Here is a 111298-nt window from a genome sequence, read left to right on the forward strand (position 1 = left end):
AAAAACCGCCGATGAAGGACAGCATCGCCAGCCAGTCATTCCCCTGTGACAGAGGAACCGTCAGCACGAAAAGGTCCGGATTTGACCCGGCCGGCAGCAGATCCAGCCCGACAACCGCAATGGGAACCACGAAAAGGCTCATCAAAAGAAGATAGAGCGGGAACGCCCAGGCCGCCGTTCTCAGGTGGCTTTCGTCGTCGTTCTCGACGACCATGACCTGAAACATCCTCGGCAAGCAGACAAAAGCAGCCGCCGACAGGAAGGTAATGGCCATCCAGCGTCCGGTATCGACGTTCCAACGCCCGATTTCCGACGCGTCGATCCGCTCCATCATGGGCGTGACGCCTCCGGCCACCCCCCAGACGACAAAGATGCCCACCGCCAACAAAGCGAACAGTTTGACGACGGATTCCAACGCGATGGCGGTCACCACGCCATGGTGCCGTTCATTGGCATCCAGGTTCCGGGTGCCGAACAGAATGGCAAACACGGCAAGACCCGCGGCCACCCAGAATACGCTGGCGCCCTCGCGGTAAAGGCCCGAAGGGTCGGCTTCGGCGAAAATCGAGAACGACAGCGTTATCGACTGGAGTTGCAGCGCGATATAGGGTGTGCCCCCCAGCACGGCGAGGATCGTAACACAGATGGCCAAGGTGTTCGACTTGCCATAGCGCGATGAGATCAAGTCGGCGACCGAAGTCACCCTCTGGCTACGGCCCACACGCACTAGCTTGCGCAGCCCCCACCACCAGCTGATCATCACCAAGGTCGGCCCGAGGTAGATCGTCACGAATTCCAGACCGGACCGGGCCGCATTGCCAACCGCGCCATAGAAGGTCCAGGCGGTGCAGTAGATCGACAAAGACAGCGTGTAGATCAACGGTGACCGCAGCCATTTGCCTCTCCCCGCGGCGGCCATTCGATCGGCTGCAAACGCAACGCCGAACAAAAGCACGACGTAGCCCAGGCAAACAAGGATCAGGACGTTCAGCGTGGCCATTGCTCACTCTCTGCCGCGGACCCCTCCGAGGACGACATCCGCCGGGCGGCAAAGCCGAACAGGAGGCTGACCACAATCAGGGCGGCCCAGCATGAAAAGACATAAAGAATGGCCGACGACAACGGGACGCCAGAGTTTTCCGGCCCCGGATCCGGCCACAGCAGCGGGATGCAGATCAGACCCGCGCCGACAAAGGGCAGCATTCGGGCCGCATCGGCCAGCCTGCGGCGGCGGTAACTCTGCCGTTCCAAAAACACCGACGGACGCGGGCCTGTCGGGCGGGCTGGCTCGTTTTCCGGTGTGGTCATGACTGTGACGCCTGCGCGTGCAAATCACGCACAGCCGTCAGCACTTCGGTATTCGAGAACGGTTTCGTCATGAACCGGCTGACGCCTGCCTTTTCAGCCATCTCGCGGTCTCGCGACTGACCGCGAGCGGTCAGCATCAGAACAGGCAAGGCGCGCATCTCCTCGTGCTCGCGCAATTCGCGCAGAACATCCATACCGCTCTTGCCGGGCAGCATCACATCCAGAATGACCAGATCAGGCTGCGCAGACAATATCGTTTGAACCGCGTTTTCACCTTCGGCATGGGTTTCGACCTGCCACCCTTCGCGGGTCAGCAGAAACCTGATTGCCTCCGTGATGTTCGGTTCATCCTCGATCAACAGAACCTTGCGGCTCATATGTTCACTTCCTCCCCAAGACCGGTCGCACCTCCAGCCACCTGCCAAGTGCAGATTAATCGCTGTGTCAGGAAACTGTCAAAAACCTTCACTCAAAATCGACGGCTCCCGCCGCGAGTCGCACGGCTTTCGGGGACAGATCCTGCAGCTCGTGCCGACCTGTAGCGGCAAGTCGGTGGCCACGCCGGGCTCTTCGACCGGCAGCACCAGCATCGCCGATCTGTACACAGGTTCCTGACCGAAGGCGCTGACGGGTTGAGGCCAGGCGATTGCAAAGCAGTCGAAATCCGCCGGCGTCCGGCCCAACAGGGTCACGCGTTTTCGGATCGGCACAAGGGGCCGGTTCAGCGCGCTGAAGACCGGCCACAAAGGACAGGCTTCGCCGTGGCGCGGCATTGCGAAACCGGGGACCGGCTTGAACAGCAAAATGCTTCCTGATGAATCGCATATGACCAAACCAGCCGGGCGCGGCATGACATCCTCGGGCAGAAACGCAAGCCGTCGCAGGACTGTCGGCACGTCAACAGAAAACCGCGCGGCAAGACGCAGAGGATCAACGCCTTCGACCTCCAGTGCCTCCGAAACCGCTTCCAGCGGCATGGCCCGGGCATCCGCCGCATAGGCGTCGAGCACCTGACGCGCGACAGATCTTGAGGCGGAAGAGGCCATCTCGGCCTGCGCTAGGGATACCGGGTCCTGTCCTGACTCAAGTTCCGGCAAATGAAACCCGCGCTTCTCCAGAAATGCCTCGACCTCCTCCATCGGCAACCCACGCCTTTCGCCGGTGTCCTCGCTTTCGTCCAGAAAGGCGACCAAAGCCTTTGAGCTTTCGGCCAGACGTTCGGCATCCTGGTGCAAGTTGCGGTGGAATCTGTCGCGCCACTCGGCCTCGATCTCGCCCGGTTCGGCCAGGATGGCGGCTGTCGACCGAATCGCTGCCGCTGCAGACAGGACTTCGTGCATGGATGCCGCAAGGTGCGGGTCATGGGTCAGCCGGTCTGACAGGGTTTCCACGGTACGTTCCAGCGAAACCACCCGACGATGCATCTGTGCCAGTACAGCGGCCCAGCCGGGAAACCGGCCAGCGAATTCATCTAGCGCCTCAACCTCGGCCTTTTGGCCGACCGCATCCGCCGCCGCCTCACGAAGGGCCGCGATCAGCGTCGCCTCGACCCCCTGCGTCAAAACCGAAGGCTCAACGGACAAAGCCGAAGCGATATCGACCAGAAGTTTGCCCCCGATGCGCCGCCGATTGTGCTCGATCAAGTTCAGATACGACGCCGAAATGCCGACCTGTCGCGCCAGCTGGGCCTGACGTAAGCCCGAGATTTGCCGCCTTTCGCGGATACGGCTGCCCGTCAATGAATCACGCATGGTGCCCCCGCCGAAACGTGTTCGAGTTACTCTCGAAACGATCCCGTATTTTCTGAATACTTCATGAATTTATATGGTTTACGCTGCCCTTTTCAAAGCAGTTTTACAACCTTGACAATGTCGTGGCTTTCGCCGGGCCCTGATCGCTTTCGGACGCCAAATCAATCCTGCGCTGCAATGCCCTCTTCTATTCCGGCCGAATTGGCGGCACGATAGGCAAATGAGTGATCCGGCCTTCGAATACGCACCTATCGGGCTTGTCGAGCTTGAAAACCGCATCATCCGGCGGTGCAATTTGCAGTTTGCCCGGACATTCGGGGGCAACGAATCCGACTACCGCAACCTGCCTTTGCTGCACCTGTACCCATCCGTTGCCGATTGGGAGAGAATTGGCGCACGCAGTCTTCAGGTCATGCGGGACACCGGCTATTACACGGACGAGCGGGTCATGCGCCGCCGCAACGGCGACTTGTTCTGGTGTCGCGCCCGCGGCCGGTCGCTGACACCCGATGACCCATTCCGCCATGGAATCTGGAGCTTCTCCGACATTTCCGAGGAGCGCCCACTGGTCGAATTGACCAAACGCGAACGTGAAGTCGCGATCCTGTCCTGTCGCGGCCTGTCGGCCAAGGAAATAGGTGTCGAACTGGGGCTCAGCTACCGGACCATCGAAGCCTACCGCGCCCGGCTGCTCGAGAAATTCGGCGCGCGCAAGCTGCCGGAACTGGTCGCCAAACTGTCCGGCACGCCGCTCTGACCGTCGTGGACCCTGCCGATAAGGCAGAAACCGGGGCAGAACGGCCCCAGTCGGCGCTTTTCATGGCCGCGCGGTTGCCTTATAACGCAGCGTAATTGACCAGAGCCCGCGCAGACAGACGGGCCAAAGGGGAACCTTCGAGGACACTCATGACAGACAACAGACACGAAGCGGATGTGACGTTCATCAAGGCACTGGCCGAACTCTTGCGCGAAAACGACTTGACCGAGTTGCAGGTGAAACGAGAATATGGCGAAGAAGACAGCCTGAACGTCCGGGTCAGCCGAGTGAGCCCGACCGCCGCGCCTGTGCAAGTTGCCGTTCCGGCACCCGCTGCCGCGCCGGCACCTGTCGCAGCCCCCGCTGCTGCCCCCGCCGAAGCACCCGCTGCCGTCGAGGACCCGGCGAGCCACCCCGGCGCGGTGACCTCGCCCATGGTTGGTACCGTATATATGCAGCCGGAACCCGGCGCGTCCCCGTTCATTGCCGTCGGCGCATCTGTTTCCGAAGGCGACACGCTGCTGATCGTCGAAGCGATGAAGACCATGAACCACATCCACGCCCCCAAATCCGGGACCGTCAAGCGGATCCTGGTCGGGGATGGCGACGCTGTCGAATTCGGCACTCCTCTGGTCATCATCGAGTAAGGCGGGCCCATGTTCGACAAGATCCTGATTGCCAACCGAGGCGAGATCGCCCTGCGTGTGATCCGCGCCGCGCGCGAGATGGGGATTGCGACGGTTGCCGTGCACTCGACCGCCGACAGTGACGCCATGCACGTGCGCATGGCTGACGAGTCCGTATGTATCGGACCGGCACCCGGCCCCCAAAGCTATCTCTCGATGCCCGCGATCATCTCGGCCTGTGAAATCACCGGCGCCCAGGCGATCCACCCTGGCTATGGCTTTCTATCCGAAAATGCCGAGTTCGTTCAGATCGTCGAGGACCACGGCATCACGTTTATCGGCCCCACCGCCGAGCACATCCGAATCATGGGCGACAAGATCACCGCCAAGGACACCATGAAAGATCTGGGCGTTCCCTGCGTACCGGGATCGGACGGTGGCGTTCCGGATCTTGAGGCCGCCAAGCGCATCGGTGAAGAGATCGGCTATCCGGTCATCATCAAGGCCACCGCCGGTGGCGGTGGACGCGGCATGAAAGTCGCGCAGACCGCGGCCGAAATGGAAAGCGCCTTCATGACCGCGCGGGCCGAGGGCAAAGCCGCGTTCGGCAATGACGAAGTCTATATCGAGAAATACCTGACCACGCCCCGCCATATCGAGATTCAGGTCTTCGGCGACGGCAAGGGCAATGCGGTCCATCTGGGCGAGCGCGACTGTTCGCTGCAGCGCCGTCACCAGAAAGTATTCGAAGAGGCCCCGGGCCCCTGCATCACTCCTGAGGAGCGCGCCCAAATCGGCAAGGTCTGCGCGGATGCGGTCGCCAAGATCAACTATATCGGCGCGGGTACGATCGAGTTCCTGTATGAAAATGGCGAGTTCTATTTCATTGAAATGAACACCCGCCTGCAGGTCGAACACCCGGTGACCGAAGGCATTTTCGGTGTCGACCTTGTTCGCGAGCAGATCCTTGTTGCGGCCGGAGAACCGATGTCGTTCGGCCAGGACGATCTGAAGATCAATGGCCACGCGATCGAAGTGCGTATCAACGCCGAAAAGCTGCCGAACTTCGCGCCTTGCCCCGGCAAGATCACGGCGTATCACGCGCCGGGCGGCCTGGGTGTCCGGATGGATTCGGCGCTGTACAACGGGTATTCGATCCCACCCTACTACGACTCGTTGATCGGCAAGCTGATCGTGCACGGGCGCGACCGCCCCGAAGCGCTGGCACGGTTGAACCGGGCCTTGGGTGAGTTGATCGTGGACGGTGTGGACACGACGGTTCCACTGTTTCACGCACTTCTGCAGGAACCCGACATCCACAGCGGCGATTACAACATCCACTGGCTGGAGCACTGGCTTGCGGAGAACATGGCCTAGTATCGACCAAGCCGCGAGAGCACGCGCTCTCGGGCTTGTCGCCGCGGTGTGAGCCATGGGCCTGACGCCTGACCTGCTGTTGCACGGCTATTCCATCGGCATCTTCCCGATGGCCGAACACAGGAACGACCCGGATCTTTTCTGGGTCGATCCAAAGCTGCGGGGTGTATTCCCGTTGGACGGGTTTCACATCTCCCGCAGCCTTGCGCGACGCATCCGGAACTGCGGGTTCTCCGTGACCATAAACCGGGATTTTGCAGCCGTCGTGGACGGATGCGCGGACCGGGCGGACACCTGGATCAATGACGAACTGCGCAGACTCTATGCCCAACTGCACCACTCGGGCCGCGCCCATTCACTTGAGGTTTGGGAGGGCGAGGAGCTTGTCGGTGGCGTCTATGGAGTTGCCTTGGGTGCGGCATTTTTCGGGGAAAGCATGTTTTCGCGCCGTACCGATGCGTCAAAAATTGCGCTCGCCTATCTGGTCGACCTATTGCGCCAGACAGGTTTTCAACTGTTCGACACACAATTTCTGACGGCACATTTGGCTTCGTTGGGGGCGATCGAAATCCCCAGACAGCAATACCGCCAACTTCTGGATCAGGCCACTGCTGCCAGCGCAGATTTCACCGCCGAGGTGTGTCAGACCCCTCAGGGGGTGATACAACGGATTACCCAGACATCGTAGCGCGAGTGATCCAGGGCGTTGAGCGCCGGGGACGTGGCGATCATCCAGCCGTCGAACAGCTGGTCGGCCTTTCCCTTTTCCCAAATCGTAAGATAGGCAAACGCGTCACCGGTCGGGTTTTCAGACGGATACCGGCAATCACCCAAGGCGACATCCAAGCCGAAAACTTCGACCGTATCACCGGTCGGCACCTGCACGTCCACCGTCTGACCGCTGACCTTGTCCAGCCCGCGCAGCATGGCCCCCGGTCCCGAGGAAACCTTCTGCTGCGCGCCGGCCGTCGTCGCGGCCAACAGCAGCGCCATCAGGGCGGCACGCATCATTCGCTGCCATCCCCGGCCACAAACTTGACCAGCAACGAGATCAGGCTGACGGCTCCTTGCGTGTCTTCAATCTGATCGCCCGGCTCAAAATAGAACGGAGAGCCGCCGGGCATGACCTCGACGAAGTTGCCCCCCAGAAGGCCTTCGGACGAGATCACGATCGCGCTGTCATCCGGAATCTGGATGTTTTCGGCAACCGAAATCGTCGTATCGGCACGGTAGGTTTCAGGGTTCAACTCGACATCGGTCACGGTGCCGATCTTTACACCCGCGAGGCGCACATCCGTGCCCACCGCCACACCCTCAAGCGACCGAAAGGACGCCTCAAGGTGATAGCCCCCGTTTTCGCGCGACCAGCCCGTGGACTGGCTGGCATACACGCCAAACGCCAATGCACTGGCCAGCACGACACCGCCGACAAGAACTTCGGTCATGTTGTGGGTCGACATGTGGATCTCGCTTATTCCGGGCTCCAGGCTTCGTAGTCCTTGCGCTCGATCGGATCGGGACGGCGCAGGGACCCCGCTGGCACATAGGCCATCGCGGTGCCCGTCAGATTTTCCTGATGCGGCTTTTCCCACGCCTTGTGTGGCAGTGGCTTGTCGGTCGGAGGCTCATCCCAGGTGCGGTGCAACCAGCCGTGCCATTCCGGGTCGATCCGGCTAGCCTCGGCCTCTCCATTGAAAATTACCCACCGTTTGCTGTCATCGGCGTTGCGATAAAACACGTTGCCCTGATCGTCCTCGCTCACCTTGATACCTTTGCGCGCAGTGTAAATCTGCGTGTTCAGAGTGGCCCCGTTCCACCAGGTCACGGCCCGCAAAAGAGTGTTCAGGATTCCCATCGGCTGCCTCCGGCATTTCTGTCCATGCAGATATGGACCAAAGCCGAGCAGAGGTCCAGAGCCACAAAGAGCGCACCCATTACTTGGGCAAGAATGCGGTGACCTCGATTTCGATTCGGTATTTTGGATCAATCAACCCGCATTCGATCATCGTCGCAACAGGCGGGTTGGCACCGAACGTCTCAGCCAGGACCGGCCAGCACGCTTCAAATTCGCGGCGATCGGGCAGCATGTAAGTCACGCGCACCACGTCGGCAAAAGAGGCGCCCGCCTCTGCCAAAGCGTTGCCTATGATCGTCAGCGCCGAGCGGCATTGGTCGACGACGCCTTCGCCCTGCCCGACCGTTCCGGCAACATGGACCCAGCCACCCGCGACAGCGGCCCGGCAGTAGCCGACCTTTGCTTCGAACTCACCCCCCGAGGAAATACGTTGGATCGTCATGGCACCCTCATATGAAAACGGCGCGGACTATGCCGCGCCGTATCTGCATTAAATTTCAAACAGTTCAGCCGGCAGATGCCGATTCCGGCGCAGCATCCGCATAGATGATCAGCGGCTGCGCTTCCGACGTCACGGCCTCTTCGTTCACGACCACTTTGGTCACGTTTTTCATGCCCGGCAGTTCGAACATCGTATCCAATAGAATGTCTTCCAGGATGGAACGCAGGCCGCGGGCACCAGTCTTGCGTTCGATCGCCTTTTTGGCAATCGCGGCAAGCGCGTCGTCGGTAAAGTCCAGTTCGACGTTCTCCAGTTCGAACAAACGCTGATACTGCTTGACCAGCGCGTTCTTGGGCTTGGTCAGGATAGTGACAAGCGCGTCCTCATCCAGGTCCTCAAGCGTTGCCAGCACCGGCAGACGTCCAACGAATTCCGGAATCAACCCGAATTTCAGCAGATCCTCGGGCTCGAGATCCTGAAAGATCTCGCCCACACCGCGTTCGTCATTGTCGCGCACATCGGCGCCAAATCCCATAGCCGAGCCCTTGCCGCGCTGCGCGATGATCTTGTCCAGACCTGCAAAAGCGCCGCCGCAGATGAACAGGATGTTGGTGGTGTCCACCTGCAGGAATTCCTGCTGTGGGTGCTTGCGCCCGCCCTGCGGCGGAACGCTGGCCACGGTGCCTTCCATCAGCTTCAGCAGGGCCTGCTGCACACCCTCGCCCGACACGTCGCGGGTGATCGAGGGGTTTTCGGATTTACGGGTGATCTTGTCGACCTCGTCGATATAGACGATGCCGCGCTGCGCGCGTTCGACATTGTATTCGCTGGCCTGCAGCAACTTGAGGATGATGTTCTCGACATCCTCGCCCACATAACCGGCTTCGGTCAGTGTGGTCGCGTCTGCCATGGTGAACGGCACGTCCAGAATCCGCGCCAGCGTCTGCGCCAGCAAGGTTTTGCCGCAACCGGTGGGACCAATCAGCAGAATGTTCGACTTGGCCAGCTCGATGTCACCACCGGCCTTCTGCGCGTGGTTCAGACGTTTGTAGTGGTTGTGCACCGCAACCGACAGGACACGCTTGGCCCGAGCCTGACCGATGACATAGTCGTCCAGCACCTCGCAGATATCTTTGGGGGTGGGCACACCGTCCGAGGATTTCAGCCCGCTGGCTTTGGTTTCCTCACGGATGATGTCCATGCACAGTTCGACGCATTCATCACAGATGAACACGGTCGGTCCAGCAATAAGCTTACGCACCTCATGCTGGCTTTTTCCACAGAAGCTGCAGTAGAGCGTGTTCTTGCTGTCGCCGCCTGAATTCGTCGCCATGTTCTACCTTTCGGGCTCCATCCCTGCGGCCCGGATCCGGACCGCGCTTGCCGCCTGTCCGTGCAGCTTAGGCCAGCACCGGGGCAGCTACAATGTCAAAATCGCACCCCGCACCCGTGGGTGCGGGGTTTCCGCATCACGCTTCGGTCGGTTCGGATTTGGAGCGGCTTTCGACAATCTCGTCGATATGGCCCCACTCTTTTGCTTCTTCCGGGCTCATGAAATTGTCACGGTCCAAAGCCTTTTCAATGGCCTTTTTCGACTGTCCGGTATGCTTGGCATAGATATCGTACAAACGATCCTTCAGCTTCTGCGTTTCGGCCGCGTGAATCATGATGTCGCTGGCTTGACCCTGGTAACCGCCGCTGGGCTGGTGCACCATGATGCGGCTGTTCGGCAGCGAGAAGCGCATCCCCTTCTCTCCACCCGCCAGCAGGACCGACCCCATCGAGGCCGCCTGGCCGATCACCAATGTCGAACATTTTGGCTTGATGTACTGCATTGTGTCGTAGATCGACAGACCGCTGGTCACGACACCGCCGGGCGAGTTGATGTAGATCGAGATTTCCTTGTTGGGATTCTCGGCTTCCAGATGCAGAAGCTGCGCTACGATCAGGTGGCTCATCCCGTCATGGATCGGGCCATTGATGAAGATGATCCGCTCCTTCAGCAGGCGAGAGAAGATGTCATAGGCCCTTTCGCCGCGGCTGGTCTGCTCAACGACCATCGGGACGAGCGTATTCATGTAGGTGTCAACTGGATCGAACATTCGGAACCTGCCTGCTTTGGTGTGAACCGGGACCATACCCGATGAGAAGTTACATGAGTCTTAGTGTTGCCTTCGGGGGCCTGCAAGGGGCAGCGGACACGCGACGCCGATTGAGAAATACGGATCAGTCCGCATCGTCGGGATCCCGCAAAACAGAGCGAACGACCGCGCAGAACGCAAATACCCGGCTGTTTTTTGGCCTCGCCGCCATTCACAGCGCTTTCATCACGCCATTTTGATCCATGCATATGGAAATATCTGATCATTCTATATAGAGACCCAATTCGCTCAGGCGAAACTAACAAAGGGAACACCTGCCCCACACTCACCAAGGGGCCAACAAGGACAAGAAGATGGCACTTCCCCAACTTTCCGAAGACATCTCGCGCGACGACATGGACCGGATGGCCGCTAACGCAACCCGCGCTTCGAATTTTCTGAAAGCGATCAGCCACGAGGGCCGGTTGATGATCCTCTGTCATTTGGTATCCGGCGAAAAATCGGTGACCGAACTCGAGTCACTGCTGTCCGCCCGACAGGCCGCCGTTTCACAGCAACTGTCGCGGCTGCGCCTTGAGGGGCTGGTCACGCCCCGGCGCGAAGGCAAGGCGATCTACTATCGCCTTGCAGACGACCGACCTCGCAAAATGCTGGAAACGGTGTACGAGTTGTTCTGCGACGAGGAATAAGTCAGAACACCCATTGAATGGCGAAGGGCGCAACAGATCGTTGCGCCCTTCTTTGTTCACGAATTGCCGCTGCAGGCCTGGAAACTTGCGGCCATTGCGCGCAACAGGTCCGGATACAGGGTCGGACCCGGCTCGAGCGCAACCCCGATCGGGTCAAGCACGATGATTTGTGCATCCACCCCCTCGGTCGCGGCAGAGATCAGGCGAGTGTCAAATTGCGGCTCGGAAAAAGCGCAATCAATGCCCTCTTCTTCAATCCGGGCCTTGAGCTCGGCCAGACGAGCCGGTCCGGGTGCGGCCGCGTCGCCCAAGCTCACGGTGCCCGACGATGCCAGATCGAACCGGTGTTCGAAATACTGGTAGGCGTCGTGAAAGGTGACAAACCGCGGTTCTGACTGCGCCAGATCCGCCCGGATCTCGGCCTCCAAAGCACTCAGGCCTTCAACTGCCTTGTCCGCATTGGCTTGGTACCGCGCAGCGTTATCCGGGTCCTTCTCTGACAGAGTTTCGGCAATTGCCTGCACCCAGACGCGCGCGTTTTCCGGGTCCAGCCAGGCATGCGGGTCTACACCGTCGTGGTCATGCCCGTGGTCATGGTCATGTGCATCGTGATCGGCGTGCTCTTCATGTTTCTCATGTTCATCGTGATCCGCATGGTCGTCGTGACCTGCATGATCCTCGTGGTCATCGTGGTCCGCATGGTCATCATGGTCCGAATGATCATCGTGATCGTCGTGGTCTGCATGCTCCTCTTCGCCCTCATGATGATTGGCCAAGTCGCGGAAGTCGTGCCGCACGGTCCCCGCTACCTCCAGCAACTCAACCTGCGTCGCTCCCTCGGAAAGGGCGCCGAGTGGTCCCGTCATCCACGGGGTCAGTTCCGGGCCTACCCAAAAAACCACGTCCGCAGATTGCAACGCGCGCGCCTCGGACGGGCGCATGGCGTGGTCATGAGGTGAGGCTCCGGGCGGGATGATCAGGGAAGGCTCGGCAACACCGTCCATGACTTGGGCAACCAACGCGTGAACCGGTGCGATATCGACGGCAACATTGGGCGCATCGGCCGCCGCCTTTCCGGCCAGCACGACGCCGGCCAGCAACAAGAATTTTCGGGACATGTCACCTCCTCGAATGATATGTTATTACATTGCTGGTCGGCTTGATATTGCCCACGTTATAACATATCAAGCCAAAAATTTCGGAGCGCACATGAGCACAGTAGGCTTCAGGCACCACAATCATAACCACTGCATGAAAACCGCGCTGAGCAAGGCCGAGGAAAAATGCGCCAACCAGAAGCTTCAGTTCACGCCGGTGCGCCGCCGCGTGTTGGAGATCTTGTTGGAGCAGCACAAGGCAATGGGAGCTTATGACATTCTGGCTGTTCTATCCGCCGAAGGCATGGGGTCGCAGCCCCCGGTGGCTTATCGTGCGCTGGACTTTCTGGTGCAGCATGGGTTCGTGCACCGTATCGAGCAGATGAACGCCTATGCGGCCTGCGCCCACCCCACGCACGACCACGTGCCTGCGTTTCTGATTTGCCGGGCGTGCAAGGCCGTGGCCGAAACCGAAACCGAGCTGACCCAGGGCCGGCTTGGTGCTGCCGCCGACACATCAGGTTTCACCATTGAAAGGATCGTGGTCGAGGCCGAAGGTCTTTGCCCGGACTGCATTGGAACGCAGCCATGACGACCCCTCTCATTTCCCTAAACAACCTATCCGTTCGCTTGGATGGAAGGCTCATTCTGGACAACGTATCCGCCCAGATCGCCGCTGGTGAAATCGTCACCATTGTCGGCCCGAACGGTTCGGGAAAATCGACGCTGCTGCGCGCCATGATCGGAGCTGTTCCCGCGGCTCAGGGCACTGTTCGGCGCGCTCCGGGTTTGCGGATCGGCTACGTCCCCCAGAAACTCGCGCTGGACGCCGCCCTGCCGATGACCGTGCAACGATTCCTTGGGCTGCCGAAACGGGTTTCGGCCAGCAAGGCCAAAACCGCGCTTGAACTGGCCGGCGTGCCGGACTTGCGTGACAGACAGATGACCCGACTATCCGGCGGTCAGTTTCAACGGGTCCTTCTGGCCCGCGCATTGCTGGAAGAGCCTCAGGTGCTGCTGCTGGACGAAGCAACCCAGGGGCTTGATCAGCCCGGCGCAGCTGCCTTCTATGAGCGCATTGAACAGGTTCGCACGGACCTCGGCTGCGCCATAGTCATGGTCAGCCATGACTTGCACGTCGTCATGGCCGCGTCCGACCGGGTTCTGTGCCTGAACGGGCATGTCTGCTGTGAAGGGGCACCCCAAATGGTCGCGGACGCGCCCGAATATCGGGCGTTGTTCGGCAGCGGAACGCGGGGCACGATGGCCTTGTACCAACACAAGCACAGTCATACCCACGATCACAATCACGCGCAGGATACGTCACACTGATGCTGGACGATTTCATGGTTCGCGCCGCCCTGGCAGGGCTCGGTGTTTCGATCGCCGCGGCGCCGCTGGGGTGCTTTGTCGTCTGGCGGCGCATGGCCTATCTCGGAGAGGCCACCGCACATGCCGCCGTATTGGGTGTGGCGCTGGCGCTCAGCTTTTCTCTGCCGCTGCTACCCGCAATCATTTCCGCTGCACTTGCCATGGGCTTGTCGGTCAGCCTGCTGCGCGGTCGCGGTTACGCCATGGACACGCTTCTGGGTGTGATTGCGCACACCGCACTGGCCGCCGGCTTGGTAACCGTGGCGTTGCTGTCCGATGTCCGACTCGACCTGAATGCTTTTTTGTTCGGCGATATCCTTGCCGTCACAAAGTCCGATCTGGCCACGATCTGGATCGGTGGCGCCACGATTCTGGCGCTGATGGTCTGGCGCTGGTCAGCCCTTTTGGTTTCGACGCTCAACCCGGACTTGGCTCAGGCATCCGGGATCGATCCTAAACGAGAAGAACTATGGCTGACTCTGGCGATGGCACTGGCCGTTGCGGTCGCCATCAAAGTTGTCGGAATTCTTCTGATCGCAGCCCTGCTGGTCATTCCAGCGGCCGGAGCCCGCCCTTTGGCCCGCACCCCAGAAAGCATGGCTTTCACCGCTGCGATTATAGGCTCGACGGCGGCGTTGGGCGGGCTGGGCGGTGCATATTGGGCGGATACACCCGCCGGACCAAGCATCGTTTGCGCGGCCGCGTTGATCTTTGTCGCGACGGCCATCCTTGGCCCCATCTTCCGCAAAGGCTGATCACCCAAAAAGGTTTGTCTGCGTTGCCTGAATGGTGCTACCGATTGGTAGTCGACCAACCAAGGAGATATCGATGATCCGCACTATTCTGATCGGGCTGAGCCTTTTGGCCCTGACGGCTTGTGAAACCGCAAAAGGCGCGGGCAAAGACATCGAAAAAGCCGGCGACGCCATCCAGGGCGCGGCGACGGACGTTCAGGAAAGCCTCTGACAACCGTCAGCATCTAGCGGACAGCGGCACCACGCCACCAACATATGGTTGAAAGTTCCGGGCGACCGGATTATTGTCCCTGCCACAGGTGCATAGACGCGGTAATGCATTACTGACACGACTGCGGGGTTCTTGTGCAATTGCGCAAGAACCCCGTTCCCGTTCTTACGGGCGGTGAGTGGAAGCCTGTACGAAACCGAAATCGGCAAAAGGAAAAGGCGCCAGGTGCGCAGACGCGGTCTTTGCATGTGCCCTTGCGGACACCCCTGACGCCTTGCCGGGTCGACACGCCCGAGGGACGCCCCGATCCAGTTGCTTCAGCCCCCGAGGGGACCTCGCTGCCGCAAAGCACCTGATGGCGCTTTGCCGCCCGCTCTGGCCTTCTGAGAAGCTGACCGCTCAAGCCGGGCTTGCGCCCCTCCTGACTGGTCACCTACCGGTAAGCCCTTGCAACCCGACGAAAATCCTAAGATCTGCCTGCGGTGCCAGGACCCCCTGACCTTTGCGTCCCGCCTTGGATCGTGATGAACCTTGGCGATGTCTGAACCTTGGCACTCACCCTCACATCCGGCAAGAAAATAGCACTGCAGCATGAAAATTAGCCGGGGATAAAGTGTTGATATCCGACTGGAAGACGATGTGGATAAGTCGGGAAATGATGAAATCGGGCTGGGTTGCACTGGGAAAAGCCGAAGGCCGATTTCTCTCCGCTCAATTGGGCGATTTCTGCGGGTGCGAAGGGAAAACCCCAGCCCTCATGGCCGACCTGACGTGACAGATACGGGCATATCGCTCGAATCGACATCAAAAAGTCGCCACACGCAACGGTGAACGAACGTGCAGCCCACGAATTGAGAAGCGTTCCGACCCGGACGAGGCAACCTACTACTCTCCGTCTCCCGCAAAATCGGGCAACGGCAACTACCCCCTACAACCGCCTGGGCCGGAAACGCTTCAGTTCACCTGTCGTTCCAGAACCGTGCTGTAGGTGGTTCCAGTGCGCAGGCTACGGAAATCCGCATAGATCTTGCCGTCCTCGTACCGCGCATCGATCAGCGCGTTGACGCCCGAGGTCGGATCAGCAGCGGTTTCGACAATGCCGATCTTGCCCGAGCCATCCTGGCTGATCGAGCCGGTGGCCTCGTACATCGTCCAGTCATCCATGGCGTTGCGCCGCCACATGCTAGGCCCCCAGAACACGTTTTCGTGCTGCGCCTGGATCTCGAGCACCCATTCCGAGGTGTTGAACCGCGGCGCGGTGGCGGTGTTGGCGTTCGAGGGCGACACCGTTGTCTGGCTGGCCGTCCACGTGCCGCGCAGGTCGGGCATGGCATCGGCGAGGGCGGCAGAGCCCATGGTCAATGTCGCGGCCACGGCGGCGGCGCTGGCGGTCATGTATCTGGTCATGGGCTCTCTCCCTGTGATCGGCGGGCCTTGCTGGCCTGCTGAACAGATTGGGAGGGCGCGCGGCCGTTACAACTTACCTAAGGGAAACTTCATGAAGGGTTCATGCGGCGCTCACCGACGGGCTCAGGCCCATGCCAGCGCAGTGCCCGCGATGACAAGGGCGATGCCCAGTCCCTCGCGGTAGGAAAAGGACTCGCCGAACAGGAAGAACGAGGCGATGGCGATCAGCACGACCTCGGCCCCCAGAATGCCGGTGTAGATGATGCCCAGCCGTTCGTCGCGCAGCGCGGCGAGTTCCAGCGTGGCGGCGGCCAGCAAAGTGGCGACGATCAGCAACCCCAGCCCAAGGCCGGGGAGTTTCCACCAGAACTTCATCGAGATCATGGCCACGGAATAGAGACCCGCTGATCCAAGCGCGATGATGGGGATCATGGACATATAGGCCTCCGCCGCTGGTTTCCGTTGGGTCAACCTTAGCAGGTGCGGGTCGGCGGGGCTGTGAAGTGGGTTACATTGCGGAGAGGCCCCTCTCGGAAGCGGTCCGGCGGACCGTTTCAGGGCCGAACGGGCGAAGCCCCGGGGCGCAAACGCGCCGCCCGTTTTGCCGGAGGCAAACCTTCGGTTTGACAAGTATGGGTCATGCCGGGAACTTGATCCGAGGTTAAAGCGGGCCGACGGCGCCGCCGGTCGTAAACAACACCACTAGGGCAACAAGCTATTCCATCGGGTTTTAGGATTGTGAGGGTGGTCCGTATGTCCGGTCATAGCGAGCCTGAATCAACTCTCCGTCTTTGTGAAAAGCGCCTGAGGCAGGCAGCTCAGGAAAACGCCGACGAATAATAATTCGTGCTTGGCTTAGAGACATTAATTCACCGCGGTAGCTGACCGTTCTGCCATCAACAATGGTGACAAACTCGCCGGTTTCACCAGCGAAAAACTTGTCGCCGACAGAGTACCCCATTTCCAACCAATTTTGGACTGGGCGTCGAAATGCGGCCTGGTTTGCCAATTCAAGCTTATTCTGTACCTCATGCGTTATGTCGCGCAGGCCAAAAGATCTCAGAACCTCAGTCGCTCTTTCTGCCGAGACTTTGAAAAACTCTCTTGATGGATTTACACGAGCGCTCGAAAATTTGGCGTGCATTTTGGATTCGATTTCGATCGCGTCCCGGACCTCCCATGCCGCTTCACATCTAAAAGGTTCCGGAACACCAGTGGAAAACAGTTCTGCCATTCGCGAAATCGGGTCGTCTCTCCTAGTCAGGCCAATTTTCACCAAACCTGGCATTGACGGGTTTGTCAGCACATAGACAATTTCTGCCATATTTAACCTATGGTTTAAATCGGGACTTTCCTTCAACCGTCGCCAGCTTGATACAGTAGGTTTCGGGTCAATAGCAGCCTCGCGGTGTGGTCACGCGCATGGCTGGATCAAGAATCCATCTTCAATGCCGAAATAAACGCCTCCTGCGGGATATCCACCTTCCCGAACTGGCGCATCTTTTTCTTACCCGCCTTCTGCTTTTCCAGCAGTTTCCGTTTCCGCGTGGCATCCCCGCCGTAACATTTCGCGGTCACGTCCTTGCGCAGCGCGGATAGGGTCTCGCGCGCGATGACCTTGCCGCCGATGGCCGCCTGGATCGGGATCTTGAACATGTGGCGCGGGATCAGCTCTTTCAGCTTTTCGCACATGGCGCGGCCGCGGGTCTCGGCGCGGTCGCGGTGGACCATGACCGACAGCGCGTCCACCGGCTCGTCATTCACAAGGATCGACATCTTGACCAGGCTGTCCTCGCGGTAGCCGGTCATCTGGTAGTCGAAGCTGGCATAGCCCTTGGTCACCGATTTCAGGCGGTCGTAGAAGTCGAAGACGACCTCGTTCAGCGGCAGGTCATAGACGACCATCGCGCGGCTGCCCGCATAGGTCAGGTCCATCTGGATTCCGCGGCGGTCCTGACAGAGTTTCAGCACGTCGCCCAGGTATTCATCCGGCACCAGGATGGTGGCCTTGATGCGCGGCTCTTCCAGGTGGTCGACCTTGGACATGTCGGGCATGTCGGCGGGGTTGTGCAGCTCGATCATCTCGCCGTCTTTCATGTAGACGTGATAGATCACCGACGGCGCGGTGGTGATGAGCTCGATATCGTATTCGCGTTCGATGCGGTCGCGGATGACCTCGAGGTGCAGAAGGCCCAGGAAGCCGCAGCGGAAGCCAAAGCCCAGCGCGGCCGAGGTTTCCATCTCGAAAGAGAAGCTGGCGTCGTTCAGGGCCAGTTTCTCGATCGCGTCGCGCAGGTCTTCAAATTCGGCGCTGTCCACGGGGAAGAGGCCGCAGAACACCACCGGCTGCGCGGGTTTGAATCCCGGCAGAGCGGTTTCGGCACCGTTGCGGTCATTGGTGATGGTGTCGCCCACACGGGTGTCGCGCACCTGCTTGATGGATGCGGTGAGGAAGCCGATCTCACCCGGACCCAGCTGGTCGACCATCTGCATCTCGGGGCGGAACACGCCCACGCGGTCGACATGGTGCAGGGTGCCGTTCGACATGAACTTGACCCGCATGCCCTTTTTCAGAACGCCGTCCATGATGCGGACCAGAACGATCACGCCCAGATAGGCGTCGTACCAGCTGTCGACCAGCATCGCCTTGAGCGGCGCGTCGCGCTGGCCCTTGGGCGCGGGCAGCTTGTGCACGATCGCCTCGAGCGTTTCGTGTATCCCCTCTCCCGTCTTGGCCGAGACGCGGATGGCGTCGGTGGCGTCGATACCGATCACGTCCTCGATCTGTTCGGCCACGCGGTCGCAGTCGGAGGCCGGCAGGTCGATCTTGTTCAGCACCGGCACGATCTCATGGTCGGCGTCGATGGCCTGATAGACGTTGGCCAGGGTCTGCGCCTCGACCCCTTGTGTTGAGTCCACCACCAACAGCGAGCCTTCGACCGCGCGCATGGACCGCGAGACTTCATAGGCAAAGTCCACGTGGCCGGGAGTGTCGATCAGGTTCAGCACGTACTGCTCGCCATTGTCGGCGGTATAGTCGATGCGGACCGTGTTGGCCTTGATGGTGATGCCGCGTTCGCGCTCGATATCCATGCTGTCGAGCAGCTGTTCCTTCATGTCGCGATCCTGCACCGTTCCGGTCTCTTGGATGAGCCGGTCGGCAAGGGTGGATTTGCCATGGTCGATGTGCGCGACGATGGAGAAATTGCGGATATGAGCGAGGTCTGTCATAGCGTCGGGATATGGTTCGAAATCGGGCGCTGGTCAAGGTGAGACAGCACGGCGGACGCCCCCTATTTCAGCGTTATGAGGCCACGACGCTGCGGATGGCTTCGTTCCAAGCCCTCAGCTGCATTCAGGCGACCGTACGTAGACAGAACTCGGCCGTGTTGCACCGTCCAAAACGGGGTTCGAAGGGCATGCCACGGCCGACCATAGTGCCAACCGCGGCACTTTCGACTCAGGTACGGAGTTTCTGAAAGCAAATTGTTGAACGGCAGGAAAACTTGGACGATACTGCGCCGCAAGCCGAGAGGGACACAAGACTCCTCCGGGCAGGCAAAACGAGGCATGAGCATGAAACAGTTCCTCATTATCGCGCTATGCGCCACGTCGCTGACCACTTTGGCCCCGGCCACGACCGAAGCGGCGCAGATCAAACGTGCATGTTTGGCGTCCGACCGTTCGGCTGCGACACGCGATAGATGCAAGTGCATCCAGCGGGTGGCCGATCAGGCTTTGACCAACAAAGACCAGAAAACCGTGGCCAAATGGTTCACGGACCCGCATCAGGCCCAAGAGCTGAAGATGTCGAAATCCGCCCGCGATGACGCGCTGTGGGAGCGGTATCAGAACTTTGGCCGCATGGCACAGGCGATCTGCAGCTGACGCTGACCGCGATCCTTGACCTGACCCGCCCTGCGCCTCAGTAATGGCGCAGTGAAAGGGAAATCATATGGTGACGAAAGGGTTGACCCTGCGCGGTCTCGAAGTGTTCGAGGCCTTGGCGCGGACCGGTTCGGTGGCACAGGCTGCCGAGATTACCGGACTCAGCCAGCCATCGGTCAGCCAGCAGTTGCGCAATCTCGAGAATGCTCTGGGCACGGACCTGGTGGATCACGGGCGCAGACCCATGCGCCTGACCCAAGCCGGGCGCAGCTTTCTGGCACGGGCCGAGTCCGTTCTGGCCGAGTTGCAGATGGCCCAAAGCGAGCTGTCTGTCATGGACCTGGGTCATCTGAGCACGCTTTCGATCGGCCTGATCGACGATTTCGACAATGACCTGACCCCGCGTCTTGCCACGTTGCTGGCCGACAGCCTGACCCGTTCCAAGTTCAAACTCATAACCCTCCCCAGCCTCGAAATCTTTGAGGCGCTGGCTTCGCAACGTCTGCATCTGGCGGTTTCGGCCCATAGCGGCGAGGTGCTGGAAGGCGTGGTGGAGTACCCTTTGGTACAGGATCCTTTCATTCTGGTCGCGCCGAAGGGCGGTGTGGCCAATGGGAGCGTAGAGGCCGCTTTGCAGACCCTGCCCTTTCTGCGCTATGCGCGGGAACAGTTGATCAGCCGGCAAATCGAAAGCCACCTGGCGCGGCAACAGCTTCAGTTCGAAGAGCGGTTCGAGATCGGGTCGCACTTGGCCCTGATGGCGATGGTCGCGCGCGGCCTTGGCTGGGCAATCACCACGCCGTTGGGATACATGCGGGCAGCCCGCTTCCACGAAGGCATGGATGTCTACCCGGCTCCGTTCGGAGAGTTCTCGCGCACTATTTCCCTCTTCACGCGGTCTGACTGGTCAGATCAGGTTCCGCGCGAAGTCGCGGGCATGACGCGCCGTTTGATGCAAAGCCAGATGATCGAACCAGCCCTTTCCCGCCTGCCCTGGTTGTCCGGACAGTTGAAGGTGATCGGCGGCTAGCCGTCCAGATATGCCACCAAACCATCCACGGCGGCTTCGATGAGGTCCAGCGCCCCGTCGAAATCACGGGTATAGTAGGGGTCGGGCACATGATCGGCGCCGGTGTGGGGCGCAAATTCGGTCAGCATGCGTACAGGTGTAGGATTATCGGCCGGGCGCAAAGCCTCGATCTTGGCGAGATTTTCGCTGTCCATACCGATGATCAGGTCAAACCTGTCGAAATCAGACACCGCAAACTGGCGCGCGCGCAGATCGCTCAGCTCCAGCCCTCGGTTGCGAGCCGCGTGTTGCATCGGCGCATAGGGTGGATCCCCGAAATGCCAGTCGGACGTTCCGGCACTGTCGCAGGCATGATGAGGCGCCCTGACACGAAAAACGCCTTCGGCAGCAGGGGAACGGCAGATGTTGCCGAGGCAGACAAACAGGATACGCTGTGACATGGCTCGGGTTTAACGTGTGGAGGGCGAATGGAAAAGATCGTGATTTTGACCGGAGCCGGGATTTCGGCGGAAAGCGGATTGGGCACCTTTCGCGATGAAGGCGGATTGTGGGCACAGCACCGGATCGAAGACGTGGCGACACCCGAAGGTTTTGCCCGAAACCCTGCCCTTGTTCATGGCTTCTACAACGCGCGCCGGGTGCAGGCGGGTGGCGCCGACCCAAATGCAGCTCACACAGCACTGGCCCGGCTTCAGCGCGACTGGCCGGGAGAAGTGGTGATCGTAACGCAGAACGTGGACAGCCTGCACGAAGCCGGAGGTGCGACCAGGGTTATCCACATGCACGGCATCCTGTCCGGCGCGCTTTGCGCCTCTTGCGGGCATCGCTGGACTGCGCCAGCGGAATTGTCCGTGGGCGAACCGTGCCCCGCCTGCCGCGCGGCAACCGCCCGACCCGACATCGTGTGGTTCGGCGAAATGCCTTACCACATGGATCAGATTTACGACCATCTGGCACAGGCCGGGATATTCGCCGCCATCGGAACCTCTGGCCAAGTCTACCCGGCTGCGGCCTTCGTGCACGAAGCCATAGCTGCGGGCGCACGGACGGTCGAATTGAACCTCGAGCCTTCGGTTGGTGCATCCAGCTTCGATCAGACGCTGCTTGGCCCCGCCACCCAGATCGTGCCACGCTGGGTCGATGACTTGCTGGGCCGCAGGTGACTCGGGTCATCCCGCTGGTCTAAGCTAAAGGAACCTGAACCAGGAGAAACAGATGACCGAGCCTGAAGCCCCCCGTGGCGAAATCGTTGACGACGAAGGCATCGACAGCCGCGAAGCGCTGGGCGACACCCTTGCGGATCTGTGGTGGACGTTCCTGCTGCGCGGATTGCTTGCGGGGGCCGTTGGCATCGCCGCGCTGTTCTGGCCAACCGGCAGCATCGCACTGCTGCTGCGGCTGGTAGGGGTGCTGCTGATCCTCGATGGCGGCCTGACCCTGCTTGGCTTCGGGCGGCGGGGACTGATCGGAGGCGCGGGTATCGGGGCGGTCTTGATTGGGCTGGTCCTTTTGATCTGGCCAGAAGGCACAGCACGTCTGACGTTCTTCCTGCTGGGCGCCTGGGCACTGATCATCGGGATCGGCTCGCTGATTTCGCTGGGCCAGATGCATCAGCTTGACCCAGAACGCGCGACCGTTCGGAACTCGGGCATCGTGGCCCTTATCATCGGGCTGGTGCTGATCTTCTGGCCCGGAAGCGGCGTCGTCGCACTGGGCTGGGCAATCGCGTTCTCCGCCTTGGCCTTTGCCGGCGTCATGCTATTCATGGCCGCGCGTTTCAAACGGGCCGGAGAACGGGTTTCGATGCGCGTGGTCAACAAGTGAAGAACAATGCTCATCGGCAGGTGAAACGCGAACAGGCCGGGGCTTGACCCGGCCTGACGCATGGATGACGGCCGCATCGCGGCCCGAAGACAGGCGTGCTGTCAGTTCGAGTGCTTCATTTGCCCGTGGCCGTCTTTCCGTTCCAGGTCCACGGGAATCTCGACAATGACCTCACCGGCCTGCTCAAAAACCAAAGTGACGGGTATGGTTGCGCCCTGCTCAAACGGCTGTTTGAGCCCCATGAACATCACATGGTCTCCGCCCCGCTGCAGCATATGCGCCTCGCCGGCGGGGATCGCAAAACCCTCCTCGACTTCCATCATCTTGGCCACGCCGTTGTCGTCGATCTTGTGCGTATGCAGCTCGACCCGTGCTGCGATATCGGATTTGACAGCGACGAGTTGATCATCGGTGTCGCCTGAATTGCGGATCATCATGAAGGCCGCACCAGCCTTGGCATTGGCCCCCGAGGATCGGGCATAGGCATCCTCGACCGAGATCACACTTTCCGCATGGGCGGCGGTGGACATGATTGCAGCGACGAAAATAGCGGGCAGGATTGATTTGAAGGGCATCTCGCCTCTCCTTTTTGACTGTCTGATTGTGTTGCGAACGGTTTCAGACAGGGGCCGGCGGCGCGCGCGCCGGTCGCTGCGGGATCGGAGCCGCAACAAGGCTGTCGGAACGCAGCGGTATGTCAGACTTTGCCCGCTCGGGCCCTTTCGGTGCCGGCAAAGGGGTATCCAGAACCGCACCCAGCAAGTTGAGCGCATAGTCGGGACAGAAATGAGGTGGTTTGGTGGGCTGGCCGTGCTCGTCCATATAGACAACCACAGGACCGTTCCCGGTGCAAAGCACCATTTGACCGACCGCCGCATTCAATCCCCGTGACGCCGCAAAACCCTGGCCTGTCAGAACCAGCATCAGCGACAGTAGCAACGGCAACACGAGGCGATAGGATCGGGTCATCTTGGCAGAGGTTTAGGCCCGATCGGAAACGGACTTCAAGTGCCTTCGTGAACGCTGAGACAGTTTGGCGCGAACCAAGAAAAAGGGCCGGCCTGACTGGCCGGCCCCTGAATTTGTCTTGATCGAGACCTTCAAAGAATTCCGCGATCATCCGGACCGGTGTTGAGACCGGTATGCAGCCGGTTCACCCGCCGCTGCATCCGCGCACAGCTGGAAAATGAGCCAACCAGAAGAGTCGAAAGGAAGGAAATAATAATTGAAGTATTCGCAGACATTACCACACTCCGCCGTAGAATAACCGCATACATAAAACAGATTCAAAACCCTGTATGTGAACAATGTCACGTAGTCGCGCCCTTCTGCCTTCCGCACCGACGCCGCGTGCGGCACGCGCCCAACGGCAAAGTGATCCGGACGGTCTGGTTTGGGCGGAAATTCAGGCGTAGATCGTGGTCATGCCACTCAAAGCGCACACAGAAATCCAGTTCCTCAGGCTGCCGCAGATTGAGCCGGCTGAAATCGCACGGCACATGTCTGATCCCCGCGTCGCTCGGCATCTGCCTTTGCTGACGGGGCCCTGGGACATCGCGATGGCGCGGGCCTTCATAGACGCAAAAGAGGCCTGCTGGGAATGCGACGGGCTTGGGCACTGGGCGATCACGTCCGGCGGTTGCTATGTCGGCTGGGGCGGCTTCCAGCGTGAAGGCAGGGAATGGGATTTCGGCCTGGTCCTGACGGCGGATGCCTTCGGTCTGGGCACGCGCATCACCCGCAAGGCCATCGCATTCGCCCGAGCCGATGAACGCATTCCATATGTCACTTTTCTGCTTCCACCGTCCCGCCGCAATCTCTCTGCGCTACGGCGTATCGGCGCGCATTATGTCGGTCCGGAAACCTATTCCGGCGCGCAGTTCCTGAAATACAGGCTTGAGACTGGTTGAAGATCCAAAGACAAACGAAAAGCCCCTGCACCAACGGGTACAGGGGCCACGAAACAGTCTTTGGGAAAATCAGGCCGAGGCTTGCGCCTTGGCGATTTCCTTTTTCACTTTCAGCGCGTTGGCGGACAGCTCTTCGTCCTTGGCTTTTGCCAGGAACGCGTCCAGACCACCACGGTGATCGACCGAGCGCAGCGCGGCGGCCGAGATGCGCAGCTTGACGCCACGACCCAGGGTTTCCGACTGCAGGGTCACGTCGTTCAGGTTGGGCAGAAAACGACGACGAGTTCTGTTTTTGGCGTGGCTGACATTGTTGCCAGTCATCGGGCCTTTTCCGGTCAGTTCGCAACGGCGCGACATGGTTTCTTCCTTTGTTTCTGGAGGCCGGGCATCAATCCGCAGCCAAATCACAAGGGGCACAACCCGAAGTCGCGCCCGAAAACTGGTTGGATGCGTTTAGTGGGAATCGCCGGAAGGGTCAAGACAGCAGCTGCGAAATCTTTCCTTGCCAATAAATGGCCCTGAAACGGCTCAGGCATCAACAAGCAAAGGCCTGTGATTTTTGAGGTGACGAGCAATCAGACGGGTCTGTTGTTGGCTTATCGGGATCAACCTAGCGGGTTCGGATTCGTGGGTCTCATCAGCCAGTTCCGGAAAAATCGCAAGGATTTCAATCCTTGCCGCGGGTCCCAGAGATTTCAGCGCCTCAGGGCCGGTATACAGGCTTTCGGTCGGCGCGGATTCGGCAAACAGGATCTCGTGCCGGTCGAACAGCAGATGGAAGTACTCGATGCTGTCGACCGTACAATCTACGAAGATCCCCGGCAGCGCCGTCAGCTTGATCGCGGGAATCAGAACTTGATACTGACCGAACATGCGTTGCGCGATGCGAGAACCGACCATCATGCGGTGCTGGCGGGAAACCATCAGGTCCCGCGTGGGCAGCCCTGCCCCCAAAGCCCCGGCGCAAATACGGACGGGGCGCAGTTTCGGATTGGCCCTCAGATCAACCGCATCAAACCTGCGCCGACCGATCCAGCGGATGGATTGGTTGCCGCTCTCGGCCGTACAGATCAGGTCACCGGTGCGCAGGTCTTGCACCTGTACCGGGCCGCGGTCAGTCAGAATGCTCGTGCCAGCGGTAAAACACGGAACGCCGGATCCGTTTTCAAATGCGGAATAGGTGACCGTGATGCCCGACGGCAGGGTGAAACTGCCGCTGGTCAACGAATAGCTGGTGCCGGCAGACACGGTGAATGTCCCGAATAAGCTGTCGTTAACCACAGTTCCTGCAGGCAGATTCAGCGTGTCGGTACCACTGCCACCGCGCACATCGCCGGACACGCTGGTGCTGCGGAAGTTCAGAACATCATTTCCGCCGCCCAGGCGGATATTGCCAATGACCGAGCCTTGCAGCGTGACCGTGTCGTCGTCTGATCCGGCCCTTACCTGACCGCCGATCGTGCTGCCGATCACCGTGATCGTATCGATCCCGGCATTTCCACGGACACTGCCAGAGATGGTACTGTTGGTGACAGTGATGATGTCGTTGCCTCCGCGCGCGCGGATATCATCAATCGGCGTACCCTGAGGGGTGCCATTCAGCGTACCGTTGTCATTGGTGACATCGATATCGTCGTCGCCGTTTGTCCCAAAGATATCGGGCATAAGAGGCGGGTCCTGTCTCTCCGCTTGGTCACGGCAAGTCAGCTGCGCTCCGGTTTTTCTATGTGCTGGGCGCCACAACCAAGGATTTCACCTGCACTCAGGCTACAGAACTCCTCGGCGTTGCGCCAAGTTTTCCTGTCCGCGCGGGCAATGGTGTTACCCGGATGCAAGAGTCCTCAGCATCCGCTCGGCCGCCACCGAGGGGCTGAGTTGCCCCGACCCGACCTCGGCGCCCAGCCGATCCATCTCGGACCGGGCCAGCGGGGTCTCCAGCTTGGCGAGCAGCGCGTGGCGCACCTCCTGGTCGAACCAGTAGCGGGCCTGTTCGGCGCGGTTGGCCTCCCAATGGCCGTTCTTTTTGCGCCAATCGGCCAGGGCCTGCATCTCGGCCCAGGCCTGGTCCAGGCCGTGTTCCTCGACCGCCGAGACTGTCATCGCCTTGGGAAAGCCCTCGGGGTCCTGCGGGCGTTTGCGCAGCAGGCGCAGCGCCCCGGCGTAGTCGGCGCAGGTGCGGGTGGCGGTGGCTTTCAGGTCGCCGTCGGCCTTGTTGATCAGGATGAGGTCGGCCATTTCCATGATGCCGCGCTTGACGCCCTGCAATTCGTCCCCGCCGGCCGGAGCCAGCAACAGCAGGAACAGGTCGGACATTTCCGATACAACGGTTTCCGACTGGCCCACGCCCACGGTTTCGATCAGCACCACGTCGAACCCGGCCGCCTCGCACAGGGCAATGGCCTCGCGGGTGCGGCGGGCGACGCCGCCCAGATGGCTCTGGCTGGGCGAGGGGCGGATGAAGGCGTTCGGCTCTCGGCTGAGGCGTTCCATCCGGGTCTTGTCGCCCAGGATCGAGCCGCCCGAGCGGGCCGAGCTGGGATCGACCGCCAGAACCGCCACCCGCAGCCTCTGCCCGATCAGCATCATGCCGAAGCTTTCGATGAAGGTGGATTTGCCCACCCCCGGCGTTCCCGACAGGCCGATGCGCAGCGCCTGCCGCCCGACGCCCGAAAGCGCCTCGAGCAGCTGCGCCGTCTGGACGCGGTGATCGGCGCGGGTGCTTTCGACAAGGGTGATCGCGCGAGCCAGCGCCCGGCGATCGCCTTTGAGAATCCTGTCGGCAAGCTCGGCTGTGGTCATGGGCGGGGTCCTTCGTCGAAATCTGCCCTAGATGACGGGGATGGGCCGGGTTTGTCCAGTACCGCCGCGCGCGGGATTTGACGCAGGCGTTCTGGACCTTGGCCGCGGCTTTGGCGATAAGGCGGCATGACCCGTCTACCGATCGACAATGCCCTGCCCGACCTGATCGCCGCGCTGCGCGCGGGCGGCCGCGCAGTGCTGCAGGCTCCGCCCGGGGCCGGCAAGACCACGCGCGTGCCGCTGGCTATGCGCGACGCCGGCCTGTGCGACGGGCGGATCGTGATGCTGGAACCGCGGCGGCTGGCCGCCCGCGCCGCTGCCGAACGCATGGCCGAGACACTGGGCGAACGTGCGGGCGAGACCGTCGGCTATCGCGTGCGGGGCGAGGCGAAGGTATCGAAAGCCACCCGGATCGAGGTGGTGACCGAAGGCATCCTGACCCGGATGCTGCAATCCGAACCCGACCTGCCCGGCGTTGGGGCGGTGATCTTCGACGAATTCCACGAACGCTCTCTGAACGCCGATCTGGGGCTGGCCCTGTGCCTTGAGGTCGCCGGCGCGCTGCGCGACGACCTGATCCTGCTGGCGATGTCGGCCACGCTGGATGCCGATCCGGTGGCGCGGTTGATGGACGCGCCGTTGGTGACATCCGAGGGGCGCAGTTTTCCGGTTCAGACCCGCTGGCTGGACCGCCCGCTGGGCCCGCAGGCGCGGCGGCTGGACGCGTTGGTCGATCTGGTGGTTCAGGCCGAGCGCGAGACCCGTACCACCGGCGGCGGCATTCTGGTGTTCCTGCCGGGCGAGGGCGAGATCCGCCGGGCCGAGGCCGCGCTGGCCGGCCGGCTGCCCGGCGATTGCGCGATCCGGCCGCTGTTCGGCGCCCTGCCCTTCGCCGCCCAGCGCGCCGCCCTTGCGCCGGCCGAGGCCGGGCGCAAGGTGGTGCTGGCCACCGCGATCGCCGAGACCTCGCTGACCATTCCGGACATCCGGGTGGTGGTGGACATGGGCCAGGCCCGCCGCACACGGTTCGATCCGGGCTCGGGCATGTCGCGGCTGGTGACCGAGCGCGTCACCCGCGCCGAGGCGACCCAGCGCGCCGGCCGCGCGGGCCGCGTGGCCGAAGGGCTGTGCTATCGCCTGTGGTCGAAGGGTGAGGAAGGCGCCTTGCCCGCCTTTCCACCCGCCGAGATCGAGGCCGCCGACCTGACCGGCCTTGCGCTGGAACTGGCCCTGTGGGGGGCCGAGCCGCAGGATCTGGCCTTTCTGACACCACCGCCCGAGGGGGCGCTGGCCGAGGCGCGCGCGCTGATGCGGATGCTGGGCGCGCTGGACGGCAAGGGCCGGATCACCGACCATGGCCGCGCGTTGGCTGGCTTGCCGCTGCATCCGCGGCTGGGGCACATGCTGGTCACGGCCGGTGCGCAGGCCGCCCCGCTTGCCGCGCTGATGGCCGAGCGCGACCCGTTGAAGGGCGCGCCGGTGGACCTGTCGCTGCGGCTCGAGGCGCTGCGCGATCCGCGCGCCTATCAGCGCAACCGGGTCTGGCCCGCCAATCCCGGCGTTCTGGACCGAATCCGGTCCGAGGCGAAACGGCTGCGCGGCCAGATCAAGACCGAAGGCGGCCCGCTGAGCCCGGCGGCGATGGCCGCGTTGGCCTATCCCGACCGGGTCGGACAGCGGCGAAAGGGCGACGCGCCGCGCTATGTGCTGTCGGGCGGCAAGGGTGTGGTGATGGACCCCGGCGACCCGCTGGCCGCGGCGCCGTATCTGGTGGCCATCGACACCGACGGCAACCCGCGCGAGGCCCGGCTGCGCATGGCCGCGCAGATCTCAGAGGCCGAGATACGCGCGTTGTTCGCCGACCAGATCGAATGGGTCGAGACCTGCGCCTGGTCGAAACGGGACCGTCGGGTGGTGGCCCGGCGGCAGGAACGGTTCGGGGCGCTGGTGCTGGATGACCGCATCTGGAAGGACGTGCCCGACGAGTCCGTGGCCCGCGCGATGCTGGACGGCGTGCGCGATCTGGGCCTGCGGCTGGAGGGCAAGGACGCGCGACTGGCCGCGCGGGTCGAGCTGGTGCGGGCGGCGGGTGTCGACCTGCCCGATTTCTCGGAAAACGGGCTGATGGACACGCTTGAGGACTGGCTGCTGCCGATGCTGACCGGCGTGCGCAGTGCCGAGGATCGGAAGCGGTTCGACCTGCTGCCCGCCCTTCAGGCGCGGCTGAGTTGGGACCAGATGCAGGAACTGGACCGACGCGCGCCCCCGGCCTTCGTCACGCCGCTGGGGCGCAAGGTTCCGATCGACTATGGCAAGGCGGTGCCCGAGATCGCGGTTCGCCTGCAGGAGATGTTCGGGGTCACCCAGCACCCTATTGTGGGCGGCGAGCCGCTGAAGATCACCCTTCTGTCCCCCGCGCAACGCCCGATCCAGATCACCCGCGACCTGCCGGGGTTCTGGGCCGGGTCCTATGCCGATGTGCGCAAGGACATGCGCGCGCAATACCCCAAGCACCCCTGGCCCGAGGACCCGACCCAGGCCGACCCGACCCTGCGGGCCAAACGCAGGGGTGCTTGAATACCGTCTGTCAGATTGATATCTCTCGCCGTCTGGAAGGCAGAACAACAAAAAAACGGCAGGCACCCGCAATGACATGGCTGCACAAATTCTGGGAGGGGGTTCTGAAACCCCTGTTTCAGCGTCCGCGCCTCGTGCAGTTCGCGGCGCTGTGTACCCGTGGCGATGACCCCGATACGCAGGTGCTGCTGGTTACCAGCCGCGACACCGGGCGGTGGATCATCCCCAAGGGCTGGCCGATTGACGGGCTGAACGGGGCCCAAGCCGCAGCGCAGGAGGCCTGGGAAGAGGCCGGCGTGCGCACCGCCGAGGTCGATCCAGAGCCGGTCGGCAGCTACTGCTACGGCAAGGTCCGCAAAAGTGGCGTGATCGATCCGGTCTGCACCACGGTCTATCGGCTGCGGGTCACCGAACTGGCCGATGAATTTCCCGAAATGCACGAACGCACCCGCGAGTGGGTCTCGCCGCAAGAGGCGTCCGAACGGGTCCATGAACCAGAGCTGAAAAAGCTGCTGTTGCGGATCTAACCGCCGGCACCGCTCAGCCCGGCACGGATCTGATCGGGGGTCAGCGGACCCGTCTCGCCCCGCGTGATCAGCGCTGCCAACCGGTCGCAGATCGGGGTCGGCGTGCCGGTTTCGCGGCCCAGGCGAATGATCTCACCCTGCAGGCTGTCAATTTCGGTCGGACGACCGGCATCCAGATCATAGGCCATCGAGGTGCGCGCGGCGGGGTCGATCGTCAGCATCCGCGCCGCGATGCGCGAAAACAGCGGCGTGGGCAGGCGCAGGATATGCGGCGTCATCCAGGCCGGCAGCGGCGTGGTCGAGGCCACGGGATGCCCGGAGGCGGCCAGAACCGCCAGCGCCTCGGCCATCTGATCGGCCATCAGGCGGCGCCAGTCGCGGTTCAATAGCTGTTCGCGCAGGGTCAGGCCCGACAGCGCGTTCAGAGCATTGTTGAGGTTGATGACCAGCTTGCCCCATTGCACCGCCTCGATCCCGTCGGTTTCGGTGACGGGCAGATCGGGCGAGGACAAGCGGCGGGCCAGCGCGCCGGGGCCGGACTGGATCACGATGTCGCCGGATGTCGCGCGATGCCAGGTGGCCGGACCGGCAGGCACCACGTTGAACGGCACCATCCCGGCGCGTACGTCCCGCCCAGGCAGCGCGGTGCGCAGGGTGCGCGCGTTTTCCATACCGTTCTGCCACGAAATGACCGGGGCCGCGGCCGGGGCGAGCGCGGCGATCAGGCGGGCCATCTCGGCGGTGGCGCCGGTTTTCACCGTGACCAGAACCAGATCGGCGTCGGACAGGCAGGCAGGGTCATCGGACAGGGTCAGACGGTCGGCGGGGATCGTTTTGCGCAGGCCCGAATAGTCGGTCGCGGTCAGCCCGTTCTGCCGGATCGGGTCCAGCACCCGCGCCCGGCCCAGCAGCGTGACGTGGTGGCCGGCATAGGCCAGCAGCCCCCCGCAATAGCATCCGATGCTGCCCGCGCCCGCGATCACCAGTTTCATGCCGTCCCCTTCCCGTTTGCCGTCAAGGATCGCCGGGATCGCGCGGGCGGGCAAGCCGGGCGGGCGCTGACGTCGCGTTCAGCGCGCGCGCCGGGGTTTGGTGCGTTCCAGTTCGGGAGTGATCGGAATGAAATCGTCTTCGTCCCCCGGCGGCAGGTGGAAGGCGCCGTTGGCCCAATCGGCGGATTTCCATTCGCGGATCGCCGTTTCGATCTTGTCCTTCGAAGACGAGACGAAGTTCCACCAGATATACCGATCCTCATTCATCGTGGCCCCGCCCAGCAGCATCAGCCGCGCCCCCGCCGGCCCGGCAGTCACCGACAGGCGGTCACCTGGGCGGAAGACCATCATGCGGCCTTCCTCGAACCGGTCACCCGCGATCTCGACCGAGCCCTGGGTGACGTAGACGCCCCGATCCTCATGATCGTCGGGCAGCGGAAACGCGGCGCCGGGATCCAGTTGCACGTCCAGATAGAAGATTTCAGACAGCATCGTGACCGGGCTGGTTTCCCCATAGGCCGAGCCGAGGATCAGCCGGGCGCTGACACCGGCATCCTGGATATGCGGCAACGCGCCCTGCTTGTGATGTTCGAAATCGGGGGCCATGTCTTCGTGCGCTTCGGGCAGCGCGATCCAGGTCTGGATGCCGAACAGGCTGTGCCGCTTGGCGCGGGTTTCGGCGCTGGTGCGTTCGGAATGGGTGACGCCGCGGCCCGCGACCATCCAGTTGACCTCGCCGGGATAGATCATCTGATGGGTGCCAAGGCTGTCGCGATGTTCAAACTCGCCCTGGTACAGGTAGGTGACCGTGCCCAGCCCGATATGCGGATGCGGGCGTACGTCGATGCCGCCATCGGTGATGAACTCGGCCGGTCCCATCTGATCGAAGAAGATAAAGGGCCCCACCAACTGACGCTTGACCGAGGGCAGCGCGCGGCGCACCTCGAACCCGCCCAGATCGCGGGCGCGCGGGATGATCAGGGTCTCCAGCGCCGAACCTTCGCTGACGCATTCGGGGCTGTGGGTGGGGTTCCAGCTCATGTCGGTCTCCAATCCGGTGCGGCAGGATGTTCACCCTTGCCAATCTAGCGCAAAATACCAGCGGACAAAGTGCATCTACGCACAGACAAGCTGCGCCCCGGATCAGTCCTGTGCGCGGGGCCAGAGTTGCGGAAAAAACGGGCCGGCGATCCGGTCGCCCTCGGCATAGCCGGCGGCCTCAAACTGCGCCCGCTCCTCCTTGGCCCAATCGCCGCGATACCGGATCACCCCGTCCGGCCCGGTCATGCGCAGGGTGAAGCGGCGCACGGTTTCCGTGGGCGTGACCGAGGACAGCCCCCCGTGCAGCGTGCGCATGTCGAAATAGATGCAATCGCCCAGATCCAGGTCCCATTGCAGCAGGTCATAAGCGCCGGGATCGGCATTCACGTCCGGTGGCGGGTGATAGGTGCGGCCTGCAACCTGCGTGGGTTCATAGCTGGGGTGCCCGTCGGCGAAACGCACCCGCATGAACAGCTTGTCCCACAGGTGCGAGCCGCGCACGAAGGCGATCCCGTTGTCCTTACTGACCGGTTCAAGCGGCAGCCACAGCACGCACATCGAGCCTTCGAAATCGAAATAGGACAGGTCCTGATGGAATGGCGGGCGCGAGGTCGATCCGGCCTCGCGCAGGAACCAGTTGTCCATCACCAGATTGATCGGCACGGCGCCCAGCAACTCGGACGCGATTGACGCACAGGGCGAGTTGCGGACGAATTCCTCGAACTGGGGGATCTTGCTCCAGGCCCAGTAATCCTCGAGATAGGCGGGCGCGTCCGGGTCCTTGGTGTGGCGGGTGAAGTTCTCGGTCGGGGTCTGCAGATCGGCGTCGATGCCCGCGCGCAGCAACTCCAGCCAGTCCGCGCTGAATTTCTGGCGCAGCACCACCGCGCCATCGCGGCGGAAGGCGGTGATTTCATCCTTGGTCAGCAGGTTGGCATCTGTCATCGGCTTCCCCCTTGGTGACGCAAGGAAAAGGATCGCACCCGAATGGCGCAGGCGTCAAAGGTTATTGCCGTCTCGGTCCATTCCACGCGCTTTTGTCTGCAGGTCGGCCGGATTTTGCCCGGAACGCTCGGAATGAGTCGTGATCGTGCTATTCTTCCACTGTGGCGGTTGGAACAGCTGCCGGGTCAGCACAGGAGAGGTTTCGATGCCCGGAGATTCACTGAACCGAAGAACCATGCTAGTGGCCGGCACGGCGTTGGTTGCCACGGCCGGCAGCGGGCTGATTCTGCCTGCGCGGGCCAGTGGGTTGGCGCCGACCCCGTCGATGCGAGGCGGATCGAACAACTACCGCCCGGGCGCGCCGATCGTCGACCGGATCGGCGGCGGCGGCTTCTGGATGACCGGCACCGTTCGGCAGGCCGGCGACGGCGCACCCCTGCCAGGTCAGCGCATCCAGATCTGGGCGCATACCACAGAAGGCCACGAGCGCGACCCGCAAAGCCACGGTGCCACCCTGACCGATGCGAACGGAGAATTCCGGCTGGAGATGCCGCAGATCGTGCCGGCCTTTGGTCAGCCGCATGGACATCTGGCCTATGACAGCGGCGAATTCGAGACCGTCTTCCTGCGCCCGATCATGTCCAGTGCGCGCGACAAGACCCTCGCCGCGCATTTCGTTCTGCAACCGGTCTGAACCACGGTGCCGCGCCCGGGCGTCCTTGCGGTCTGGCTGGCGTTGATCGCGGCCGTTGCGGTGCCCGTGGTGGTGGCGGGGTTCAGCCCGTATCTGGCCTGGCGCAGCCCGATCTACATCGCTGCGGGCTTTGCCGGAGTCATCGGGTTGGGATTGCTGCTGGTACAGCCGCTGCTGGCCGCGCGCATGTTGCCGGGGCTGACCGCGATGAACAGCCGAATGGTGCACCGCTGGGTCGGCATCGCCCTGATCGCCATGATTGCCCTGCATGTGGGCGGGTTGTGGATCACCAGCCCCCCGGACGTGGTGGATGCCCTGCTGTTCCGGTCCCCCACCCCGTTCTCGGCTTGGGGCGTGGCGGCCATGTGGGCAGCGTTCGCCGCCGTTGTGTTGGCCGCGTTGCGCAGCCGGCTGGGATGGCGGTTCCGCCTTTGGCGGTTGGCCCATGCCAGTCTTGCGCTTGTGACCATCCTAGGCACGGTCGTTCATGCCCTGCTGATCGAGGGCGCAATGGAAACCGTCACCAAGGCCACATTGTGCGGGCTTGTATTATTCGCCTGCGTCCGAGCGTTGATCAGATTGCAGGTCTGGGACGTGAAACCGCGGGGTTAAGCGACGGGCGCACGTCAGGTCGCCAGGCGCTTGGCATAGGTTGCGCGGTTCATCTCTACATCCCGTACGGTAATGTTGCCGACCTTCGGCGCCGCGGCGGCCAGAACATCCAGAATGATCGCGTTCAGCTCGGCTCGCGTCCGTTCATCCCGTCCCTGCATCAGCAACAGAGAGGCATGGATGAAGGTCTGCGGCTCGGTCCCGATGAAGGAATATGGGATCGGCATCGCGCGGATTTTGAGCGTTGGTGCGTCAAACTCCTCATGCGCGGCGAGGACCCTATAGAGTTCTTCGCATATGGCTTGAAAATCATGCGATTGCTCAAGTCCGGCTGAAAATTCCAAGACGACGTGCGGCATGGGAGCCTCCAAGAACGAAAGAGAACCAGTGGCTCCCATTGAATGTCTGAGGGGGCTTCAGACCCCCAAACACCAGCGCATTACCGCCTTCTGCGCATGCAGGCGGTTTTCGGCCTCGTCAAAGATCACCGAGTTCGGCCCATCCATCACCTCGGAGGTCGCTTCCTCCTCGCGGTGGGCGGGCAGGCAGTGCATGAACAGGGCGTCGGGTTTGGCATGGGACATGAGCTCCGCGTTGACCTGATAGGGCCGCAGCAGGTTGTGCCGGCGTTCCTTCGCGGATTGGGAATCGTGCATCGAAACCCAGGTGTCGGCCACAACCAGATCAGCGCCATCGACGGCCTTGTACGGGTCGCGTTCGATCACCACCTTCGAGCCCTTCTGGCGGGCGAAACCCATGAACTCTTCCTCGGGATCGAACTGGGCGGGGCCGGTGAAGGTCAGGTCAAAGCCGAACTGGCCCGCCGCGTGCAGGAACGAGGCGCAGACATTGTTGCCGTCACCCGTCCAGACCACCTTTTTCCCGTCGATGGGGCCGCGGTGTTCTTCATAGGTCAGCACGTCGGCCATGATCTGGCAGGGATGGGTGCGGTCGGTCAGGCCGTTGATCACCGGCACGTCCGAGTATTCGGCCATCTCGGTCAGGATGGTTTCGTCAAAGGTGCGGATCATGATCATGTCGACATAGCGCGACAGCACGCGGGCGGTGTCGGCAATGGTCTCGCCATGGCCCAGCTGCATGTCCTTGCCCGACAGCACCATGGTCTGACCGCCCATCTGGCGTACGCCCACATCGAAAGAAACGCGGGTCCGGGTCGAAGGTTTTTCGAAGATCAGCGCCACCATGCGGCCGGCCAGCGGCTGTTCGTCGTCGGGCGCGGCCTTGGGACGGCCCAACCGGGCCTGCTTCATCGCGCCGGCCTGGTCGATCATCGACCGCAGCGCGGCGGCGTCGGTTTTGTGGATATCAAGGAAATGGTTCATGTCGGTTCGCTTTTTCACTGTCGGTTGCCGGGGGGCACCGCCCCCGGCGTATTCGGGAATAGGGGGCGTCAGGCCTAGGCGAGTTGGCCTTGAACCTGCCGGGCGGCTTTCTCGAGGCGGATCTGGGCCTGGGCAATGTCATCCTCGGTCAGGGTCAGCGGCGGCAGCAGGCGGATCACGTTGTCGGCCGCGGGCACGGTGATGACTTCGTTTTCATAACCGGCCGCGACAACATCGGTGTTGGGCGCTTTGCATTTCAGGCCCAGCATCAGGCCGGATCCGCGGACCTCTTCGAACACGTCGGGGTGATCGGCGACTAGGCCCTCGAGCTTTTGGCGTAGCAGACCCGCCTTTCGGTTGACGCCGTCCAGGAAGGCCGGGGTTGCCACGTGGTCCAGAACCGCGCAGCCCACCGCGCAGCCCAGCGGGTTGCCGCCATAGGTCGACCCATGGGTGCCCGCGGTCATGCCGCTGGCGGCCGCTTCGGTAGCCAGCACCGCACCTAACGGGAAGCCGCCACCGATACCCTTGGCCGCCATCATGATGTCGGGCGTGATGCCCGCCCATTCATGGGCAAAGAGTTTCCCGGTCCGGCCGACGCCGCACTGCACCTCGTCGAGGATCAGCAGCAAGCCGTTGTCGTCGCAGATCTGGCGCAGGGCCTTGAGCTCGACATCGGGGACGGGGCGGATGCCGCCCTCGCCCTGGATCGGCTCGATCATGATCGCGGCGGTCTTGTCGCTGATCGCGTTGGTCACACCGTCCAGATCGCCGAAGGCGACATGCACGAACCCCGGCAGCAGCGGGCCGAACCCCTTGGTCATTTTCTCGGACCCGGCAGCGGCGATGCCCGCTGAAGAACGCCCATGGAAAGACCCATCAAACGTGATGATCTCCACCCGCTCGGGTTGCCCCTGATCGTAGAAGTATTTGCGGGCCATCTTGACCGCCAACTCGCATGACTCGGTGCCCGAATTGGTGAAAAACACCGTGTCGGCAAAGGTCAGATCCACCAGCTTGTCGGCCAGCGCCTGCTGCTGCGGAATATGGTACAGGTTCGACACGTGCCACAGCGCGTGCGCCTGGTCGGTCAGGGCATTGACCAGTGCCGGGTGGGCATGGCCCAGCGCATTCACCGCGATCCCCGCGCCCAGATCAAGGAAACGTCGGCCGTCCGCCTCGGTCAGCCAGGCGCCTTCGCCCTTCACGAAGGTCAGCGGAGCACGATTGTAGGTCGGCAGAACGGACGGGATCATCGGATCATCCTTTTTGGAAAACTTGAACCCAGTGACTGAAACACTGAGACCGGGTTCGTCAACAGATTTGGTGAGAGATGCGCGGATTTGGTTCGCGCGCGCAGGATCAAACGGGCCGGTTACGCAATGATGCGTCGACGTCGGAGCGGCAGGATATGCACGAGTTTGATCATGGGCGCCGGTATAGCGGGGCCAGCCCAGTGTGGAAAGGCAAAATGTATCCGCCCATGGATTTTTTGCAGGCGCGGGTCGAGCGCCTTGCAATTCGGGCTTGTCATTTCTCTTACCCTGGCGCACCGATGGCCCATGTTCTCACCACAAGCCCACAACCCTGCCCTGGCAGCCGTACTTATCTTCTGCGCCAGCGCTTTCATCGCGGGCACGACATTGCTGGCCAAAGCACTGGGCACCGAGACACTGGGCCCGCCCCTGCACCCGATGCAGATCAGCCATGGCCGGTTCCTGTTCGCATTTGTGGTCATCGTGGCAGCGGTTGGCGTTCTGCGTCCCCAACTACGGCGTCCCCACTGGGGCCTGCATGTCGGACGCACCAGCTTCGGGTGGACTGGCATTACTCTGATGTTCGCGTCGGTCGCCTATATCCCCATAGCCGATGCCACGGCGATATCGTTTCTGAACCCTGTTTTCGCGATGGTTCTGGCCATTCCTCTGCTGAAAGAGACCGTGGGGCCTTGGCGCTGGTTGGCGGCGGCGGTGGCTTTGACGGGGGCCATCATCCTGCTGCGCCCGACCCCCGACAGCTTTCAACCCGCGGCTCTGCTGGCCTTGGCGGCGGCGGCAGTGATCGGGATGGAACTGATCTTCATCAAAAAGCTGTCTGGCCGCGAGAGCCCCATCCAGATCCTGCTCATCAACAATGCCATGGGCTTGACGATTGCCAGCATCGCGGTCGCAACCGTCTGGCAGCCACCATCGCCCGCTCAGTGGGCGGCTTTGGCCGGCATTGGTTTTCTGATGGCTTGCGCGCAGGCCTGCTTCGTCAATGGAATGGCCCGGGCAGATGCCTCGTTCGTAGCGCCAATCAGCTATGCAACGCTGATATTCGCCGCGCTTTATGACTTTGCGGTGTTCCGGGTCGTTCCGGATTGGGTCAGTTTGCTGGGCTCAGGGGTCATTCTGACCGGAGCGCTGATCCTTGTCTGGCGCGAGGCGCGAGCCAGACGCCGCTAGAATTTTTTTCTACGGCCTTGTCCGCAGGCGACCCCGATGTCGCAAACTCTCATGAAACCGACACCGCATGACGCACCCTGAATGCCGTTGGTTAGAGAGATTGCCCGATGCACGAACGCCGAATCCCGGAATGGGTCCGTCATGCGCCCGCGCCCTCCGTTCGCAAGTTCGGCATACTTGCCGGGTTCGAGGCCGTGGTTCGCGGCATCCTGATTTCCGTATTCCCCTTGGTGATGTACCGGGCCATGGGCGACGCCGGGTTCGTCTCGCTCGTTTACTTTCTGGTCGGCCTCGTTTCGTTATTGGCCGGACTGATGGTGCCGTTCCTGATCCGCTATGTCCCCCGCCGATGGGCCTACACAGCCGGCTGCGTTATGTTCATCACCGGCGCTCTGCTGGCCATCGACGGCAGCCCCGAGGCCGTGATCGGCGCGCTTGCGCTGAACACCGTTGCCGCGGTGGTTACTTTCATCTGCTTCAACGCCTACGTTTTGGACTACATCAGCAAGATCGAGCTCGGCCGCTGCGAAACAAGCCGGATGTTCTACAGCGCGCTGGGTTGGACAGCGGGGCCGATGGCAGGCGTGATGCTGATGGAATTATGGGCGCCGGCCCCTTTCATCATCAGCGCGACCGCCGCCACCGGGATGCTGATCATGTTCTGGGCCATGCGTCTGGGCAACGGCAAACTGATTACCAAGGCCAGGAGGGCAACGAAAAATCCGCTGTCTTTTCTACCACGGTTCTTTGCCCAACCACGGCTGGTGGCCGGGTATCTGTTTGCCATGATCCGGTCCTGTGGCTGGTGGATCTATGTGGTCTACCTTCCGATTTTCGCCATCGAAAACGGGTTGGGTGAGCAATTGGGCGGCACGCTTTTATCAGCCACGAACGCCATGCTGTTTGCTGCCCCCCTGATTCTGCGCTGGGTCCAGAACCGGTCTCTGCGCAGCGCCGTACGAACGGGCTTTGCCGCCTGCGCCACATGTTTTCTGTTGGCTGCAATTCTCTCGGGCTGGCCGGTGGCATCGGTCGTCGCACTGGTCATGGGGTCAATCTGGTTGATCGTGCTGGACATTTGTGCCGGTCTGCCATTCTTGATGGCGGTGAAGCCGTCCGAGCGGACAGAGATGTCCGCAATCTATTCCAGCTATCGCGACGTTTCGGGAATTCTGACACCGGGCGTTGCCGCCTTGGTGTTGCTGGCGACACCGGTGGCTGGTGTTTTTGCAGCAGGTGGGTTTGCACTGCTGGGCGCCTGGTCCGTGGCCGCGCGACTGCATCCGCGGCTGGGACGCCCCCGCGTGCCGCTACAGCCCGGTTCGTTGTCCGAAGCCGCCTAGGCCTTCAAACGGTAACCGGTCCGCAGCATTTGCCAGATGACGGCGCAGATCAGCAGGGTGGACAGCAAACAGACGGCCATCCCCAACATCGGGTTGCTGTCCGACACTCCGATCATGCCATATCGCAATCCGTCGATCAGGTAGAAAACGGGGTTCACGTGGCTGATCCTGTTCAGCAACGGCGGCAACGCGTCGACCGAGTAGAAGGTGCCGGACAGAAACGCCAACGGAGTAACGATGAAGTTGGTGATGGCGGCCATCTGATCGAACTTGTTGGCGAAGACCCCTGCCAGTAGGCCCAGCGCGCCCATGAACGCACCCCCAAGAATGACGAAAACCAAGGCCAGCGCGGGATGCTGCGGCATCAGCCCCAAGCCAAGCGCCAGCGCAGCGGCCAGCATCAACGCGATCAGCACACCCCGTGCGATGCCGCCCGCCAGATAGCCCAGCAAAATCTCGAGCGGGGACAGCGGCGGCATCAGGGTATCGACGATGTTGCCCTGCACTTTCGAGATCACCATCGAGGACGAAGTGTTGGCAAAGGCGTTCTGAATCACTGTCATCATCATGATCCCGGGCGCCAGGAATGTCAGGAAGGGCACGCCCATGACATCCGGCCGCCCCGGGCCGACGGCGATGTTGAAGATCAGCAGGAACAGCCCCGCTGTGACCAGAGGCGCCAGCAGGGTCTGCGTCCAGACCGCCAGGAAGCGCAGGGTTTCGCGCTGGGCCAGTGTCCACAACCCCATCCAGTTGACCGCTCCGAAACGGCGCATGTCCTGATCCGCGAGATTCTGCATTCCTGCCCCCAATCTGATTCGATGACCGCTTGTAACTCGGCCCGCAGTGATTAGAATAGGGCGCTGAGACGAATTCCGAAGGCGGCCCGTGACCGAGGCCGCTTTCCCGCTTTTGAAAGGCTACCCATGTCCTGGACAGACGAGCGCGTTGAACTGCTCAAGAAAATGTGGGGCGAAGGCCAGTCGGCCAGCCAGATCGCCAAGGAACTGGGCGGGGTCACCCGCAATGCGGTGATCGGCAAGGTCCATCGCCTGGGCCTGTCGAACCGGACCGCCGGCGCCGCACCGGCCAAGGCCGAGCCCAAGGAAAAACCGGCCCCCGCACCCAAGGCCGAGGCCAAGCCCAAACCCGCCCCCAAGACCGAACCGGCCCGCCCTGCAGCAGCCGCGCCGGCCGCCGAGGCAAAGCCGGCCACGCCGCCGCGCCGCCAGATCATTCCGGCCGGCCAGCCGCTGCCGCCGCAGCCTTCGGCCAATGAAATCAGCCCCGAGGCACTGGCCAAGGTCAACGAGGTCGAGAAGAAGGCCAAGAAGCTGACCCTGATGGAACTGACCGAAAAGACCTGCAAATGGCCCGTGGGCGATCCGGCCACGGATGATTTCTGGTTCTGCGGTCTGCCGGCCGAGCCGGGCAAACCCTATTGCGAGGCACATGTGGGCGTCGCCTTCCAACCCATGAGCTCGCGCCGCGACCGGCGGCGCTGAGGCCCATGCGCCAGGATCCGACAGCGATGGAGGATACCTGGCTGGCCCGGGCCAAACGGCTTTTGGCGCTGGCCGAAACCGGCCAGCATTTCACCACCGATCCGTTCGACCGCGAACGTTATGACGAGATCGCCGGAATGGCCCACGCGATGCTGGCCGACCTGGGTCGGGTGCCTTTGTCACAGATCGAAATGGCGATGCCTGCCCACTCGGGCGGATACTCAACACCCAGCATCGACATCCGCGCCGCCGTAATTCGCAACGGCGGTATCCTGCTGGTACGGGAACGCAGCGACGGGTTGTGGGCGATGCCTGGCGGTTTTGCCGATATCGGCAGCTCTCCGTCGGAGAACATCGAACGCGAAGTCTTGGAGGAAGCCGGTCTGCGTGTCGCGGCGCAGACACTCTATGCCGTACGCCACAAGGCACGGCATCCCTACCCGGCAGATCCACGGGATTTCTACAAACTGTTCTTCCTGTGTAGCCCTTTCGATGCCGCCACCCCGATACCGGGCCCCGAAACCAGCGAAGCGGCGTTTTTCGCCCCGGATGCGTTGCCGGACCTGTCCCTGACACGCAATCTGGAAAAAGACATCCACGATGCGTTTCAAGCGAACGGCAAGTCATCCAGCCCGGCGATGTTTGACTGACCGTTACTGCGCCGGGTGCGAATGTGGTCCTGCCGGCAGGTGCACCCATTTGGGCAGTTCGTCGGGCGAAACCGAGACATGCAGGCGTTCGGACGGGTCCTGACCTACGGTGCGATGCTTGCGCAGCAGGAAGATCTTGCCCCACCCCCGCCACGTCCCGACCGACGGTGCATGGGGATCAGTGGGAAAGCGGGTGCGCCAATCTTCTGGCAGCGGCAGACCATGCAACTCGGCCTTGTCGAGCATCCACACCAGCGAAATGTTGGCCAGCGGACGCGCGGGCTCGAACCCGCTGAGTTGCCCCCCGACGTCACCATGCGTGCCGCGGAACCAGACCTGTTCGCAGTGGCCGCGGAAATCCGGCGCGGTCGCCCAAAGAACTGGCGTGAAGACCTCTCGCGTTTCATCCAACGCCAGCGCATGATACCCGTGCCGGGTGGACGGCCCGAGGTGGTGGTTGTGAAATGAATGCCGCTCTTCGGCCATGCGCCACAGCAGCGGCAGGCGCAGTCCCAATGCCTTGACCGTGTCCCAGACGCCGATCATCTCAATTTCGACGCCGTCGTGGCAGAAATTCCGGCGAAAGTCCTGCGCGGCCTGCCCGCCCGGGTTGCACTCATAATGCCGGTAGGCCTGCTTGATGTTGCGCTCGGTCGCATGCTCGGCCTGCAGCAGCCCGATCATATCGATGACGCCGGCAAGGCTGCGCACACCATAGGCGCCGCGGGAATAGCCGATGAAGTAGATCCGATCGCCGGGCTTGTACCGCGAGGCAAGATAGCCGTAGGCCCTGCGGATCTGGCGATTGATCCCCCGCCCCATCATCACGTCCAGCGTGGACTTCCAGCTCTCCCATTGCACGCCCGCTTCATAGAAGACCGAGACCTGATTGCCCATTTCACGGCACAGCCGAAAGGTCTGGCCGGCATGGGTCTCGAAGCCGGGCTCCAGGGTAGACATCGTTCCGTCCAGGATGATGACATGACTGATGGGTTCGCGGTGTCGCGTTTCGGCAGAATGCTCGGACCGCAGGGGGCGGCCGAGCCATCCAAGTATCTTCTTACCGAACCGCGACAGTACCATTCGACAACAATTCCCAAACCTTGACCGGAGTGAACGGCATGTCCGCCTGCCGCACCCCATGATCCCAGAGCGCATCCTGCACCGCATTTGCAACCGCGGCCAATGCGCCAACGGTGCCTGCCTCGCCGCATCCTTTCATTCCCATGGGGTTGGCGGTCGACGGAACCGGCGCCGAGGTAAACCTAATCATGGGTATGTCAGCGGCGCGCGGCAAGGCGTAATCCATGAACGTTGCCGTGAGCAACTGCCCCTCACCATCATGCACCACGTGCTCGCACAGCGCCTGGCCGATACCCTGAGCCACCCCGCCATGCACCTGCCCTTCGGCCAGCATGGGGTTGATGAGATTGCCGAAATCATCGACGACCGTATAGCGGTCGACCGTCGTCGTGCCGGTTTCCGGGTCGATCACGATCTCGGCAACATGGGCGCCGTTGGGATAGCTGCGCGCCTCAAGCCGCGTGCGGGCCTCGTGCTGCAGCAGGTCGGTGCGGCCATCCGCGCGGGCCATCTCGGCCGCTTCGATCAGCGTGGGCGTCAGGTTCGACCCCGGCGCGCGAAAGGTTTCATGGTCGAAGGTCACATTACTTTCCTCGACCCCCATTTTATCCGCCAGATAGGGCGTGAATGCGGCAATCATCTGGTCAATCGTGACCAGCGTCGCCGCGCTTTGGACCGTGACCGAGCGCGACCCGCCGGTGCCTCCGCCCTGCGCCATGCGGTCGCTGTCGCCCTGCACGACCCGGATTCGGTCGGCCGGAATCCCCGTCTGATCCGACAGGAACTGGGCATAGACCGTCTCATGCCCCTGCCCGTTCGATTGCGTCCCGACATAAAGATTCACGGTTCCGTCCTGACAGAATTCGACTTTTGCGCCTTCGGAAGGGTCACCCAGAATGCTTTCGATATAGTAACAAAGCCCCTGCCCCCGGATCAGGCCGCGTTCGGCGTCGGCGGCCTTGCGCGCGGCGAAACCATCGGTCTGTTCGGCGGCGCGGGACAGGACCATTCCGAAATCGCCCACGTCATAGGTTTCACCGGTGGCCGAGACATAGGGAAAGTTGTCGGGTCGGATGAAGTTGCGGCGGCGCAGCTCCCACGGGTCGACGCCCAGTTCCCGCGCGGCGCGGTCCATCGCGCGTTCCAGCACATAGATCGCCTCGGGTCGGCCGGCACCGCGATAGGCATCGACCTGAGTGGTGTTGGTATAAAACCCCTCGACCCGCAGATAGGTTTTCTGCACGTCATAGACGCCGGGCAGCACGCATTTGAACAGGTTGGTCTGGATCGCCTGACCGAAATGGCTGTTGTAGGCGCCCAGGTTGCAGCGGCTGTGGACCCGGTAGGCGGTGATCCGAAGATCCTCGTCAAAGGCCAGCTCGGCCAGCGAGGTCAGGTCGCGCCCGTGGTGGTCGGACAGCATCGCCTCGGTCCGGTCCGACATCCAGTGCACGGGCTGGCCCAGCTGCATCGCCGCCACCGCGACCGAGAAATACTCGGGATACGGCATCGCCTTCATGCCGAACCCGCCGCCCACATCGGGCGTGGTGACGTGGACGGCCTGCGGGTCCAGCCGCAGCTTGTCGGCCAGCTGCGCCTTCATCCCCCAGACACCCTGCCCGCCATAGCTGAAATGCAGCCGCCCGTCGGACCAGACCGCGTTGCAGCCGCGCGGCTCGATCGAGTTCACGATCACCCGGTTGTCGGCCACCTGCAGCGACACGACATGGGCGGCGGCGTCAAAGGCGTCCTGGGTCGCGGCCTCGTCGCCCACGGCCCAGTCAAAGGCGCGGTTGTCGGGCGCCTCGGGGTGCAGCGGCTCACCGCCCGGCGCAAGGTCCAGCTTGGCGGGGCGGTCGGCTGTGTCCATCCAGATCAGCTCGGCGGCGTCGCGGGCCTGCGCCAGCGTTTCGGCCACGACCATCGCCACCGGCTCGCCGACGAAGCGCACCCGGTCGCGGGCCAGCATGTGGCGCGGGGGATTGGCGGCGCGGGTGCCGTCGCGGTTGACAAGGATCGTGGCGCTCAGCACCGGGTCGATCCCGGCGGCGATCAAGTCATCGATGGTCAGCACCAGCCGCACGCCGGGCGCGGCGCGGGCAGCGTTGAGGTCCAGCCCGGTGATGTCGCCATGCGCCACCGGGCTGCGAAAGAACACCGCGTGCAGCGCGCCGGGTGGCACCGTATCGTCCATGTAGCGCCCCTGCCCGGTCAGGAACCGCTGATCCTCGGTCCGGGTGACCGGTTGGCTCTTGCCGAACTTTTCCATGACGCGCCCCTTTCACTGCCTCAGACCGCGACCCTAGCTTTGATGCGACGGATGTCCAGTGCGCGGGGTGCTTGGCCCTTTCCCTTCCCTCCGCCATTCGCTATTGCAGGCGCTGACCCAAGATCGATGACGCAGGACGCACCCGATGGCGATGGACAAGACATTCAACGCGGCCGAGGCCGAGGCCCGGATCTACAAGGCCTGGGAACAGGCCGGAGCCTTTAAGGCAGGCGCGAACAAGTCGCGCGACGAAAGCTTTTGCATCATGATCCCGCCGCCGAACGTGACCGGTGCGCTGCATGTGGGCCATGCGTTCAACAACACCCTGCAGGACATCCTGATCCGCTGGCACCGGATGCGCGGGTTCGACACGTTGTGGCAGCCTGGGCAGGACCATGCCGGCATCGCCACGCAGATGCAGGTCGAGAAGATGCTCGCCGCCACGCAACAACCCAGCCGGAACGAACTGGGCCGTGAGAAGTTTCTCGAGAAGGTCTGGGAGTGGAAGGGCGAATACGGCGGCACCATCATCGAGCAGCTGAAACGCCTCGGCTCTTCGTGCGACTGGTCGCGCAACGCCTTCACCATGGCCGGCGCGGCCGGCGACCCGCGCACGGGCCACGAAAACAGCCCCAACTTCCATGACGCGGTCATCAAGGTCTTTGTCGACATGTACGACAAGGGCCTGATCTACCGCGGCAAGCGGCTGGTCAACTGGGACCCGCATTTCGAGACCGCGATCTCGGACCTCGAGGTCGAGAATATCGAGGTCGCCGGCCATATGTGGCACTTCAAGTACCCGCTGGCCGGGGGCGAGACCTACACCTACGTCGAAAAGGACGAGGACGGGAACATCGTTCTTGAGGAAGAGCGCGACTATATCTCGATCGCCACGACCCGCCCCGAGACCATGCTGGGCGACGGCGCGGTTGCGGTGCACCCGTCGGACGAACGCTATGCGCCCATCGTCGGCAAGCTGTGCGAAATCCCTGTGGGCCCGAAAGAGCATCGCCGCCAGATCCCGATCATCACCGACGAATACCCCGACCCGAATTTCGGCTCGGGCGCGGTGAAAATCACCGGCGCGCATGACTTCAACGACTATCAGGTGGCCAAGCGCGGCAAGATCCCGATGTACCGCCTGATGGACACGCGCGGCCACATGCGGGCCGACGGCGCGCCCTACGCGGACGAAGCCGCCAAGGCCCAGGAATATGCCCGCGGGCGCGAATTCACCGAGAACGAGATCGACGCGATCAACCTGGTGCCCGACCATCTGCGCGGCCTCGACCGTTTCGAGGCGCGCGCCAAGGTGGTCGAAGAGATCACCGCCGAAGGCCTGGCCGTGATGACCCGCGCGGATGATCCGCGCCTGGGATCGACCGCGCTGAAACCCGATGCCGAGGGCGCCGACGCGCTGGTGCCGCTGGTCGAGAGCAAACCGATCATGCAGCCCTTCGGCGACCGCTCGAAGGTGGTGATCGAGCCGATGCTGACCGACCAGTGGTTCGTCGAGACGTCAAAGATCGTGGGCCCCGCGCTGGACGCGGTGCGCGACGGCCGGGTCAAGATCATCCCGGAATCGGGCGAAAAGACCTATTACCACTGGCTCGAGAACATCGAACCCTGGTGCATCAGCCGCCAGCTGTGGTGGGGACACCAGATACCGGTTTGGTATGGGCTGGACCTGTCGGCCGAGGATTTCAAGGATGACGAAAACGACGGCGAGCTGGACCTGGTCGAACTGGGCCGGCTGCTGAACGAAGGCGGCATGCTGCACCGGGGCGCGGTCATGGAGTGCGCCGCCAGCTTCGAGGACGTCACCGGGAAATTCCTGGATGACAATGCCGACATTCCCAGCCCGCTCAGCCACGCCACGGTGATCGAGGTGGCCGACAAGCACGAGGCGATCCACCGGTTCGCCGAAAGCCTGGCGCAATACGCGATCGACCGCGATCCGACCAAGCTGGTCTATCCGGTCTGGCGTGACCCGGATGTGCTGGACACCTGGTTCTCGTCCGGCCTGTGGCCCATCGGCACGCTGGGCTGGCCCGAACAAACCGAGGAGTTGCAGCGCTACTTCCCCACCGATGTCCTGATCACCGGGTTCGACATCCTGTTCTTCTGGGTCGCCCGGATGATGATGATGCAGCTAGCCGTGGTGAACGAAATCCCGTTCCACACCGTCTATCTGCACCAGCTCGTCCGCGACGAGAAGGGCAAGAAGATGTCCAAGACCACCGGCAACGTCATCGACCCGCTGGAAATCGTGGACGAGTTCGGCGCCGACGCGCTGCGCTTTACCAACGCCTCGATGGCGGCGATCGGCGGCGTGCTGAAACTGTCGCGCGAGCGGATCACCGGTTATCGTAACTTTGGCACCAAGCTGTGGAACGCCGTCCGCTTTGCCGAGATGAACGAGGTCTTCACCGACGCCGTCCCGCAACTGGACGTGGCCGACCTGCAGCCCAAGGCCGCCGTGAACCGCTGGATCATCGGCGAAACCGCCCGCGTGCGGGAAGAGGTCGACGCGGCGCTGGAGAGCTATCGCTTCAATGACGCGGCCAATGCGCTTTATGCCTTTGTCTGGGGCAAGGTCTGTGACTGGTACGTGGAACTGTCCAAACCGCTGCTGCAGGGCGACGATGCCGAGGCCCAGGCCGAGACCCGCGCCACCATGCGCTGGGTTCTGGATCAGTGCCTGGTCCTGCTGCACCCGATCATGCCCTTCATCACCGAAGAGCTGTGGGGCCTGACCGGCACCCGTGCCAAGATGCTGGTGCATGCCGACTGGCCCAGCTATGCCGCCGCCGATCTGGTCGATGCCGACGCGGATCGCGAGATGAACTGGGTGATCTCGGTGATCGAGAACACCCGCTCGGCCCGCGCCCAGATGCGCGTTCCGGCGGGCCTGTACGTGCCGATGCTGGTGACCGAGATCGACGCCCACGGCCAGGCCGCCTGGGACCGGAACGAGGCGCTGATCAAACGGCTGGCCCGGATCGACAGCCTGACCAAGGCCGACACGTTGCCCAAGGGCACGATCTCGATCGCGGCGCCCGGCGCGTCCTTTGGCCTGCCGCTGGCCGACATCATCGACATCGGCGCCGAGAAGGAACGGCTGGAAAAAGCCAAGGGCAAACTGGCCAAGGAACTGGGCGGTCTGCGCGGGCGTCTCAACAACCCCAAATTCGTGGCCTCGGCCCCGGAAGAGGTGGTGGAAGAGGCCAAGGCCAACCTCGCCGCCCGCGAAGAGGAAGAGGCCCGCATAAACGAGGCGCTGGCCCGACTGGCCGAGATCGCCTGATCCGTCAGCCCCTCGCATAAGCTTGACGAAACCCCGCCGCGCACGCCCGGCGGGGTTTTTTGCACCCGGCCCTGTTCACCGGGCCAAACGGTTGCTAGCAATCTCGGGACCAATCCACCGAGGCCTCCATGTCCAGACCCTTTCCGCCGATGCAGACCGTTTCTACCGGGCTGGTCGTGGCCGTAGTCGGCTTTTTCAGTTCCTTTCCGATTGTCCTGCAGGGGCTGGATGCCATGGGCGCCTCGGGGCCGCAGGCGGCATCGGGGCTGATGATGGCCGCCCTTGCCATGGGGCTGGCGGCGATCGTGCTCAGCCTGTGGTACCGCCAACCGATCAGCGTGGCCTGGTCCACGCCCGGTGCGGCGCTGCTGGCGGTTTCGGCCGCGCCGGCCGCGGGTTTCTCGGGTGCCATCGGCGCATTCCTGTTTGCGGGTGCGCTGACCGTGCTGGCCGGGATGTGGCACCCGCTGGGACGGTTGGCAGCGGCTATTCCCACCTCCTTGGCGCAGGCAATGCTGGGAGGGGTGCTGCTGCCGCTGTGCATCGTCCCGTTCCAGGCCGCGGTCGAGATCCCCTGGCAGGCCCTGCCGGTGATCCTGACCTGGTTCATCGCCGGACGTGTGCACAGACTGCTGGCGGTTCCCGCCGCCGTACTGGCCGCCGCGCTGGTCGTAGTTCTGTTCTCTGACGGACCGTCGGTCCGCCCCGACCACCTGCTGGCTGCGCCGGTCTGGATCACGCCCACCTTCTCGGTGGCGTCGATGATCGGCATCGGGGTGCCGCTGTTCGTGGTCACGATGGCCACGCAGAACATCCCCGGCATCGCGGTCGTGCGCAGCTTTGGCTATGCCCCGGTCGCAGGGCGGCTGTTCTCGGCGGTGGGCGGGGCCAGCATCCTGTCGGCCCCCTTCGGCGCGCCGGCGACTTGCCTCGCGGCCATCACCGCCGCCATGTGCTCGAACGAGGACAGCCACCCCGACCGGGATCAGCGCTATTGGTCTGCGGTCATGGCCGGGGTGTTCTATTGCCTGTTCGGGGTATTCGCCGTGGCCATCACCGGGTTTGCCGCCCATGCCGATCCGATGCTGATGGGCACGTTGACCGGCGTGGCGCTGATCGGGGTCATGGCCAACGCCACCTTCGCCGCGCTCGAGGTTCCGGCCGAGCGCGAAGCCGCGATCCTGACCTTTGCCATCACCGCCTCGGGCATCACCGTGTTTGGCCTGGGCGCGGCGGTCTGGGGTCTGCTGGCAGGCGGCATCGCCTATGGGGTGACGACGCGCCTGCGGGGCTGAGGCCCACCTGGCCGCGGCCCGCGAGTTTACTTGAACTCGGGCTTGCGGCCCTGCATCTGGGCCATCACCACTTCCATCTGGTCGGGTTTGCCGATCAGCTCGACCTGTTCGGCGGATTCGGCCAGCAGAACCTCGGCGCGCGACTTGGTTTCGGCCACCTCGATCAGGCGTTTCGCGGCGCGGATGGCCGAGGGGCTCCTGCCCGCAATATCCTCGGCCAGCGCGATGGCTTCGGTCAGCGGATCATCCGACAGGCTGGTGACCAACCCCCAGTCGGCGGCCTGGGCGGCACCGATGGGCCGCGCGGTATAGGTCAGCAGGCGCAGCACGTCGGACCGTACCAGTTTCGGCAACAGGACCATGCCGCCCATGTCGGGGATGATGCCCCATTTCATCTCCATCACGGCCAGCTTGGCATCGGGATGGGCGATCCGGATATCGGCGCCCAGCGCGATCTGCAGGCCACCGCCATAGGCCACGCCCTGAATGGCGCAGATCACCGGCACCGGCACGCGGCGCCAGATCAGCGCCAGTTCCTGCATCTCATTCGCGTCGTCATGGCTGCGGGTCATCAGCCACTCGGTCGGGTCCTTGTGCGCCATGGCCGCGAAACTGGCCATGTCGAGCCCAGCGCAGAAGCTTTTGCCCTCGCCCGACAGGACCACGGCCCGGGCGTCCGAGGCGGCGACCTCTTGCCCCGCTGCCAGGATCGCCTTGACCGTCGCATCATCCAGCGCGTTCATCTTGTCGCCGCGGGTCAGGGTGACATGGGCGATGTGGTTCCTGTATTCGACTGATACGCGCGCCATCTGGGCCTCCGGGTTTGATGTTCCGGGCAAACAATGCCCCGAAACCCGCAGCCGACGCCAGCCCGACGTGAGGGCAGACCGGTGCGGACGCCCCGGCCTCATGCAAGGCTTGCCCCGGCCATGCCCTTGGGATTATCTGCGCCCATGACCGGACCCAGATACACCCCGCTTGCACAATCCCTGCCCGCAACCGTGCCCTTCGTCGGCCCCGAGACGCAGGAGCGCCAGCGCGGCGCGCCCTTCGTGGCCCGGCTGGGCGCGAACGAGAACGTGTTCGGCCCCTCGCCCCGCGCGATCGAGGCGATGCGGCAGGCCGCTGACGGCATCTGGATGTATGGCGACCCCGAAAACCACGATCTGCGCCATGCACTGGCCGATCATCACGGGATCAGCCCCGACAACATCGTGGTCGGAGAAGGCATCGACGGGCTTTTGGGCTATTTGGTGCGTCTGATGGTCGGTCCGGGCGATGCGGTCGTGACCTCGGACGGGGCCTATCCCACCTTCAACTACCACGTCGCGGGCTATGGCGGGGCGATCCACAAGGTGCCTTATGCCAATGATCACGAAGACCTGGCCGCCCTGTTCGCCAAGGCGGCCGAGGTCGAGGCCAAGCTGGTCTATCTGGCCAATCCTGACAACCCGATGGGCAGCTGGCATCGCGGCGCTGACATCGTCGCGGCGATGGACGCCCTGCCGGACGGCTGTCTGCTGGTTTTGGACGAGGCTTACGTGGAATGCGCGCCCGATGGCACCGCCGCGCCGGTCACGGCGGATGATCCGCGCGTGATCCGGATGCGCACCTTTTCCAAGGTCTACGGCATGGCCGGCGCGCGGGTCGGCTATGCGATCGGAGCGCCCGAGTTGATCTCGGCCTTCAACAAGGTGCGCAACCATTTCGGCATGAACCGCATGGCGCAGGCCGGTGCGCTGGCCGCCCTGCACGATCAGGACTGGCTGGCGCAGGTACAGGCACGGATCGCCTCGGCCCGCGACCGGATCGGTGCGATTGCGCGTGACAACGGGTTGACCCCGCTGCCCTCGGCCACCAATTTCGTGGCGATCGACTGTGGGCGCGACGGAGCATTTGCCAAGGCGGTGCTGGAGGTGCTGGTGGCGCAAGGGATCTTCGTGCGGATGCCATTTGCAGCCCCGCAGAACCGCTGCATCCGCGTCAGTTGCGGCACCGAAGCCGAGCTGAACGCCTTTGCCGCCGCCCTGCCGCAGGCGCTGGCGGCAGCGCGCAACGCCTAGCCCGCCAGAACCGCCGCCGCAGCCTCGAGCGCGCCGGACCCGCGCGGGATCTCCAACGCGGCCATGGCGGTTTCGATGCCGCCCAGCAGGCCCATGACCATGTGCCCGTTCAGATGGCCCATGTGGCCCAGCCGGAAACACGAGTCCTCGTCCGCCATGCCCAGCCCTATGCCAAGGGTAAGGCCCAGATGCCGCTCGGTATAGCTGCGCAGGGGCGTGCCGCGACCCTCGGTCAAGCGCAAGGCGGTGACGGCATGGCTGCGATGCGCACGATCGCAGACGTTCAGGTGCAGCGCCCCGCCTTCGGCCCAGACCTCGCAGGCAGCCCAGACGGCTTGTGCCAGCCGCGCATGGCGGGCCCAGACATGCTCAAGCCCCTCGGCATGGATCAGATCCAGGGCGGCGCGCAGACCATACAGGTGGTGCGTCGGCGCGGTGCCGCCGAAATACTGATAGAACCAGTCGGGCTCTGCTCGCGGCTGCCAGTCCCAATAGCCCGAAACCCGCGGCATCGCGGCCCGTTTGGCCTTGGCCCGGTCGTTGAAGAACACGAAGGACATGCCCGCCGGGGTCATCAGCCCCTTCTGGCAGGCGGTGACCATGACATCGACGCCCCAGTCATCCATCTCGAACCGGTCGCAGCCCAGCGAGGCGATGCAGTCCGCCATCAGCAATGCCGGGTGGTTCAGATCGTCCAACAGCGCCCGCAGCGCCGGAATGTCGTTGCGGATCGAGCTTGACGTGTCCACATGCACCGCAAGAACCGCCTTGATCCGGTGGTCGGCATCAGCCCGCAGGGTCTGTGCAATCCGGTCCATGTACCACGGGTCGGACGGACCGAAATCGATCAACTCGACCTTGACGCCCAGACGCTCGGCCATTTCCGCCCAGCCATGGGTGAACCGCCCCGAAGCCGGAGCCAGCACGGTTTCCCCCGGCGCCAGAACGTTGAATAGCGCCGCCTCCCACGCGCCGTGGCCGTTGGCGATGTAGATCGCCACCTCGTGCCGGGTACGGGCCACGCGGCGCAGGTCGGCCGTCAGGTCGGGCATCATCTCGACCAGTTCACCGGCATAGATATTGGGCGACGGGCGGTGCATCGCCTGCAGCACCGCGTCCGGAATCACGGAAGGGCCCGGAATGGCCAGATAATTTCGCCCTTGGGCGAAGGAAATACTGTCTGTCATGTGGATCAACCTGCCTGTAATGGCGCCCACCCTAGCGCCCGGCCCGGCAAGGTCAATCCATCAGGGCGGCCGCCTCACGCGCAAGGGCTTCGATCCCCGCCCAGTCGCCCTGCGCCACCATCTGTTTCGGCGCAACCCAGCTGCCGCCCGCGCAGATCACGTTGGGCAGGGACAGGTAGTCGCGCGCGTTGGCGGGCGACACGCCGCCCGTCGGGCAGAAGGTGATCTGCGGCAGCGGCGCGCCGATCGCCTTGAGCGCAGGCGCCCCGCCCGAGGCTTCGGCCGGGAAGAACTTCAGCATGTCATAGCCCTGCTCGAGCAGGCGCATCGCCTCGGTCGCGGTGGCCGCGCCGGGCAGCAGCGGCAGGTCCTCGGCCTCGCAGGCGGCGATCAGGGCATCGGTGGCCCCGGGCGATACGCCGAACTGCGCGCCCGCCTCTTTTGCGGCGCGGACATCGTCGGGCGTGACCAGCGTGCCGGCCCCCACGACCCCGCCGGGCACCTGCGCCATGGCGCGGATCGCGTCCAGCGCCGCGGGCGTGCGCAAGGTCACCTCGAGCGCGGGCAGGCCACCGGCCACCAGTGCCTCGGCCAGCGGGCGGGCATGCGCGGCGTCATCGACGACCAGAACCGGGATGATGGGCGCCAATGCGCAGATCTCGCGGGTACGTTGGGTTTTTGCGGACATAGGCTCAGGCTCCGAAAATGCTGGCACCGGCATCGGCCGAGCCGACGGCGTTGCGGAACGTGGTGAACAGGTCGCGGCCGACCCCGTATTGATGCGCCGAAAGATCGGCGGTGGCGACGGGGCGCTCCAGCACGCCGGGGGTCAGGATTTCAAGCTGGCCCCGCACCGCATCGACCCGCAGCAGGTCGCCATCGCGCAGCTTGGCGACCGGGCCACCATCCAGCGCCTCGGGGCAGACATGGATCGCCGCGGGCACTTTGCCCGAGGCCCCAGACATGCGGCCATCGGTCACCAGCGCCACCTTCTGCCCGCGCCCCTGCAGGATCGACAGGATCGGGGTCAGCGAGTGCAGTTCGGGCATACCATTGGCCTTGGGCCCCTGAAAGCGGACCACGACGATGACATCATCGGTGAACTCGCCCGCCTTGAACGCGGCCTTGACCTCGTCCTGGTCGTGGAAGACGCGAACCGGGGCCTCGACCACCTGGTGTTCGGGGGCCACGGCCGAGACCTTCATCACTCCGGTGCCCAGATTTCCGCTCAGGCGCGACAGGCCGCCGGTGGGCTGGAACGGGTCATTGGCCGGGCGCAGAATCTTTTCGTTCAGGCTGTGGCCTGCGCCGTCCTCCCAGATCAGCGCGCCATCGATCAGCTTGGGTTCTTGCGTGTAATGATGCAGCCCCTGCCCCGCCACGGTCAGCGTGTCGGGATGCAGCAGGCCTTCATCCAGCAACGTGCCGATGGTGTAGCCCAGTCCTCCCGCCGCATGGAAATGGTTCACGTCGGCCAGACCGTTGGGATAGACCCGCGCGACCAGGGGCACGACGCCCGAGATATCCGAGAAATCCTGCCAGTCCAGCACAATGCCCCCGGCACGGGCCATGGCGATCAGGTGGATCAGCAGGTTGGTCGACCCGCCCGTGGCCATCAGCCCCACGATACCGTTCACGAAAGCCCGTTCGTCGAGGATCTGGCACACCGGCGTGTAATTGTTGCCCAACGCACTGAGCGACAGGGCGCGGCGGGCGCCTTCCTCGGTCAACGCATCGCGCAGCGGCGTGTTGGGGTTGACGAAGCTGGAGCCCGGCAGGTGCAGGCCCATGAACTCCATCAACATCTGGTTGGTGTTGGCGGTGCCGTAGAATGTGCAGGTGCCCGGCCCATGATAGGCGGCCATCTCGGCGGCCATCAGCTCTTCGCGCGTGGCTTCGCCGGCGGCAAATTTCTGGCGCACCTTGGCCTTTTCGTCGTTGGGCAGGCCGCTGGTCATCGGGCCGGCGGGCAGGAACACCGCCGGCAGGTGGCCAAAGCTCTGCGCCGCGATCACCAGCCCCGGCACGATCTTGTCGCAGACCCCCAGAAACACCGCCGCGTCAAAGGTATTGTGGCTGAGCGCCACCGTCGCCGCCAGCGCGATCACGTCGCGCGAGAACAGCGACAGCTCCATCCCGGCCTCGCCTTGCGTGACCCCGTCGCACATGGCCGGAACCCCGCCCGCGACCTGCGCGGTGCCGCCCGCGGCACGGGCCGCGCGGCGGATCAGTTCGGGATAGCGCTCGAACGGCTGATGCGCCGACAGCATGTCGTTATAGGCGGTGACGATGCCGAGATTGCCCACGCTGGTCGTGGCCATCGTCTGCTGATCGGCCCCTGCCCCGGCATAGGCATGGGCCTGTCCGCTGCACGACAAGTGCGCGCGCGCCGGCCCTTCGGACCGGGCCTGCTCCATCCGCTGCAGATAGGTACGGCGGGGATCGGCGCTGCGCTCGATTATTCTTTGGGTGACGTCGATGATGACGTTGTGAACCATCTCATCCTCCGATCTGGCGCCAGCGGCGCCCGTCGCGATGCATCAGCATCAATGCGTCTTCCGGGCCGGAACTGCCCTGATCATAGCGCGAGGGACGGTCGCCGCGCTCTTCCCAGCCCTTGATGATGGGATCGACCCAGGCCCAGGCGGCCTCGACCTCGTCGCCGCGCATGAACAGGGTCTGGTCGCCGCGGATCACGTCCATCACCAGCCGCTCATAGGCGTCCTGCGCGCGCACATCGGCACCCAGCGCCTCGGCAAAGCTCATGTCCAGCGCCACGTCCGTCAGGCGGAAGCCGCCCGGGCCGGGATCCTTGATCGTGGTGCGCAGGGTGATGCCCTCGTCAGGCTGCAGGCGGATCACCAGAACGTTGCCGTGCAGCGGGCCGACATTGGGAAAGATCGTGTGCGGCGGGTCGCGGAAAAACACCGCGATTTCGGATTCCCGCGCGCGCAGACGCTTGCCCGTACGCAGATAGAACGGAACCCCCGACCAGCGCCAGTTGCCCACGCGCACCTTCAGCGCGATGTAGCTTTCGGTCAGGCTGTCGGGGTTGCCCACATGATCGACATAGCCGTCGCCGCCCTTGTCCGCCCGGTACTGGCCGCGGGCGATGTCGGTCGGGGCGACAGGTTCCAGTGCCTCGATCACCTTGACCTTTTCACTGCGCACCGCGTTGGGCGAGAAGGTCGAGGGCGGCTCCATCGCAGTCAGGCACAAAAGTTGCACCAGGTGGTTCTGCACCATGTCCCGCATCGCGCCGGACTGGTCGTAATAGGCACCACGTCCTTCGACCCCGACGGTTTCGGCCACGGTGATCTGGACATGATCCACATGGGTCGCGTTCCACAGCGGTTCGAAAAGCGAGTTGGCAAAGCGCAGCGCCATCAGGTTCTGCACCGTTTCCTTGCCCAGGTAATGGTCGATCCGATAGATCTGATGTTCTTCGAAACAGGCGCCGAGACCTTCGTTCAGCGCCTTGGCCGAGGCCAGATCATGGCCGAAAGGTTTCTCGACCACGATGCGGCTGTCGGGCGTGGCCAGCCCGTGATCATGCAGGCGCTGCGCGATGCCGGGAAACAGTTTCGGACCGACCGACAGGTAATAGGCGCGCACCACGTCAGGGCGCAGCGACTTGGCCAGCTTGTCCCAGCCGTTTTCGCCAAGCGCATCGACCGGCACGTATTCGACCCGGGCCAGAAACCGATCCAGCACGTCCTTTTTGAACGACGGCGCGAATTCCTTCATCGACTTTCGCACCTGCGCGCGGAACCCGTCATTGTCCATATCCGACCGCGCGGTCCCGATGATGCGCGCATCTTCGGGCATCTGCCCCACTTCGAACCGATGGTAGAGGCCCGGCAGGATCTTGCGCTGGGCCAGATCTCCGGTCGCGCCGAACAGGACCAGATCGAACGGATCTACCGGGATTACGCGTGAAACCATGGCTGGCTCCCTTCTTCGGACAATCCGGCGCGGTCTGCAGCCAGACACCCTGTTACCGCTAACATTCGTGGCTTGGATAGAAAGACCAAGCCCAAAAAGCAAGCCCGGATTTCGGAATCGGGCCTTTTTTCGCGGTCATCATGGCCTCAGCCGTTGTCGCGCAGATACTCCATGATCGCCGGGCGCACCGATTGTTCGCCGCGATGGCGGGCGTCGGCGATGATCTTGCGGACATCCTGCAGGTTGGACCGCAACAACAGGCTTTTGACCGGGCCGATCGAGGCCGGGCGCATCGACAGGGTGCGGATACCCATCGCCGCCAGGCACAGTGCCTCGATCGGGCGGCCGGCATCCTCGCCGCAGAAACTCAGCGGCGTGTCGGAAATTCCGCACCGTTCGACGATGCGCTCGATCAGGCTGAGGAAGCTGACATTCAGCGTGTCATAGCGGCGGCGCACCAGCTCGTTTTCACGGTCGGCGGCGAAGAAGAACTGTTTCAGGTCGTTGCCGCCGATCGAGATGAAATCGACCTCGTCAAAGAACTTCTGGGGGGCGAAGGCCAATGATGGTGTTTCCAGCATCGCCCCAACTTCCAGCGTTTCCGGCAGCACATGACCCAAGCGCTTTTCGCGCTCCAGCGTCTTGTTCACTTCCCAACGGGCCTCGCGGTATTCGTCGGCCTGGGCGACAAACGGGAACATGACCGTCAGAGGACGGCCATCCGCCGCGCGCAACAGGGCCTGCAGCTGCATCCGCATCACGCCGCGCTTGTCCAGGCCCACGCGAATGGCGCGCCAACCCAGCGCCGGGTTGGGCTCGGCGACATGTTTCATGTAGGGCAGCACCTTGTCCGACCCGATATCCAGCGTGCGGAATACCACGCGCTTGCCATCGGCCGAATCCAGAACGCGCTTGTACTGCGCCACCAGTTCCGACCGTTTGGGCATCTGGTTGCGGATCAGGAACTGCAATTCGGTGCGGAACAGGCCTACGCCCTCGGCCCCGGACGTCTTGAGCGACGGCAAGTCGGCCATCAGGCCGGCATTCATCACCAGATTGATCCGCTCGCCATCCTTTGTCACGGTCGGGGTTTCGCGGATCGAGGCATAGCGTTTCTGCGCCTCGGCCTGCATGGCCATCTTGTCGCGGAAGGCGCTGACGACGGTATCCTCGGGGCGCAGATGCACGACGCCCTCATCCCCGTCGACCAGAATATGGTCGCCGTTCAAAGCCTCGGTCGTGATCCGGCCCACATGTACCACCAGCGGGATGGCCAGAGCGCGGGCGACGATGGTGGCATGACTACCGACCGAGCCCTCCTCGAGCACGACACCTTTCAGCGAACGGCCATATTCCAGCAGGTCACCCGGGCCGATATTCCTCGCCACCAGGATCGGATCGGGCGGCAGTTCTTTACCGTTCGACCCGCCCTGCCCTGTCAGAATGCGCAGCAGACGGTTGGACAGATCGTCCAGATCCGCCAGACGCTCGCGCAGATAAGGGTCGGTGACCTGGCTCATCCGGGCGCGGGCCTGCGACTGCTCCTTTTCCACCGCCGCCTCGGCGCTGAGACCGCGGGCGATGTCCTCTTCCATCCGGCGCATCCAGCCCTTGGAATTGGCGAACATCCGGTAGGCTTCCAGAACCTGCAGCTGTTCCGTGTCGCCGCCCCGCGAGATTTCAAGCATCTTGTCGACGCCCACGCGCAGCTCTTCGACCGCCTCGTTCAGCCGCTCCAGCTCGCGATGTGGATCGTCGGCGATCGGGTTGGTGACGACGACACGCGGCTCATGCAGCCAGACATGCCCCTCGGCCGAGCCCTCCTGTGCCGGGCCACCGCGCAGCAATATGGATTGCTGATGCAGTGGTGAAAGGGCGGCACCTTCGCCCACAAACGCACCCAATTCGGCCATTTCCGCAAGGACCATTGCCACGACTTCAAGCGCATAGACCTCATCCGCGGAAAACTCGCGTTGAGCGCGGGACTGGACCACAAGAACCCCAAGCTTCTGCCCCAGCCGCTGAATGGGCACGCCCAGGAACGACGAAAAACGCTCCTCGCCTGTTTCCGGCATGTACCGGAAACCTTTCTCGGAGGGCGCATCGGCGGCGTTGACGACCTTGCCGAACTTGGCCACCCGGCCAACGAGACCTTCCCCCAGACGCATGCGGGTCTGGTGTACGGCCTCGGGGGCAAGACCTTCGGTGGCACACAGCTCCAGGGTTTCGTCGTCGCGGAACAGATAGATCGAGCACACCTCGCACCGCATGCTGTCGGCGATCAGGTGAGTGATCCGGTCAAGACGCTCCTGACCGGCAGCCTCGCTTGCCATCTCCTCGCGCAGCCGCCCCAGCAGCTTGCGGGATTCTGTTTCCATTCCGTCTGCCATCGCCCGATCTACTCTGCGGTGTCAGGCGGGACCTTGGCCGAGATGCTCAGGCCGCCTTTTCCAGTTCAAAGGCATCATGCAGCGCCTGAACGGCAAGTTCCATGTATTTCCGGTCGACGAGGACGGAAATTTTGATCTCGGAGGTTGTAATGACCTTGATGTTGATCCCCTCATCCGAGAGTACCTTGAACATCTTGGCCGCCACGCCCGACTGCGAGCGCATGCCGATGCCCACCACCGAAACCTTGGCCACATCGGTGTCGGCGACCAGCTCGGCATAGTTCAACTCGCCACGCTCCTTGACTGCCAACAGCGCCTTTTCGGCGCGCGCCACCTGGTTGGTGGGGCAGGAAAAGGTCATGTCCGTGCGCCCCTCGTCCGAGATGTTCTGCACGATCATGTCGACGTTGATCCCCTCATCGCTGAGCGCGTTGAAGATGATCGCGGCGATGCCGGGGCGGTCGGCGACCGACACGACGGTCATCTTGGCCTCGTCCCGCGAATAGGCCACACCCGAGACTACATTGGATTCCATGATTTCCTCCTCGTCGACGACCAGGGTTCCGGCCTCGTCGGACTGTTCCTCGAAGCTTGAGAGAACACGCAGTTTCACCTTGTACCGCATCGCCAGCTCGACCGAGCGGGTCTGCAGCACCTTGGCCCCCAACGAGGCCAGTTCGAGCATTTCCTCGAACGAGATCTTGTCCAGCTTGCGCGCCTTCTCGCAGATGCGCGGATCGGTGGTATAGACGCCGTCCACATCCGTGTAGATGTCGCAGCGTTCGGCGTCGAAGGCGGCGGCAAAAGCCACGGCAGTGGTGTCCGAACCGCCCCGGCCCAACGTGGTGATCCGCCCCTCGGGGCTGAGACCCTGAAAGCCTGCCACCACCGCGACCTTCATGCCCTCGCCGAACTTCTGGTTGATGTTGTCGGTCGGAATATCAAGGATCCGCGCCGCCGAATGGGCGCCATCGGTCAGCAGCGGCACCTGCCAGCCCTGCCAGCTGCGGGCGGGGATCTCCATTTCCTGCAGCGTCAGCGCCATCAGACCGGCGGTGACATTCTCGCCCGAGGATACCACGGCATCATATTCGCGCGCGTCATACAGCGGCGAGATCTCGTCGACCCAGCCCACCAATTCGTTGGTCTTGCCCGACATGGCCGACACGATGACGATGACGTCATAGCCCTTGGCCACTTCGACGCCGATGCGCTTGGCAGCGCGGCGGATGCGGTCGAGGTTGGCGACGGATGTGCCGCCGAATTTCATCACGAGTACGGGCATGGGGGCAAATGTCTCCGCGCCTTGGATTTCCGGTCCCGAGCGTCTTATGCGAGGCAACACACAAGAGCAAGGGCACATAGAACGGCAGGACACTGCAGCGCAACGCTTTACAAGGACCGGCAGCAATGTCAGCGTATCGTCAAGGATTTAAACCGTGAGGAATACCATGCTGCGTTTTGTTTTCGCCTGTGCTCTGATGTCCAGCCCGGCTCTGGCCCAGGTGGCTTCACTGTCCGGAACGGACGGCCAGAACGCGTTGGGAACGGTCCCCTGCGCCGCGTTGGCGGGTCAGCCATTGAAAAATTGCCCTGCCGAGTTGCGGCGCAAGGATGATGGCACTGCAACCCTGGCGGTTCAGTTGGATACTGGGGAAGTACGCCGCATCTATTTCACCGATGGAAAGCCGGATTCCAGCAGCTCGACGTCGAAGATCACTTCGGAAACGCGGGGCGAAATTCTGGTGATCTTCATCGATCCCGGTGAAGTCTACGAGATCCCCAAGGCAGCGCTGGCCGCTCAGTAAGGATGTGCCTGCCCGTCCCAGGTTTCAAAGCAGCCGGTGGAGTCCAAACTCAGCGCATCGAAACGCTCGGTCAACCCGGCAACGGCCTGTGACACGGTAATGTCGGCGGCCTGACCGCCCATGTCCGTCTGCACCCATCCCGGGTGATAAATGCCGACGGCGATGCCATCGTCCTTGATATCCACCGCCAGGTTGCGCCCAAGGTTCAGCACAGCCGCCTTGGAGGCCCGATAGATATAGCTGCCCCCGGGCGCCCGCGTGTGCGAGGCCATCTGCGACGAGATGATCGCGATCTTGCCGCGCGCCGCACGCAAATTGGGCAACAAGGCCTGAATGGTCAGAAACACCCCGGTGACGTTGGCCGCAAAGGTCTGGTCCCACATCTCGGCCGGGTAGCCGTCGATTGTCTGGCCTTTGTCCAGATAGACACCTGCGTTGCAGATCAACAGATCTACAGGCTGGCCATCCAACTTGCGCGCCATCTGCGCCTGTTGTGCCGGGTCGGTAACGTCCAAACGAATATCGGCGGAATCGTCCCGTGTGGTGCCGGTGACAGTATCGCCGCGGCCACGATAGAATTCAGCAAGGGCGCGCCCAATGCCGCGATTGGCGCCGGTGATAACAAGATGCACGGTTCAGTTCGTCTTTCGGCTTGGAATGAACGGCAGAGGGGCCACCGGAACCCCATCTTCGATCAGGGCCTTGGCCTCTTCCGGCTTGGCCTCGCCATAGATGGCGCGCTCCGGGGCCTCGCCCAGATGTATCTTGCGGGCCTCGCGCGCAAATTCGCGGCCGACATAATCGGAATTCGCCTCGACCTTGGCGCGCAGGGCGTTGAGAACGCGCTCTATCTCGGCCTTGGTCGGTTGGTGCTGGGCTTCGGGTCGATCACTGTTCTCCGCGCGCGGCATTTCAGCAGATGAGCGCGCAGACTGGACCCGCGGCGTCATGATCGCCTTTTCGACCTGGGTGCTGCCGCAAGTCGCGCAAGAGACCATTCCAGCCTTGGACAGCTTGTCGTAAGCGTCCGCAGACTGGAACCAACTGTCAAACGCGTGACCATTGCAGCATTTCAGTGAATATTGAATCATCTGTCGCCCAAAATGTCGGTGGGCCAATAGATACTGACAGACATGGCAATATCAAGTCTTTACAGAGGCGGTTCAATGAGGATTGAGCGCATTTGACCGCAACAGCCCGGAAAGCCCGCCGATCGAAACCGCTTGTGCTGCTTTTTCCGGCAGCATCCATCTACGCCGCCGTTCTGCGACTTCGGGGAACCGATCCGCCGTCTTGGTAACAAGCAACGGGTAGACATCAACGACGCATGTCACCCGCCCCAGATCCCGGTGGTGTTTGTCGAAAGAGAACTGCCCGATACTGCGCGTCTCACAACGGCCTGTCACACCGGCCTCTTCCCAGGCCTCCTGCGCTGCGGTCTCAGCCCCGCTAAGGCCGTCGATCATGCGGCCTTTGGGGATGATCCACCGCCCCGACCCCCGGGTCGTGATCAACAATATCTCAGGCACCCCGCGCCGAAGCCGGTAGCATAGAGCCGCAGACTGCGGCAGAACCGGAAATGCCCCGGTTTCGGACAAAATATCTGGTGACAGCCCTGCGTTTTTCACGCTGCCCCGCCTCTTGTTTTGTTCTTCTTGCCTGTTTTCGGCCACTTATCTTGCGGACCGATTAGGTGCAGGATACCACATCCTGCGGTTCTGTCCAATTTTGAAACTGTGGGTCAGACCAACATGCGACGTTGCAGACGCTGCACAAGCTCGTCATGCGGAATATCGGCATCGATCGCCAGACGCCGCAGGCCAAAATGCACACGGGCAATCTGCTGATAGTACCGGGCGTAGAGGTAGTTCGCGCCGCCTCCGGCCAAAGCTCCCAGTACCGGAACGGTCTGTGCCGCCAGTTTCTGCCCCAAAACGACCGACAATCTCGGCGCGACGGCGGCAATGATCTTTTGCAGAGCGGGGCCCGTCACGGTCAGTCGGACCGAAAAGAACCCCATGTCTGCGCCGTCGTCATGCGCCAAGGGACCTGCCGCCGACAAAACGCGGATGCAATCGAACTGCACGTTCCTTGCCGAGGGGTCAAAACCTTCACGCGATGCGGCCCCTTGGATTGCGCGCAACAACATGGCCGTGGTCGCCGGAAGCTCGATCAACGCCGTCGTCAGGCCGCCAGCCCCACCCGCGGCGCCCATCGTGGTCGAGATGGCGGTATTGACCCACGGCTTCTGGTCGGGAACCGCGCGGCGCGATCCGTCAGCGGCACGGACTGCAAGCCACAAGGCCTGCTCGGTTGCACCGATCAGCCCATCGCGCACCGAACCGGGCAGCTGCTCCACCAGCGACTCGGCCGATCCACCCAGACGATTGAGCAACCGGATGCCGCTGCCGCCCGCACTGCGGTAGTGGCTTGCCAGCCGGTCCAACTCGGCATCGGGGTCAATTTCTCCGACGAGAACGACGTCATTCATTCGGTGTCCTCCTGACCCTGAAACATTGGCATTTCACAACGCCGTTTCAATAGATCAGCGCGTCCAGCGGGTCACCAAACCACTCACTCCGAGCCATGCGCCGGGGGTCAAATCCAGCCCGAGAACCCGATCCGGGTTGGTTGGCGGCGGCATCTCTACCCCCTCGAGCCGGGCAAACCCAAAGCGTGAATAATAGGGCGCATCACCAACCAGCATGACCCGGTCCCACCCTTTGGCCCGCCCGGCTTCGATACCTTCGTGGATCAGAAAACCACCCAACCCTTCCCCCTGGTGGGTCGGGTGAACCGCAACGGGCCCCAGCAAGAGCGCATCGTGTGCGCCAACATGAACCGGCCAAAATCGGATGGCCCCAGCCAAGATGCCCTGCCCGTCACGGGCAACCATCGACAGGCCTGATACCGGCGGAACATCGTCGCGCAAGCGGTAGGACGACAGCGCCTCGCGCCCCGGCGCAAAGCACAGGTCGTAGAGGGCTTCGACTTCCCACCAATCCTCTGGCTCTTCCGGCCTGATCCCGAACTGCTGCACCGCGGCCCTCTTTTCGACTCTGGAAATCGCCCTAGCACTTCGCTAGGCCTTGAGCAAACGCTTGGAGATCAGATGTTCTATCGCCCCGAAGACGGTCACGGATTGCCGCACAACCCGTTCAACGCCATCATCACGCCGCGCCCGATCGGATGGATCTCGACCCGCGGCGCGGATGGGATCAACAACCTGGCGCCCTATTCGTTCTTCAACGGGGTCGCCTATACGCCGCCGCAGGTGATGTTTGCCTCCACCGGGACAAAGCACGACCAGGACGGCGGAAAGGACAGCATCGCCAATATCGAGGCGACCGGCGTCTTTTGCGTCAACGTGGTGGCCCACGCCCATCGGGACGCGATGAACGCAAGCTCGGCCAGCCTTCCGAAAGAGGTGGACGAGTTCGCCCACGCCGGCCTGACATCGGTGGAATGCAAAACCATCCCATGCGCCCGCATCGAGGGCGCCCCTGCCGCGCTGGAATGTAAACTGACCCAGATCGTCACGCTGCCCGGCGAAGCCAACCGGGTGGTTTTCGGAGAAGTCGTCGGCGTGCACCTGCGCGATGATTGCCTGAAGGACGGCAAGTTCGACGTCACCACCTTTCAACCCTTGTCGCGGCTTGGGTATCGCGACTACTCGGTGGTGACGGAGTTGTTTTCCCTCAATCGTCCAGACGATTGAGCCGGGTTTGGGGGCTCTGCCCCCGCCGCGCGGTGCGAGGCACAGCCTCGCATTTCCTCAGTGGCCGCCCAGAATGCCGGTTCGAACAGAATAGTCGACCGCAAGGCCGTAGTCCGGGTCATCGTCGCTGTCGACCATCAGGTGACCCGCTTTCTTGAGCAGCTTGTGGCAATCCCGGCTGAGATGGCGCAGCATGACGCGCTTGCCTGCCGCCTCATATTTCGCAGCGATGTTTTCGATGGCCTGCAGGGCAGATTGGTCGACCACGCGGCTGTCGGCGAAGTCCACGATCACCGTTTCCGGGTCGTTCTGGACATCGAACAGTTCGACAAACCCCTCAGACGAGCCGAAGAACAGCGGCCCCTTGATCTCGTAGACCTTGGCGCCTTTCTCGGTTTCCGAGTCGCGGGTGACCGCGTGGATGCGCTTGGCGTTGTTCCAGGCATAGGCCAGCGCCGAAACGATCACGCCGACCACGACGGCCACAGCGAGGTCTTCCATCACGGTGACGACGGTGACCAGAACGATGACGAAGGCATCCGTCAGCGGCACCTTGCGCAGGATGTTGAACGAATTCCAGGCGAACGTGCCGATCACCACCATGAACATCACGCCAACCAGCGCGGCCAGCGGGATTTGTTCGATCAGGGGTGAGCCGACAAGGATAAACACCAGCAGGAACAGCGCGGCAGCGATCCCCGCGATGCGCGTACGGCCGCCGGATTTCACGTTGATCATCGACTGCCCGATCATCGCACAGCCGCCCATGCCGCCAAAGAACCCGGTCACGACGTTGGCGGTGCCCTGCGCGATGCATTCCTGCGACGCACCACCGCGCTTGCCGGTGATCTCGCCCACCAGGTTCAGCGTAAGCAGAGATTCGATCAGGCCGATGGCGGCCAGGATGACGGCGTAGGGCAGAATGATCTCAAACGTCTCCCAGGTCAGCGGAACCATGGGGATGTGGAATTTCGGCAGGCCGCCCTCGATCGAGGCCAGGTCTCCGACGCGCGGGACATCCAGCCCCATGCCGATCACCAGCGCAGCCACCACGACGATGCCCGCCAGCGGCGCTGGCACAATGCGCGTGATGCGCGGCATCACCCAGATCACCGCCATGGTCAGCGCGACCAGCCCCAGCATCGTATAGAGTTGCATCCCGGACAGCCATTCACCACCGCTCATGCCGTGGCCGGTGTTTTCCATGGTGCCCGGCACCTTGAACTGGCCCAGTTGCGCCAGAAAGATCACGATCGCCAGGCCGTTGACAAAGCCCAGCATCACCGGATGCGGCACCAGGCGGATGAACCGGCCCCAATGCATGGCCCCCGCGATAATCTGCAGGATGCCCATCAAAACCACTGTGGCGAACAGGTATTCGACCCCGTGCTGCGCCACCAGCGCCACCATGACGACCGCCAGCGCACCGGTTGCGCCCGAGATCATACCCGGACGACCCCCGATCAGCGCGGTGATCAGCCCCACGAGGAACGCCGCATACAGGCCTACCAGCGGGTGAACCCCGGCGACGAAGGCAAAGGCCACCGCTTCGGGCACCAGGGCCAGGGCGACGGTCAGGCCCGACAAAAGCTCGATCCGCAGGCGGGCGGGGGTCAGCTTTTCGTCCGGCATCCAGCTCAGATCGGGAATGGCGAGGCGATTGGCAAAGCTTGCCAGCAAGGCTCGGGGCATGAATTGGTCCTGTGGGTCAGAATGTTCGCGCGAAGGCGGTCGTATACCCGCCTTCGGCGCTGTCTGCTAGCCCATCGATGGCAGGCTGTCATGCAAAAACTGCAAGGCGACGCCCCTTGTGGCGCCTGTGCGGCGCAATAACACCGGCAAGCCTTGCCAAATGCCCGACAAGCCCGCAGAAATTCCCTCAGGCAGGTATCGCAGCGGAGAACGAACGTGGCCCAGACAAAAATTGCCGTCATCGGCGGATCGGGAATTTATGACATCGACGGGCTGGAAACGCCGCAATGGGTTACCGTGGAAACGCCTTGGGGCGCGCCGTCCGACCAGATCCTGACCGGGACACTGGACGGCATCGAGATGGCCTTTCTGCCCCGCCACGGGCGCGGGCATGTGCATTCGCCGACCGAGGTGCCCTATCGTGCCAATATCGACGCGCTGAAACGGCTGGGGGTGACCGATGTGATCTCGGTTTCGGCCTGCGGCTCCTTCCGCGAACACATGGCGCCGGGCGATTTCGTGGTCGTCGATCAGTTCATCGACCGCACCTTCGCCCGCGAGAAAAGCTTTTTCGGCACCGGCTGCGTCGCCCATGTCAGCGTGGCCCATCCGACCTGCCCGCGCGTGGGCGATGCCTGTGAATCCGCCGCCCGGGCGGCCGGCATCACCGTGCACCGTGGCGGCACCTATCTGGCGATGGAAGGGCCGCAATTCTCGACGCTGGCGGAATCGAAGATGTACCGCGAGCAGTGGGGCTGCGACGTGATCGGCATGACCAACATGCCCGAGGCCAAACTGGCCCGCGAGGCCGAGCTTTGCTATGCCTCGGTGGCGATGGTCACCGACTATGACAGCTGGCACCCCGATCACGGCGAAGTGGACGTGACCGCTATCATCGCGACGCTGACCGGCAACGCCGAGAAGGCGCGCGCCTTGGTCAAAGGCCTGCCCGCCATGCTGGGAGCGGACCGCGCGCCCTGCCCGCATGGCTGCGATCTTGCGCTGGACCACGCGATTTTGACGGCCCCGGAAAAGCGCGACCCGCAAGTGCTGGCCAAGCTGGATGCGGTGGCGGGCCGGGTATTGTAGGCGTCCTTGACGGCCTCGTGTTTTCTTAGGCTAGCTGCTGCGGATTTGACGGAGTTGGATGATGGATTTTGAACTTTGGCTGGCCTTTGTCGCAGCCTCGACCGCCCTTCTGCTGATCCCGGGACCGACGGTTCTGCTGGTGCTCAGCTATGCGCTGTCCAAAGGGCGCAGCGTGGCCGTGGCCTCGGCCACGGGGGTTGCGCTGGGGGACCTGATCGCTATGACCGCCTCGTTGCTGGGGCTTGGGGCGCTGGTGCTGGCGTCGGCCACGTTGTTTTCGGTGCTGAAATGGGTGGGCGCCGCCTATCTGGTTTGGCTGGGCATCAAGCTGCTGCGCAGTGCGCCGTCCGGCGGGATGCAGGCAGTTGCCACCGGGCGCGGCGTCACCGCGCGCGGCGTGTTCGGCCATGCGGCCGCTGTTACTGCGCTGAACCCGAAATCCATCGCCTTCTTCATCGCCTTCGTGCCGCAATTTCTGCGCCCGGCCGAGCCGCTGGGCCCGCAGTTCGCGATCCTGATTGCGACTTTCGTGGGATTGGCCGGGCTGAACGCGCTGGCCTATGCGCTGCTGGCCGACCGGCTGCGCCGCGTAATCGGCCGCCCCAGCATCATCACCGGCATGACCCGTTTCGGAGGGTTGACCCTGATCGGAATGGGCGTGGCCACGGCGGTACTGCGTCGCCCGGCCTGAAGGCAGTCAGGTCCCGGCGTTCTCAGCCATGAATGCGCGAATGAACTTGCGGATCTCGCGCGCGGCCGAGGTGTCGAGATCGCGGCACAGCGCAACGAACGCGTCGCGTTCGTCCTTGTCCAGGCGCAGAACCAGCTGGCTGTTCTTTTTGGTAGATCCCTTGAGGTCGGCCTTGGCCACGGCTGTCATCCTTGTTCTGGGCCTGCATCAGCGCGTGGCACCTTGTATAGACAAAGCGCATCGCTTGTCGATACCCGCAGCCCCCAAGGGCGGGTGGTCCGGGCGCATCTGTTCCGCAGCAAATACGCGCAGGAAGGCAGCCGTGGCTTGCATGACTGGCCGTGATACGCCAAACACCGCCGTGTTTTGACGCAAGAAGGGTTGCCCCATGTCCAGAAGCAAAACGGTCAAGGATTACATTCGGACCATCGTCGATTTTCCCCACGAAGGGATCATGTTCCGCGACGTGACGACCCTGTTTGCGGATCCCCGCGGGTTTCGCATGGCCATCGACCAGATGCTGCACCCCTATGCCGGCGAGCGCATCGACAAGGTCGTTGGGCTCGAGGCGCGCGGGTTCATCCTAGGCGGCGCGATCGCTCACCAGCTGAGCGTGGGCTTCGTTCCGATCCGCAAGAAGGGCAAGCTGCCGGGCACCACGATCAGCGAGGAGTACAAGCTGGAATACGGCGAGGCCATCGTCGAGATCCACGATGACGCGATCCAGCCCGGTGAAAAGGTTCTGGTCGTCGATGACCTGCTGGCCACCGGCGGCACTGCCGCGGCAGGCATCAAGCTGATCGAACGGCTGGGCGGCGAGATTGTCAGCTGCGCCTTCATCATCGACCTGCCCGAGCTGGGTGGCCGGAAGGTGCTGGAGGAGATGGGCATGGACGTCCATGTCTTGTGCGAATTCGAAGGGCTGTGAACAGACAGCGGTCACGATTTCGTGACTTGCCGCTGGAAACGCCGCGCGCTTAGCGCGGCGTCGTTCGTTTTCCAGTCGGTTTTTTGCCCCTGACGCCTGATCTCCTTTCGGCATGTCGCCGTATAGACCGTGATGTCGCCGATGACATCCTCAACAAGGGAAGTAGATCATGTTTCGCAAATTCGCTGTTGCCGGTGTCGCCAGTATCCTGTTTTCGACCGCTGCCATGGCCGACGGCCACGGCAAGGACATTGTGGACACCGCTGTCGGGGCTGGCAGCTTCAACACTCTGGTTGCAGCCGTGCAGGCCGCCGAGTTGGTTGACACGCTGAAGGGCGAAGGCCCATTCACCGTGTTCGCGCCTACCGATGAAGCCTTTGCCGCGTTGCCCGAAGGCACCGTGGAGACGCTGCTGAAGCCCGAGAACAAGGATCAGCTTGTGGCGATCCTCACCTATCACGTGGTTCCGGGCAAAGTGATGTCGGGTGATCTGTCCGACGACATGACTGCCGCCACCGTTCAGGGTGGAGAGATCACGATCGATCTCGACAACGGTGTCATGGTCAATGACGCAAACGTCGTTCAGGCAGATATCGAAACCAGCAATGGCGTGATCCACGTCATCGACAAGGTTATCCTGCCTGCGTCGTAAACGACGCGTAGCTGCGGCCCGGAGCGTCCGGGCCGCACTCAAACATGTGACAGGACAGCGCCCGGGTTCATGATCCCGAGCGGGTCTAAGGCGCCTTTGATGGCGCTCATGGCCGAAAGTTTCGCTGGATCACCATAGCGCTCCAGATCACCGGTCTTCAGGCGACCCACCCCGTGCTCGGCACTGACCGATCCTTCGAATTCATGCACCAAGTCATGAACCGCGCGCTTGATCGCGGTGCGCCGGTCGTCGAACTCGCCCCGGTCGTGGCCTTTGGGCGGAAATACGTTGTAGTGCAGGTTGCCATCCCCCAGATGACCAAAGCAGTTCACCCGAAACGGTCCGAAGGCCGCAATCGCCTCGCCGCCTTGGCGAATGAAGTCGGGGATCCGCGAAATCGGAACTGAGATATCGTGGCTGGACACCGAACCGATCAACCGGTTTGCCTCGGGGATGCGTTCGCGCACTGACCACAGCGCGTCGCGTTGCGCGGCGCTTTGGGCGATGACACCGTCCGACACCAGACCACGGGCCTCGGCAGCGACGAACAAGGACTCCAGCGCCGCCTCGGGCTCGTGCCCGGCCGGCAATCCCAGTTCGATCAGAACCGACCATTCCGGCGGTGTGTCAAAGGGTTGCCGCACGTCCGGCAAGACCTCGGCCAGAAAATCCAGCCCCTGCTTGTGGATCAGTTCGAACGCGCTGACGGTTTCGCCCAAATGGTCGCGGGCCAGGGCCAGCAGGTCGATCGCCGCTTCGGGGCTGGTGACCTGAAAGATCGCCGTGCCCAGCCCGGCAGGACGGGGGAACAGCTTGAGCGAGGCGGCGGTGATGACCCCCAGCGTGCCCTCGGACCCGATCAGCAGGTTGCGCAGATCATAGCCGGTATTGTCCTTGCGCAACCGCCCCAGCCCGTGCCAGATCTCCCCGTTGGGCAGAACCGCCTCAAGCCCCAGGCACAGATCCCGTGCATTGCCATAACGCAGGACGTTCACGCCCCCGGCATTGGTAGCGAGGTTCCCCCCGATCCGGCAGGACCCCTGCGCCGCGAGCGACAGCGGAAACAGCCGGTTGGCCGTCTCGGCCGAGGCCTGAATGTCGGCCAGCACAGCACCGGCCTCGGCGATCAGGATGTTTTCGGTCGGGTAGACGGCCCGGATCGCGCGCATCCGCTCGAGCGACAGGATCAGGGGCGCGGGGCCATTGGCCATGACCTGTCCGCCCACAAGACCGGTGCCGCCGCCGTATGGCACCACCGGCACACGGGCCTCGGACGCCAAACGCACCAAGGCTGCGACCTCCTCAACCGTGCGGGGCAAGGCCAGCAGACCCGCCTGACCGGCGAAGCGGCGGCGCGGCTCTTCCAGATAGCGCGGCTCGACCGGGCGCAGAACATCGTCACCCAGGCGGGCGCGGATGGTTTCGGCAAAGGTTTCGTCGGCAGCGTTCAAATGCATGCCCTCTGCATGCCCAAGCCCGCGGCGCACGGCAAGGCTTATTCCAATTCCATCAGGTATCGCGGCTCGAGCACTACCACCGTCGGGCGGTCCGGGAGGGTCCGCAGGGACACTTCGATCTCCGAAACCCCATCCCGGCGCACCGGGAAATCGGATCGGATATCGGCCAGGAACCGGTCCAGCGAATATCCCGAGAACCAATGCATCGGAATGATGACCGAACTTTTCAGCCGCTGCAGCACCGAGATCATCTCGGGCAAGGGCATGGTCGTGCCACCGTCCACCGCCGCCATGACCACGTCCAGCCGCCCAAGGGCCGCGAACTGCTCGTCGCTGGGGATGTGGTGCAGATGCCCCAGATGGCCGATGCAAAGACCTTCGACCTCGAACACGAAGATCGAGTTTCCGCGCTCTTCCACCCCGCCATAAGCGGACCGGATGTCGGTCGATACGTTGCGCACCAGCAATTCGCCCAGGTCGAGGTGGTGTTCGATGCCCTGCCCGAACTCGCCCCAACCCGGCAGCACATGCGGGATGGCCGGGTCGGGATAGGCGGTCCAATGGGTGTCATGGGCGTGGTTCATCGTCACGATGTCGGGAATCAGATCCGCGCCGCCGATGAAGCCGGTATAGTCGGTCACGGCATTCAGCCCGCCGGATGTCTGGATCAGAAAGGACGCATGCGCGACATAGCTGATCCGGACCGAGAATTCGGGCACCGGATCCTGCCACGCCGCCTTGTGCAGATACTGGATTCCAGGGGTGTTCTGGGCGATGGCGATGCAATGGCTCGGCCGACGCTCCTGCGCCGCCGCCGTCCCTGCCAGCAAGATCAGACCCGCCAAAACACTCCGCATGATCGGAAGTCTAGCGCATCGGCGCCTCGAGTCACGTCACTGGGCCCAAATTTCGGAAACAGTCCCGCCCACATCAGGTCCGAACGGGCGCCCTAGCCCGCGTCCGTCCGCCCGCGCCGGTCCGAGCGCAGCGACGCATAGAGCACATGCGTCCGCCACCGCCCGTTGATCTGCAGATAGGATTGCGCCACGCCCTCGTATTTGAACCCCGAGCTTTCCAACAGCCCGCGAGAGGCGGCGTTTTCCGGCAGGCAGGCGGCCTCGATCCGGCTCAGGTCCAGTCGGGTAAAGGCGTAATGCACCACGGCGCCGATGGCCTCGCGCATGTAACCCTGCCGGGCAAAGGCCTGCCCGGTCCAATAGCCCAGCGTTCCGGCCTGCGCCGGCCCCCGGCGGATGTTGTCCAGCGTAATGGCGCCCACCAGCATGTCATCCGTTCTGCGGAAGAGGAACAGCGGAACCGCCGTGCCATTGGCCACCGAGCGTTGCGCCCAGTAGACACGGTTGGTGAACGATTTGCGGGTCAGATGATCCTTGGCCCAGATCGGCTCCCACGGGGTCAGATACTCGCGCGAGGCCAGCCGCAGCGCGGCCCAGTCGTTGAAGTCGGAATGCACGGGCGGGCGCAAGCTCAACCGCTCGGTCTCGAGTTTCAGCCTGCGTCTGCCCAACAGCATCACGCCGCGCGCCTCTCCTGCAGCCTCTCCAGTGTCGGCGCACCACCCACAGGTCCGTAGAGCGCCAGTGCTGCCGGGGCCTGAACCGCCATCTTTTCGGCAAAGGCCCGGACGTCGGCGGTGCTGACCGCGTCGATCTTGGCCACGGTTTCCTCGAGCGGCGGAACACGGCCCCATATCTGCACCAGCCGGGCCAGACGTTCGGCCCGGTTCGAGGGGCTTTCCAGCCCCATCAGCATCCCGGCCTTCATCTGTGCGCGGGCGCGGGCAACCTCCTCCGGGCTCATGTCCTCGGCGGCGCGCTTCATCTCGTCGATGGTGATGGTGGCCAGCTCGCCCACCTGATCGGCCGAAGTGCCGGCATAGATCGTGGTCGTTCCCGTGTCGGCATAGGCGCCGGTCTGGGCAAAGATCGTATAGCACAGCCCGCGGGTCTCACGCACTTCCTGAAACAGGCGCGAGGACATGCCGCCGCCCAGCGCGGTCGAATAGATCTGCGCGGTATAGATCTCGTCATTGCGATAGCCCGGGCTTTCCAGCGCCAGGGCAAAATGCGCCTGCTCCAGCGCCTTGTCCCGCCGCGCCTCGCCGCCAGTGAACCGCGCGGGTTCCGGTAGCAGCCCCTTGCGGGGTTGCAGATGGCCGAACATCTCTTCGGCCAGTTTCATCAACTGGTCATGATCGACCGCGCCCGCCGCCGACAGGATCATCTGATCGGGCGCATAGTGCTCGGCCACGAAGGCCGACAGGTCGTCGCGCGAAAAGGCGCTGACCCGTTCGGTCGGCCCCAGAATGGTGCGGCCCAGCGGCTGGTCGCGATAGCTCTGTTCCTGCAGCCAGTCAAAGATCACATCGTCGGGCGTGTCATGCGCCTGTCCGATTTCCTGCAGGATCACGCCGCGCTCAACCTCGATCTCGCGCGGGTCGAAGACGGGGTTCAGGACAATGTCGCCGATCACGTCCATCGCCAGCGCCACGTCATCCTTCAGCACCCGGGCGTAATAGGCCGTCACCTCGCGCGAGGTATAGGCGTTGATATAGCCGCCCACATCCTCGATCGCCTCGGCGATCTGCAAAGCAGAGCGCCGCTCGGTGCCCTTGAAGGCCATATGCTCGAGGAAATGCGCGATGCCGTTCTGTTCGATCCGCTCGTGCCGCCCGCCGGCGGTCACCCAGATGCCGATGGCGGCCGATTGCAGCCCCGGCATCTGTTCGCTGACGATCCGAAAGCCGTTTGTTAGTTGGTCCAGTCTGACAGTCACTCAGCAATATGCCTTTTGATATGATCCTCGATGGCGCCCAGATCGTTGGCGATGCGGGTCACCCGTTCCGGACGTTCATACAGATCGGACATGCGCGAGGGAAGAGGCGGATGCACACCGCTGGCCTGCTCGACTGCGGCGGGGAATTTCGCCGGGTGCGCGGTGGCCAGAGTAACCATGGGCACATCGGCGGCGCGGGTGTCTTCGGCCACCTTGATGCCCACGGCGGTATGCGGGCAGACCAGCTCGGCGCTGTGTTCCAGCGTGGATTTGATCGTGGCCAGCGTTTCCTCTTCTGACACACGGCCCGAGTCGAAGCTTTCGCGCAGGGCCTCCATCGCGCCCTGGCTGACGTAGAAGCCGCCCTGTTTCAGCTCGTCCATCAACTGCGCCACGGCCCGCCCGTCCTCGCCATAGGCATAGTACAGCGCGCGCTCAAAGTTCGAGCTGACCTGAATATCCATCGATGGGCTTATCGAGGGGATGGTGTCGCCCTTGAAATAGCCCTGCCCCGACAGGCAGCGATGCAGGATGTCGTTCTGGTTGGTCGCCACCACCAGACGGTCGATGGGCAGACCCATCCTTTTGGCGATGTAGCCGGCGAAGATGTCGCCGAAATTGCCGGTGGGCACCGTGAAGCTGACCTTGCGATGCGGCGCGCCCAGGCTGGTCGCGGCCGAGAAATAATAAACCACTTGCGCCAGCACGCGGGCAAAGTTGATCGAGTTCACCCCTGCCAGCTTGACCCCGTCGCGGAAATCGAAATCGTTGAACATGTCCTTCACGGCGGCCTGACAGTCGTCGAAATCGCCATCGACGGCCAGCGCGTGCACGTTGCTGTCGGCGGGTGTGGTCATCTGACGGCGCTGCACCTCGGAGACGCGGCCATGCGGGAACAGGATGAACACATCGACCGCGTCCAGCCCCCGGAACGCCTCGATCGCGGCCGATCCTGTGTCGCCGCTGGTGGCGCCGACGATGGTAACACGTTCGCCCCGCCTCTTCAGCGCCACCTGGAACAGCTGGCCGATAAGCTGCATGGCGAAATCCTTGAAGGCCAGCGTGGGCCCGTGGAACAGCTCCAGCAGAAAGTGGTTCTCGTTCAGCTGCTTCAAAGGCGCGCGGGCATCATGGCCGAACCCGGCATAGGCGCGGGCGATGATCTCTTTGAATTCGTCCCCGGCGAACGAGCCGCTGACATACGGCCACATGACGAGGAACGCGATCTCTTCATAGGGCAGCCCGGCAAGTGCGGCGATCTCGTCCCGGCTCAGAACCGGGATCTCGGCAGGCAGGTACAGGCCGCCGTCGCGGGCCAGACCGGTCAGCATCGCCTCTTCAAAGCTCAGTTCGGGCGCCTGCCCGCGGGTCGAGATATATTTCATTGCGCGTCACTTTCTGATGGGGCGCGGCCGCGCCACAGGAAATATCCGGTCATTGCGGCCCAGACCAGCGCCAGGCCGAACCATGTCACCGCGTATTGCAGATGGTCGTTGGGAATACCCGCCGTATCCACCGGCAGCGGCGTGATGGCGGGATCGGTCTGGCTGCGGGCAACCAGTAGGATCGGTTCGGCCCCAAGTGCATCGGCCAGCGCGGGCACGTCGCGGGCAAACCAGATGTTGCCCGCCCGGTCCGGATCGGGGGTATAGCTGTCGATCTCATCGGGCCAATGCAGATTTCCGACAACCTGCATGGGCCCGATCTGGCGTTCGGCCTGCTTGGCCGTTGTGGGCACAAAGCCCCGGTCCACAAGGATCGTGCGATCACCAGTTCGGAAGGGCGCGATGATCCGATAGCCCGGGCCGACCTGTTTGACCGAAACCAGTACATGGATTTCGCCGGGCAGCATCTCGCCCGATACTTCGACGGGCAGATAACGGTCGGCTTCAGGGTCGACCGCCTCGGGCAGCGGCACTGGATCGGCGGCGATCCGGGCTTCGATGTCGGCCAGAATGCCCTCTTTCCAGGCCAGACGCTGAACCTGCCAAGTGCCCAGAGACACAAGAACCGCCAGCCCGGCGAGTCCAAAAATCAGCAGAAACAGGATGCGGCGCATGTCTGGCCCTTGTTGCGTATCATAGCGGCTCGGGGTCAAGCCGGCGTCTTGTTACGGTCTGTGCGCAAGGAAATGCAACCTTGCAATTGTACGGGGCGCAATCCCTTGCGCCCCTGATCGAGAAAAAGCCGCCCCGAGGGGCGGCTTTTGCAATTCGACAGCCTCGCGGGGCGTTACATCAGCGGTGCCTGACCCCAGATGTAGACTGCGAAGAACAGGAACAGCCAGACAACGTCGACAAAGTGCCAGTACCATGCGGCCGCCTCGAACCCGACGTGTTTCTCCGGGGTAAAGTCGCCACGAAGCGCGCGGATCAGACAGACAGTCAGGAAGATGGTGCCGATGATCACATGTGCGCCGTGGAAGCCGGTTGCCATGAAGAAGTTCGAGTAGAACTGATCGCCGCCGAACTCCCAGCCTTCGTGGGCCAGCAGTTCATAGTATTCGAAGGCCTGCAGGAAGGTGAAGGCGATACCCAGGACGATACCGATCGCGAGACCCTGAATCAGCGCCTTGCGGTCGTTGTCGTGGACCAGCGCGTGGTGCGCCCAAGTGATCGCACAGCCCGACAGCAACAGAACCAGAGTGTTGATCAGCGGCAGGTGGAACGGGTCCACCGCGTGGATGTCAGGCTGGATGTATTCGGTGCCGGCATAGTCGTACATCGGATACATGCGATGTTTGAAGAACGACCAGAACCAGGCGAAGAAGAACATCACCTCGGACATGACGAACAGGATGAACCCGTAGCGCAGCCCGATCCGGACGACCGGAGTGTGATCACCCGCGCGGCTTTCGGCCACGACCTCGGACCACCAGGCAAACATCGTGTAGAGAACTGCCACAAGACCACCCCAGAACACGAAGGAGGTCATGCCGTGCATCCACAAGACGGCTCCGAACAGCATGACGAAGCCACCGATCGCGCCGATCAGCGGCCAGATCGAAGGTGCCAGAATGTGGTAATCGTGGTTTTTTGCGTGTGCCATCAGCGTCCCTCACCTACAGGCGTTAGTTCGTGTTTGTTTCTGCCTGCGCATCCAGGGCGGCATAGCCCTCGGGCAGGTCTATTTCATAGAATGTATACGACAGCGTGATCGTATGAACATACTGTGCTTCGGGGTCTTCCACCATTTCGGGGTCGACGAAGAAAGTTACGGGCATCTCGACGCGTTCGCCGGGCTCCAGAACCTGCTCCTCAAAACAGAAACATGCGATCTTCTGGAAGTATCCGCCGGCGGAATAGGGCGTCACGTTGTACGATGCCTGTCCCGCAACCGGCTTGTCGGTCGGATTGTATGCTTCGTAAAAGGCCAGACCGGTCTCACCGATACGCACCTTCATCTCTCGCTCGACGGGTTTGAATTCCCACGGCATGTCCTTGGCCTTGGAGGCGTCGAAGCGAACGGTCACCACCCGGTCGAGGATATCGTCGGGCGTGGCCTCGGCAACGCCGGTGGTGCCCCCGAACCCGGTGACCCGACAGAACCAGTCGTAGAACGGCACGGCCGCCCAGGCCAGGCTGCCCATCAGAACAACCAGCCCAACGGTTTGTACAACGGTCTTCTGCGGTCCGCTCAAAGCCATCAGTTCTGAACCTCCTCGCTGGGCACGCCGAAATCGCTGCCCGAGACCTTTACGATGGTCAGGCCGAAAATGATCACGATGAACGCCGCCAGCGTCAGCCCAACACCCAGGTTGCGACCGAAGCGACGCTGGTGCAGCTCATGGCTTTTGCGCAGGCTCATGACCAGCCTCCCAACCCGTAGGGTTTCAGCAGCCCCTCGGCGAGGATCGCGCCGAAATGTAGGAACAGGTACAGAAGCGACAGCTTGAAAAAGCTGCGCTCGACCTTGAAATTGTCCGCCTCCGCGTCGTCTTCGGTGCGGCGCGATATGGCCCACGCCCCCCGGAAGAACAGAGCGTTCAACACCACGGCCACAGCCAGGTAAATCGGCCCACCAATGCCCGAGAACGCCGTGCCCACGGCCAGCAGAGCCAGCAATGCGGTATAGACCAAGATATGGCTCCGCGTGGCGCGGCGTCCATGCGTTACGGTCAGCATTGGCACGCCCGCGTCGTCATAATCCGAGCGCATGAACAGCGCCAGCGCCCAGAAATGCGGCGGGGTCCACATGAAGGTCAGGGCAAACATCAGCCACGGCTCAAGCGTCATCGAACCCGTGGCGGCAACCCATCCGATTACCGGCGGGAAGGCGCCCGCGGCGCCACCAATCACGATGTTCTGCGGCGTCAGGCGCTTGAGCCACATCGTGTAGATCACGACATAAAAAAAGATGGTAAAGGCCAGAAACGCGCCCGCGAACCAGTTGGTCGCCAAACCCAGCATGATCACCGACAGACCCGACAGGGCCAGGCCCAGCGCCATCGCCTCGCCGGGCTCGACCTTGCCCGACGGGATCGGACGGCCCTTGGTGCGCTTCATAACCTTGTCGATATCCGCATCCCACCACATGTTCAGCGCGCCCGAGGCGCCACCGCCGATGGCGATGAACAGGATGGCGCAGAAGCCGACGAACGGATGTACCGGCACAGGGGCGGCCAGCAGACCTACCAACGCGGTGAACACGACAAGCGACATCACCCGCGGCTTGAGCAGGGCGAAATAGTCGCCAAAGCCGGCCTCGTCCGCACGGGATTGTGCGGCAAGTGTGCTGGCATTGATGCTCGCGTCGGTCATGTCAGGTCCTTGTGGTGCGAAAGCTGCGCGAAACACGCGCAGCCTGTCCTTGGTTTCGAACGGGCCTCAGGCCCCGGGTTCGTCAGTTCGAGGCGATCTGGAACGACGCCGGCTGGCCGGCGTATTCGTCCAACGCGCCCTGCAGCCATTCCTGATAGGCTTCTTCGCTGACGACTTTGACGGTAATCGGCATGTAGGCGTGGTCCTTGCCGCACAGCTCGGAGCACTGGCCGAAGTAGATGCCTTCCTTGTCGGCCTGGAACCACAGCTCGGCCAGGCGGCCCGGAACGCCGTCCTGTTTGACGCCAAACGCCGGGATCGTCCATGAGTGGATCACGTCGGCCGCCGTGACCTGCATCACAACCACCTTGTTGACGGGAACCACGACTGCGGTGTCGGTGGCCAGCAGCCACTCATCCTCGCTGTAGCCGGCATCGGCCAGCTTGGCGCGCATCGCATCGTCCAGAACGAACGGGGTTACATCCGCATCGGCGGGGCGTGCACCTTCGTCCAGGGTGGCCGGGTGACCCAGCAGGTAGCTGTCGAACGCAAAGTCGTGATCGACATATTCATAGGTCCAGTACCACTGGTTGCCGGTCACCTTGATGACGACATCACCCTCGGGGATTTCCTGCTGCTTGAACAGCACCGGCAACGAGAACGCACCGATGAAGACCAGGATCAGGATCGGGCCGATGGTCCAGGCGATCTCGACCGGAGTGTAGTGCGAGAACCGCGCCGGGGTCGGGTTTACACGCTGGTTGTAGCGCACGATGCAGTATACCAGCAGGCCTGCGACCAGCAGACAGATCGCGGTGATGATAACCAGAATCATACCGTCAAGGCGGTGAATCCCTTCGGCCAGGCTGGTGGCCGCCGGCTGGAAGCCCATGCCGCCGTCGACCGGCTTGCCGATGATCTCAAGATCCTGAGCCATGGCGGGAAGGCTGGAGAGGGCTGCGAACACCCCCGAAAGCATCAAAGCATTCTTCATTTTCTGTCCTGATCGTTTGATCTTTGCGTCTCTGGCGAACAGGTGTGAATCGGTCACACCTCTCCCGTTGTCTTTGGCCGCGTTAAAAACCATATTCCGGGAGGTAGATAAAGCAAAATGCTTGCGTCAAACAGACGCTATTTTTGATCTGGATCAAACGCGAAAGGCCGCAACCCATGACTCAAGCCCCGTTTCGCCCGTTCGAGACCGCATTGCCGCATGACGAGGCACTGGCCGTACTGCGCTCGGCCACCGCCGGGGCCGAAGACGGCGAGCTGTTTGTAGAGCGTCGGAAATCCGAAACACTTGCCTTTGACGATGGGCGCCTGCGCACCGCATCCTACGATGCATCCGAGGGATTCGGGCTGCGTGCCGTGCAGGGTGATGTGGCCGGTTATGCCCACTCGACCGATGTATCAATGCCCTCGCTGAAACGTGCTGCGGAAACCGCCCGGCTGGCGGTTGGTGACGGTGGAGGCACTTTGGCCGACGCGCCAAGGCGCACAAACAAGCAGCTTTATACGGATGCGGACCCGATCGAATCCGCCAGCTTCCCGGTCAAGGTCGAGACTCTGCGCGAAATCGACGGATTTGCGCGCGATCTGGACCCCAGGGTGGTTCAAGTCAGCGCCGTGATCGCCGCGTCCGTGCAAGAGGTCGAGATCCTCCGCCCCGATGGCACCATGGTACGCGACGTTCGTCCGATGACCCGCCTGAACGTGTCGGTCATCGTCGAACAGAACGGCCGGCGCGAAAGCGGATCGGCCGGAGGTGGTGGCCGCGTTGGTCTGGACGGCCTGATTGACCCGTCCGATTGGCAGGACAAGGTCCGAGAGGCGCTGCGCATTGCTTTGGTCAACCTTGACGCCGTTGCCGCTCCGGCCGGCGTGATGGAAGTCGCATTGGGCCCCGGCTGGCCCGGCATCCTGCTGCACGAGGCCATCGGGCATGGGTTGGAAGGAGACTTTAACCGCAAGGGGAGTTCGGCCTTTGCCGGGCTGATGGGGCAGCGGATCGCCTCCAAGGGCGTGACCGTGGTGGATGACGGGACGATCCCGGATCGTCGCGGATCGATCACCGTGGATGACGAGGGGACACCGAGCTCGCGCACCGTGCTGATCGAAGACGGCATCCTGACTGGCTACATGCAGGACCGGCAGAATGCGCGCCTGATGGGCGTGTCCCCCACCGGCAACGGGCGCCGGCAAAGCTATGCGCACAAACCGATGCCACGCATGACCAACACGATCATGCTGGGCGGCGATGCCAACCCGGCGGATCTGGTGGCCGAGATCAAGGACGGCATCTGGGCCGTGGGTTTCGGCGGCGGCCAGGTCGACATCACCAACGGCAAATTCGTGTTCAGCTGTACCGAGGCCTACCGGGTCGTGAACGGCAAAATCGGCGCGCCGGTCAAGGGCGCAACGCTGATCGGCGACGGTCCTTCAGCGTTGAAACGTATCCGGGGTCTGGGCAACGACATGGCCCTGGATCCCGGCATGGGAACCTGCGGCAAGGACGGTCAGTGGGTGCCCGTGGGTGTGGGTCAACCCACAGTGCTGATGGAGGGGCTGACGGTCGGAGGATCGGCCGCCTGATGCGAATCGCGCGCCTTCGGCCGGCACCATGGTTAATCCGTGCTGCCGGCCACAAAAGGAATGAACCGTAGCGCATCGAAATAGGCGGCCTGAGAAAAGTTATTACTTTCAGATATTTGCGCACCCATTCCGCGAAACCCACACTGGAACACGCTAAAATTTTCTGCGATTCACAAGCTGTTAACCCGTCACGCCGTAAACCAGTTCTGCAATCAGGCGGAGCGACGGATGACCGAAGAGCAGCTTTCTTCCAATCACCCCCCACTCCCACCCACCACGGAAGAGGACCGGTTTTCCTGGCTTCGCCTGTTGCGCTCGCGCAAAGTTGGCCCGGCAACGTTCCGGCGCCTGATGCACGAACATGGCTCGGCGCAGAATGCGCTGGCCGCATTGCCGGAATTGGCACGCGCTGCCGGAATTGAAGGGTATGAAATATGCCCGCCCGGCGTCATCGAGGCGGAACTCAAGGCCGCAAAAACCGCCAAAGCGCGGCTTTTGTGCCTTGGGGCCGCCGACTATCCTATGGCACTGACCGATCTGAACGATGCCCCTCCTCTGCTTTGGGCAATAGGTGACGTTTCGGTGCTTCAGCGCCCGATGATCTCGCTTGTCGGCGCCCGCAACTGTTCGTCCTTGGGAACCAGGATGGCGCGGGCTCTGGCAGGTGGTCTGGGTGAGAGTGGCTATGTAGTCGTCTCCGGACTGGCCCGCGGCGCCGACACCGCCGCGCATCTGGCCACGCTGCAAACGGGAACCGTTGCGGTCATGGCAGGTGGCGTCGACATCATCTATCCGGCGGAAAACAAGGAACTGGCCTGCGACATCGCAACCAGCGGATTGCGCATCTCCGAACAACCAATGGGCGTGACCCCGCAGGCCCGCCACTTTCCTCGCCGCAACCGGATCATATCGGGGCTGTCTCAGGCCGTCGTCGTCGTCGAGGCTGCCGCCAAGTCCGGCAGCCTCATCACGGCGCGCGACGCACTGGACCAGGGACGCGAGGTTCTTGCCGTGCCCGGCCATCCGTTCGACGCCCGCGCCGCCGGCTGTAATTTTCTGATCCGCGAAGGCGCCACACTTGTGCGCTGCGTGCAGGATGTAATCGACGCCCTGCCCCCGCAGCCGCGCAGAGCGCCCGAACCTGTCCCCGACACGGCGCCCGTCGCGCAGACAATCACTCCTCCCGAGGCGCTCCACGCCCGAATCCTGGAACGGTTGGGGCCTTCGCCTTTGGCCGAGGACCAGTTAATCCGGGATGTCGATGCGCCCGCCAGCGTGATCGGCCCCGCTTTGACCGATCTGGAGCTGGATGGTTTGATCCGTCGCCAACCGGGCGGGTTGCTGAGCCTCGCCGTCTAATCTGCCGAGGTGGTTCCAACCCGGGCCGCCGGTCTCAATTAGGCCGGATTTCGGGCCTTTCAGACTGTGCATTGACAAATCCATCTTGCCCTACACATTTTGCACGGCCATAGAAGGCGCCCAATCCGTCGAGCGAGGTTTTTAACTAAATGCCTGTAGTTGTTGTAGAATCCCCGGCCAAAGCAAAAACGATCAATAAATACCTTGGCCCCGACTACACGGTCTTGGCCTCTTACGGCCACGTTCGCGACCTTCCTCCGAAGGATGGATCGGTGGATCCCGACCACGAGTTTTCGATGACTTGGGAGGTCGGCACGGACAGCCGCAAACACGTCAAGGCCATCGCCGACGCGCTCAAGGATGACAACGCGCTGATCCTGGCAACCGACCCCGACCGCGAGGGCGAGGCGATCAGTTGGCACCTGCAGGAGGCGCTGACCAAACGCCGCTCGATCAAGAAGGATACGGCCGTCAGCCGCGTGACGTTCAACGCCATCACCAAGGATGCGGTGACCAAGGCCATGCAGAACCCGCGCGAGGTGGACATGCCGCTGGTCGAGGCGTATCTGGCCCGGCGCGCATTGGATTACCTGGTCGGCTTCAACCTGTCGCCGGTTCTGTGGCGCAAGCTGCCCGGCGCGAAATCGGCCGGACGCGTGCAATCGGTCTGCCTGCGCCTGATCGTCGAGCGCGAGATGGAGATCGAGGCCTTCAAGCCCGTGGAATACTGGTCGGTCAAGGCGCTGTTCGAAACGCCGCGCGGCCAGACCTATGAGGCGCGGCTGGTCACGCTGGCCGGCAAGAAGCTGGACAAGCATGACATCGCCAACGCCACCCAGGCCGAACTGGCGGTGCAGGCCATCACCAGCCGCGCGCTGAGCGTGACCTCGGTCGAAGCGAAGCCAGCCGCGCGCAATCCCAGCGCCCCGTTCATGACCTCGACCCTGCAGCAAGAAGCCAGCCGCAAATTCGGCATGGGCGCCCGCCACGCGATGCAGGTGGCGCAGCGTTTGTACGAGGCCGGACACATTACCTATATGCGAACCGACGGCATCGACATGGCACCCGAGGCCGTCGCCGCCACGCGGGACGCGATCAAGGACCGGTTCGGTGCCGAATACGTGCCGGACAGCCCGCGCATGTACAAGAACAAGGCCAAGAACGCGCAGGAAGCGCACGAATGCATCCGGCCCACGGACATGACCAAGGATGCGGCCGCCCTGAAACTGTCGGATGACGATCAGCGCAAGCTGTACGATCTGATCTGGAAGCGCACGATCGCATGCCAGATGGCCGCCGCGCGGCTGGAACGCACGACCGTCGAAATAGGCAGCGATGACGGTCAGGTGGGCCTGCGCGCCACCGGTCAGGTTGTGCTGTTCGACGGTTTCATGCGCGTCTACGAGGAAGGCCGCGACGATGTCGAGGACGAAGATGACAAGCGCCTGCCCCAGATCATGCAGGGTGATCCGGCGCGCTTTGCCAAGACCACGCTGAAGGATCAGTTTGACAAGGCCATCGCCGACGGCGCGGACAAGAAGGCCATCCTGTCGGAAAACCAGGCGGTTCTGGCGCTGCAACACCACACCCAGCCGCCGCCGCGCTATACCGAGGCGACTCTGGTCAAACGGATGGAGGAACTGGGCATCGGGCGACCCTCGACCTATGCCTCGATCGTCACCACGATTCAGGACCGCGGTTACGTTCGCAAGGACAAGAATCGCCTGATCCCCGAGGAAAAGGGCCGGATCGTCACGATCTTCTTGCTGAATTTCTTCCGCCAGTATGTGGGATACGAATTCACTGCCAACCTCGAAGAGCAGCTGGACGAGGTGAGCGCCGGCGCCCGCGACTACAAGGACCTGCTTTCCAAGTTCTGGCGCGATTTCTCGGCCGCGATCGCCGAGACGTCAGAGCTGCGGATTTCGGAAGTGCTCGACAAACTGGACGAGGCACTGGCCCCGCAGTTGTACCCCCCGCGCGAGGATGGCTCGGATCCGCGCATCTGCCCCAAATGCGGGGTCGGACGGCTGCACCTGAAAACCTCGCGGACCGGCGGATTCGTGGGCTGCGGGAACTATCCCGAATGCACCTATACCCGCCCCATCGCCGGTGAAGGCGCCGAGGGCGAGGAACGCATGCTGGGCATGGATGGCGAGGATGAGATCTGGCTGAAATCCGGACGCTTCGGCCCCTATGTCCAGCGCGGCGAAGCCACGCCCGAGAACAAGAAACCGCCGCGCGCCTCTTTGCCCAAGGGCTGGAGCAAGGATGACATGGACCTTGAGAAGGCGCTGACCCTTCTGAGCCTGCCGCGCGAGATTGGCGAACACCCCGAGGGCGGTATGATCAGCGCCAATTTCGGGCGTTTCGGCCCCTATATCATGCACCAGCTGCCGGATGAGGCGAAGCCGGTCTATGCCAACCTCAAGGATCCCAACGACGTGTTCGAAATCGGCATGAACCGGGCCGTCGAACTGTTGGCGGAAAAGCGCGCCAATCCCGGGCGGCGCGGACGGGCTGCGGCCAAACCGCTGAAGGAGCTGGGCGAGCATCCCGATGGCGGCACGATCCAGGTTCTGGACGGGCGCTATGGGCCTTATGTGAAGTGGGAAAAGGTCAACGCGACCCTGCCCAAGGACATCAAGCCCGAGGACGTGACGCCCGAAATGGCGGTGGAACTTGTCAATGAGAAGGCGGCCAAGAAAGGCACCCGCAAAAAGGCCGCGCCCAAGAAGAAAGCCACCAAGAAGAAAGCCGGCTGATCCCGGCCCCCGCGGGCGGTTAGGTAGAAATACCACCCGCCCGCAGGTTTCATTGACTTCCCAATGACGTGGCGGCACAACCTGCCCATCACCATGTCATTGGGGGAGTTTTCCATGAAGAAAGTCTATGCCAATGCCACCGAGGCCCTCGATGGGATACTTCGGGATGGCATGCTGATCGCGGCCGGCGGGTTCGGCCTGTGCGGCATTCCCGAATTGCTGCTGCAGGCGATCAAGGAATCTGGCGTGAAGGATCTGACCTTTGCCTCGAACAACGCAGGCGTCGACGACTTCGGCATCGGCATCCTGCTGCAGACGCGGCAGGTCAAGAAGATGATCAGCTCGTATGTCGGCGAGAACGCCGAGTTCATGCGCCAGTACCTGTCGGGCGAGCTTGAGCTGGAATTCACCCCGCAAGGCACCCTGGCCGAGCGCATGCGCGCCGGCGGCGCGGGCATCCCGGGCTTCTACACCAAGACCGGCGTCGGCACCGTGATCGCCGAGGGCAAAGAGCACAAGGAGTTCAACGGCGAGACCTACATCCTCGAGGAAGGGATCTTTGCCGATCTGGCCATCGTCAAGGCATGGAAGGCCGACGACACCGGCAACCTGGTGTTCCGCAAGACCGCCCGCAACTTCAACGTGCCGGCCGCGACCTGCGGTAAGATCTGTGTGGCCGAGGTCGAAGAGATCGTGCCGCGCGGTTCGCTGGACCCCGACTGCATCCACCTGCCCGGCATCTATGTGCACCGGGTCATTCAAGGTCAGCACGAGAAGCGCATCGAACAGCGCACCACCCGCAAGAAGGAGGAAGCGTAATGCCCTGGGACCGCAATCAGATGGCCGCGCGTGCGGCCGAGGAACTGGAAGACGGCATGTATGTGAACCTCGGCATCGGGATTCCGACGCTGGTGGCGAACTATGTGGGCGACAAGGACATCACCCTGCAATCGGAAAACGGCATGCTGGGCATGGGCCCCTTCCCCTATGAGGGCGAAGAGGACCCCGACCTGATCAACGCCGGCAAGCAGACCATCACCGAACTGCCCCGCACCGCCTATTTCGACAGCGCCACGTCCTTTGCCATGATCCGCGGCGGCAAGATCGCGGCGGCGATCCTTGGCGCGATGGAGGTCGACGAGAAAGGCGATCTGGCCAACTGGATGATTCCGGGCAAGCTGGTCAAGGGCATGGGCGGCGCGATGGACCTGGTGGCCGGCGTCGGACGGGTCATCGTGGTGATGGACCACACCAACAAGCACGGCGACAGCAAGGTGCTGAAGGAATGCACCCTGCCGCTGACCGGCAAGGGCGTGGTTGACCGCATCATCACCAACCTGGGCGTGCTGGACGTGGTCGAAGGCGGGTTGAAGATCGTCGAACTGGCCGATGGCGTCAGCGAAGAAGAGATGCGCGCGGCGACTGAGGCGACCATCGCCGGCTGACTTCTGAGCAAACACAGAAACCGAAAGGCCCGCCAATCGGCGGGCCTTTTTTAATTCATGGACTGAAAGACGCACCCGTCGGAAATCAGCATAGGCGGAGTGGCACACAACGCTCGGGCCACCTGGAAGGCGGCAAGAACCTTGGGGACATAGTCGCGCGTTTCAGCATAAGGCGGAACGCCATTGTGTTTTCGCACCGCGCCTTCACCGGCGTTGTATCCCGCCAGGACGAGAATCGGGTCGTCGTTGAACTCACCCATCAGCCAGTCCAGGTATTTCACGCCGCCGGCGATATTCTGTTCCGGCAACATGCTGTCGGTCACGCCGAACCGCTTGGCCGTGGCAGGCATCAGTTGCATCAAACCCTGTGCTCCGGCCGAGCTGACGGCAGTGGGGCGACCACCTGATTCAACGGACATGACCGCAAGGACCAGCGCTGGCGACACTTTTGTTCCTACAGTCGTACGGAGAATATCGACCCCGCGCTGCTCGACGATCTTCTGAAGATTCTGCAGCCGCGGAGATGAAATCTGGGTCGCCGCCAAAGCCTGCAGGGCTTCGTCAAGGCGGCCTGGGCCGGCTCGGGTCATATCTGGCGATACCTTGTCCCAGAACGCCTTGTACGCGCCCTCGGGGGTCTTTTTCTTCATTATGTCCGGAAAGGCCGCCGGAGGGACTTTGGTCCGGGCTATGATATCGGGCACGACCAAATCGGGACCCGTGCTGGGCGCTGAAGGTGCTGATGCGTGTTCTTGCGGACTGATCTGTACCGTCACTCGCGGGCGTTCCCCCGCTTTGGGAGCCTTGATCCGTTTGTAAACGCCGCGTGGCTCGATGTCCGCAGCAGGTGCCGGAGCCGCCACGGCAACCAGCAACGCCAAAACGCCGGCGCATGTCAGTGCGTCCCGGAAAATCATTTCTGCCTGCCTCATCTGTTCTTTTGAGTTGATTTGATACGCGAATCTTCCCGCAAGGCCAGAAAAACAAAGCGAATTGGGGCGGTTTTGCCTCATTTGGCGCAATTTTGCACCGCCGAAACAGCGTGGCGGGTTAGTGTCAAAAATTTTTTGTTTTTTATTTCAATAGGTTACCAGATTGGTGACCAAAAAGTTAAGCCTGAGGCAAAAAATTCGTTGTTTGGCCCAATTCCTGCCACGCACGAGGGGCAAACATAGTGCCATACCGAGACGGTCATGAGCCGACTGAGAGATGAAGCTCTGAAAGACCCCGAGGTTTTATTGACTTTTTGATCCTTTAGGAGGGACGTAACATGATCAAGTTCATCAAGAACTTCCGCAAAGACGAAGACGGCGCCGTAACTGTTGACTGGGTCGTTCTGACCGCAGCCGTTGTTGGCCTGGCAGCCGTTGCTTACCAGCAGATCGAAGGCGGCGCGACCGGCCTGGCAACCGACGTTTCCAGCGCCCTGACCAGCGCAACGATCAGCACCGGTTCGAACTCGGCAGCTGGTGGTATCACCACCGCTGGCAGCAACTAAGCTGACTTCATCCCAATCGGGATACAAGGCCGCGCCCAAGGGCGCGGCCTTTTCCTTTTAAGCAAGACAGACGCTGCGCATCGGATTTCGGGCGCCGGGCCAAGCATGGCCCACGTTTGGCCCAATTTCCGCCACGGAGACCGCGTTTAAGTCTTTGATAACTAGTAATTAGGTGCCCGCGAGAATTCTGGTCGCCATCAGAAACCGGAACTGGGCGGAATCACTCTGTCAGGAGGGACGCGAAATGATCAAGTTCATCAGGAACTTCAAAAAAGATGATAGCGGTGCGATCACCGTCGACTGGGTGGTCCTGACCGCAGCCGTCACCGGCCTGGCAGCGATTGCCTACGCTTTGATCCAAGGTGGGACCGAGGGCTTGGCTGACGATGTTGAGGCGGCCCTTTCCGACTCGGCAATCAGCATCAGCACCGGCGACAGCAACACGGCCGTTGGTGGGATCATCACCGGTGGATCGAACGGATCCGGCGGCAACTGATTTTCGGGAACTTGGCCGACCGGCCACATGACAACCGCGCCAGCCGGGCGCGGTTGTTCACGTTTGCCCCCTGCCTTCTCCGCACCGCGCAACCCATGCTGGGATACAGCAGACGCCACGTCACGAGATGCTCGTTCGCAACGCTCTGTGCCAATAAAACAACGAAAAATATCCATTTGTCCCACATTTCGACACAATTCCGATTTAGGAAATATGCTGTTTCAATGTCCTGCCCGGACCGATACAGGTCCGGCCAGAGCAATAAAGAGGTATACGCATGCGAGCTGTATTTGGTCTTGTCCTGATCGTCGGGGTCGCCCTGGCTGGCGGTGCGGTCTATATGGCCCGCAACTATATTGCCGAGTATCAGAACGCCCTGGCGCGTGAACGGCAGATGGCCGAAGAGGCCCTTGCCAACGCCAAGGTCGACGTCGTTCCGACCGTCGGCGTGATCGTATCCGAACGTCCGCTGAAATACGGCGAGCGCCTGACCCAGGAAGATGTGCGCGTCGTGGAATGGCCTGAGAATGCGGTTCCGGAAGGGTCGTTCACCGATATGACGGTTCTGTTCCCGGAAACCGGCAACAATGAACGCTTTGTTCTGCGCACCATGGAAAAGGACGAGGCCATCATGGAGGTCAAGATCACCCGACCGGGTGAGCTGGCCGGCCTGACCTCGCGTCTTGAAAAAGGTATGCGCGCGTTCGCCATCAGTGTTGATGTTGCCTCGGGCGTTTCGGGCTTTCTTCGCCCCGGCGACGTTGTTGATGTGTACTGGACCGGATCGCTGCGCAGCGCGGTCGAGGGGGCAAACGGCGAAATCACCCGCTTGATCCAGACCAATATCGAGTTGATCGCCGTCGATCAGACGGCAGGATCGGATGTGACCGGCACGACCATTGCCCGGACCGTCACCGTTGCCGCCACGCCGGAACAGATCGCGGCCCTGGCGCAGGCGCAAAACACCGGACGCCTGTCTCTGGCCTTGGTCGGGGTTCAGGATGAAACCATCGCAAGTGCGATCGAAGTTGACCAACGCAAACTGTTGGGAATCGAAGAAGCAGCCCCCGCACCGAAGAAAGAGGCAGAGAAGGTCTGCACCATCCGGACTCGCCGCGGCGACCAGATCGTCGAGACCCCGATCCCCTGCACAAACTGACGCCCATTCAGAGCGTTACCATGCCCGAGCCGCGCATAATGCGCGGCTCGTTTCGTTTGGGTTGTTGCGCATTGTCCACATAAGGAAAATTCCAGAAACCCTTGATTATTGCAATAAATCCGGAATTCGCGCAGAGTTCGTCACCATAGGGCATAAGACCCAAAAAAATAGAGTGGTGATCGGAGAGGCAGGTCACATGACAATACGTTCCTTGATTGGTTCGACCCTTTTGGGGTTGGCCCTAGTTCTGAGCCCGGTCGGCGATTCCGCCTGGGCCCAAAATCTTCGCGTGGTCAAAAAAGGCACGGCGGAAACGCTGGATGTGCCCATGAACCGCGCCATCGTGGTTGAAAGCGAACAGCCGTTTGCAGAGCTCAGCATCGCGAATGCAGGCATTGCGGACATCTCATCGCTTTCGGACCGCACAATCTACGTCTTGGGCAAGGCACCAGGCATGACGACGCTGACATTGTTTGACGGCGCCGGAAACCTGATCACGAACGTCCGCGTTCGCGTTGCGCCCGATGTGACCGAATTCAAAGAGCGCCTGCGCCAGATTCTGCCAAATGAGCGAATCGAAGTGCGGACCGCCAATGACGGCATCGTTCTCTCGGGCACGGTTTCCAGCGCAGCCAAACTGGCACGTGCTCTGGAACTGGCCGAGCGCTATGCGCCCGAGCGTGTGTCGAACCTTATGAATGTCGGCGGCGTACAGCAGGTCATGCTGAAAGTCCGCTTTGCCGAGATGAACCGGTCGGTCGCCAAGAACCTGTCCGCCTCGCTTGGTTTTTCCGGCGGTGACGCGACCGGTGGTATCAACACGCTGAACAACCAGTTGTCCCTGAGCAACGCGTTGGCCAACAACATCCCGGCGGTTCAGTCGAATACTGGCGCGATTCTGTTCGGCTTTGGCGCAGGCTCCACCCAGGTCCGGCTGCTGCTGGAAGCGCTGGAAGCCAAGGGTCTGGCCCGTAGCCTGGCCGAGCCGAACCTGTCGGCACTGTCCGGGCAGGAGGCAACCTTCCTCGCCGGTGGTGAAGTGCCGATTCCGGTTCCTCAGGATGACGGTGTGGTTGCCATTGAATACAAGGCTTTCGGTGTCGAAATCGACTTCGTTCCGCGCGTCGTCGACGGTGACCTGATCAACCTTGAGATGGCGGCGGCGGTGTCCAGTATCGACACCAGCTCGAACTTCACCATCAACGGTGACACGGTCCCCAGCTTCATCACGCGCCAGACCAGCACAACGGTCGAACTGCGAGATGGTGAGAGCTTTGCGATCGCCGGCCTGATTCAGGACGACTTTACCGACCTGAGCAACCAAATCCCGTGGTTGGGTGACGTACCTGTTCTGGGTGCATTGTTCCGCAGCGCGGAATACCAGCGCGAGCAGAGCGAACTGGTGATCATCATCACCGCGCATCTGGTTTCCCCGACCCGGGGCGAAGCCCTGGCGCTGCCGACCGACCGCGTGAAGCCGCCCAGCGAATTCGACCTGTTCATGAACGGCAGAACTGCCCGGACGGAACGGGTTGGCAATGGAGCCGCATCGGAAGTCGCCAAGCAGGACTTTGGCAACTCCTACGGCTACGTCCTGGATTGATAGGGAGGACAGACCAATGCAGAAGTGGATCATCACACTGGGTCTTACAGTCGCTGTCGCCAGCTGTACCCGTGAGGCCGGCTATGAAGTGGACCAGGGCGCATTCGGCAACGCAACGCTGAACAACATCCAGGTCATGAACGGCGAGTTGACCTATGGCCAGATCCTGGCGCAGCGATTCGCTGCCGAGGTTCCGACCCAGATCAACTTTGCGTTCGACAGTGCGCAGCTGGATTCGGCAGCACGCCAGATTCTGCTGTATCAGGCGAACTGGATCAAACAGTTCCCCGAAGCACGTTTCCGCGTGTACGGCCACACCGACGCCGTCGGATCCCAGTCCTACAACAACAGTCTGGGTCTGCGCCGCGCGCAAGCGGTCGTCAACTTCTTCGCGCAACAGGGTATTTCCCGCTCGCGTCTGGAAGCCGTTGTTTCCTATGGCAAAACGCAGCCACTGGTGGCCACGCCCAATCGGGATCGCCGCAACCGCCGCACCGTTACCGAGGTGTCGGGTCTGGTCGATCGCCATCCGAACATCCTGGATGGCAAGTATGCTGACTTCGTTTATCGCGAGTACATCGAAAGCGCGACATTCAAGAGCCAGCTGCGCCGCGAAACGGCCATCGGCGACACCAGCGAACAATAATCAGAAATTGGGCGGCATCGTCGCCCAATTCCCTACAATTGGTTTTTTTGCGCCCAATTCTTGCCCCACTTCCACGCAACATTGTGAACAATTGGGTGACCTGCGGCCAGAATTGACCGCTTAGGGCGACAGCAAGCTGAAACACGGACTGGTATTGTATCGACGTTTGCTGCGCTCTCACGACGAGGATTGTGTTAATGACGAGCGCAACGCCGCAAAACGACGACACCGGCATTCTGGCCTGTACCATCAGCCGAGATGTCCAGAACTTCGACCTGTTGATCGAGGACATGGAAGCCGCTTTGGGCGAGCGCTGGGGTGACCTTGGCTTTGCCGAGGCTCTGGCCTTTTTCAGCCAGCCCGAAGCCGAGTCTCTTCAATTCGTGGCCCTCGCGATCGACGGTGAGGACGAGGACAATCTGACCTTGATGGGTGAGATCATCACCCAGGCCAAGGAAAAGAAGATCAAAGTTGTCCTGATTGCCGAGGACGTGACACCCGCCGCTCTTCATCAGTTGCTGCGCAAGGGGGCCGATGAATTCGTCCCCTACCCTCTTCCCGAGAACGAACTGCAGGAAGCGATCGACCGCATGAATGCGCCCGAGCCTGTCGTGACTCCGCAACAGGTTTCCGTCCCGCTGGCCTCAGGAGCTTCGAAAGAAGGCGCTTTGTTTGTTGTTCAGGGCTTGGCCGGTGGTGTCGGTGCAACGACTCTGGCCGTGAATCTGGCCTGGGAATTGGCGACCGTATCGCAAAAGGATGCACCCAAGGTCTGCCTGATCGACCTGGATTTGCAATACGGAACCATCTCGACCTATCTGGACCTGCCCCGCCGTGAAACCGTGTTCGAAATGCTGTCGGACACCGTGGCCATGGATGACGAAGTGTTTGGGCAGGCACTGCAGACATTCGACGAGAAGCTGGATGTTCTGACGGCCCCGACCGACATGGTGCCTCTGGATATTCTCACGCACGAAGACATCCAGCGGGTGATCGACATGGCCCGCAAGCACTACGACTATGTCGTGGTCGACATGCCGAAAACGCTGGTGCACTGGTCCGAGACCGTTTTGCAGGCTGCGCATGTCTATTTTGCTCTGATCGAACTGGATATGCGGTCCGCTCAGAATGCGTTGCGTCTGAAACGTGCCCTTCAAGCCGAGGAATTGCCGTTCAACAAGCTTCGCTTTGCCTTGAACCGCGCACCCAAGTTCACGGATCTGAGCGGTAAAAGCCGCGTCAAGCGCATGGGTGAAAGCCTGGGAATCTCGATCGATCTGCAACTGCCGGATGGCGGCAAGCCGGTCATGCAAAGCGGCGACCACGGTCTGCCTTTGGCCAGCTCGGCCGGCAAGAACCCTCTTCGCCGCGAAATCGCAAAGCTGGCGCAATCCTTGCACAGCCTCGGCAGCAACAGCGCCGAAGCGGCATAACAAAGGCTATCAGGGGGAGAAACCGCCGTGTTCTCACGTTACAAGAAACCATCAGGTGCGCAGCCGGTTGCGACCCCTTCACAAGCCCCCAAGGCCGCCGAAGCCCCAGCTGCTCCGGCAGCGGCACCGTCGCCGTCCACCGCGATTGCCCGCAAACCGGTGGCCAAAACCGCGGCGGAAGCCAAGGGCAACGACCGCGAACGCAAGCGCAAGGAACGGCTGAGCGAAATCAAGATCGAGCTGCATCGGGAGCTTCTGGAAAACCTGAACCTGGCTGCACTGGAAAATGCAGCCGAAGCCGAATTGCGCACCGAAATCAGCGCGATCGCGAGCGAGGTTCTGGAAGCCAAGAACATCGTTCTCAATCGCGAAGACCGGACCCAGTTGAACAAGGAATTGTACGACGAAGTCACCGGTCTGGGTCCGCTTGAAACACTGCTTCAAGACGACTCGGTCAGCGATATTCTGGTCAACGGTCCGCATCAGATCTTTGTCGAACGCTTCGGCAAGCTCGAACTGAGCGACGTGTCGTTCAAAGACGAAAAGCACCTGATGCGGATCATCGACAAGATCGTGTCCGCCGTTGGTCGCCGGGTCGATGAATCCAACCCCTATGTTGACGCCCGTCTGCGCGACGGGTCTCGTTTCAACGCTATGGTTCCACCGATCGCGGTGGACGGGTCCCTGGTTTCCATCCGGAAATTCAAGAAAGACAAGCTTGGCATCGACGACCTGGTCAATTTCGGCGCGTTTACCGAAGAAATGGCCGCGTATCTTCAGGCCGCCGTCTCCACTCGTCTGAACATCATCGTGTCTGGTGGTACGGGTTCGGGTAAGACGACCACGCTCAACGCGCTGTCCAGCTTCATCGATGACGCAGAACGCATTCTGACCATCGAGGATACGGCGGAACTGCAGCTGCAGCAGACCCATGTGGGCCGGATGGAAAGCCGCCCGCCCAACGTGGAAGGCAAAGGCGAAGTCAGCCCGCGCGACTGTCTGAAAAATGCTCTGCGGATGCGCCCTGACCGCATCATCGTGGGCGAAACGCGCGGCGCTGAGGTGATCGACATGCTGCAGGCCATGAACACTGGCCACGACGGCTCGATGACCACGATCCACGCCAACTCGGCCCGTGACGGTATCTCGCGTCTTGAAAACATGATCGCGATGGCCGGGATCGAAATGCCTATCAAGGCCGTGCGCAGCCAGATTGCAAGCGCTGTGAACCTGATCGTCCAGGCCAGCCGTCTGCAGGATGGCTCGCGCCGCATGACCTCGATCACCGAGATCACCGGGATGGAAGGCGACGTAATCTCGATGCAGGAAATCTTTAAATTCCAACGTGTTGGCCTGACGCCCGACAATAAGATCATTGGTCATTTCACGGCCACCGGCGTTCGCAGCCACTATTCCGAACGGTTCCGTCTGTGGGGGTATGACCTGCCCGCATCGATCTACGAACCGACGACAATGTAGGAGATCAGGGCATGCAACTGCCAACCGAGGCGCTCATCTATGTCGCGATCTTCGTCGGGGTTCTGGCGCTGGTCGAAGGTATCTATCTGGTGGCTTTCGGCAAATCCATCAGCCTGAACAGCCGCGTCAATCGCCGTCTGGACATGATCGACAAAGGCGTCGGGCGCGAACAGGTTCTGGAGCAGCTGCGCAAGGAAATGCAGCAGCACATGAAGTCGCAGAGCATTCCGCTCTACTCGCTGTTGGCCGACAAGGCCCAGAAGGCGGCGATTGCCTTCAGCCCGCGGCAACTGGTCATGATCATGGCACTGGTGTCCGTGGTCGCGTTCATGGGCCTGAGCATCGGCACCAGAACCGACACAATCCTACGTGCGGCTCTGTCGATCGCAATCGGTATCGGCGCTGTCTATGCCTGGGTCAATCACAAGGCCAAGAAGCGCATGGGCATGCTTGAAGAGCAGTTGCCCGATGCCGTGGAACTGATGGTGCGCTCACTTCGCGTCGGCAACCCGTTCGTGTCGACGATCCAGATCGTCGCGAACGAGGTGCAGGATCCGCTTGCGACCGAATTTGGCGTGATTGCCGACGAATGCGCCTATGGGCGTGACGTGGGCGAGGCGTTGAAGGACATGGCCGAACGTCTGGACATGCAGGATTTGCGCTTTCTCGCGGTCGCCGTTGGCATCCAGCAGCAGTCGGGCGGCAACCTGGCTGAGATCCTTGACGGGCTTGCCAAGGTGATCCGCGCACGGTTCCGTCTGTTCCGCAGGGTCAAGGCGATCACGGCCGAGGCGCAGTGGTCGGGCAAGTTCCTGTCGGGGTTCCCACTGTTTTGCCTGGTTTTCATTCTGGTCAAGGACCCCGGGTATTATGACTCGGTTCTGGACCACAAATGGTTCATTCCCGCCTGTTTTGTCGTGGGGATCATGCTGACGCTGAACCTGATCGTCATGCGCATTCTCACCAACATCAAGGTCTGAGGGCACGACCATGGAATTTCTGACCCAAATCAACGACATGCTGACGGATCAATTGGGCGAGTTCGGCCCGCTGATCGTCGTCGGAGTGCTGGGATTGTTCATGGTCCTGGTGACCATTCCGATCCTTTTGAACCAGCCGGAAGATCCCTTGAAAAAGCTGCAGCGTGCAAACGCTGCACCCAAAAAGGAAAAGCGCGGCAAGAAGGATCAGCTGCGCAACTCCGGCCGGAACGAACAGCTTGAAAAGTTCGCGACCTTCCTTGAGCCGAAAGATGAAGAAGAATACTCGGCCATGGAGCTCAAGCTGCGCCAGGCCGGTTACCGCTCGAAAGATTCCGTTCGGTTCTTCCACTTTGCGCAATTTGCGTTGGGGATCACCGGGATCGTTTTGGGTGTTCTCCTGGTGACCGTGTTTTCAAACGGGCAGGAATTCACCGGTCAGCAAATGATGATCCGCGTTCTGGTGCCGGGTGCCATCGGATACTACATTCCAAAATACTGGATCACGCGCCGGATCGAAGAGCGCAAAGAGAACATTATCGCGGGCTTTCCCGACACGCTTGACCTGATGCTGGTCTGCGTGGAAGCCGGTCAGTCTCTGGACCAGGCGATCGTGCGTGTGGCCGGCGAGATGAAGGCCTCCTACCCCGATATTGCGCAGGAATTCGAGATCGTCGCCTATGAGATGAAGGCCGGCAAAGAGAAAGATCAGGTTCTTCGCGATTTCGGGACGCGTTGCGGTGTCCAGGATGTGAGCTCTTTCGTGACGGTGATGATTCAATCGGCCACATTCGGTACGTCGATTGCCGACGCCCTGCGGGTTTATGCCGGCGAGATGCGCGACAAACGCGTCATGCGCGCCGAAGAAGCCGCGAACAAGTTGCCAACGAAAATGACCCTTGCCACAATGATGCTGACGGTGCCGCCGCTGCTGATCATTCTGGTCGGTCCCTCGGCAAAAGGCATCATGGAGTTCGGTAACAGAGGCCAATAAGCCCATGCCCTCACGCAACCGGTGCGCCCGCTTCGGGCTCCACCGCCTGATGATAGCCACCGCGGTTCTTGCCGTGGTGGCTTCGTGTACGGACCCAAGTCTTTCGAACGGGCCTTTTGCCCCCGGCGTCGACCCCAAAGGTGGGCCGATTGACGAAATTGCTGTCGGGAACCGTTTGATGGCCGCCGGAGAATACGAACTGGCCATGGAATCGTTCACCCGCGCGGCCCTGACAGAGGGGATGACCCCGGAAATCCTGACCTCGATCGGAACCGCCAATCTCGGCCTCAGGCGGCTTGGACAAGCCGAACCCCTCTTACGACAAGCAGTCGAAGAAGACCCGGATTGGTCGGTTGCGTGGAACAATCTCGGCGTTCTGCTGATGGAAAAAGGTGAGTATGCCGAGGCCGCGCAGGTCTTCCAAAGGGCCTATGCGCTGGACAATGGCGAAAGTGACGCAATCCGTGACAATCTTCGCTTAGCGCTCGCAAAAATGGAAAATCCTGTTAATAATACACCACAAGAACAAGAATATACGCTGGAGCAGCAAGGGAACGGAGCTTTCCTGCTGCGTAAGAACCAGTAACAGAGGCAAGAGCAGTAAGGGACGCAAAAATGCGCCAAAAATTCCTGATTCCGACAGTCGTCGTGTGCGGGCTGATCCTGTCTGCATGCGCAAAAGAAACCGAAGAGGAAAAGGTCGAACGCACGTTCCAGGAAGTGAACGTCATCGACGAGACGAACCTCAACGACGTGATGCTCAATGCGGCTGACCCGAACGAGGCAGTGACCTATTTCCGTGGAGCAGCCGGCAAGAATCCAGATCGGATCGATTTGCAGCGCGGCCTTGCCATTTCGCTGACTCGCGCCAAGCGCAGCACCGAAGCATCGGCCGCCTGGAAGCGCGTGACCGCGATGTCCGGTGCAACGAACGCGGATCGCGTCGATTATGCGGACTCGTTGGTCCGCAGTGGTGACTGGAAGGCGGCAAAGGCAGCGCTGGACCAGATCCCCCCGACCTACGAGACGTTCAAACGCTATCGGCTTGAAGCCTTGGTGGCAGATGCCAGCAAGGATTGGAAGCGTGCGGACCAGTTCTATGAAACCGCAATCGGGCTGACCACACGGCCGGCCGGCGTGATGAACAACTGGGGGTATTCCAAGTTGACCCGCGGCCAATATTCCGAGGCCGAGCGCCTGTTCACCGAAGCCATCCGACAGGACAGTTCATTGTTCACAGCAAAGAACAATCTGGTTCTGGCCCGCTCGGCGCAGGGGAATTATTCCATGCCGGTGATCCAGATGTCCCAGACCGAACGTGCGGAACTCTTGAACACGATGGGCATCTCGGCCGTGAAGCGCGGTGACATCAACACTGCCAAGAACCTGTTCCGGGAAGCCATCGCCACCCATCCGCAGCATTTCGACGAAGCGGTTCGGTCGCTCCGCGCGCTCGAGGAAGCATAAAGCATGGCAATTCCTGCAGTGGCAGCCCTGTGGTTTCTACCATTTGTGCTGCCCATCTGTTTCTATGTCGCGTTCACCGACATGCGGGAAATGAAGATCAAGAACCATGCGGTCACAGCTCTGGCCTTGGTATTTGTGGTGGTCGGGCTGATTGTGCTGCCACCTTGGTCGGGCGAATGGGTTGGGGCCAGCATCGGGCCTTTGCAGTTTTCTCTGCCGGTCTATGCCTGGCAGCTGTTCCATCTGGTGGTCGTGCTGTTTTTTGGCATTCTTCTCAATGCCGCAGGCGCCATGGGTGCGGGCGACGCCAAGTTTTGCGCGGCTGCGGCTCCGTTCGTGTGGGTTGGTGATCTCTTGCTGGTGATGGTGATTCTGATGGTCACGACGCTGGCCGCGTTTGCCACACATCGACTGGCCAAATACTCCCGCCTGCGCCAGATCGCTCCGAACTGGGAAAGCTGGGATCAGGGCAAGAAATTCCCCATGGGGCTGGCCTTGGGTGCGAGTCTTGGCATCTATTTGATTTTGGGCGCAATTAACGGCTCGTAAACCATCATGTCTGCGCCTTGCCCGCGCCTTGGTCCTGCCACAAAGCTGCGCCAGATTTTCCGCAAGTGGTCCCTTTCGGGACACAAGGATTGACAACTGGATAGACGAGCCGCGCTCATGAACATGCAGACCTCATCCGTTATGGCTCCTCCTGCCCCGAAGGGTCTGGGGGAAATGCAGCTTCCGCTTGTTATGATGCGGGACATCCTTCTGAAGACCGTTTTTCGCAAGAATGTGGACACGGTGAGCGAGATCGCCGCCTCGATCTGTCTGCCGAGTTCGGTGACGCAGGAATTGGTCGACATCGCCCGCGAACAGAAGCTGCTTGAGGCGACGGGGACATTGAACGCCAACAGCGGCAACGAAATGGGCTATCAGCTGACCGACGCCGGCAAGGCACGGGCGCTGGACGCGCTGAGCCAATCCGAATACTTTGGCGCCATGCCCGTTCCGCTGGAGGTCTACCGCGAGCAGGTCAAACGACAGTCGATCCGGAACATCCAAGTCACGCGCGATCAGTTGACCGGCGCCATGGGGCACCTTGTTCTGCCGGACAGCCTGCTTGACCACCTGGGCCCTGCGGTCAGCGCCGGTCGCTCGATCCTGATGTACGGCCCGCCGGGCAACGGTAAGTCTTCGATTTCCAACGGAATTCGGGATGCGTTGGGTGACAACGTCTTTGTTCCGTATGCCATCGAATATGCCGGTCAGGTGATCACCGTGTACGACCCGATCGTGCACACAGCGATCGAGCAAGAGGCTGACGACCCGAACAGCCTGCGCCGCCGCAAGCGGTTCGACACGCGGTACGTCCAGTGTGAACGCCCCACTGTGGTCACGGGTGGTGAACTGTCGCTGAGCATGCTGGACCTTGTCTACAACCCCACGGCGCGCACCTATCAGGCGCCGCTGCAGCTGAAATCGACCGGCGGCATCTTCATCGTGGACGACCTTGGCCGCCAGGCCGAGCCGCCGCAGGCCCTGATCAACCGGTGGATTGTTCCGCTGGAAGAGGGCAAGGACATTCTGGGCCTTCAGTCGGGTGAAAAGTTCGAAGTTCCCTTCGACACGCTGGTCATCTTCTCGACCAACTTCCACCCGAACGAGATCTTCGACCAGGCCGCGCTTCGCCGGATCTTCTTCAAGATCAAGATCGACGGCCCGAACCAGGAAAACTTCCTGAAGATCTTCGCCATGGTGGCCCGCAAGCGCGGCATTCCGTTGGACGAAGCCGCACTGGTACATCTGTTGAAGGTCAAATACCCGACCATCAACAATGTCTATGCGAACTATCAGCCGATCTTCCTGATCGATCAGATGATCTCGATCTGCGAATTCGAGGGCATCCCCTATCAAATGAGCCCGGAATTGATCGACCGCGCCTGGGCGAACATGTTCGTCAAGGACGAGGAAATCGTTAAGTAAGACGGGCCCAAACCGCATTCCGCTTTGTCACCGGGCGGGCTAGTCTGCGCATATGACGCAGATTCCCGCCCGGATTGACACCTGGTTTACCGCCAGAGGTTGGTCCATCCACCCGCATCAACAGGCCATGATCGACCGGGCGCGGGCCCCGGCGACGCTGTTGATCGCGCCCACGGGCGGCGGCAAGACGATGGCCGGGTTCCTGCCCTCGCTGATCGAACTGGCCGAGGGGCGGCACGCGGGGCTGCACACGATCTATGTCTCGCCGCTCAAAGCGCTGGCCGCCGACATCAAGCGCAACCTGCGCGGCCCGGCCGACGAGATGGGCTTGCCGATCCGGATCGAGGATCGCACCGGCGACACCACCCCCACAAAGAAGAAACGCCAGCGCGTGGACCCGCCGCATATCCTGCTGACGACTCCGGAAAGCCTGGCGCTGCTGACGTCCTACGAAGATGCACCACGCATGTTTCACGGCGTCCAACGCGTGATCGTGGACGAGATACACGCGCTGGCCGAAAGCAAGCGGGGCGACCAGTTGATGCTGGCCCTTGCGCGCCTGCAGACCCTGTGCCCCGATCTGCGGCGCGTGGGCCTGTCGGCGACGGTCGAGGACCCGGACGTAATCGCGCGCTTTCTGGCCCGCCACCCCGACCCTTGCGACATCGTTCTGGCCGACCCCGGCCCCGACCCCGATATCGCCATGCTGCAAACGGCCGAAATGCCGCCCTGGGCCGGGGGCGGCGCGGCCTATGCCATCCCGGCGGTGCTGGAGCAGGTCCGGCGGCACAAGACGACGCTGATCTTCCACAACACCCGCGCCCAGGCCGAGATCTTCTTTCACAACCTGTGGCTGGCCAATGACGAAGGCCTGCCCATCGGCATCCACCATGGCAGCCTCGACCGGCAACAGCGCGAACGGGTCGAGGCCGCGATGGTCCGCGGCGACCTGCGCGCCATCGTCTGCACCGGCAGCCTCGATCTGGGGATCGATTGGGGTGACGTGGATCTTGTGATCCAGATCGGCGCCCCCAAGAACGTCAAGCGCCTGGTCCAGCGGATCGGGCGGGCCAACCACCGCTACAACGCGCCGTCCAAGGCTCTGCTGGTGCCTGCCAACAGGTTCGAGGTGGTCGAATGCGTCGCCGCGCTGGAGGCCGCGCGCGCGCACGATCTGGACGGCGAGCCGCGCGGCCCCGGCCCGCGTGACGTTTTGTGCCAACACATCCTGATCGCGGCCTGCGCCGGACCGTTCGATGCCGATGCCCTTTATGCCGAGGTCACCTCGGCCGGTCCCTATGCCGATCTGTCCCGCGCGGCCTTCGATGCCTGTCTGGAGTTCTGCGCAACCGGTGGCTATGCGCTGCGGGCCTATGACCGCTGGCAGCGCCTGCAACAGCGCCCCGACGGGTTGTGGCAGCTGCGTGACCCGCGCGCGGCGCAACGCATCCGCATGAACCTGGGCACGATCCAGGACAGCGATACCCTGAAGGTCCGGCTGAAACGCAACCGGGGCGGCAAACCCCTGGGCGAGGTCGAAGAGGCCTTTGCCGCATCGCTGACCCCCGGCGACACCTTCCTGATCGGCGGTCAGATCGTGCGCTATGAAGGGTTGCGCGAAACGGTTGTGGAGGTCACGCGCCGCGCGGACAAAAAGCCCAAGGTCGCCACCTTCTCGGGCACCAAATTCGCCACCTCGACCCAGCTGAGCGACCGCATCCTGAGGATGTTCGCACAGCCCGACTGGCCGCAGCTGCCCGAACATACGGGTGAATGGCTGGACCTGCAGCGTCGGATGTCGCGGCTGCCCGGGCGTGACCGACTGTTGATCGAGAGCTTTCCCAATGACGGCCGCGAAAACCTGTGCGTCTACGGCTTTGCCGGACGCAACGCACAACAGACGCTGGGTCTGCTGCTGACCAAACGGATGGAGGAAACCGGGCTGGCCCCGCTGGGCTTTGTCGCGACCGACTATGCTACGCTGATCTGGGGACTGGACGCGGTCACCGATCCCAGCCCCCTGTTCCAGATCGAGGCCTTGCGCGACGGGTTGGACAACTGGCTGGCGGGCAACGCGGTGATGAAACGGACCTTCCGCGCTTCGGCCACCATCGCCGGGCTGATCGAGCGCAACACAGGTGGCCAACGCAAAAGCGGGCGGCAGGCGACCTTTTCGTCGGACATCCTGTACGACACGCTGCAGAAATACGACCCCGACCACCTGCTGATGCAGATCACCCGCGAAGAAGCCATGCGCGGGCTGGTCGATTTCGGACGGATCGAGGCCATGATCGCGCGCATCGGCGACCGGATCGACCTGATCCGGCTGGACCGGGTGTCACCACTGGCGGCGCCCTTGCTGCTCGAGGTGGGAAAGGTTCCGGTCAAGGGCGCGGCCGAAGAGCGGCTGCTGGCGGAAGAAAGCGCCCGTCTGTTGCGCGACGCTGGCCTGGAACCCGCCTGAAGAAACGACTTGCAAATCACGGCCCGACAGGCAAAGAACGGACCATGAACAGCCTTGAATTTTCGTTTGCGGGTGCCCGGCTGCACGCCATGGGATCGGGCGCGCTTTGGTGGCCGGCGCACGATCTTCTTTGTGTTTCGGACCTGCACTTGGGCAAGTCATCTCGGATCGTTCGGCGGGGCGGACCGGCCCTTCCCCCTTATGACAATCGAGAGACACTGTCCCGGCTGGCCGCCGATCTGGACACGACCGGCGCCAAGACGGTGGTATGCTTGGGGGACAGTTTCGATGATCTCGAAGCCTCGGAAACGCTGAGCGACGCAGATCGGCTCGAGATTTCTGCGCTGCAGGCCGGGCGGCTGTGGATCTGGATAGAGGGCAACCATGATCCGGGTCCCGTCGCGCTGAGCGGCACCCATCTGGCCGAGTGGAGCCAGGACGTGCTGGTCTTCCGCCATATAGCGGAACCCGACGCGCAGGGCGAAGTTTCAGGGCATTTTCACCCCAAGGTCCGGCTCAATGCGCGGGGTCGCATGATTTCGCGCCCGGCCTTCTTGTTTGACGGGTGCCGGCTGATCATGCCGGCTTATGGAACATATACCGGAGGGCTGCGCAGCTCGGATACCGCGTTGTCTCGGCTGATGCAGCCGGACGCCCGCGCCATTCTGACGGGCCCACAGCCACAGCTGACGGCGATGCCGCGTTAGGCGACAGCTGGTTCAGATCACACCGTCTTCTTCCAGTTTGGGTTTGTACTTGCGGCTGACGGGAACCAGATCATCGTTCCGAAGGCGCAGGTAGGTTTTGCCGTTGTTTTTCTGGATTTCCAGAATGGCCGCGTCCGTAACCCAATGGGATCTGTGGGTACAATGGCCCGAAATCGGCTCCATCTCAGCAATCGCGTCAGTAAAGCGCGACCGGATCGTATAGGTTCCGCTGGTGGTCACCACATCAACGTAGTGATCCCGGACCGCTAGCCGCAAGATATCACCACGAAACCCATCCGGCAGACGACTCACCAGACGGGGTTGGGGTGCTTCGATGACCTCGTCGTTTTCAGGCGGGGCTTCGCCTTTGCTGACCAGTACCAGACCTGTGCTAAACAGCGCACCGTAGGTGCCGACTGCCAGCAAACCGGGGGCATCGTGGCCACTGGCAGCGCACAGGATCCACGTCAGGATCCACAACGCGGGCGTGAACAATACAAGGATCACTAAGGCAAACGCCACGTCCCGGACCGTCAGTCCGACATGGTCCAAACGATCCTTCACCAACTGCCGAGATCCCCACGTTGCCACAACCGCCAGGATCATCACTCCTGCCCAGAACGCCAGGCGTACGGAGAAGGGCAGATCCATTTCTCGGAACGGTGGAAAAGTATAGGCGAGCAACGGGATGAACAGAATACCGGCGACCACCCTCTGAGGCGTGCATTCTGCAATGAATGGGCTCAGTTTTGACAACATATCAAAATCAATGAGCAGCCTTTCGGGACCCAGCCCTTGTCCCTCAGACGCCCACTTATTCACTTCGTAACCGGCTGGAAACTCAAGCTTATCACGAAATGTCAGACAATCAAACACGTTTGCGGCGTGCTGGCAGGGGTCGTTTCATCCCCACGTTGGCCCCGGGGCGGACGCTCCGCCCCAAGACCGCCAGTAGTCAGGCCGTCAGGCCTTCGGGCTCGGGCAGGCCGTTCGACCGGCAACAGGCCGTCAGAGTGTTGGCCAACAGGCAGGCGATGGTCATCGGACCAACGCCACCGGGAACCGGTGTGATGGCGCCTGCGCGCTCGGCCGCGCTGGCATAATCCACGTCGCCGACCAACTTGGTTTTTCCATCGCGCTCGATCCGATTGATGCCAACGTCGATGACGGTGGCGCCCTCCTTGATCCAGTCGCCAGGCACCATCTCGGGGCGGCCCACGGCGGCCACAACGATATCGGCGCGACGCACGACATCGGGCAAGTCCTTGGTACGGCTGTGCGCGATGGTCACGGTGCAGCTGTCGCCCAGCAGCAATTGCGCCATCGGCTTGCCCACGATGTTCGACCGGCCAATCACCACCGCATCCATGCCGGACAACGAGCCATGATGATCGCGCAGCATCATTAGGCAGCCCAACGGCGTGCAGGGGACCATGGACTTCTGACCGGTGCCCAACAGACCAACGTTCGAGATGTGGAACCCGTCGACATCCTTGGCCGGGTCGATCGAGTTGATTACCAGGTCCTCATTCAGATGTTTGGGCAGCGGAAGCTGGACCAGAATGCCATGCACCGCGGGATCGTTGTTCAGCTTCTCGATCAAGGCCAGCAGATCTGCCTCGGACGTGTCGACATCCAGCTTGTGCTCGTATGAGTTCATGCCCACTTCGACAGTCATCTTGCCCTTGGAGCGGACATAGACCTGGCTGGCCGGATCTTCGCCGACCAGGACTACTGCCAGACCGGGGGTGATGCCGTTTTCTTCCTTGAGTTTTGCAACTTGGTCGGCGACTTGCGCGCGGACCTTGGCCGCAAAGGCCTTGCCGTCGATGACTTGAGCTACCATCCTTTGATCCCTTCTTTCAAAAAGCGGATCGGGCGCGAAGGGCGCCCGGTCATTCAGTCGGGGCCGAGCACGTTCTCCTCGCGCGCAATCGACCAATCAATCAAGATGCGCCAAAGCCTTTCGGTCAGATCGGGGTCCATGCCCACCTCAACCGAGTTTGAACGCACCTTTTGCACCACATCCTCGACACGCTCGGGTATACGGGCCGGCAGGCCCTCGCCCGGTTTCAATTCGGACGCGCGATCGATGTAGGTTGCGCGCGTCGCCAACAGTTCGATCAGTTGGCGGTCCAGCTTGTCGATCTGAACCCGCAATTCCTGCATGGAATGACAGTCCTGCGGCAGTGTCAGAGTGGGCATCGCAATCTCCTCATGGCCCGGGGATTCCCCGGACCACGAGATGTCTTATTCAGCGGCTCAGAACAAGCCCTCGATCTGGCCTGCGTCATTGAGTCGGATCGTCTCGGCCGCCGGTGTGCGGGGCAGACCGGGCATGGTCATGATCTCACCGCAGACCACCACGATAAAGCCAGCACCCGCCGACAGGCGCACCTCGCGCACCGGAACCGAGTGGCCGGTGGGCGCGCCGCGCAGCGACGGATCGGTCGAGAAGGAATACTGTGTCTTGGCCATGCAGACCGGCAGATTGCCGTATCCGGCGGCTTCCCATTCCTTCAGCTGGTTGCGGATCTTGGCATCGGCCAGAACCTCGTCGGCGCGGTAGATGCGCTTGGCGATGGTCTCGATCTTTTCGAACAGGGACATTTCGTCAGGGTAGATCGGCGCAAAATTCGCGGTACCGGCATCAGCCAGTTCAACGACTTTTTTTGCCAGATCTGCAGATCCTTCCGAGCCCAGTTCCCAATGCCGCGACAGAACCGCCTCAACCCCATGTTCGGCGCAGTAGTCCTTGACCGCCTGAACCTCGGCATCGGTATCGGTGACGAAGTGGTTGATCGCGACGACGACCGGCACGCCGAACGATTTCACGTTTTCGATGTGGCGGCCCAGGTTGGCACAGCCCGACTTTACCGCGTCGACGTTTTCCGCGCCCAGATCGGCCTTGGCCACGCCGCCATTCATCTTCATCGCGCGAACCGTTGCAACCAGAACCACGGCCGACGGCGCAATGCCGGCCTTGCGGCATTTGATGTTCATGAACTTCTCGGCGCCCAGATCGGCCCCGAAACCGGCCTCGGTCACGACATAGTCGGCCACCTTCAGCGCGGTCTTGGTCGCAATGACCGAGTTGCAGCCATGCGCGATGTTGGCGAACGGGCCGCCATGCACGAAGGCCGGGTTGTTTTCCAGCGTCTGGACCAAATTGGGCTGCATCGCGTCCTTCAGCAGAACGGTCATCGCGCCCTCGGCCTTGATGTCGCGGCAGTAAACCGGGGTCTTGTCGCGGCGGTAGGCCACGATGATGTCGCCCAGGCGCTTTTCAAGATCCTTCAAGTCGTTGGCCAGGCACAGGATCGCCATAACCTCGGACGCGACGGTGATGTCGAAACCTGCTTCACGCGGGAAACCGTTCGACACGCCCCCCAAAGAGGCCGTGATCTGGCGCAGGGCACGGTCGTTCATGTCAACGACCCGGCGCCAAACGACGCGGCGGGTATCGATTTCCAGCTCGTTGCCCCAATAAATGTGGTTGTCGATCATCGCCGACAGCAGCGAGTGGGCGGAGGTGATGGCGTGGAAGTCACCGGTGAAGTGCAGGTTCATCTCTTCCATCGGAACGACCTGCGCATAGCCACCGCCCGCGGCTCCCCCCTTCATGCCGAAGTTCGGACCAAGCGAGGCCTCGCGGATACAGATCATCGCATTCTTGCCGATCCGGTTCAGGCCATCACCCAAACCGACGGTTGTGGTGGTCTTGCCCTCGCCCGCGGGCGTCGGGTTGATTGCAGTCACAAGGATCAGCTTGCCATCTTCGCGGTCCTGGACCGAGTTGATGAAGTTCTGGCTTACCTTGGCCTTGTCATGGCCGTACGGCAGCAGGTCGTCGCTCGAGATGCCGATTTTTGCACCAATCTCCTGGATTGGCTTCTTGTTCGCCTCGCGAGCGATTTCAATGTCGGATTTGTAGCTCATTGGGCAAGATCCCTGATTGAATTCCGTGCAAAACCGACGCCGCGCGTCGGTGCTGTCAAATCCATACCGTTGTGTACGGTTTGAATGGATGTGGATTCCGACATTTTCAGGCCGCGAAACGGCGTAGGACTTGTTCGGACGTATCTAATCGGAAACCGCCGTCTGTTTTGGGTTCCATGCGCGCTGATCGGGGACGAACAGGGTCAGACTGTCTCCGAGCCTCAGAAGCCCCGGCCGTTCGATCCAAGCGGTCACCCCGCGCCGGCCCTGTGCGGCCGGTTTGAAGCGGGCGCCGTGCCCCGGTGACTCTGCTTCGATTTCACGTCCGGGCAGGACACAAGGGCGGTTCTCCATATCGACGGTCAGGGTCAATCCCGTATCCGCCTGCAGCCGAGACGAGGGCGGAACATGCGTGAAATCCGGAATGCCCTCGACAACGATACTTGCACCCAAAAGGGCCGGATCCAGCCGGTCCACGCCCATGTCAGAAGCAATGGCCGCCATTTCCTCGGCAGCCAGGATCGTCAGCTGTCGCACGTTACGGATTTCGGTGCCTTCCGGGTACAGGTTCTTGACCCGCACGCAGGATGGTCGATTGAGTCCTTCATGACGCGCGCCAATGTCGCCCGAGAACCCAAGGTCGAGCTGCGGCACCGGCTGAGCCCGCAGGGATTGCCCGGCGGGAACGTGGCCCAACCAGACGACCCGGGCCTTGAATTCGGTTTCACGCAGGGCAGGCATGCCATTTCCTTTCGACAGCGGATCAAAGTTCGCTGCAGCCTAACGCTCGCTGCCCTGATGAAAAGGCCGAAAAGAAAAGACCCGGCTCTGGGGCCGGGTCTCTTGCGTCATGCCGAAGGTTCAGGCTCCATCCCGCCCTCGGGCGGGGTCTTCTTGACCTTGGTCTTGGGAATCGCCGTCACGCTCGCGGCATTGCCGTGATCGGACTTGTCGCTTTCGTCGTCACTCTCATTCGGCGGTTCGCCATTCATGACGCGCTTGATTTCGTCACCCGTCAGAGTTTCGTATTCAAGCAGACCCTGAGCCAGACGCTCCCATTCTTCCTTGTGTTCGGTCAGGATCTGATGGGCGCGGTCATATCCCTGCTGGATCAGCCGTTTGACCTCTTCCTCGATCAGTTCCTTGGTATGGGCCGAAACCGAGAACCCGGCCGTGTTGCCCTGATAGCCTTCATGCGCCTCGGCATAGTCGATGTTGCCGACCTTGTCGGACATGCCCCAACGCATCACCATGGCCCGCGCCAATTGGCTGGCCTGCATGATGTCGCCGGCCGGGCCGTTCGAGACGTGGTCTTCACCGTATTTGATGACCTCGGCCGCCTTGCCCGCCATGGTCATGGCCAGCTTCTGCTCACATTCGTCCCTGTGATAGTTCAGCTGGTCCATTTCAGGCAGGCTTACCACCATGCCCAGCGCGCCGCCGCGCGGGATGATCGTGGCCTTGTAGACCGGATCGCACAACGGCAGGGTCATGCCGACCACGGCATGGCCGGCCTCGTGATAGGCGGTCTTTTCCTTCTGGTCCTGGGTCAGCACCATCGAGCGGCGCTCGGCCCCCATCATCACCTTGTCCTTGGCGTTCTCGAAGTCTTCCATGGTGACAAAGCGCCGACCGACACGTGCGGCCATCAGCGCGGCTTCGTTCACAAGGTTGGCAAGGTCAGCCCCCGAGAAGCCGGGTGTGCCGCGCGCGATGATGCGCAGATCGACATCCGGACCCAGAGGCGTCTTGCGGGCGTGAACGCCAAGAATCTTTTCGCGACCTTTGATGTCCGGGTTGCCGACGGTCACCTGACGGTCAAAGCGGCCCGGGCGCAGCAGCGCCGGGTCGAGCACGTCCTTGCGGTTGGTTGCCGCCAGGATGATGACGCCCTCGTTTGCCTCGAACCCGTCCATCTCGACCAGCAGCTGGTTCAGGGTCTGTTCGCGTTCGTCGTTGCCCCCGCCATATCCGGCACCACGATGGCGGCCAACGGCGTCGATCTCGTCGATGAACACGATGCAGGGCGCGTTCTTCTTGGCCTGTTCGAACATGTCGCGCACGCGGGACGCGCCCACACCCACGAACATTTCCACGAAGTCCGAACCGGAAATGGTGAAGAACGGAACGCCGGCCTCGCCTGCAATCGCACGGGCCAGCAGCGTCTTGCCGGTGCCCGGAGGGCCAACCAGCAGCGCACCTTTCGGGATCTTGCCGCCAAGGCGCGAGAATTTCTGCGGGTTGCGCAGGAATTCGACGATCTCTTCCAGCTCTTCCTTGGCCTCGTCGATGCCCGCCACGTCGTCAAAGGTCACGCGGCCGTGCTTTTCGGTCAGCATCTTGGCCTTGGACTTGCCAAAGCCCATGGCACCGCCTTTGCCACCGCCCTGCATCCGGTTCATGAAATAGACCCAGACACCGATCAGCAGCAGGAACGGCAGCAGCGTGATCAGGAAAGACTGGAAACCCGATTGCTGTTGCTTTTCCGCCCGCACGGGGATGTCTTTCTCGATCAGCAGCTTGGTGACTTCGGCATCACCGGGCTTGATCGTGACGAAATTCCCGCCGGAACTGGTTGTGTAACGGATCTGCTCACCATCCAGCGTCACGCCTTTTACATCGCCTGCTTCGACGGCGCTTACGAAATCCGAATAGGTTTTTTCATTGCTCTGGAGGGTTCCTCCCGGTCCGCTGAACAGATTGAACAGTGCAAGGATCAACAGGAAGAGAACGACCCAGAAGGCTATATTGCGAGCGTTGCCCAAGAAAATTCTCCCAAAAGACATCGGCAGATGAGGCGCTGCCGGGTTGCCTCTTAAAATAGAGATGATTGAAGCAGGTTCAATGCGATAAAAAAGAAGCCGAAAACTCGGGGAATTTCGGGTTCATTTCAAACGACCATCCGTTCAAAAAACCGGCAAATGGCGCGGACACGATTTGGTCGCCCAGCCAAACGGCGGGCGTGACCATCAGCACCATGCGCGGCACCCCTGTCGCGCGCCAGTCGGGTACTTGTGGCAACCCGGTCTCGCCAAGCGCACGGATCTGCGCTCCGGGCGTGTCCGGTCCTTTCGCGATCCAACGCCCGTCCCAGAGTTCGGCCGGTCGGGCCACGCATGCCGAAACGGCGGTCAGCTCTCTGCAAAACCACGAACTATTCCCGTCCGTCAGGATTTGACAACCGCTCAGCGTCGACGAACGTCCCGCAATAACGGCCTGTACGACCTGCTCGACTTTGGTTTGCCGCGGCGGGTATCCCGGACCCGAGATCCGCTGGAGGATACCGACTACAA

Annotated in this window: 114 protein-coding genes (2 of these 114 only partly in view); 51 read left to right on the top strand and 63 right to left on the bottom strand. The window is 62.2% G+C overall.

The annotated features are described in order from the left end of the window. From GOW72_RS08980 to GOW72_RS08995, 4 genes are all read right to left on the bottom strand, one after another. Positions 1 to 1000 carry the 5' portion of a sensor histidine kinase gene (locus tag GOW72_RS08980; RefSeq protein WP_170358315.1) on the bottom strand. It extends 1679 nt beyond the left edge of the window, so the window shows 1000 of its 2679 coding nt (coding positions 1–1000); its start codon is at positions 998 to 1000; the stop codon falls past the left edge of the window. Then, on the bottom strand, positions 988 to 1308 hold the full coding sequence (locus GOW72_RS08985; protein WP_170337599.1) for a hypothetical protein: 321 nt from the start codon (positions 1306 to 1308) through the stop codon (positions 988 to 990). Before GOW72_RS08985 ends, GOW72_RS08980 begins: the two co-directional genes overlap by 13 nt. After that, a complete protein-coding gene (locus GOW72_RS08990; protein ID WP_093962675.1) occupies positions 1305 to 1685 on the bottom strand; it encodes a response regulator transcription factor in 381 nt (126 codons plus the stop codon). The genes GOW72_RS08985 and GOW72_RS08990 overlap by 4 nt, the downstream gene beginning before the upstream one ends. 78 nt (positions 1686 to 1763) lie before the next feature. Beyond that, positions 1764 to 3059, bottom strand: coding sequence for a helix-turn-helix transcriptional regulator (locus GOW72_RS08995; RefSeq protein WP_170366607.1), 1296 nt, complete (start codon positions 3057 to 3059; stop codon positions 1764 to 1766). 220 nt (positions 3060 to 3279) lie between these two features. Between GOW72_RS08995 and GOW72_RS09000 the strand changes: the two genes are divergently transcribed. The 4 genes from GOW72_RS09000 (at position 3280) to aat (ending at position 6507) form a co-directional block, all read left to right on the top strand. Next, positions 3280 to 3816: a LuxR C-terminal-related transcriptional regulator gene (locus tag GOW72_RS09000; protein WP_093962677.1), complete on the top strand. Its 537-nt coding sequence runs from the start codon at positions 3280 to 3282 to the stop codon at positions 3814 to 3816. A gap of 149 nt (positions 3817 to 3965) precedes the next feature. Continuing rightward, a complete protein-coding gene (gene accB / locus GOW72_RS09005; RefSeq protein WP_170337596.1) occupies positions 3966 to 4463 on the top strand; it encodes an acetyl-CoA carboxylase biotin carboxyl carrier protein in 498 nt (165 codons plus the stop codon). Between the two features lie 9 nt (positions 4464 to 4472). Next, positions 4473 to 5819, top strand: coding sequence for an acetyl-CoA carboxylase biotin carboxylase subunit (accC, locus tag GOW72_RS09010; protein WP_170366608.1), 1347 nt, complete (start codon positions 4473 to 4475; stop codon positions 5817 to 5819). Between the two features lie 55 nt (positions 5820 to 5874). Beyond that, a complete protein-coding gene (aat, locus tag GOW72_RS09015) occupies positions 5875 to 6507 on the top strand; it encodes a leucyl/phenylalanyl-tRNA--protein transferase (protein ID WP_170366609.1) in 633 nt (210 codons plus the stop codon). Here aat and GOW72_RS09020 read toward each other — a convergent pair. The 6 genes from GOW72_RS09020 to GOW72_RS09045 form a co-directional block, all read right to left on the bottom strand. Next, positions 6471 to 6830 (bottom strand): DUF2155 domain-containing protein, encoded by a 360-nt coding sequence (locus GOW72_RS09020; protein WP_170358308.1) that lies wholly within the window; start codon positions 6828 to 6830, stop codon positions 6471 to 6473. The genes aat and GOW72_RS09020 overlap by 37 nt on opposite strands. Then, positions 6827 to 7279, bottom strand: coding sequence for an outer membrane lipid asymmetry maintenance protein MlaD (gene mlaD, locus GOW72_RS09025; RefSeq protein WP_093962682.1), 453 nt, complete (start codon positions 7277 to 7279; stop codon positions 6827 to 6829). The genes GOW72_RS09020 and mlaD overlap by 4 nt, the downstream gene beginning before the upstream one ends. A gap of 11 nt (positions 7280 to 7290) precedes the next feature. Then, positions 7291 to 7674 (bottom strand): NADH:ubiquinone oxidoreductase subunit NDUFA12, encoded by a 384-nt coding sequence (locus GOW72_RS09030; RefSeq protein WP_170366610.1) that lies wholly within the window; start codon positions 7672 to 7674, stop codon positions 7291 to 7293. Positions 7675 to 7753: 79 nt separating this feature from the next. Continuing rightward, positions 7754 to 8116 carry a RidA family protein gene (locus GOW72_RS09035; RefSeq protein WP_170366611.1) on the bottom strand — a complete coding sequence of 121 codons (363 nt, stop codon included), beginning with the start codon at positions 8114 to 8116 and terminating at the stop codon, positions 7754 to 7756. Between the two features lie 64 nt (positions 8117 to 8180). Continuing rightward, entirely contained in the window at positions 8181 to 9449 is a 1269-nt protein-coding gene (clpX, locus tag GOW72_RS09040) for an ATP-dependent Clp protease ATP-binding subunit ClpX (RefSeq protein ID WP_093962685.1), read from the bottom strand. A gap of 136 nt (positions 9450 to 9585) precedes the next feature. Continuing rightward, positions 9586 to 10218, bottom strand: coding sequence for an ATP-dependent Clp protease proteolytic subunit (locus GOW72_RS09045; RefSeq protein WP_093962686.1), 633 nt, complete (start codon positions 10216 to 10218; stop codon positions 9586 to 9588). 353 nt (positions 10219 to 10571) lie between these two features. Here GOW72_RS09045 and GOW72_RS09050 point away from each other — a divergent pair, with 353 nt between their 5' ends. Continuing rightward, a complete protein-coding gene (locus tag GOW72_RS09050) occupies positions 10572 to 10907 on the top strand; it encodes an ArsR/SmtB family transcription factor (RefSeq protein ID WP_093962687.1) in 336 nt (111 codons plus the stop codon). 56 nt (positions 10908 to 10963) lie between these two features. Here the strand turns inward: GOW72_RS09050 and GOW72_RS09055 are convergent, their stop codons facing one another. Continuing rightward, positions 10964 to 12025, bottom strand: a complete 1062-nt coding sequence (locus tag GOW72_RS09055; protein WP_170366612.1) for a zinc ABC transporter substrate-binding protein — start codon at positions 12023 to 12025, stop codon at positions 10964 to 10966. A 91-nt stretch (positions 12026 to 12116) separates the two neighbouring features. Between GOW72_RS09055 and GOW72_RS09060 the strand changes: the two genes are divergently transcribed. The 4 genes from GOW72_RS09060 to GOW72_RS09075 all read left to right on the top strand — a co-directional run bounded on the left by GOW72_RS09060 (position 12117) and on the right by GOW72_RS09075 (position 14341). Beyond that, positions 12117 to 12596, top strand: a complete 480-nt coding sequence (locus GOW72_RS09060; protein ID WP_170337589.1) for a Fur family transcriptional regulator — start codon at positions 12117 to 12119, stop codon at positions 12594 to 12596. Next, positions 12593 to 13336, top strand: a complete 744-nt coding sequence (locus tag GOW72_RS09065) for an ATP-binding cassette domain-containing protein (RefSeq protein WP_170366613.1) — start codon at positions 12593 to 12595, stop codon at positions 13334 to 13336. The genes GOW72_RS09060 and GOW72_RS09065 overlap by 4 nt, the downstream gene beginning before the upstream one ends. Then, positions 13336 to 14130, top strand: coding sequence for an iron chelate uptake ABC transporter family permease subunit (locus GOW72_RS09070; protein WP_170366614.1), 795 nt, complete (start codon positions 13336 to 13338; stop codon positions 14128 to 14130). The genes GOW72_RS09065 and GOW72_RS09070 overlap by 1 nt, the downstream gene beginning before the upstream one ends. A gap of 73 nt (positions 14131 to 14203) precedes the next feature. After that, a complete protein-coding gene (locus GOW72_RS09075; protein WP_093962692.1) occupies positions 14204 to 14341 on the top strand; it encodes an entericidin A/B family lipoprotein in 138 nt (45 codons plus the stop codon). A gap of 954 nt (positions 14342 to 15295) precedes the next feature. Here the strand turns inward: GOW72_RS09075 and GOW72_RS09080 are convergent. The 4 genes from GOW72_RS09080 to lepA all read right to left on the bottom strand — a co-directional run bounded on the left by GOW72_RS09080 (position 15296) and on the right by lepA (position 18979). Continuing rightward, a complete protein-coding gene (locus GOW72_RS09080; protein WP_170358302.1) occupies positions 15296 to 15748 on the bottom strand; it encodes a hypothetical protein in 453 nt (150 codons plus the stop codon). Positions 15749 to 15871: 123 nt separating this feature from the next. After that, complete coding sequence (locus GOW72_RS09085; RefSeq protein WP_110644555.1) at positions 15872 to 16186, bottom strand: hypothetical protein; 315 nt, start codon at positions 16184 to 16186, stop codon at positions 15872 to 15874. Positions 16187 to 16478: 292 nt separating this feature from the next. After that, positions 16479 to 17072 carry a GIY-YIG nuclease family protein gene (locus tag GOW72_RS09090; RefSeq protein WP_170366615.1) on the bottom strand — a complete coding sequence of 198 codons (594 nt, stop codon included), beginning with the start codon at positions 17070 to 17072 and terminating at the stop codon, positions 16479 to 16481. 107 nt (positions 17073 to 17179) lie between these two features. Beyond that, a complete protein-coding gene (lepA, locus tag GOW72_RS09095; RefSeq protein ID WP_170366616.1) occupies positions 17180 to 18979 on the bottom strand; it encodes a translation elongation factor 4 in 1800 nt (599 codons plus the stop codon). A 345-nt stretch (positions 18980 to 19324) separates the two neighbouring features. Between lepA and GOW72_RS09100 the strand changes: the two genes are divergently transcribed. Together GOW72_RS09100 and GOW72_RS09105 are read left to right on the top strand one after the other, a co-directional pair. Then, positions 19325 to 19636: a hypothetical protein gene (locus GOW72_RS09100; protein WP_170362998.1), complete on the top strand. Its 312-nt coding sequence runs from the start codon at positions 19325 to 19327 to the stop codon at positions 19634 to 19636. Between the two features lie 67 nt (positions 19637 to 19703). Then, positions 19704 to 20666 (top strand): LysR family transcriptional regulator, encoded by a 963-nt coding sequence (locus tag GOW72_RS09105; RefSeq protein ID WP_170366617.1) that lies wholly within the window; start codon positions 19704 to 19706, stop codon positions 20664 to 20666. Here the strand turns inward: GOW72_RS09105 and GOW72_RS09110 are convergent. After that, positions 20663 to 21106 carry a low molecular weight protein-tyrosine-phosphatase gene (locus GOW72_RS09110; protein ID WP_170366618.1) on the bottom strand — a complete coding sequence of 148 codons (444 nt, stop codon included), beginning with the start codon at positions 21104 to 21106 and terminating at the stop codon, positions 20663 to 20665. The genes GOW72_RS09105 and GOW72_RS09110 overlap by 4 nt on opposite strands. A 27-nt stretch (positions 21107 to 21133) precedes the next feature. Here GOW72_RS09110 and GOW72_RS09115 point away from each other — a divergent pair, with 27 nt between their 5' ends. Both GOW72_RS09115 and GOW72_RS09120 read left to right on the top strand, forming a co-directional pair. After that, positions 21134 to 21829, top strand: coding sequence for an NAD-dependent deacylase (locus tag GOW72_RS09115; RefSeq protein ID WP_170366619.1), 696 nt, complete (start codon positions 21134 to 21136; stop codon positions 21827 to 21829). Between the two features lie 52 nt (positions 21830 to 21881). After that, positions 21882 to 22490: an HdeD family acid-resistance protein gene (locus GOW72_RS09120; RefSeq protein ID WP_170337580.1), complete on the top strand. Its 609-nt coding sequence runs from the start codon at positions 21882 to 21884 to the stop codon at positions 22488 to 22490. Positions 22491 to 22591: 101 nt separating this feature from the next. Here the strand turns inward: GOW72_RS09120 and GOW72_RS09125 are convergent, their stop codons facing one another. Together GOW72_RS09125 and GOW72_RS09130 are read right to left on the bottom strand one after the other, a co-directional pair. Further along, the gene (locus GOW72_RS09125; RefSeq protein ID WP_170366620.1) at positions 22592 to 23065 is read right to left on the bottom strand and encodes a copper chaperone PCu(A)C; all 474 of its coding nucleotides are present in this window, start codon (positions 23063 to 23065) and stop codon (positions 22592 to 22594) included. A gap of 43 nt (positions 23066 to 23108) precedes the next feature. Further along, the gene (locus GOW72_RS09130; protein WP_170366621.1) at positions 23109 to 23459 is read right to left on the bottom strand and encodes a hypothetical protein; all 351 of its coding nucleotides are present in this window, start codon (positions 23457 to 23459) and stop codon (positions 23109 to 23111) included. Between the two features lie 455 nt (positions 23460 to 23914). Between GOW72_RS09130 and GOW72_RS09135 the strand changes: the two genes are divergently transcribed. Next, the gene (locus tag GOW72_RS09135; RefSeq protein WP_170358285.1) at positions 23915 to 24400 is read left to right on the top strand and encodes a GNAT family N-acetyltransferase; all 486 of its coding nucleotides are present in this window, start codon (positions 23915 to 23917) and stop codon (positions 24398 to 24400) included. Between the two features lie 69 nt (positions 24401 to 24469). Here GOW72_RS09135 and rpmB read toward each other — a convergent pair whose 3' ends face one another. The 3 genes from rpmB to meaB form a co-directional block, all read right to left on the bottom strand. Next, positions 24470 to 24757 carry a 50S ribosomal protein L28 gene (rpmB, locus tag GOW72_RS09140; RefSeq protein WP_039532366.1) on the bottom strand — a complete coding sequence of 96 codons (288 nt, stop codon included), beginning with the start codon at positions 24755 to 24757 and terminating at the stop codon, positions 24470 to 24472. A gap of 171 nt (positions 24758 to 24928) precedes the next feature. Next, a complete protein-coding gene (locus tag GOW72_RS09145) occupies positions 24929 to 26065 on the bottom strand; it encodes a Hint domain-containing protein (RefSeq protein WP_170366622.1) in 1137 nt (378 codons plus the stop codon). Between the two features lie 156 nt (positions 26066 to 26221). Then, a complete protein-coding gene (gene meaB, locus GOW72_RS09150) occupies positions 26222 to 27199 on the bottom strand; it encodes a methylmalonyl Co-A mutase-associated GTPase MeaB (RefSeq protein WP_170366623.1) in 978 nt (325 codons plus the stop codon). A 126-nt stretch (positions 27200 to 27325) separates the two neighbouring features. Here meaB and hrpB point away from each other — a divergent pair, with 126 nt between their 5' ends. Both hrpB and GOW72_RS09160 read left to right on the top strand, forming a co-directional pair. Then, the gene (hrpB, locus tag GOW72_RS09155; protein ID WP_170366624.1) at positions 27326 to 29776 is read left to right on the top strand and encodes an ATP-dependent helicase HrpB; all 2451 of its coding nucleotides are present in this window, start codon (positions 27326 to 27328) and stop codon (positions 29774 to 29776) included. 71 nt (positions 29777 to 29847) lie between these two features. After that, positions 29848 to 30303 carry an NUDIX hydrolase gene (locus GOW72_RS09160; RefSeq protein WP_170366625.1) on the top strand — a complete coding sequence of 152 codons (456 nt, stop codon included), beginning with the start codon at positions 29848 to 29850 and terminating at the stop codon, positions 30301 to 30303. Here the strand turns inward: GOW72_RS09160 and GOW72_RS09165 are convergent. The 3 genes from GOW72_RS09165 to GOW72_RS09175 form a co-directional block, all read right to left on the bottom strand. Then, positions 30300 to 31295: a 2-dehydropantoate 2-reductase gene (locus GOW72_RS09165; protein ID WP_170366626.1), complete on the bottom strand. Its 996-nt coding sequence runs from the start codon at positions 31293 to 31295 to the stop codon at positions 30300 to 30302. The genes GOW72_RS09160 and GOW72_RS09165 overlap by 4 nt on opposite strands. A gap of 78 nt (positions 31296 to 31373) precedes the next feature. Continuing rightward, complete coding sequence (locus tag GOW72_RS09170) at positions 31374 to 32336, bottom strand: pirin family protein (protein ID WP_170366627.1); 963 nt, start codon at positions 32334 to 32336, stop codon at positions 31374 to 31376. A gap of 102 nt (positions 32337 to 32438) precedes the next feature. After that, on the bottom strand, positions 32439 to 33281 hold the full coding sequence (locus GOW72_RS09175) for a phytanoyl-CoA dioxygenase family protein (RefSeq protein WP_170358271.1): 843 nt from the start codon (positions 33279 to 33281) through the stop codon (positions 32439 to 32441). Positions 33282 to 33486: 205 nt separating this feature from the next. Here GOW72_RS09175 and GOW72_RS09180 point away from each other — a divergent pair, with 205 nt between their 5' ends. Continuing rightward, positions 33487 to 33975, top strand: coding sequence for a peptidase associated/transthyretin-like domain-containing protein (locus tag GOW72_RS09180; RefSeq protein ID WP_170366628.1), 489 nt, complete (start codon positions 33487 to 33489; stop codon positions 33973 to 33975). A gap of 6 nt (positions 33976 to 33981) precedes the next feature. Beyond that, positions 33982 to 34587 (top strand): ferric reductase-like transmembrane domain-containing protein, encoded by a 606-nt coding sequence (locus GOW72_RS09185; RefSeq protein ID WP_170366629.1) that lies wholly within the window; start codon positions 33982 to 33984, stop codon positions 34585 to 34587. 14 nt (positions 34588 to 34601) lie between these two features. Here GOW72_RS09185 and GOW72_RS09190 read toward each other — a convergent pair whose 3' ends face one another. From GOW72_RS09190 to GOW72_RS09200, 3 genes are all read right to left on the bottom strand, one after another. Beyond that, positions 34602 to 34946, bottom strand: a complete 345-nt coding sequence (locus GOW72_RS09190) for a 5-carboxymethyl-2-hydroxymuconate Delta-isomerase (RefSeq protein WP_170337995.1) — start codon at positions 34944 to 34946, stop codon at positions 34602 to 34604. 57 nt (positions 34947 to 35003) lie between these two features. Beyond that, a complete protein-coding gene (argF, locus tag GOW72_RS09195) occupies positions 35004 to 35930 on the bottom strand; it encodes an ornithine carbamoyltransferase (protein ID WP_170366630.1) in 927 nt (308 codons plus the stop codon). A 74-nt stretch (positions 35931 to 36004) separates the two neighbouring features. Beyond that, on the bottom strand, positions 36005 to 37186 hold the full coding sequence (locus GOW72_RS09200; protein ID WP_170366631.1) for an aspartate aminotransferase family protein: 1182 nt from the start codon (positions 37184 to 37186) through the stop codon (positions 36005 to 36007). A gap of 306 nt (positions 37187 to 37492) precedes the next feature. On the opposite strand from GOW72_RS09200, the gene GOW72_RS09205 reads away from it, so the two are divergent. Both GOW72_RS09205 and GOW72_RS09210 read left to right on the top strand, forming a co-directional pair. Continuing rightward, complete coding sequence (locus tag GOW72_RS09205; RefSeq protein WP_170337989.1) at positions 37493 to 38377, top strand: DMT family transporter; 885 nt, start codon at positions 37493 to 37495, stop codon at positions 38375 to 38377. Positions 38378 to 38484: 107 nt separating this feature from the next. Further along, positions 38485 to 39720 carry an MFS transporter gene (locus tag GOW72_RS09210; RefSeq protein WP_170366632.1) on the top strand — a complete coding sequence of 412 codons (1236 nt, stop codon included), beginning with the start codon at positions 38485 to 38487 and terminating at the stop codon, positions 39718 to 39720. Here GOW72_RS09210 and GOW72_RS09215 read toward each other — a convergent pair. Then, on the bottom strand, positions 39717 to 40520 hold the full coding sequence (locus tag GOW72_RS09215; protein WP_093962716.1) for an ABC transporter permease: 804 nt from the start codon (positions 40518 to 40520) through the stop codon (positions 39717 to 39719). The two genes, GOW72_RS09210 and GOW72_RS09215, sit on opposite strands and share 4 nt — an antisense overlap. A gap of 126 nt (positions 40521 to 40646) precedes the next feature. Between GOW72_RS09215 and GOW72_RS09220 the strand changes: the two genes are divergently transcribed. After that, positions 40647 to 41225 carry a GcrA family cell cycle regulator gene (locus GOW72_RS09220; RefSeq protein WP_005977688.1) on the top strand — a complete coding sequence of 193 codons (579 nt, stop codon included), beginning with the start codon at positions 40647 to 40649 and terminating at the stop codon, positions 41223 to 41225. Positions 41226 to 41230: 5 nt separating this feature from the next. After that, positions 41231 to 41875, top strand: a complete 645-nt coding sequence (locus tag GOW72_RS09225) for an NUDIX hydrolase (RefSeq protein WP_217358122.1) — start codon at positions 41231 to 41233, stop codon at positions 41873 to 41875. A gap of 3 nt (positions 41876 to 41878) precedes the next feature. On the opposite strand, the gene GOW72_RS09230 is transcribed toward GOW72_RS09225, so the two are convergent. Together GOW72_RS09230 and GOW72_RS09235 are read right to left on the bottom strand one after the other, a co-directional pair. Beyond that, positions 41879 to 42958 carry a DUF2235 domain-containing protein gene (locus GOW72_RS09230; protein WP_170366633.1) on the bottom strand — a complete coding sequence of 360 codons (1080 nt, stop codon included), beginning with the start codon at positions 42956 to 42958 and terminating at the stop codon, positions 41879 to 41881. After that, the gene (locus tag GOW72_RS09235; protein WP_170366634.1) at positions 42936 to 45227 is read right to left on the bottom strand and encodes a xanthine dehydrogenase family protein molybdopterin-binding subunit; all 2292 of its coding nucleotides are present in this window, start codon (positions 45225 to 45227) and stop codon (positions 42936 to 42938) included. The genes GOW72_RS09230 and GOW72_RS09235 overlap by 23 nt, the downstream gene beginning before the upstream one ends. Before the next feature lie 145 nt (positions 45228 to 45372). On the opposite strand from GOW72_RS09235, the gene GOW72_RS09240 reads away from it, so the two are divergent. Both GOW72_RS09240 and GOW72_RS09245 read left to right on the top strand, forming a co-directional pair. Continuing rightward, positions 45373 to 48534, top strand: a complete 3162-nt coding sequence (locus GOW72_RS09240) for a valine--tRNA ligase (RefSeq protein WP_170366635.1) — start codon at positions 45373 to 45375, stop codon at positions 48532 to 48534. A gap of 128 nt (positions 48535 to 48662) precedes the next feature. Further along, positions 48663 to 49829, top strand: a complete 1167-nt coding sequence (locus tag GOW72_RS09245) for a benzoate/H(+) symporter BenE family transporter (protein WP_170366636.1) — start codon at positions 48663 to 48665, stop codon at positions 49827 to 49829. A gap of 26 nt (positions 49830 to 49855) precedes the next feature. Here GOW72_RS09245 and GOW72_RS09250 read toward each other — a convergent pair whose 3' ends face one another. Then, positions 49856 to 50638, bottom strand: a complete 783-nt coding sequence (locus GOW72_RS09250) for a crotonase/enoyl-CoA hydratase family protein (protein WP_170366637.1) — start codon at positions 50636 to 50638, stop codon at positions 49856 to 49858. Positions 50639 to 50782: 144 nt separating this feature from the next. Here GOW72_RS09250 and GOW72_RS09255 point away from each other — a divergent pair, with 144 nt between their 5' ends. Further along, a complete protein-coding gene (locus GOW72_RS09255) occupies positions 50783 to 51892 on the top strand; it encodes a pyridoxal phosphate-dependent aminotransferase (RefSeq protein WP_170366638.1) in 1110 nt (369 codons plus the stop codon). Here GOW72_RS09255 and GOW72_RS09260 read toward each other — a convergent pair. From GOW72_RS09260 to GOW72_RS09285, 6 genes are all read right to left on the bottom strand, one after another. Then, positions 51889 to 53079, bottom strand: coding sequence for a pyridoxal-phosphate-dependent aminotransferase family protein (locus GOW72_RS09260; protein ID WP_170366639.1), 1191 nt, complete (start codon positions 53077 to 53079; stop codon positions 51889 to 51891). The two genes, GOW72_RS09255 and GOW72_RS09260, sit on opposite strands and share 4 nt — an antisense overlap. Before the next feature lie 52 nt (positions 53080 to 53131). Beyond that, positions 53132 to 53767: a bifunctional 4-hydroxy-2-oxoglutarate aldolase/2-dehydro-3-deoxy-phosphogluconate aldolase gene (gene eda / locus GOW72_RS09265; protein ID WP_170366640.1), complete on the bottom strand. Its 636-nt coding sequence runs from the start codon at positions 53765 to 53767 to the stop codon at positions 53132 to 53134. Between the two features lie 4 nt (positions 53768 to 53771). Further along, a complete protein-coding gene (gene edd / locus GOW72_RS09270) occupies positions 53772 to 55577 on the bottom strand; it encodes a phosphogluconate dehydratase (protein WP_170366641.1) in 1806 nt (601 codons plus the stop codon). 1 nt (position 55578) lies between these two features. Beyond that, a complete protein-coding gene (gene zwf, locus GOW72_RS09275; RefSeq protein WP_170366642.1) occupies positions 55579 to 57024 on the bottom strand; it encodes a glucose-6-phosphate dehydrogenase in 1446 nt (481 codons plus the stop codon). A gap of 146 nt (positions 57025 to 57170) precedes the next feature. Beyond that, positions 57171 to 59414 carry a phosphoenolpyruvate--protein phosphotransferase gene (gene ptsP, locus GOW72_RS09280; protein ID WP_093962727.1) on the bottom strand — a complete coding sequence of 748 codons (2244 nt, stop codon included), beginning with the start codon at positions 59412 to 59414 and terminating at the stop codon, positions 57171 to 57173. A gap of 46 nt (positions 59415 to 59460) precedes the next feature. Then, positions 59461 to 60699 (bottom strand): aspartate kinase, encoded by a 1239-nt coding sequence (locus GOW72_RS09285; protein WP_170337962.1) that lies wholly within the window; start codon positions 60697 to 60699, stop codon positions 59461 to 59463. A gap of 166 nt (positions 60700 to 60865) precedes the next feature. Between GOW72_RS09285 and GOW72_RS09290 the strand changes: the two genes are divergently transcribed. After that, positions 60866 to 61222: a hypothetical protein gene (locus GOW72_RS09290; protein ID WP_170337960.1), complete on the top strand. Its 357-nt coding sequence runs from the start codon at positions 60866 to 60868 to the stop codon at positions 61220 to 61222. Here GOW72_RS09290 and GOW72_RS09295 read toward each other — a convergent pair. From GOW72_RS09295 to GOW72_RS09315, 5 genes are all read right to left on the bottom strand, one after another. Next, positions 61216 to 61854 carry an SDR family NAD(P)-dependent oxidoreductase gene (locus tag GOW72_RS09295; protein ID WP_170337958.1) on the bottom strand — a complete coding sequence of 213 codons (639 nt, stop codon included), beginning with the start codon at positions 61852 to 61854 and terminating at the stop codon, positions 61216 to 61218. The two genes, GOW72_RS09290 and GOW72_RS09295, sit on opposite strands and share 7 nt — an antisense overlap. A 3-nt stretch (positions 61855 to 61857) precedes the next feature. Beyond that, complete coding sequence (locus GOW72_RS09300) at positions 61858 to 62313, bottom strand: DUF1178 family protein (protein ID WP_170337955.1); 456 nt, start codon at positions 62311 to 62313, stop codon at positions 61858 to 61860. Between the two features lie 72 nt (positions 62314 to 62385). Beyond that, positions 62386 to 62895: an NUDIX hydrolase gene (locus GOW72_RS09305; protein WP_342355365.1), complete on the bottom strand. Its 510-nt coding sequence runs from the start codon at positions 62893 to 62895 to the stop codon at positions 62386 to 62388. A gap of 68 nt (positions 62896 to 62963) precedes the next feature. Further along, positions 62964 to 63713: an EcsC family protein gene (locus tag GOW72_RS09310; protein ID WP_170366644.1), complete on the bottom strand. Its 750-nt coding sequence runs from the start codon at positions 63711 to 63713 to the stop codon at positions 62964 to 62966. A 54-nt stretch (positions 63714 to 63767) separates the two neighbouring features. After that, positions 63768 to 64262 carry a GNAT family N-acetyltransferase gene (locus GOW72_RS09315; RefSeq protein WP_170366645.1) on the bottom strand — a complete coding sequence of 165 codons (495 nt, stop codon included), beginning with the start codon at positions 64260 to 64262 and terminating at the stop codon, positions 63768 to 63770. Between the two features lie 72 nt (positions 64263 to 64334). Between GOW72_RS09315 and GOW72_RS09320 the strand changes: the two genes are divergently transcribed. Further along, positions 64335 to 64940, top strand: a complete 606-nt coding sequence (locus tag GOW72_RS09320) for a flavin reductase family protein (RefSeq protein ID WP_170366646.1) — start codon at positions 64335 to 64337, stop codon at positions 64938 to 64940. Between the two features lie 57 nt (positions 64941 to 64997). Here the strand turns inward: GOW72_RS09320 and GOW72_RS09325 are convergent, their stop codons facing one another. Further along, the gene (locus tag GOW72_RS09325) at positions 64998 to 66632 is read right to left on the bottom strand and encodes a SulP family inorganic anion transporter (protein WP_170337945.1); all 1635 of its coding nucleotides are present in this window, start codon (positions 66630 to 66632) and stop codon (positions 64998 to 65000) included. Positions 66633 to 66848: 216 nt separating this feature from the next. On the opposite strand from GOW72_RS09325, the gene GOW72_RS09330 reads away from it, so the two are divergent. Further along, a complete protein-coding gene (locus GOW72_RS09330; protein ID WP_170366647.1) occupies positions 66849 to 67721 on the top strand; it encodes an S-methyl-5'-thioadenosine phosphorylase in 873 nt (290 codons plus the stop codon). A 61-nt stretch (positions 67722 to 67782) separates the two neighbouring features. Beyond that, positions 67783 to 68412: a LysE family translocator gene (locus GOW72_RS09335; RefSeq protein ID WP_170366648.1), complete on the top strand. Its 630-nt coding sequence runs from the start codon at positions 67783 to 67785 to the stop codon at positions 68410 to 68412. 6 nt (positions 68413 to 68418) lie between these two features. On the opposite strand, the gene GOW72_RS09340 is transcribed toward GOW72_RS09335, so the two are convergent. Beyond that, a complete protein-coding gene (locus GOW72_RS09340; protein ID WP_222457049.1) occupies positions 68419 to 68592 on the bottom strand; it encodes a hypothetical protein in 174 nt (57 codons plus the stop codon). 208 nt (positions 68593 to 68800) lie between these two features. Here GOW72_RS09340 and GOW72_RS09345 point away from each other — a divergent pair, with 208 nt between their 5' ends. Both GOW72_RS09345 and GOW72_RS09350 read left to right on the top strand, forming a co-directional pair. Beyond that, a complete protein-coding gene (locus GOW72_RS09345) occupies positions 68801 to 69340 on the top strand; it encodes an adenine phosphoribosyltransferase (RefSeq protein ID WP_170337941.1) in 540 nt (179 codons plus the stop codon). A gap of 169 nt (positions 69341 to 69509) precedes the next feature. Next, on the top strand, positions 69510 to 69992 hold the full coding sequence (locus GOW72_RS09350) for a fasciclin domain-containing protein (RefSeq protein ID WP_170337939.1): 483 nt from the start codon (positions 69510 to 69512) through the stop codon (positions 69990 to 69992). Positions 69993 to 70030: 38 nt separating this feature from the next. Here GOW72_RS09350 and GOW72_RS09355 read toward each other — a convergent pair whose 3' ends face one another. The 11 genes from GOW72_RS09355 to coxB form a co-directional block, all read right to left on the bottom strand. Next, complete coding sequence (locus GOW72_RS09355) at positions 70031 to 71449, bottom strand: FAD-binding oxidoreductase (RefSeq protein ID WP_170366649.1); 1419 nt, start codon at positions 71447 to 71449, stop codon at positions 70031 to 70033. Between the two features lie 38 nt (positions 71450 to 71487). Then, positions 71488 to 72306: an MBL fold metallo-hydrolase gene (locus GOW72_RS09360; protein WP_170366650.1), complete on the bottom strand. Its 819-nt coding sequence runs from the start codon at positions 72304 to 72306 to the stop codon at positions 71488 to 71490. Between the two features lie 92 nt (positions 72307 to 72398). Continuing rightward, positions 72399 to 72983, bottom strand: a complete 585-nt coding sequence (locus GOW72_RS09365) for a GNAT family N-acetyltransferase (protein ID WP_093962743.1) — start codon at positions 72981 to 72983, stop codon at positions 72399 to 72401. After that, on the bottom strand, positions 72983 to 74245 hold the full coding sequence (locus GOW72_RS09370) for a M16 family metallopeptidase (RefSeq protein WP_170358207.1): 1263 nt from the start codon (positions 74243 to 74245) through the stop codon (positions 72983 to 72985). The genes GOW72_RS09365 and GOW72_RS09370 overlap by 1 nt, the downstream gene beginning before the upstream one ends. Beyond that, positions 74242 to 75630: a threonine synthase gene (gene thrC / locus GOW72_RS09375; RefSeq protein WP_170366651.1), complete on the bottom strand. Its 1389-nt coding sequence runs from the start codon at positions 75628 to 75630 to the stop codon at positions 74242 to 74244. The genes GOW72_RS09370 and thrC overlap by 4 nt, the downstream gene beginning before the upstream one ends. After that, the gene (locus GOW72_RS09380) at positions 75627 to 76304 is read right to left on the bottom strand and encodes an SURF1 family protein (RefSeq protein WP_170358202.1); all 678 of its coding nucleotides are present in this window, start codon (positions 76302 to 76304) and stop codon (positions 75627 to 75629) included. Before GOW72_RS09380 ends, thrC begins: the two co-directional genes overlap by 4 nt. Positions 76305 to 76477: 173 nt before the next feature. Beyond that, the gene (locus GOW72_RS09385; protein WP_093962747.1) at positions 76478 to 77293 is read right to left on the bottom strand and encodes a cytochrome c oxidase subunit 3; all 816 of its coding nucleotides are present in this window, start codon (positions 77291 to 77293) and stop codon (positions 76478 to 76480) included. A 22-nt stretch (positions 77294 to 77315) separates the two neighbouring features. Beyond that, on the bottom strand, positions 77316 to 77891 hold the full coding sequence (locus tag GOW72_RS09390; protein ID WP_170366652.1) for a cytochrome c oxidase assembly protein: 576 nt from the start codon (positions 77889 to 77891) through the stop codon (positions 77316 to 77318). Further along, the gene (locus GOW72_RS09395) at positions 77891 to 78052 is read right to left on the bottom strand and encodes a hypothetical protein (RefSeq protein WP_170337538.1); all 162 of its coding nucleotides are present in this window, start codon (positions 78050 to 78052) and stop codon (positions 77891 to 77893) included. Before GOW72_RS09395 ends, GOW72_RS09390 begins: the two co-directional genes overlap by 1 nt. Beyond that, positions 78049 to 79005 carry a heme o synthase gene (gene cyoE / locus GOW72_RS09400; protein WP_170366653.1) on the bottom strand — a complete coding sequence of 319 codons (957 nt, stop codon included), beginning with the start codon at positions 79003 to 79005 and terminating at the stop codon, positions 78049 to 78051. Before cyoE ends, GOW72_RS09395 begins: the two co-directional genes overlap by 4 nt. Positions 79006 to 79087: 82 nt before the next feature. Then, entirely contained in the window at positions 79088 to 79999 is a 912-nt protein-coding gene (coxB, locus tag GOW72_RS09405) for a cytochrome c oxidase subunit II (RefSeq protein WP_170337536.1), read from the bottom strand. 176 nt (positions 80000 to 80175) lie between these two features. Between coxB and tldD the strand changes: the two genes are divergently transcribed. The 5 genes from tldD to GOW72_RS09430 all read left to right on the top strand — a co-directional run bounded on the left by tldD (position 80176) and on the right by GOW72_RS09430 (position 87166). Further along, positions 80176 to 81597: a metalloprotease TldD gene (gene tldD, locus GOW72_RS09410; RefSeq protein ID WP_170358198.1), complete on the top strand. Its 1422-nt coding sequence runs from the start codon at positions 80176 to 80178 to the stop codon at positions 81595 to 81597. 228 nt (positions 81598 to 81825) lie between these two features. Continuing rightward, complete coding sequence (gene dprA / locus GOW72_RS09415) at positions 81826 to 82956, top strand: DNA-processing protein DprA (protein WP_170366654.1); 1131 nt, start codon at positions 81826 to 81828, stop codon at positions 82954 to 82956. A gap of 149 nt (positions 82957 to 83105) precedes the next feature. Further along, positions 83106 to 85721 carry a type I DNA topoisomerase gene (topA, locus tag GOW72_RS09420; RefSeq protein WP_170366655.1) on the top strand — a complete coding sequence of 872 codons (2616 nt, stop codon included), beginning with the start codon at positions 83106 to 83108 and terminating at the stop codon, positions 85719 to 85721. Between the two features lie 114 nt (positions 85722 to 85835). Next, positions 85836 to 86540, top strand: a complete 705-nt coding sequence (locus GOW72_RS09425; RefSeq protein ID WP_040634234.1) for a CoA transferase subunit A — start codon at positions 85836 to 85838, stop codon at positions 86538 to 86540. Then, positions 86540 to 87166: a CoA transferase subunit B gene (locus tag GOW72_RS09430; RefSeq protein ID WP_170358191.1), complete on the top strand. Its 627-nt coding sequence runs from the start codon at positions 86540 to 86542 to the stop codon at positions 87164 to 87166. Before GOW72_RS09425 ends, GOW72_RS09430 begins: the two co-directional genes overlap by 1 nt. Positions 87167 to 87216: 50 nt before the next feature. On the opposite strand, the gene GOW72_RS09435 is transcribed toward GOW72_RS09430, so the two are convergent. Next, on the bottom strand, positions 87217 to 88083 hold the full coding sequence (locus GOW72_RS09435) for a lytic transglycosylase domain-containing protein (protein WP_170366656.1): 867 nt from the start codon (positions 88081 to 88083) through the stop codon (positions 87217 to 87219). Positions 88084 to 88436: 353 nt separating this feature from the next. Here GOW72_RS09435 and GOW72_RS09440 point away from each other — a divergent pair, with 353 nt between their 5' ends. From GOW72_RS09440 to pdeM, 15 genes are all read left to right on the top strand, one after another. Continuing rightward, complete coding sequence (locus GOW72_RS09440) at positions 88437 to 88664, top strand: Flp family type IVb pilin (protein ID WP_093962753.1); 228 nt, start codon at positions 88437 to 88439, stop codon at positions 88662 to 88664. 244 nt (positions 88665 to 88908) lie between these two features. After that, a complete protein-coding gene (locus GOW72_RS09445) occupies positions 88909 to 89160 on the top strand; it encodes a hypothetical protein (protein ID WP_170337531.1) in 252 nt (83 codons plus the stop codon). A gap of 277 nt (positions 89161 to 89437) precedes the next feature. Next, on the top strand, positions 89438 to 90319 hold the full coding sequence (cpaB, locus tag GOW72_RS09450) for a Flp pilus assembly protein CpaB (RefSeq protein ID WP_170358187.1): 882 nt from the start codon (positions 89438 to 89440) through the stop codon (positions 90317 to 90319). A gap of 196 nt (positions 90320 to 90515) precedes the next feature. Continuing rightward, on the top strand, positions 90516 to 91922 hold the full coding sequence (locus GOW72_RS09455; protein ID WP_093963039.1) for a type II and III secretion system protein family protein: 1407 nt from the start codon (positions 90516 to 90518) through the stop codon (positions 91920 to 91922). Between the two features lie 16 nt (positions 91923 to 91938). After that, positions 91939 to 92568 (top strand): OmpA family protein, encoded by a 630-nt coding sequence (locus GOW72_RS09460; protein WP_093962756.1) that lies wholly within the window; start codon positions 91939 to 91941, stop codon positions 92566 to 92568. A gap of 197 nt (positions 92569 to 92765) precedes the next feature. Further along, positions 92766 to 94001 (top strand): CpaE/TadZ family protein, encoded by a 1236-nt coding sequence (locus tag GOW72_RS09465; protein ID WP_093962757.1) that lies wholly within the window; start codon positions 92766 to 92768, stop codon positions 93999 to 94001. 27 nt (positions 94002 to 94028) lie between these two features. Next, positions 94029 to 95480, top strand: coding sequence for a TadA family conjugal transfer-associated ATPase (locus tag GOW72_RS09470; RefSeq protein ID WP_093962758.1), 1452 nt, complete (start codon positions 94029 to 94031; stop codon positions 95478 to 95480). A gap of 11 nt (positions 95481 to 95491) precedes the next feature. Then, entirely contained in the window at positions 95492 to 96460 is a 969-nt protein-coding gene (locus GOW72_RS09475; protein ID WP_093962759.1) for a type II secretion system F family protein, read from the top strand. A 10-nt stretch (positions 96461 to 96470) separates the two neighbouring features. After that, positions 96471 to 97454 carry a type II secretion system F family protein gene (locus GOW72_RS09480; protein ID WP_093962760.1) on the top strand — a complete coding sequence of 328 codons (984 nt, stop codon included), beginning with the start codon at positions 96471 to 96473 and terminating at the stop codon, positions 97452 to 97454. Positions 97455 to 97503: 49 nt separating this feature from the next. After that, positions 97504 to 98040, top strand: a complete 537-nt coding sequence (locus GOW72_RS09485) for a tetratricopeptide repeat protein (protein WP_244952369.1) — start codon at positions 97504 to 97506, stop codon at positions 98038 to 98040. A 29-nt stretch (positions 98041 to 98069) separates the two neighbouring features. Then, complete coding sequence (locus GOW72_RS09490; protein ID WP_170366657.1) at positions 98070 to 98921, top strand: tetratricopeptide repeat protein; 852 nt, start codon at positions 98070 to 98072, stop codon at positions 98919 to 98921. Between the two features lie 3 nt (positions 98922 to 98924). Next, positions 98925 to 99470, top strand: a complete 546-nt coding sequence (locus tag GOW72_RS09495; RefSeq protein WP_170366658.1) for a prepilin peptidase — start codon at positions 98925 to 98927, stop codon at positions 99468 to 99470. Between the two features lie 117 nt (positions 99471 to 99587). Next, positions 99588 to 100895, top strand: a complete 1308-nt coding sequence (locus GOW72_RS09500; protein WP_093962764.1) for a P-loop NTPase family protein — start codon at positions 99588 to 99590, stop codon at positions 100893 to 100895. Between the two features lie 52 nt (positions 100896 to 100947). Then, the gene (locus GOW72_RS09505) at positions 100948 to 103359 is read left to right on the top strand and encodes a ligase-associated DNA damage response DEXH box helicase (RefSeq protein WP_170366659.1); all 2412 of its coding nucleotides are present in this window, start codon (positions 100948 to 100950) and stop codon (positions 103357 to 103359) included. A gap of 44 nt (positions 103360 to 103403) precedes the next feature. After that, a complete protein-coding gene (gene pdeM / locus GOW72_RS09510; protein ID WP_170366660.1) occupies positions 103404 to 104066 on the top strand; it encodes a ligase-associated DNA damage response endonuclease PdeM in 663 nt (220 codons plus the stop codon). A 12-nt stretch (positions 104067 to 104078) separates the two neighbouring features. Here pdeM and GOW72_RS09515 read toward each other — a convergent pair whose 3' ends face one another. The 7 genes from GOW72_RS09515 to tilS all read right to left on the bottom strand — a co-directional run. Then, entirely contained in the window at positions 104079 to 104942 is an 864-nt protein-coding gene (locus tag GOW72_RS09515) for a LytTR family DNA-binding domain-containing protein (RefSeq protein WP_342355366.1), read from the bottom strand. 79 nt (positions 104943 to 105021) lie between these two features. Then, on the bottom strand, positions 105022 to 105912 hold the full coding sequence (folD, locus tag GOW72_RS09520) for a bifunctional methylenetetrahydrofolate dehydrogenase/methenyltetrahydrofolate cyclohydrolase FolD (RefSeq protein WP_170337523.1): 891 nt from the start codon (positions 105910 to 105912) through the stop codon (positions 105022 to 105024). Between the two features lie 53 nt (positions 105913 to 105965). Next, complete coding sequence (locus tag GOW72_RS09525) at positions 105966 to 106271, bottom strand: chorismate mutase (RefSeq protein ID WP_170337522.1); 306 nt, start codon at positions 106269 to 106271, stop codon at positions 105966 to 105968. Positions 106272 to 106328: 57 nt separating this feature from the next. Then, positions 106329 to 108005 carry a formate--tetrahydrofolate ligase gene (locus GOW72_RS09530; protein WP_170366661.1) on the bottom strand — a complete coding sequence of 559 codons (1677 nt, stop codon included), beginning with the start codon at positions 108003 to 108005 and terminating at the stop codon, positions 106329 to 106331. Positions 108006 to 108149: 144 nt separating this feature from the next. After that, a complete protein-coding gene (locus GOW72_RS09535; protein WP_170366662.1) occupies positions 108150 to 108746 on the bottom strand; it encodes an MOSC domain-containing protein in 597 nt (198 codons plus the stop codon). 107 nt (positions 108747 to 108853) lie between these two features. Next, on the bottom strand, positions 108854 to 110770 hold the full coding sequence (gene ftsH / locus GOW72_RS09540) for an ATP-dependent zinc metalloprotease FtsH (RefSeq protein ID WP_093962771.1): 1917 nt from the start codon (positions 110768 to 110770) through the stop codon (positions 108854 to 108856). A gap of 76 nt (positions 110771 to 110846) precedes the next feature. Beyond that, on the bottom strand, positions 110847 to 111298 hold the 3' portion of the coding sequence (gene tilS / locus GOW72_RS09545) for a tRNA lysidine(34) synthetase TilS (protein WP_244952370.1). It continues 757 nt past the right edge of the window; the window shows 452 of its 1209 coding nt (coding positions 758–1209); its start codon lies off the right edge, out of view; it ends in the stop codon at positions 110847 to 110849.

Source organism: Ruegeria arenilitoris (assembly GCF_013032855.1).
Taxonomy (GTDB): domain Bacteria; phylum Pseudomonadota; class Alphaproteobacteria; order Rhodobacterales; family Rhodobacteraceae; genus Ruegeria; species Ruegeria arenilitoris.

What these genes read in the sequence shown, in the direction of transcription:
- GOW72_RS08985 (WP_170337599.1), bottom strand. Translation starts at nt 1,308, where the DNA reads ATGACCACACCGGAAAACGAGCCAGCCCGCCCGACAGGCCCGCGTCCG.
- GOW72_RS08990 (WP_093962675.1), bottom strand. Translation starts at nt 1,685, where the DNA reads ATGAGCCGCAAGGTTCTGTTGATCGAGGATGAACCGAACATCACGGAG.
- GOW72_RS08995 (WP_170366607.1), bottom strand. Translation starts at nt 3,059, where the DNA reads ATGCGTGATTCATTGACGGGCAGCCGTATCCGCGAAAGGCGGCAAATC.
- GOW72_RS09000 (WP_093962677.1), top strand. Translation starts at nt 3,280, where the DNA reads ATGAGTGATCCGGCCTTCGAATACGCACCTATCGGGCTTGTCGAGCTT.
- accB (WP_170337596.1), top strand. Translation starts at nt 3,966, where the DNA reads ATGACAGACAACAGACACGAAGCGGATGTGACGTTCATCAAGGCACTG.
- accC (WP_170366608.1), top strand. Translation starts at nt 4,473, where the DNA reads ATGTTCGACAAGATCCTGATTGCCAACCGAGGCGAGATCGCCCTGCGT.
- aat (WP_170366609.1), top strand. Translation starts at nt 5,875, where the DNA reads ATGGGCCTGACGCCTGACCTGCTGTTGCACGGCTATTCCATCGGCATC.
- GOW72_RS09020 (WP_170358308.1), bottom strand. Translation starts at nt 6,830, where the DNA reads ATGATGCGTGCCGCCCTGATGGCGCTGCTGTTGGCCGCGACGACGGCC.
- mlaD (WP_093962682.1), bottom strand. Translation starts at nt 7,279, where the DNA reads ATGTCGACCCACAACATGACCGAAGTTCTTGTCGGCGGTGTCGTGCTG.
- GOW72_RS09030 (WP_170366610.1), bottom strand. Translation starts at nt 7,674, where the DNA reads ATGGGAATCCTGAACACTCTTTTGCGGGCCGTGACCTGGTGGAACGGG.
- GOW72_RS09035 (WP_170366611.1), bottom strand. Translation starts at nt 8,116, where the DNA reads ATGACGATCCAACGTATTTCCTCGGGGGGTGAGTTCGAAGCAAAGGTC.
- clpX (WP_093962685.1), bottom strand. Translation starts at nt 9,449, where the DNA reads ATGGCGACGAATTCAGGCGGCGACAGCAAGAACACGCTCTACTGCAGC.
- GOW72_RS09045 (WP_093962686.1), bottom strand. Translation starts at nt 10,218, where the DNA reads ATGTTCGATCCAGTTGACACCTACATGAATACGCTCGTCCCGATGGTC.
- GOW72_RS09050 (WP_093962687.1), top strand. Translation starts at nt 10,572, where the DNA reads ATGGCACTTCCCCAACTTTCCGAAGACATCTCGCGCGACGACATGGAC.
- GOW72_RS09055 (WP_170366612.1), bottom strand. Translation starts at nt 12,025, where the DNA reads ATGTCCCGAAAATTCTTGTTGCTGGCCGGCGTCGTGCTGGCCGGAAAG.
- GOW72_RS09060 (WP_170337589.1), top strand. Translation starts at nt 12,117, where the DNA reads ATGAGCACAGTAGGCTTCAGGCACCACAATCATAACCACTGCATGAAA.
- GOW72_RS09065 (WP_170366613.1), top strand. Translation starts at nt 12,593, where the DNA reads ATGACGACCCCTCTCATTTCCCTAAACAACCTATCCGTTCGCTTGGAT.
- GOW72_RS09070 (WP_170366614.1), top strand. Translation starts at nt 13,336, where the DNA reads ATGCTGGACGATTTCATGGTTCGCGCCGCCCTGGCAGGGCTCGGTGTT.
- GOW72_RS09075 (WP_093962692.1), top strand. Translation starts at nt 14,204, where the DNA reads ATGATCCGCACTATTCTGATCGGGCTGAGCCTTTTGGCCCTGACGGCT.
- GOW72_RS09080 (WP_170358302.1), bottom strand. Translation starts at nt 15,748, where the DNA reads ATGACCAGATACATGACCGCCAGCGCCGCCGCCGTGGCCGCGACATTG.
- GOW72_RS09085 (WP_110644555.1), bottom strand. Translation starts at nt 16,186, where the DNA reads ATGTCCATGATCCCCATCATCGCGCTTGGATCAGCGGGTCTCTATTCC.
- GOW72_RS09090 (WP_170366615.1), bottom strand. Translation starts at nt 17,072, where the DNA reads ATGGCAGAAATTGTCTATGTGCTGACAAACCCGTCAATGCCAGGTTTG.
- lepA (WP_170366616.1), bottom strand. Translation starts at nt 18,979, where the DNA reads ATGACAGACCTCGCTCATATCCGCAATTTCTCCATCGTCGCGCACATC.
- GOW72_RS09100 (WP_170362998.1), top strand. Translation starts at nt 19,325, where the DNA reads ATGAAACAGTTCCTCATTATCGCGCTATGCGCCACGTCGCTGACCACT.
- GOW72_RS09105 (WP_170366617.1), top strand. Translation starts at nt 19,704, where the DNA reads ATGGTGACGAAAGGGTTGACCCTGCGCGGTCTCGAAGTGTTCGAGGCC.
- GOW72_RS09110 (WP_170366618.1), bottom strand. Translation starts at nt 21,106, where the DNA reads ATGTCACAGCGTATCCTGTTTGTCTGCCTCGGCAACATCTGCCGTTCC.
- GOW72_RS09115 (WP_170366619.1), top strand. Translation starts at nt 21,134, where the DNA reads ATGGAAAAGATCGTGATTTTGACCGGAGCCGGGATTTCGGCGGAAAGC.
- GOW72_RS09120 (WP_170337580.1), top strand. Translation starts at nt 21,882, where the DNA reads ATGACCGAGCCTGAAGCCCCCCGTGGCGAAATCGTTGACGACGAAGGC.
- GOW72_RS09125 (WP_170366620.1), bottom strand. Translation starts at nt 23,065, where the DNA reads ATGCCCTTCAAATCAATCCTGCCCGCTATTTTCGTCGCTGCAATCATG.
- GOW72_RS09130 (WP_170366621.1), bottom strand. Translation starts at nt 23,459, where the DNA reads ATGACCCGATCCTATCGCCTCGTGTTGCCGTTGCTACTGTCGCTGATG.
- GOW72_RS09135 (WP_170358285.1), top strand. Translation starts at nt 23,915, where the DNA reads ATGCCACTCAAAGCGCACACAGAAATCCAGTTCCTCAGGCTGCCGCAG.
- rpmB (WP_039532366.1), bottom strand. Translation starts at nt 24,757, where the DNA reads ATGTCGCGCCGTTGCGAACTGACCGGAAAAGGCCCGATGACTGGCAAC.
- GOW72_RS09145 (WP_170366622.1), bottom strand. Translation starts at nt 26,065, where the DNA reads ATGCCCGATATCTTTGGGACAAACGGCGACGACGATATCGATGTCACC.
- meaB (WP_170366623.1), bottom strand. Translation starts at nt 27,199, where the DNA reads ATGACCACAGCCGAGCTTGCCGACAGGATTCTCAAAGGCGATCGCCGG.
- hrpB (WP_170366624.1), top strand. Translation starts at nt 27,326, where the DNA reads ATGACCCGTCTACCGATCGACAATGCCCTGCCCGACCTGATCGCCGCG.
- GOW72_RS09160 (WP_170366625.1), top strand. Translation starts at nt 29,848, where the DNA reads ATGACATGGCTGCACAAATTCTGGGAGGGGGTTCTGAAACCCCTGTTT.
- GOW72_RS09165 (WP_170366626.1), bottom strand. Translation starts at nt 31,295, where the DNA reads ATGAAACTGGTGATCGCGGGCGCGGGCAGCATCGGATGCTATTGCGGG.
- GOW72_RS09170 (WP_170366627.1), bottom strand. Translation starts at nt 32,336, where the DNA reads ATGAGCTGGAACCCCACCCACAGCCCCGAATGCGTCAGCGAAGGTTCG.
- GOW72_RS09175 (WP_170358271.1), bottom strand. Translation starts at nt 33,281, where the DNA reads ATGACAGATGCCAACCTGCTGACCAAGGATGAAATCACCGCCTTCCGC.
- GOW72_RS09180 (WP_170366628.1), top strand. Translation starts at nt 33,487, where the DNA reads ATGCCCGGAGATTCACTGAACCGAAGAACCATGCTAGTGGCCGGCACG.
- GOW72_RS09190 (WP_170337995.1), bottom strand. Translation starts at nt 34,946, where the DNA reads ATGCCGCACGTCGTCTTGGAATTTTCAGCCGGACTTGAGCAATCGCAT.
- argF (WP_170366630.1), bottom strand. Translation starts at nt 35,930, where the DNA reads ATGAACCATTTCCTTGATATCCACAAAACCGACGCCGCCGCGCTGCGG.
- GOW72_RS09200 (WP_170366631.1), bottom strand. Translation starts at nt 37,186, where the DNA reads ATGATCCCGTCCGTTCTGCCGACCTACAATCGTGCTCCGCTGACCTTC.
- GOW72_RS09205 (WP_170337989.1), top strand. Translation starts at nt 37,493, where the DNA reads ATGTTCTCACCACAAGCCCACAACCCTGCCCTGGCAGCCGTACTTATC.
- GOW72_RS09210 (WP_170366632.1), top strand. Translation starts at nt 38,485, where the DNA reads ATGCACGAACGCCGAATCCCGGAATGGGTCCGTCATGCGCCCGCGCCC.
- GOW72_RS09215 (WP_093962716.1), bottom strand. Translation starts at nt 40,520, where the DNA reads ATGCAGAATCTCGCGGATCAGGACATGCGCCGTTTCGGAGCGGTCAAC.
- GOW72_RS09220 (WP_005977688.1), top strand. Translation starts at nt 40,647, where the DNA reads ATGTCCTGGACAGACGAGCGCGTTGAACTGCTCAAGAAAATGTGGGGC.
- GOW72_RS09225 (WP_217358122.1), top strand. Translation starts at nt 41,231, where the DNA reads ATGCGCCAGGATCCGACAGCGATGGAGGATACCTGGCTGGCCCGGGCC.
- GOW72_RS09230 (WP_170366633.1), bottom strand. Translation starts at nt 42,958, where the DNA reads ATGGTACTGTCGCGGTTCGGTAAGAAGATACTTGGATGGCTCGGCCGC.
- GOW72_RS09235 (WP_170366634.1), bottom strand. Translation starts at nt 45,227, where the DNA reads ATGGAAAAGTTCGGCAAGAGCCAACCGGTCACCCGGACCGAGGATCAG.
- GOW72_RS09240 (WP_170366635.1), top strand. Translation starts at nt 45,373, where the DNA reads ATGGCGATGGACAAGACATTCAACGCGGCCGAGGCCGAGGCCCGGATC.
- GOW72_RS09245 (WP_170366636.1), top strand. Translation starts at nt 48,663, where the DNA reads ATGTCCAGACCCTTTCCGCCGATGCAGACCGTTTCTACCGGGCTGGTC.
- GOW72_RS09250 (WP_170366637.1), bottom strand. Translation starts at nt 50,638, where the DNA reads ATGGCGCGCGTATCAGTCGAATACAGGAACCACATCGCCCATGTCACC.
- GOW72_RS09255 (WP_170366638.1), top strand. Translation starts at nt 50,783, where the DNA reads ATGACCGGACCCAGATACACCCCGCTTGCACAATCCCTGCCCGCAACC.
- GOW72_RS09260 (WP_170366639.1), bottom strand. Translation starts at nt 53,079, where the DNA reads ATGACAGACAGTATTTCCTTCGCCCAAGGGCGAAATTATCTGGCCATT.
- eda (WP_170366640.1), bottom strand. Translation starts at nt 53,767, where the DNA reads ATGTCCGCAAAAACCCAACGTACCCGCGAGATCTGCGCATTGGCGCCC.
- edd (WP_170366641.1), bottom strand. Translation starts at nt 55,577, where the DNA reads ATGGTTCACAACGTCATCATCGACGTCACCCAAAGAATAATCGAGCGC.
- zwf (WP_170366642.1), bottom strand. Translation starts at nt 57,024, where the DNA reads ATGGTTTCACGCGTAATCCCGGTAGATCCGTTCGATCTGGTCCTGTTC.
- ptsP (WP_093962727.1), bottom strand. Translation starts at nt 59,414, where the DNA reads ATGGCAGACGGAATGGAAACAGAATCCCGCAAGCTGCTGGGGCGGCTG.
- GOW72_RS09285 (WP_170337962.1), bottom strand. Translation starts at nt 60,699, where the DNA reads ATGCCCGTACTCGTGATGAAATTCGGCGGCACATCCGTCGCCAACCTC.
- GOW72_RS09290 (WP_170337960.1), top strand. Translation starts at nt 60,866, where the DNA reads ATGCTGCGTTTTGTTTTCGCCTGTGCTCTGATGTCCAGCCCGGCTCTG.
- GOW72_RS09300 (WP_170337955.1), bottom strand. Translation starts at nt 62,313, where the DNA reads ATGATTCAATATTCACTGAAATGCTGCAATGGTCACGCGTTTGACAGT.
- GOW72_RS09310 (WP_170366644.1), bottom strand. Translation starts at nt 63,713, where the DNA reads ATGAATGACGTCGTTCTCGTCGGAGAAATTGACCCCGATGCCGAGTTG.
- GOW72_RS09320 (WP_170366646.1), top strand. Translation starts at nt 64,335, where the DNA reads ATGTTCTATCGCCCCGAAGACGGTCACGGATTGCCGCACAACCCGTTC.
- GOW72_RS09325 (WP_170337945.1), bottom strand. Translation starts at nt 66,632, where the DNA reads ATGCCCCGAGCCTTGCTGGCAAGCTTTGCCAATCGCCTCGCCATTCCC.
- GOW72_RS09335 (WP_170366648.1), top strand. Translation starts at nt 67,783, where the DNA reads ATGGATTTTGAACTTTGGCTGGCCTTTGTCGCAGCCTCGACCGCCCTT.
- GOW72_RS09345 (WP_170337941.1), top strand. Translation starts at nt 68,801, where the DNA reads ATGTCCAGAAGCAAAACGGTCAAGGATTACATTCGGACCATCGTCGAT.
- GOW72_RS09350 (WP_170337939.1), top strand. Translation starts at nt 69,510, where the DNA reads ATGTTTCGCAAATTCGCTGTTGCCGGTGTCGCCAGTATCCTGTTTTCG.
- GOW72_RS09355 (WP_170366649.1), bottom strand. Translation starts at nt 71,449, where the DNA reads ATGCATTTGAACGCTGCCGACGAAACCTTTGCCGAAACCATCCGCGCC.
- GOW72_RS09360 (WP_170366650.1), bottom strand. Translation starts at nt 72,306, where the DNA reads ATGCGGAGTGTTTTGGCGGGTCTGATCTTGCTGGCAGGGACGGCGGCG.
- GOW72_RS09365 (WP_093962743.1), bottom strand. Translation starts at nt 72,983, where the DNA reads ATGCTGTTGGGCAGACGCAGGCTGAAACTCGAGACCGAGCGGTTGAGC.
- thrC (WP_170366651.1), bottom strand. Translation starts at nt 75,630, where the DNA reads ATGAAATATATCTCGACCCGCGGGCAGGCGCCCGAACTGAGCTTTGAA.
- GOW72_RS09380 (WP_170358202.1), bottom strand. Translation starts at nt 76,304, where the DNA reads ATGCGCCGCATCCTGTTTCTGCTGATTTTTGGACTCGCCGGGCTGGCG.
- GOW72_RS09385 (WP_093962747.1), bottom strand. Translation starts at nt 77,293, where the DNA reads ATGGCACACGCAAAAAACCACGATTACCACATTCTGGCACCTTCGATC.
- GOW72_RS09390 (WP_170366652.1), bottom strand. Translation starts at nt 77,891, where the DNA reads ATGGCTTTGAGCGGACCGCAGAAGACCGTTGTACAAACCGTTGGGCTG.
- GOW72_RS09395 (WP_170337538.1), bottom strand. Translation starts at nt 78,052, where the DNA reads ATGAGCCTGCGCAAAAGCCATGAGCTGCACCAGCGTCGCTTCGGTCGC.
- cyoE (WP_170366653.1), bottom strand. Translation starts at nt 79,005, where the DNA reads ATGACCGACGCGAGCATCAATGCCAGCACACTTGCCGCACAATCCCGT.
- coxB (WP_170337536.1), bottom strand. Translation starts at nt 79,999, where the DNA reads ATGAAGAATGCTTTGATGCTTTCGGGGGTGTTCGCAGCCCTCTCCAGC.
- tldD (WP_170358198.1), top strand. Translation starts at nt 80,176, where the DNA reads ATGACTCAAGCCCCGTTTCGCCCGTTCGAGACCGCATTGCCGCATGAC.
- dprA (WP_170366654.1), top strand. Translation starts at nt 81,826, where the DNA reads ATGACCGAAGAGCAGCTTTCTTCCAATCACCCCCCACTCCCACCCACC.
- topA (WP_170366655.1), top strand. Translation starts at nt 83,106, where the DNA reads ATGCCTGTAGTTGTTGTAGAATCCCCGGCCAAAGCAAAAACGATCAAT.
- GOW72_RS09425 (WP_040634234.1), top strand. Translation starts at nt 85,836, where the DNA reads ATGAAGAAAGTCTATGCCAATGCCACCGAGGCCCTCGATGGGATACTT.
- GOW72_RS09430 (WP_170358191.1), top strand. Translation starts at nt 86,540, where the DNA reads ATGCCCTGGGACCGCAATCAGATGGCCGCGCGTGCGGCCGAGGAACTG.
- GOW72_RS09435 (WP_170366656.1), bottom strand. Translation starts at nt 88,083, where the DNA reads ATGATTTTCCGGGACGCACTGACATGCGCCGGCGTTTTGGCGTTGCTG.
- GOW72_RS09440 (WP_093962753.1), top strand. Translation starts at nt 88,437, where the DNA reads ATGATCAAGTTCATCAAGAACTTCCGCAAAGACGAAGACGGCGCCGTA.
- GOW72_RS09445 (WP_170337531.1), top strand. Translation starts at nt 88,909, where the DNA reads ATGATCAAGTTCATCAGGAACTTCAAAAAAGATGATAGCGGTGCGATC.
- cpaB (WP_170358187.1), top strand. Translation starts at nt 89,438, where the DNA reads ATGCGAGCTGTATTTGGTCTTGTCCTGATCGTCGGGGTCGCCCTGGCT.
- GOW72_RS09455 (WP_093963039.1), top strand. Translation starts at nt 90,516, where the DNA reads ATGACAATACGTTCCTTGATTGGTTCGACCCTTTTGGGGTTGGCCCTA.
- GOW72_RS09460 (WP_093962756.1), top strand. Translation starts at nt 91,939, where the DNA reads ATGCAGAAGTGGATCATCACACTGGGTCTTACAGTCGCTGTCGCCAGC.
- GOW72_RS09465 (WP_093962757.1), top strand. Translation starts at nt 92,766, where the DNA reads ATGACGAGCGCAACGCCGCAAAACGACGACACCGGCATTCTGGCCTGT.
- GOW72_RS09475 (WP_093962759.1), top strand. Translation starts at nt 95,492, where the DNA reads ATGCAACTGCCAACCGAGGCGCTCATCTATGTCGCGATCTTCGTCGGG.
- GOW72_RS09480 (WP_093962760.1), top strand. Translation starts at nt 96,471, where the DNA reads ATGGAATTTCTGACCCAAATCAACGACATGCTGACGGATCAATTGGGC.
- GOW72_RS09485 (WP_244952369.1), top strand. Translation starts at nt 97,504, where the DNA reads ATGATAGCCACCGCGGTTCTTGCCGTGGTGGCTTCGTGTACGGACCCA.
- GOW72_RS09490 (WP_170366657.1), top strand. Translation starts at nt 98,070, where the DNA reads ATGCGCCAAAAATTCCTGATTCCGACAGTCGTCGTGTGCGGGCTGATC.
- GOW72_RS09495 (WP_170366658.1), top strand. Translation starts at nt 98,925, where the DNA reads ATGGCAATTCCTGCAGTGGCAGCCCTGTGGTTTCTACCATTTGTGCTG.
- GOW72_RS09500 (WP_093962764.1), top strand. Translation starts at nt 99,588, where the DNA reads ATGAACATGCAGACCTCATCCGTTATGGCTCCTCCTGCCCCGAAGGGT.
- GOW72_RS09505 (WP_170366659.1), top strand. Translation starts at nt 100,948, where the DNA reads ATGACGCAGATTCCCGCCCGGATTGACACCTGGTTTACCGCCAGAGGT.
- pdeM (WP_170366660.1), top strand. Translation starts at nt 103,404, where the DNA reads ATGAACAGCCTTGAATTTTCGTTTGCGGGTGCCCGGCTGCACGCCATG.
- folD (WP_170337523.1), bottom strand. Translation starts at nt 105,912, where the DNA reads ATGGTAGCTCAAGTCATCGACGGCAAGGCCTTTGCGGCCAAGGTCCGC.
- GOW72_RS09525 (WP_170337522.1), bottom strand. Translation starts at nt 106,271, where the DNA reads ATGCCCACTCTGACACTGCCGCAGGACTGTCATTCCATGCAGGAATTG.
- GOW72_RS09530 (WP_170366661.1), bottom strand. Translation starts at nt 108,005, where the DNA reads ATGAGCTACAAATCCGACATTGAAATCGCTCGCGAGGCGAACAAGAAG.
- GOW72_RS09535 (WP_170366662.1), bottom strand. Translation starts at nt 108,746, where the DNA reads ATGCCTGCCCTGCGTGAAACCGAATTCAAGGCCCGGGTCGTCTGGTTG.